The organism is Streptomyces sp. NPDC092045, from assembly GCF_044756005.1.
Classification (GTDB): domain Bacteria; phylum Actinomycetota; class Actinomycetes; order Streptomycetales; family Streptomycetaceae; genus Streptomyces.
In genome coordinates, this window is record NZ_JBIVSC010000001.1 from 1,462,630 (window position 1) to 1,577,972 (window position 115,343).

The 115,343-nt window shown below is 72.1% G+C and carries 73 protein-coding genes and 8 pseudogenes (1 of these 81 running past the window's edge); 36 read left to right on the forward strand and 45 right to left on the reverse strand.

Annotation, left to right across the window (positions count from 1 at the left end; translation table 11 throughout):
- Nucleotides 1-66: the 5' portion of a sensor histidine kinase gene (locus tag ACIQKA_RS06365; RefSeq protein ID WP_402540159.1), read on the reverse strand. It extends 1,047 nt beyond the left edge of the window; only the first 66 of its 1,113 coding nucleotides appear in the window; the start codon lies at nt 64-66; its stop codon lies beyond the left edge, outside the window.
- Nucleotides 67-322: 256 nt separating this feature from the next.
- Here ACIQKA_RS06365 and ACIQKA_RS06370 point away from each other — a divergent pair, with 256 nt between their 5' ends.
- From ACIQKA_RS06370 to ACIQKA_RS06380, 3 genes are all read left to right on the forward strand, one after another.
- Nucleotides 323-529, forward strand: a complete 207-nt coding sequence (locus ACIQKA_RS06370) for a hypothetical protein (RefSeq protein ID WP_391095208.1) — start codon at nt 323-325, stop codon at nt 527-529.
- 339 nt (nt 530-868) lie between these two features.
- The gene (locus tag ACIQKA_RS06375; RefSeq protein WP_383444136.1) at nt 869-1,375 is read left to right on the forward strand and encodes a DinB family protein; all 507 of its coding nucleotides are present in this window, start codon (nt 869-871) and stop codon (nt 1,373-1,375) included.
- Between the two features lie 168 nt (nt 1,376-1,543).
- Entirely contained in the window at nt 1,544-2,344 is an 801-nt protein-coding gene (locus ACIQKA_RS06380) for a class I SAM-dependent methyltransferase (RefSeq protein ID WP_402540160.1), read from the forward strand.
- Nucleotides 2,345-3,141: 797 nt separating this feature from the next.
- Here the strand turns inward: ACIQKA_RS06380 and ACIQKA_RS06385 are convergent.
- The 3 genes from ACIQKA_RS06385 to ACIQKA_RS06395 form a co-directional block, all read right to left on the reverse strand.
- Nucleotides 3,142-4,836 carry an alkaline phosphatase D family protein gene (locus tag ACIQKA_RS06385; RefSeq protein WP_402540161.1) on the reverse strand — a complete coding sequence of 565 codons (1,695 nt, stop codon included), beginning with the start codon at nt 4,834-4,836 and terminating at the stop codon, nt 3,142-3,144.
- Between the two features lie 410 nt (nt 4,837-5,246).
- Nucleotides 5,247-5,828 (reverse strand): hypothetical protein, encoded by a 582-nt coding sequence (locus ACIQKA_RS06390; RefSeq protein WP_402540162.1) that lies wholly within the window; start codon nt 5,826-5,828, stop codon nt 5,247-5,249.
- Between the two features lie 629 nt (nt 5,829-6,457).
- On the reverse strand, nt 6,458-6,898 hold the full coding sequence (locus tag ACIQKA_RS06395; RefSeq protein ID WP_402540163.1) for a MarR family winged helix-turn-helix transcriptional regulator: 441 nt from the start codon (nt 6,896-6,898) through the stop codon (nt 6,458-6,460).
- Nucleotides 6,899-6,968: 70 nt separating this feature from the next.
- Here ACIQKA_RS06395 and ACIQKA_RS06400 point away from each other — a divergent pair, with 70 nt between their 5' ends.
- Together ACIQKA_RS06400 and ACIQKA_RS06405 are read left to right on the forward strand one after the other, a co-directional pair.
- Nucleotides 6,969-7,343: a cupin domain-containing protein gene (locus ACIQKA_RS06400; RefSeq protein ID WP_402540165.1), complete on the forward strand. Its 375-nt coding sequence runs from the start codon at nt 6,969-6,971 to the stop codon at nt 7,341-7,343.
- A gap of 554 nt (nt 7,344-7,897) precedes the next feature.
- Nucleotides 7,898-9,049 (forward strand): SMI1/KNR4 family protein, encoded by a 1,152-nt coding sequence (locus ACIQKA_RS06405; protein ID WP_402540166.1) that lies wholly within the window; start codon nt 7,898-7,900, stop codon nt 9,047-9,049.
- A gap of 53 nt (nt 9,050-9,102) precedes the next feature.
- On the opposite strand, the pseudogene ACIQKA_RS06410 reads toward ACIQKA_RS06405, so the two are convergent.
- From ACIQKA_RS06410 to ACIQKA_RS06420, 3 genes and pseudogenes are all read right to left on the reverse strand, one after another.
- Nucleotides 9,103-9,408, reverse strand: a pseudogene (locus tag ACIQKA_RS06410) (helix-turn-helix domain-containing protein); the annotation flags it as partial.
- Nucleotides 9,409-9,448: 40 nt separating this feature from the next.
- Nucleotides 9,449-9,895, reverse strand: coding sequence for a VOC family protein (locus ACIQKA_RS06415; RefSeq protein ID WP_391096524.1), 447 nt, complete (start codon nt 9,893-9,895; stop codon nt 9,449-9,451).
- A 460-nt stretch (nt 9,896-10,355) separates the two neighbouring features.
- Nucleotides 10,356-11,636: a phospholipase D-like domain-containing protein gene (locus ACIQKA_RS06420; RefSeq protein WP_402540168.1), complete on the reverse strand. Its 1,281-nt coding sequence runs from the start codon at nt 11,634-11,636 to the stop codon at nt 10,356-10,358.
- A 288-nt stretch (nt 11,637-11,924) separates the two neighbouring features.
- Between ACIQKA_RS06420 and ACIQKA_RS06425 the strand changes: the two are divergent.
- Nucleotides 11,925-13,190: pseudogene (locus ACIQKA_RS06425) on the forward strand (ISAzo13 family transposase); the annotation flags it as partial.
- A 280-nt stretch (nt 13,191-13,470) separates the two neighbouring features.
- Here the strand turns inward: ACIQKA_RS06425 and ACIQKA_RS06430 are convergent.
- Nucleotides 13,471-13,911 (reverse strand): hypothetical protein, encoded by a 441-nt coding sequence (locus ACIQKA_RS06430; protein WP_383444118.1) that lies wholly within the window; start codon nt 13,909-13,911, stop codon nt 13,471-13,473.
- 361 nt (nt 13,912-14,272) lie between these two features.
- On the opposite strand from ACIQKA_RS06430, the gene ACIQKA_RS06435 reads away from it, so the two are divergent.
- The 3 genes and pseudogenes from ACIQKA_RS06435 to ACIQKA_RS06445 all read left to right on the forward strand — a co-directional run bounded on the left by ACIQKA_RS06435 (nt 14,273) and on the right by ACIQKA_RS06445 (nt 15,907).
- Nucleotides 14,273-15,196 carry a LysR family transcriptional regulator gene (locus ACIQKA_RS06435; RefSeq protein WP_383444115.1) on the forward strand — a complete coding sequence of 308 codons (924 nt, stop codon included), beginning with the start codon at nt 14,273-14,275 and terminating at the stop codon, nt 15,194-15,196.
- 123 nt (nt 15,197-15,319) lie between these two features.
- A pseudogene (locus tag ACIQKA_RS06440) lies at nt 15,320-15,463 on the forward strand (MerR family transcriptional regulator); the annotation flags it as partial.
- A gap of 240 nt (nt 15,464-15,703) precedes the next feature.
- Nucleotides 15,704-15,907, forward strand: coding sequence for a cold-shock protein (locus tag ACIQKA_RS06445; RefSeq protein ID WP_048475199.1), 204 nt, complete (start codon nt 15,704-15,706; stop codon nt 15,905-15,907).
- A gap of 728 nt (nt 15,908-16,635) precedes the next feature.
- Here ACIQKA_RS06445 and ACIQKA_RS06450 read toward each other — a convergent pair.
- From ACIQKA_RS06450 to ACIQKA_RS06510, 13 genes are all read right to left on the reverse strand, one after another.
- Entirely contained in the window at nt 16,636-18,495 is a 1,860-nt protein-coding gene (locus ACIQKA_RS06450; RefSeq protein WP_402540170.1) for an IclR family transcriptional regulator C-terminal domain-containing protein, read from the reverse strand.
- The gene (locus ACIQKA_RS06455; protein WP_383159475.1) at nt 18,492-18,989 is read right to left on the reverse strand and encodes a sigma-70 family RNA polymerase sigma factor; all 498 of its coding nucleotides are present in this window, start codon (nt 18,987-18,989) and stop codon (nt 18,492-18,494) included. The genes ACIQKA_RS06450 and ACIQKA_RS06455 overlap by 4 nt, the downstream gene beginning before the upstream one ends.
- Before the next feature lie 846 nt (nt 18,990-19,835).
- Nucleotides 19,836-20,420 carry a DinB family protein gene (locus ACIQKA_RS06460; protein WP_383444109.1) on the reverse strand — a complete coding sequence of 195 codons (585 nt, stop codon included), beginning with the start codon at nt 20,418-20,420 and terminating at the stop codon, nt 19,836-19,838.
- Between the two features lie 617 nt (nt 20,421-21,037).
- On the reverse strand, nt 21,038-24,256 hold the full coding sequence (locus ACIQKA_RS06465) for an RICIN domain-containing protein (RefSeq protein WP_402540171.1): 3,219 nt from the start codon (nt 24,254-24,256) through the stop codon (nt 21,038-21,040).
- 820 nt (nt 24,257-25,076) lie between these two features.
- A complete protein-coding gene (locus ACIQKA_RS06470; RefSeq protein WP_402540172.1) occupies nt 25,077-25,427 on the reverse strand; it encodes a hypothetical protein in 351 nt (116 codons plus the stop codon).
- 107 nt (nt 25,428-25,534) lie between these two features.
- Nucleotides 25,535-26,158: a class I SAM-dependent methyltransferase gene (locus tag ACIQKA_RS06475; RefSeq protein ID WP_383159484.1), complete on the reverse strand. Its 624-nt coding sequence runs from the start codon at nt 26,156-26,158 to the stop codon at nt 25,535-25,537.
- Complete coding sequence (locus tag ACIQKA_RS06480) at nt 26,155-26,697, reverse strand: NUDIX domain-containing protein (RefSeq protein ID WP_402540174.1); 543 nt, start codon at nt 26,695-26,697, stop codon at nt 26,155-26,157. The genes ACIQKA_RS06475 and ACIQKA_RS06480 overlap by 4 nt, the downstream gene beginning before the upstream one ends.
- The gene (locus ACIQKA_RS06485; RefSeq protein ID WP_402540175.1) at nt 26,694-27,209 is read right to left on the reverse strand and encodes a GNAT family N-acetyltransferase; all 516 of its coding nucleotides are present in this window, start codon (nt 27,207-27,209) and stop codon (nt 26,694-26,696) included. The genes ACIQKA_RS06480 and ACIQKA_RS06485 overlap by 4 nt, the downstream gene beginning before the upstream one ends.
- Entirely contained in the window at nt 27,206-28,003 is a 798-nt protein-coding gene (locus ACIQKA_RS06490) for a phosphotransferase (RefSeq protein WP_402540176.1), read from the reverse strand. Before ACIQKA_RS06490 ends, ACIQKA_RS06485 begins: the two co-directional genes overlap by 4 nt.
- A gap of 17 nt (nt 28,004-28,020) precedes the next feature.
- Nucleotides 28,021-28,629 carry an NUDIX domain-containing protein gene (locus tag ACIQKA_RS06495; RefSeq protein WP_402540178.1) on the reverse strand — a complete coding sequence of 203 codons (609 nt, stop codon included), beginning with the start codon at nt 28,627-28,629 and terminating at the stop codon, nt 28,021-28,023.
- Nucleotides 28,626-29,438, reverse strand: a complete 813-nt coding sequence (locus ACIQKA_RS06500) for a methyltransferase domain-containing protein (protein WP_402540180.1) — start codon at nt 29,436-29,438, stop codon at nt 28,626-28,628. The genes ACIQKA_RS06495 and ACIQKA_RS06500 overlap by 4 nt, the downstream gene beginning before the upstream one ends.
- Nucleotides 29,435-30,076, reverse strand: coding sequence for an NUDIX domain-containing protein (locus tag ACIQKA_RS06505; protein ID WP_402540182.1), 642 nt, complete (start codon nt 30,074-30,076; stop codon nt 29,435-29,437). Before ACIQKA_RS06505 ends, ACIQKA_RS06500 begins: the two co-directional genes overlap by 4 nt.
- 65 nt (nt 30,077-30,141) lie before the next feature.
- Entirely contained in the window at nt 30,142-32,175 is a 2,034-nt protein-coding gene (locus tag ACIQKA_RS06510; RefSeq protein WP_402540183.1) for an ATP-binding cassette domain-containing protein, read from the reverse strand.
- A gap of 256 nt (nt 32,176-32,431) precedes the next feature.
- Between ACIQKA_RS06510 and ACIQKA_RS06515 the strand changes: the two genes are divergently transcribed.
- The 5 genes from ACIQKA_RS06515 to pip all read left to right on the forward strand — a co-directional run bounded on the left by ACIQKA_RS06515 (nt 32,432) and on the right by pip (nt 39,853).
- Entirely contained in the window at nt 32,432-33,253 is an 822-nt protein-coding gene (locus tag ACIQKA_RS06515; protein ID WP_402540185.1) for a hypothetical protein, read from the forward strand.
- Entirely contained in the window at nt 33,253-35,550 is a 2,298-nt protein-coding gene (locus ACIQKA_RS06520; RefSeq protein ID WP_402540259.1) for a transposase, read from the forward strand. The genes ACIQKA_RS06515 and ACIQKA_RS06520 overlap by 1 nt, the downstream gene beginning before the upstream one ends.
- Nucleotides 35,547-36,836, forward strand: coding sequence for a TniB family NTP-binding protein (locus ACIQKA_RS06525; protein WP_402540186.1), 1,290 nt, complete (start codon nt 35,547-35,549; stop codon nt 36,834-36,836). Before ACIQKA_RS06520 ends, ACIQKA_RS06525 begins: the two co-directional genes overlap by 4 nt.
- 3 nt (nt 36,837-36,839) lie before the next feature.
- Complete coding sequence (locus ACIQKA_RS06530) at nt 36,840-38,744, forward strand: TniQ family protein (protein WP_402540189.1); 1,905 nt, start codon at nt 36,840-36,842, stop codon at nt 38,742-38,744.
- Nucleotides 38,745-38,890: 146 nt separating this feature from the next.
- Entirely contained in the window at nt 38,891-39,853 is a 963-nt protein-coding gene (gene pip, locus ACIQKA_RS06535; RefSeq protein ID WP_402540190.1) for a prolyl aminopeptidase, read from the forward strand.
- Between the two features lie 368 nt (nt 39,854-40,221).
- Here pip and ACIQKA_RS06540 read toward each other — a convergent pair.
- Nucleotides 40,222-40,956: pseudogene (locus ACIQKA_RS06540) on the reverse strand (transposase family protein); the annotation flags it as partial.
- 286 nt (nt 40,957-41,242) lie between these two features.
- Between ACIQKA_RS06540 and ACIQKA_RS06545 the strand changes: the two are divergent.
- Nucleotides 41,243-42,877: an FAD-dependent oxidoreductase gene (locus ACIQKA_RS06545; RefSeq protein ID WP_391096538.1), complete on the forward strand. Its 1,635-nt coding sequence runs from the start codon at nt 41,243-41,245 to the stop codon at nt 42,875-42,877.
- Between the two features lie 227 nt (nt 42,878-43,104).
- Here the strand turns inward: ACIQKA_RS06545 and ACIQKA_RS06550 are convergent.
- Nucleotides 43,105-43,903, reverse strand: a pseudogene (locus ACIQKA_RS06550) (IS5 family transposase); the annotation flags it as partial.
- A 123-nt stretch (nt 43,904-44,026) separates the two neighbouring features.
- A complete protein-coding gene (locus tag ACIQKA_RS06555) occupies nt 44,027-44,563 on the reverse strand; it encodes a hypothetical protein (protein WP_402540192.1) in 537 nt (178 codons plus the stop codon).
- Between the two features lie 28 nt (nt 44,564-44,591).
- On the opposite strand from ACIQKA_RS06555, the gene ACIQKA_RS06560 reads away from it, so the two are divergent.
- From ACIQKA_RS06560 to ACIQKA_RS06590, 7 genes are all read left to right on the forward strand, one after another.
- Nucleotides 44,592-45,155: a serine hydrolase domain-containing protein gene (locus ACIQKA_RS06560; protein ID WP_402540193.1), complete on the forward strand. Its 564-nt coding sequence runs from the start codon at nt 44,592-44,594 to the stop codon at nt 45,153-45,155.
- Nucleotides 45,156-45,402: 247 nt separating this feature from the next.
- Nucleotides 45,403-45,711: a hypothetical protein gene (locus tag ACIQKA_RS06565; protein ID WP_383152993.1), complete on the forward strand. Its 309-nt coding sequence runs from the start codon at nt 45,403-45,405 to the stop codon at nt 45,709-45,711.
- 408 nt (nt 45,712-46,119) lie between these two features.
- Entirely contained in the window at nt 46,120-46,341 is a 222-nt protein-coding gene (locus tag ACIQKA_RS06570; protein WP_383152991.1) for an MbtH family protein, read from the forward strand.
- The gene (locus tag ACIQKA_RS06575) at nt 46,338-48,191 is read left to right on the forward strand and encodes an amino acid adenylation domain-containing protein (RefSeq protein WP_391096542.1); all 1,854 of its coding nucleotides are present in this window, start codon (nt 46,338-46,340) and stop codon (nt 48,189-48,191) included. The genes ACIQKA_RS06570 and ACIQKA_RS06575 overlap by 4 nt, the downstream gene beginning before the upstream one ends.
- Entirely contained in the window at nt 48,188-51,511 is a 3,324-nt protein-coding gene (locus ACIQKA_RS06580; RefSeq protein WP_402540195.1) for an amino acid adenylation domain-containing protein, read from the forward strand. The genes ACIQKA_RS06575 and ACIQKA_RS06580 overlap by 4 nt, the downstream gene beginning before the upstream one ends.
- A 222-nt stretch (nt 51,512-51,733) precedes the next feature.
- A complete protein-coding gene (locus ACIQKA_RS06585; protein WP_402540197.1) occupies nt 51,734-52,780 on the forward strand; it encodes a TauD/TfdA family dioxygenase in 1,047 nt (348 codons plus the stop codon).
- On the forward strand, nt 52,767-59,204 hold the full coding sequence (locus ACIQKA_RS06590; protein ID WP_402540198.1) for an amino acid adenylation domain-containing protein: 6,438 nt from the start codon (nt 52,767-52,769) through the stop codon (nt 59,202-59,204). Before ACIQKA_RS06585 ends, ACIQKA_RS06590 begins: the two co-directional genes overlap by 14 nt.
- A gap of 78 nt (nt 59,205-59,282) precedes the next feature.
- On the opposite strand, the gene ACIQKA_RS06595 is transcribed toward ACIQKA_RS06590, so the two are convergent.
- Nucleotides 59,283-60,533, reverse strand: coding sequence for an MFS transporter (locus ACIQKA_RS06595; RefSeq protein ID WP_383432438.1), 1,251 nt, complete (start codon nt 60,531-60,533; stop codon nt 59,283-59,285).
- Nucleotides 60,534-60,717: 184 nt separating this feature from the next.
- On the opposite strand from ACIQKA_RS06595, the gene ACIQKA_RS06600 reads away from it, so the two are divergent.
- From ACIQKA_RS06600 to sbnB, 9 genes are all read left to right on the forward strand, one after another.
- A complete protein-coding gene (locus ACIQKA_RS06600) occupies nt 60,718-68,025 on the forward strand; it encodes an amino acid adenylation domain-containing protein (RefSeq protein WP_402540199.1) in 7,308 nt (2,435 codons plus the stop codon).
- Nucleotides 68,025-69,008, forward strand: coding sequence for a TauD/TfdA family dioxygenase (locus tag ACIQKA_RS06605; RefSeq protein ID WP_383152977.1), 984 nt, complete (start codon nt 68,025-68,027; stop codon nt 69,006-69,008). Before ACIQKA_RS06600 ends, ACIQKA_RS06605 begins: the two co-directional genes overlap by 1 nt.
- 470 nt (nt 69,009-69,478) lie before the next feature.
- Complete coding sequence (locus ACIQKA_RS06610; protein ID WP_383152975.1) at nt 69,479-70,099, forward strand: LuxR C-terminal-related transcriptional regulator; 621 nt, start codon at nt 69,479-69,481, stop codon at nt 70,097-70,099.
- Nucleotides 70,096-70,731: a response regulator transcription factor gene (locus ACIQKA_RS06615; protein ID WP_383152973.1), complete on the forward strand. Its 636-nt coding sequence runs from the start codon at nt 70,096-70,098 to the stop codon at nt 70,729-70,731. The genes ACIQKA_RS06610 and ACIQKA_RS06615 overlap by 4 nt, the downstream gene beginning before the upstream one ends.
- 208 nt (nt 70,732-70,939) lie before the next feature.
- A complete protein-coding gene (gene ectB, locus ACIQKA_RS06620; protein WP_402540201.1) occupies nt 70,940-72,241 on the forward strand; it encodes a diaminobutyrate--2-oxoglutarate transaminase in 1,302 nt (433 codons plus the stop codon).
- Between the two features lie 34 nt (nt 72,242-72,275).
- Nucleotides 72,276-73,229: an ornithine carbamoyltransferase gene (locus ACIQKA_RS06625; protein ID WP_383152969.1), complete on the forward strand. Its 954-nt coding sequence runs from the start codon at nt 72,276-72,278 to the stop codon at nt 73,227-73,229.
- A 263-nt stretch (nt 73,230-73,492) separates the two neighbouring features.
- On the forward strand, nt 73,493-73,651 hold the full coding sequence (locus ACIQKA_RS06630; RefSeq protein WP_383152967.1) for a hypothetical protein: 159 nt from the start codon (nt 73,493-73,495) through the stop codon (nt 73,649-73,651).
- Nucleotides 73,644-74,657: a 2,3-diaminopropionate biosynthesis protein SbnA gene (sbnA, locus tag ACIQKA_RS06635; protein WP_383152965.1), complete on the forward strand. Its 1,014-nt coding sequence runs from the start codon at nt 73,644-73,646 to the stop codon at nt 74,655-74,657. Before ACIQKA_RS06630 ends, sbnA begins: the two co-directional genes overlap by 8 nt.
- Nucleotides 74,651-75,664 carry a 2,3-diaminopropionate biosynthesis protein SbnB gene (sbnB, locus tag ACIQKA_RS06640; protein ID WP_402540203.1) on the forward strand — a complete coding sequence of 338 codons (1,014 nt, stop codon included), beginning with the start codon at nt 74,651-74,653 and terminating at the stop codon, nt 75,662-75,664. Before sbnA ends, sbnB begins: the two co-directional genes overlap by 7 nt.
- Before the next feature lie 69 nt (nt 75,665-75,733).
- Here the strand turns inward: sbnB and ACIQKA_RS06645 are convergent, their stop codons facing one another.
- The 16 genes from ACIQKA_RS06645 to ACIQKA_RS06720 all read right to left on the reverse strand — a co-directional run bounded on the left by ACIQKA_RS06645 (nt 75,734) and on the right by ACIQKA_RS06720 (nt 100,536).
- Nucleotides 75,734-78,640, reverse strand: coding sequence for an AAA family ATPase (locus ACIQKA_RS06645; RefSeq protein ID WP_402540204.1), 2,907 nt, complete (start codon nt 78,638-78,640; stop codon nt 75,734-75,736).
- A 111-nt stretch (nt 78,641-78,751) separates the two neighbouring features.
- Complete coding sequence (locus ACIQKA_RS06650) at nt 78,752-78,949, reverse strand: hypothetical protein (protein ID WP_383152959.1); 198 nt, start codon at nt 78,947-78,949, stop codon at nt 78,752-78,754.
- Nucleotides 78,950-79,011: 62 nt separating this feature from the next.
- Nucleotides 79,012-81,963 carry a type 2 lanthipeptide synthetase LanM family protein gene (locus ACIQKA_RS06655; protein WP_402540206.1) on the reverse strand — a complete coding sequence of 984 codons (2,952 nt, stop codon included), beginning with the start codon at nt 81,961-81,963 and terminating at the stop codon, nt 79,012-79,014.
- Between the two features lie 903 nt (nt 81,964-82,866).
- Nucleotides 82,867-83,937: an SDR family oxidoreductase gene (locus ACIQKA_RS06660; RefSeq protein WP_402540207.1), complete on the reverse strand. Its 1,071-nt coding sequence runs from the start codon at nt 83,935-83,937 to the stop codon at nt 82,867-82,869.
- The gene (locus ACIQKA_RS06665; protein WP_402540209.1) at nt 83,937-85,010 is read right to left on the reverse strand and encodes an ROK family protein; all 1,074 of its coding nucleotides are present in this window, start codon (nt 85,008-85,010) and stop codon (nt 83,937-83,939) included. Before ACIQKA_RS06665 ends, ACIQKA_RS06660 begins: the two co-directional genes overlap by 1 nt.
- Nucleotides 84,991-85,389 (reverse strand): cupin domain-containing protein, encoded by a 399-nt coding sequence (locus ACIQKA_RS06670; protein ID WP_390111349.1) that lies wholly within the window; start codon nt 85,387-85,389, stop codon nt 84,991-84,993. The genes ACIQKA_RS06665 and ACIQKA_RS06670 overlap by 20 nt, the downstream gene beginning before the upstream one ends.
- A complete protein-coding gene (locus ACIQKA_RS06675) occupies nt 85,386-86,588 on the reverse strand; it encodes a sedoheptulose 7-phosphate cyclase (protein WP_383152952.1) in 1,203 nt (400 codons plus the stop codon). Before ACIQKA_RS06675 ends, ACIQKA_RS06670 begins: the two co-directional genes overlap by 4 nt.
- On the reverse strand, nt 86,566-88,644 hold the full coding sequence (gene malQ, locus ACIQKA_RS06680) for a 4-alpha-glucanotransferase (protein ID WP_402540210.1): 2,079 nt from the start codon (nt 88,642-88,644) through the stop codon (nt 86,566-86,568). Before malQ ends, ACIQKA_RS06675 begins: the two co-directional genes overlap by 23 nt.
- Complete coding sequence (locus ACIQKA_RS06685; RefSeq protein WP_402540211.1) at nt 88,641-91,733, reverse strand: HAD hydrolase family protein; 3,093 nt, start codon at nt 91,731-91,733, stop codon at nt 88,641-88,643. The genes malQ and ACIQKA_RS06685 overlap by 4 nt, the downstream gene beginning before the upstream one ends.
- 12 nt (nt 91,734-91,745) lie before the next feature.
- A complete protein-coding gene (locus ACIQKA_RS06690) occupies nt 91,746-92,864 on the reverse strand; it encodes a sugar phosphate nucleotidyltransferase (RefSeq protein WP_402540213.1) in 1,119 nt (372 codons plus the stop codon).
- Nucleotides 92,857-94,980 (reverse strand): glycosyltransferase, encoded by a 2,124-nt coding sequence (locus ACIQKA_RS06695; protein ID WP_402540214.1) that lies wholly within the window; start codon nt 94,978-94,980, stop codon nt 92,857-92,859. The genes ACIQKA_RS06690 and ACIQKA_RS06695 overlap by 8 nt, the downstream gene beginning before the upstream one ends.
- Before the next feature lies 1 nt (nt 94,981).
- On the reverse strand, nt 94,982-96,607 hold the full coding sequence (locus tag ACIQKA_RS06700) for a phosphotransferase (protein WP_402540215.1): 1,626 nt from the start codon (nt 96,605-96,607) through the stop codon (nt 94,982-94,984).
- Nucleotides 96,608-96,615: 8 nt separating this feature from the next.
- Nucleotides 96,616-97,416, reverse strand: a complete 801-nt coding sequence (locus tag ACIQKA_RS06705) for an ABC transporter permease (RefSeq protein WP_383152941.1) — start codon at nt 97,414-97,416, stop codon at nt 96,616-96,618.
- On the reverse strand, nt 97,413-98,228 hold the full coding sequence (locus ACIQKA_RS06710) for an ABC-2 family transporter protein (protein WP_391096558.1): 816 nt from the start codon (nt 98,226-98,228) through the stop codon (nt 97,413-97,415). The genes ACIQKA_RS06705 and ACIQKA_RS06710 overlap by 4 nt, the downstream gene beginning before the upstream one ends.
- On the reverse strand, nt 98,225-99,247 hold the full coding sequence (locus ACIQKA_RS06715) for an ATP-binding cassette domain-containing protein (protein ID WP_402540216.1): 1,023 nt from the start codon (nt 99,245-99,247) through the stop codon (nt 98,225-98,227). Before ACIQKA_RS06715 ends, ACIQKA_RS06710 begins: the two co-directional genes overlap by 4 nt.
- The gene (locus ACIQKA_RS06720; RefSeq protein ID WP_383445768.1) at nt 99,244-100,536 is read right to left on the reverse strand and encodes an aspartate aminotransferase family protein; all 1,293 of its coding nucleotides are present in this window, start codon (nt 100,534-100,536) and stop codon (nt 99,244-99,246) included. The genes ACIQKA_RS06715 and ACIQKA_RS06720 overlap by 4 nt, the downstream gene beginning before the upstream one ends.
- A 241-nt stretch (nt 100,537-100,777) precedes the next feature.
- Here ACIQKA_RS06720 and ACIQKA_RS06725 point away from each other — a divergent pair, with 241 nt between their 5' ends.
- From ACIQKA_RS06725 to ACIQKA_RS06740, 4 genes and pseudogenes are all read left to right on the forward strand, one after another.
- The gene (locus tag ACIQKA_RS06725) at nt 100,778-101,845 is read left to right on the forward strand and encodes a glucose-1-phosphate thymidylyltransferase (RefSeq protein WP_383152934.1); all 1,068 of its coding nucleotides are present in this window, start codon (nt 100,778-100,780) and stop codon (nt 101,843-101,845) included.
- Nucleotides 101,842-102,834: a dTDP-glucose 4,6-dehydratase gene (gene rfbB / locus ACIQKA_RS06730; protein ID WP_383152932.1), complete on the forward strand. Its 993-nt coding sequence runs from the start codon at nt 101,842-101,844 to the stop codon at nt 102,832-102,834. The genes ACIQKA_RS06725 and rfbB overlap by 4 nt, the downstream gene beginning before the upstream one ends.
- Before the next feature lie 135 nt (nt 102,835-102,969).
- Nucleotides 102,970-106,029 (forward strand): annotated as a pseudogene (locus tag ACIQKA_RS06735) (alpha-amylase family glycosyl hydrolase); the annotation flags it as partial.
- Nucleotides 106,030-106,172: 143 nt separating this feature from the next.
- Nucleotides 106,173-109,217 (forward strand): annotated as a pseudogene (locus tag ACIQKA_RS06740) (alpha-amylase family glycosyl hydrolase); the annotation flags it as partial.
- A gap of 88 nt (nt 109,218-109,305) precedes the next feature.
- Here the strand turns inward: ACIQKA_RS06740 and ACIQKA_RS06745 are convergent.
- The 4 genes from ACIQKA_RS06745 to ACIQKA_RS06760 all read right to left on the reverse strand — a co-directional run bounded on the left by ACIQKA_RS06745 (nt 109,306) and on the right by ACIQKA_RS06760 (nt 114,559).
- Nucleotides 109,306-111,366 (reverse strand): radical SAM protein, encoded by a 2,061-nt coding sequence (locus tag ACIQKA_RS06745; RefSeq protein ID WP_402540218.1) that lies wholly within the window; start codon nt 111,364-111,366, stop codon nt 109,306-109,308.
- 219 nt (nt 111,367-111,585) lie between these two features.
- Complete coding sequence (locus ACIQKA_RS06750; protein ID WP_402540219.1) at nt 111,586-112,131, reverse strand: aldo/keto reductase; 546 nt, start codon at nt 112,129-112,131, stop codon at nt 111,586-111,588.
- The gene (locus tag ACIQKA_RS06755; RefSeq protein ID WP_402540221.1) at nt 112,128-113,624 is read right to left on the reverse strand and encodes a GMC family oxidoreductase; all 1,497 of its coding nucleotides are present in this window, start codon (nt 113,622-113,624) and stop codon (nt 112,128-112,130) included. Before ACIQKA_RS06755 ends, ACIQKA_RS06750 begins: the two co-directional genes overlap by 4 nt.
- Nucleotides 113,621-114,559, reverse strand: coding sequence for a PfkB family carbohydrate kinase (locus ACIQKA_RS06760; RefSeq protein ID WP_391096563.1), 939 nt, complete (start codon nt 114,557-114,559; stop codon nt 113,621-113,623). The genes ACIQKA_RS06755 and ACIQKA_RS06760 overlap by 4 nt, the downstream gene beginning before the upstream one ends.
- A gap of 475 nt (nt 114,560-115,034) precedes the next feature.
- Here ACIQKA_RS06760 and ACIQKA_RS06765 point away from each other — a divergent pair.
- Nucleotides 115,035-115,151: pseudogene (locus tag ACIQKA_RS06765) on the forward strand (IS5/IS1182 family transposase); the annotation flags it as partial.
- Nucleotides 115,152-115,343: the final 192 nt, after the last annotated feature.

Below are 115,343 nucleotides of genomic sequence, written 5' to 3' on the forward strand. Positions count from 1 at the left end.
GAAGGGCACCCAGATCCACAGGAGGAACTGGACCCCTCGGAGCCATGCCAATGCACGGATGATCATGCGTTGAGTCCGTTTCAGAGCGGTTTCCGCAGACGCGGTCTGTAAGGCCATGCCTCACTCTGGCACCCGCCCGGACCACGCGGCATCGTCTCTTCATCCACCCCCGGACGGCGACCACCAAGGCCCCGTGGCGCTGTGGATGATGGAGCATCAGGCGACTAGGCCACCCGAAACCACATTCGTAGCGTCGACCACGCCGACAGTCACCGCACCCGACTGACGGGCTCAGGAAGGCACGACCTACCCCCGGGAGACCATGATGTCTTCGCTTCTCACCCGAGCCCTGCTGATCTCCATCGCCCTGTTGATCGGCCTGGTGGCCGCCCTGGCCGCCGGCATCCTGGCGCGCCTCGGAGGCACCTCGTACACGGACGCCGTATCCCGTGGTGGAGCGGCCTTCGTCGTCACCACACCGCTCGCTGTTCTCCTCATGGACGCCGCAGGGATGTTCACACCGCAGTAACCCCCGTCCCTCCGCATACGGCAACCCGAATGCCCACCGAAGAACGGCACAGGTATGCGCCACTGAGCCCTCGGGCGCCAGCCCCCGAGGGCCTGACGGATGTCCGCCGGCCGGAGGTCCTGCCGGGCCGGGAGGCAGCCGAGGCGGTCCCGCCACTGCTCGTCGGCGCACGCGTACGGGAAGGCGCACAGGACCTCGGCGCCGGCGGCCGCGACGGGCGAGCTGCCCACCAGGGCCGACCGGTTGTGGCGTCCCACCGGACGAGGAGCCGGTGGGACGGGTCGGGCGCGCCGTTAAACGACTCGACATCGAGCGTGATGATCGGGGACGCTTCGCGCGATGACAAGAATCGACGACACACCGCCCGCGTGGGACGAGCGCACCCAGCTCACCACGTTTCTCGACTACGCCCGTGGCACCGCCCGCGCCAAGTGCGAAGGCGTCTCTGCGGAGAACGCCCGCAAGGCGCTCCTGCCGGGCTCACCGCTGATGACCATGAGCGGAGTGATCAACCACCTCCGCTGGGTCGAGTACCACTGGTTCCAGGTGGTCTTCCTCGGGGAGGAGGACCAGGGGCCCTGGACCGATGAGGACCCCGACCGCGAGATGCGGATCGCCGTCGACTTCCCGCTCACGCAGCTCCTCGACGAATACGCCGAACAGAGCGCCCGCTACCGCGAACTGGTCGCCGGGAGCGACCTGGACAAGCAGGCCCAGGGCACCGTCCGCAACGGTCTCCACGTCGACCTGCGCTGGATCCTCCTCCACCTCACCGAGGAGACCGCCCGTCACAACGGCCACCTGGACATCCTGCGCGAGATGCTTGATGGCACGACCGGCCACTAGATCCGCTGGGGATCACGGACGGAGCCGAAGTGGGATCGAGGCGACGGTGACGGTGCCGGTGCCGGTGGCGTGGAAGACGCGCACCTCGCCGTCGACGCCATCGACGAGTGCTTCACGACCGAGAGCCGTCGGCGGAACTTCCTCGGTGCGGCGACTAGGGTCATGCGTATGAGCCAGACTCCCGTCGACCCCGTCGCGCACAACCGCCTCGCCTGGGACCGTGAGGTGGAGAGGGGCAACGAGTGGTCGCGCCCCGTCGGCCCCGAAGTGATCGCAAAGGCGCGGGCCGGCCAGTGGTCCATCGTCCTGATCGGGTACGAGCCGGTCGACCCGGCCTGGTTCCCGCCGGAGATCGCCGGTCGCGACGTGCTCTGCCTCGCCTCCGGCGGCGGGCAGCAGGGTCCGGTCCTGGCCGCTGCGGGCGCGCGGGTGACCGTCTTCGACAACTCGCCCCGCCAACTGGCGCAGGACGAGACGGTCGCAGCGCGGGAGGGGCTCGACCTGCGCACCGTACTCGGTGACGCGCGCGACCTGAGCCCGTTCCCGGACGCCTCCTTCGACCTCGTCGTCCACCCGGTCTCCAACCTGTTCATCCCGGAGCTTGCGCCGGTCTGGCGCGAGTGCCACCGCGTGCTGCGCCCCGGCGGAACGCTGCTGTCCGGTTTCCTCAACCCGGACGTCTACCTCTTCGACGCCGAGTCCTCGGAAGCACGCAACGAGCTGGTGGTGCGCCACCGCCTGCCCTACAGCGACCTCACCCACCTGGAGCCCGCCGAGCGGGAACGGCTGTGGGGCCTCGACGCGCCGGTGGAATACAGCCACACGCTCACCGAGCAGATCGGTGGACAGATCGCGGCGGGCTTCGCCATCACCGGCTTCGCCGAGGCGCCGCACCACTCGGACGCCACCGCAGGCTGGCTTCCCGGCTACTTCGCCACGAAAGCGGTCAAGGCCGGCACCGGTCACTGACCCTCTCCCGGCCGGCCCGGGCCATCAGTGGGACCGGCAGACGGCTGGGGCGGGTGGGCAACGACCCTGCTGATGCACAGACCGCGAAGGTTCCGGCCTCGGCACCCCCGCGTCGCTCGTCGTGTCGGCAACCGTGGGGCACCCGCACCATGGCGACGGGGAAGAGACGACAAGCGGGGCCGGTGTGACGGTGGAGGTCGGCGGTGTGATCGACGCCGTCTCGGGTAGCGGGTGGTCATGTTCAAACATCGACGTGTACGGGTCGCGTGTGTGCTGCTGGTCGGATGGGTGGCGCTGACCCTGGTGGAATGGCGGGCGGAGCAGGCCCCCTGGCGTACGGCTGTGGTAAGCGGGTTCCTGATGGCGTGTGTGGTGGCGGGGACGTGGTGGTTTGCCGAGATGACGCAGGGCCTGTCCTCGCGAACGCGCAGGAGGCGTCGAGCGGTCGGGCCCTCCGCCGACGACCGCTCCGGTGAAGGGACAAGGCACGCGCACCCCGCCGGCGTGTCCGCCGGCGGGGCCGAGGACGACACGCGTCGTTAAGGGTCTTCGGCGTCATCCCTCGGGAATGAGGGGGGGCTGGATGATCGACGTGAACCGCGTGGGGCTCATTTGTGCGGCGAACTTCAGCGACGCCCTGGTCGGGGCAGACGTGTCGAATCCGGGCCGCTGTGCATGTCCTCACCGCCTGAGCCCCAGACCGGCGGGACCTGTGACGGTGGGCGGCACAGCCGGACAGCGGACGGACGCGCTCCCTGCCGTCGGAACGCACCCGAACCGCGTCGCCCAGCGGGGCGTCACCTTTCTCCCGTCAGAATCCGGTCGAGGACCCCCGTGAGCCGTGCGCCCGCGCGGTCGGTCCCCCGGCGCCCCCGCTTCGCATCCGTCGAGGCCTTCTCCAGCCGCAGCCGCGCCGTACGTCCGCGCAGTGTCAGCGTCATCAACTGGTTGCCGAACCACGGTCCACCGGTGTGCTCCCACCGGACCGCCGGCCTCGCGACCCGTCCGTGGCGGGCGAGGAGGTGCCCGATCCCCCTGGCGAACCGGCTCCAGCCGAAACGGAACCCGACCCTTATGGGCGTGGGCACCGAATTGTGCAGCGGCGAGCAGGTGAACTGGAAGACGCGGGAATCCGGCTGCCGCCCATCGGCCCAGACGGGCTCCGCCACGTACCCGTGGTGCACGTCCCCGGAGAGCACGCACACCGTCGCCGGGGCGGCGTCGCCCCTCCCCACCTCCGCAACCGTCTCCGTCAACCTTTCGAACGACGAGGTGAACGCCGCCCAGTGCTCCAGGTCGGCCCGTCGACGCAGCCACTCGCCGAAGCGCGCCCAGCGCGGGCCGCGTTCACCGCGGCAGAGCGCCGCGTGCCAGCCCTCCGCGAAGTGGACCATCGGAGGCAGCAACCATGGCAGCGAGGTCCCGATCAGCAGGTGGTCGACGCCGTCGGGGTCCTCGAACGCCTGCGTCCGCAGCCAGGTCGCCTCCTCCGCGTCCAGCATCGCCCGGTGCTGCTCCTCCAGCACCCGCGCGGCCCGGGTGTCGACCATCAGCAACCGGGTGCGACCGAAGTCCCTGCGGTAGCTCCACCGCACCGTCGTCGGATCGGCGTCGGCGCGTTCGGCGAACGCGCGCAGCACCTCCGTTCCGTCGTCGGCCGCCAGCACCGCCGCGTACAGCTTGTCCTCGGCGAGCTCGGCGGGGGAGAGGTTCCCCAGGTGCTGGTAGACCCAGTACGTCATCAGGCCGCCGGTGATCCGTTCGTGCCACCAGGGTGTCGCCCGCATGTCGGCCACCCAGGCGGCACTGGTGTTCCAGTCGTCGATCACGTCGTGGTCGTCGAAGATCATGCACGTCGGCACGGTCGAGAACAGCCAGCGCAGCTCGGGATCGCCCCAGGACTCGTCGTAGAGGTGGGTGTACTCCTCGTAGTCGGCGACCTGGTCCGGCGGAGCGGCCGAGCCCGTACCGGCGGCCTGCCGGTGCCGGGCGATCCAGTCGCGCGTACCGGCGGACGTCTCGTCCGCGTACACCTGGTCGCCCAGGAGGAGGAGAACGTCCGGGCGCTCGGCCTCCGGGTCGGCGGCGAGCCGGGCGGCGAGGGTGTCGAGGACGTCGGGACCCACCGGGTCGGACTCGTCCACGGCGGGAGCCGCCCACCGGCACGAGCCGAAGGCGACCACCGCGCCGGTCGCCGGGACCGGTGGCGTGCGGATGGTGCTGGGCGGCAGGGACGAGTCCGCGAGGGGCCACGCCCGCTCGTCATCGAGCAGCACCTCGTAGGCGGTGGTGGAGCCGGGGGCGAGCCCGGTCACGACCACCAGCGCGTAGTGGTGGCCGGCGACGAGGAACGTCGGAGCCGAACCCCCGGCGCCGTCCGGGCACCGGACCTCCACCGTGCACGGCTGGTCCGTCTCGACCCACACCGTCGCGCTCGTGCCCGACTCCCAGTCCACATGACGCAGGAGCGGCCCCAGCCTCAGACCGGCCATTTCGAGTTCCTCCCGGTGCCTCGTACAGTACGGAACAGCAGATCCGTACAGTACGGAACGCCGACGGGAACCACGCCGTTCCGAAGCCGATCGATGTCGTTCAGCCCCACGACCGTGATGGGGGTCCGCCCTCACCGGATCTTGCCCGGAGCAGGAACGAGGCGGGGCTGACCACTGCTTCGTAGGACGTGGCGGTCTTCTCGTATCCGGTGGCGACGCCGCGGAAACCTTCGAGGTGGTCGGCGCGGTGCTCGAAGGTGTCGCGCCCGTGGCGGTGCTGCTCGGCGAACTCTCGAAGGCGTCGGACGGAAGCCTCGCGCTCGTCTTCGCCTACGAGGGTCGGGGCCACGAGGCCGGGTCGGGAGGGCTGGTGGGCGGCGACCCGACCTGCCGGACGCGACCGGTCGGCGTCAGGGCGCAGAGGTGGGACGGGTACGGGGGCGTTCGGTGGACAGCACCGCCCACACGCGACGGCCGTCGGCGGAGGCGTCGGTGCCGCAGCTGGCGGTGCCGGGGACGGCGGCGAGGTCGGCGAGGACCGCCTCGTCGGGTTCGGACCCGGTGTGGCTGAGGACGGCGATGAGGAGCATGTCGTCCTGGTCGGCGAGGTGGACGCTGATGCGTCGGCCGTGGTCGGCGGTGGCGGCGTCGACCAGGAGACGAACGGTCGCTGCGAGGTTTTCGTCGTCGGGGTGGGCATAACCCCAGGTGCGGACGGTGCCGGTGACCTTGTTGACGGCCTGGGCGGCGGTCCACGGGTAGGCTGTGAGCGCCCAGTTCGCGGCGCGCCGGGCCCTCACGGTCATCCGGGGCCGACGGGCCTGTACGCGGCTCTGTCCGGGGCCGGGAAGCGGCAGGGAGGTGGTGACGGGCTTCGTCGACGGCCTCGGTCGCGGGGGCTCGACCGGCTTCTTCTGCGGGGGCGGGGTGCGGGGCGGGTAGGCTGGCGGCACCTTGGGCCCCTTGTCGTCCATGGGCAGCGGTTCGTTCACGACAGCCTCCTCGCGTTCCCGACCATCCTGACAGCCGACACCTGCCCGACGGGGTTGATTCGGTGGGTTGTCCAGGCGGATGACTGCGCCGCCCGGGGTGCTCCGTGTCCGGGGTGCTCCGTGTCCGGGGTCCCGGCACGGCGAGCAGCCTGCGGACAGGACTGTTGGCGTACGTACGTCCGTACGGACGCGTGCGGGGGTTGCTGTAGTGGGGGACGTCGCCGGTGACCGCGGCGCCGGCGGCGACGATCGCGCCGTGATCGATGCGTGCGCCGGACATGGCCGTGGTGCCGTGGCCGAACCGCACGTCGTCTCCGATGCCCGTATCGCCGGTCGCGCGGACGTAGCGGCCTTTGCCTGACGTCCACAGGCCGACGGCGAGTCCGGGGACACGGGCCTGCCTGCGGACGTCCTCGACGGTCTTGTCGAGCCGGGCGGTCGGCGCGGGGCCCAAGCCGTCCGCGGGGCAGCCGTTGCCGCCGTGCGGGCCGGCGGCCGTGCGGGGGAGTGCGGGGCCGGGACGGTCGTGGCGGGAACGGTGGCCGGCGGGGCCGACACGGACACCGCGAGCAGCGTGAACGGGCGCTTCGCTCGCAGCCGGTGGTTTACCAGGGTGGTGGGCCGTCGTCTCACCAGGCGGGGCGGATCGGCCCCGGCGGTGCGAGGAACGTCAGGTCGGCGACGAGTTCGCCGAAGCGTGCCTGGCCCAGTGCTTCTCGCCACGGTGCGACGGCGGCCCGGGCTGCCCGGTCGGCGGCGCGCGTAGCGGCCCAGCCGGTCTCGGTCAGTCCCAGGAGGCGGGCGCGGGCATCGTGCGGGTGCGGATGCCGTTCTACGTACCCCTTCCGGACCAGCTCCTCGACCAGCTGGGCCGCGGCCTGCTTGGTCACCCCCAGGTGCTCGGCCAGGTCGGCCGTGGTGGCGCCGCCCGTGGAGATGCGGGCGAAGGCGAAGCCGTGCGCGGGGCGCAGGTCCTCGAATCCCTGCCGGGACACGCTGGTGTGGATCTCCTGCACCAGGTGTCCGGAGAGTGCCAGCACGAGTGCGGAGAAGGCCAGGGCGTCATCCATGGGCTTGACTATAACTCGTCAAGCCGCTTGTCTATATAGACAAGCAACTTGTCTAGAGGGAGAGTGGAGCATGCCGTTCATCCGCAGTGACGAGGCCACCCCGTACGAGATTCATGGCGGCCGTTTCGTTTCCTACGTCCGCCCGGACACCGGCAGCCGGGACCTCGCCGCCTGGCGCGTCGAACTCCCGGCCGCAATGGTGGGGCCGACCCACACGATCAGCAGCGAGGAGACCTTCTACGTCCTCTCCGGTCGTCTTCGGCTCGTCATCGACGGCGAGAGCGCCGAACTCCGCGCGGGTGACGCGGCAGTGGCACCTGCGGGCTCCGAACTGGCGGTCGCCAACACCACCGACCAGCCCGCCCGGATGTGGGTCACCACGTGTGTCGGACTCACCGCCGAACTGGCCGACGGCAGCACCATCGCGCCGCCCTGGGCCAACTAGGGCGTGTGTCGAAAGTCCCGCCTGCCCGGCGGCGCCCGGCACGCACGCTCGCCGCGTTGTCGGGATCACCCCGATACAACCAGTATCGGGGCGACCCTCCGCCTTGCGATCGCACGCACCGGACACCGCCGGGCCTGCCCTCCGGGCAGACGGCGCTACTTTCGACACACGCCCTAGCGCGGCCTGTCGATCGCGTGATCGATCGGGGCGGCGGGGGCACCGACGGGCTGCGGAAGGTGAACCAGAACCGGCGTTCTTCTTGAACGTGCGGCACGGCGGCGGGGCGCCGGCCCCGGATTTCGTGCCGTCGGCGATTCCGCTCCTTCCGTCGGCACCGAGGCTGCCGACTACCCCGGCCAGGGCCCGCAGCCCCGGGTCCGAGCCGGAGCCGAGACGGCGGGTGTCGTAGAGGCAGGCTTGTTGTCACCGGGTGAGACCGGGCGTTGCACTGCGGTGTGCGGATATTCGACTCGGCGGGGGCGCGGGGCAGGTCCGACGAGTGAGGTCAGTGGGCGATGACCAGGCTGTCAGTGCCTGTTCTTAGGGTCAGCCCCATGACGGAGAACCTGGTCCAGGATTCATGGAGCCGTATCGACGACTGGCTGCGCGAGCACGCCCCTCGCACCTTCGCAACGCTTGGACCGCCCGCGAGGCACGAGGAGATCGCTGCGGCTCAGGAGGAACTGGGCGTCACCTTCCCTCCCGACCTGGTCGCTTCACTGCTCCGGCACGACGGGGCGGAGGACGGGGCGGAGGCTTTCCGGTTCAGCACGCACGACCGGTTGCTCGACGTGGCGGGGATCCTCCAGGACACCAGGTTCATGCGTGGGACCGCCGAAGACCTCGACGAGGAGGAGGCCGAGGGCTACTGGCACCACGGCTACGTGAAGTTCGGCTCCTACGGGGTGACGGCCGACGGTCTCATGATCGACTGCCGTCCTGAGCGGGACTCCTTCGGCGCGATCGGGCGGTTCTTCGACGAGACCGGAATCGGTTTCGGGCATGCGCACTCCCTGGGCGGATACCTGGCAGAACTGGCCGATCAGCTCGAGCGCGGCCGGGACGGGGGCGCTGTCACGTTCAACGGCCGGCTGTTCTGGGAGTGGGCCTGTCCCGCCGGCCCGGAATGGGGCAGCGCCGACGATCCTCTTCCCCCAGCGGATGAGCAGCTGCCGGAACTGGACCTTTCCTGCAGCCCCGCCGATCTGCTCCACGCGAGCCATCTGCGCGAATTCGAGGAACTCGGCGCACTGATCGCGGTCCTGCCGCGTGAGCAGGTGGCCGGGGCCGCACGCAGGCAACTGCGCAGACTGGCCGTCGAAACGGGCCTGAACAAATACCCGGAGGTCAAGGCGGTCCTGGACGCGTTGGAACGCGGCGAAGCCCCGCCACGGCCGGAGCAGACCGACCCGCTGCCCCTGCGCCTGCGCAAGGTGATGGCACAGGCGGACACGCACCGGGACAGCTACCGCAAGTGGGCCGCGGAGAGGATGCCCGATGTGATCTGGGGCTCGCCCTACAAGTCCCTGGACAAGGTCGCGGGGCTCCGCAGCCGCCTCGCCGTCGACTGGCGGGCAGATCTGCACGCGGACCTGGGCTTTCCGCCACTGCCGCCGATACCCGACGATCGCTTCTGGGGAACCCTGCGCAACTCCGCCATCGACTCCAGCTGGTACGCGGCCCAGTACGCCCAGGACCAGGAATGACTCCGAAAGGCTCCTCTTCCGCGTGAGCGCTTCATCCGGCGGGACCGGTCGAATGAAGCGTTCTTGATCTCCCGGCGCTCCGGAAGCGTGAAGGCCTTCGGGCGCCCGCCTTTGTGCTTCCGGTGGAGCGGTTCGAAGCCGTCGGTGTGGAAGTCGTGGATCACGTCCCGCGCCCGGTCGGAGCTGGTGAAGGCCGCCTCGGCGATCTCCGCCACCGGCATGCCCTGCACGGACAGCAGCACCATCTGCGCGCGCCGCCGTGTCACCACCGGCCCGCTGCCTCTGCGGATGATCCGCAGCAGGCCTTCTTCTTCCTCCTCCTCGTCGATCTCACGGAGGCGCACACGTTCAGCCTTCAGCCACCCGCACAGTTCGACGATGAGCAGGGTTGAGACGCCGTCAATCCCCCGCGTCTGCCGCCGCGACAGCCGTCAGGGTCACGGTGCCGTCGTCAGCGACAGACCAGCCGGGGTTGTGGCACACCTCCCAGCGGTAGCCATCGGGGTCGGCGAAGTAACCGTGATAACCACCGAACGCCGCACGTTGCGCCTCTTTGAGGACAGTTGCTCCTGCCGCACGGGCCCGCTGCATGGCTTCGTCGACTTCGGCGGGCGAGTCGAGGTTCTGGGCGAGGGTGAAGGGCGTACCGGCTGTTGCTGGATGTCCGGTGTCGGCGCCGAGGTCAGCCAGGGGGAAGAGCGCCAGGGCCAGCCCCTTGCCGATCTGATAGAAGACGATCTCGTCCAGATCGAGCAGTGGTGTCCAGCCCAGACCACGGCTGTAGAACTGGCGGCTGGCTTTCAATTTCTCGACACCCAATGTCACCAGGTTCAACTGCTGGTTCATGCATCGCCCCCATGCGGCCGGTAGGAGATCGCCACCCGGCCGCAACAGTACCGCCACGACAGGGCGAACGTTGACTGATGCGGCGCCGGGGCGTGTGTCGAAAGTCCCCGTGCTGTGACTGCCGAAGGCCCGGCACTCCGCGATGTCATCGGTGTCCCAGACCTTCGACCAGTGGACGGCCCCGCAGCCCTACGAGGCATTGTCCACGTGCCGCGTAAGAACGTCAGCTGGAAAGAGGTATCCGTCGAGAAAGCGGAGGAGGCATCCGACGGGATCGCGCTGGTGGTCCGGGAACTGTCGGCCCGATGCGCCTTCAGCCCCGGCCCCGCGTCGATCCCGCCGGCCGGACCGGTGCGGACAGGGCCACCTCGATGCCCGTCCTCGCCGCCGGAGAAGCCCGGAAGACCACTGCCACCCGCCTTCGGACCTCACACCGATACCGACACCTCCCCGGACGTGATCAGTCCGTCTCGTCGCTCTTGCAGACGGCGACGTTGTCGCTGGTGCCGGGCACCGCGGCGGACTTGGCGGCCTGGAAGTTCGCCTCGAGGGCGTCGTGCACGGAGGGCGTGGTGATCCGCAGCAGCGCCTCGTCGTTGTTGCGCAGGGCCGGTCCGCTCCAGTTGTCGCTGCCGGTCCACATCACCTTCTGGACCTCGCCGGCGTACATGCCGTCGATCATCCAGTTCTTGGAGTGCACGATCCGCCGTGGCGTCGTCGCGTCCGCGTCGTCGTCGTGCTGGTAGCAGCGGTTGGTCAGGCCGGAGACGCCGTGCAGGGCGTTCCATGTGCCGGCGTCCGTCTCGCTGTAGACCAGGTCGACCAGGCACCCGGACCTGGCCAGCGCGGCCAGTTTGTCGGCGACGGCCTGACGGGTGATCTTGAGCATCGCGGCATGGACGCTGGTGCGGTGGGCACCGGAGGAGTCGGTCCAGCGGCACGTGACGTTGTCGAGGGCGTTGACGACCGTGTCGGTGCTCTCGTCGCTGCCCGCGCGGGGGAAGAAGTAGTGCTTGTAGTCGCCCGCGTTGCCGTACGCGTACGACCAGGCCGCGCGGTTCTGAGCCGGGAGCTTGGCGAAGTACGCGACGTAACCGTCGTACAGTTCGTTGTTCCCGGCGACGGTGAGCGAACTGTTGCAGTAGCGGCTGTAGTTGGACGGGGTCAGGTTCGACGTCAACTGCATGGTGACGTTCTTCTGAGTACCGCCCGCGACGCTGCTCGCCAGCAGGAACTTGTTGTGGTTGATGCCGGTCCCGGCCGGGCCCAGGCACGACGAACCGGGGGCGCACAGGGCCACCCACGACGCGGCGGAGGTGCTCGTGCCGAGTGCCGCCCGGAGCGTGTCGTAGGAGGAGGGGTGGTCGAGCGTGGTGCGGTCCAGGACTATACGGACGTTCACACCCCGGTTCTTGGCGCTGACGAGATCGGCAGCGATCGTGTCGTCCCAGAGGTGGTACATGGCGAGCCGGATGATCGAGCCGCTGTCCGCGTTGGCGATGACGGACCGCACCTGGGAACGGATCGCCTGCTGTTCGGCCGTGTCACCAGTGGGGCGATTGAAGACCGGCCCGGTGGTGACGGTCGCGGCGTTGGCGTTGCGCGCGGGTACGAGCAACGCGACGAGGACGGCGAAGACGAGCAGGACGCCGGCTCCTCCACGGCCGGTGATGATCCTGACGTGCGGTGATCTCGTGTGGTGTTCTCCCTGACTGCGAAACTGCTTTCTTCCGTCCGGCACGTGCGCACGCGCATGTGCCGGACGGAAACCCCTTCATCTTTACGTACGAGCACCCGGCTCCGCTGCCCGCCGACGGGGAGGCGGGACGGGCCGTGCGCGCCTGGGCCGGTGTCAAGCCGGTCTTCGTCTCCGTCGGCCACCGGGCCTCCCACCCGACGCCGATGCCTTCCACCTCGCCCCGGACTGCCGCGCCCCCGAGACCCCTTGCCGCGCCGGCCGCTGAAAGCCCTGTCCGTCCACGCCCGGTGCGCAGGTCGGCGGAGCTTCGGCCCGCGGGGCATCAGCAGCGTGCGGGAGGAGGGGTTCGGTCTCCGGGCCAACGCCAAGACCATCGAGGGCGCCCAGCATCACGACCGGCACGCCCGGTTTTGCTGCATCAGCGACCGGGCCGAGGAACACATGGACGTCGGCGACCCGGTGATCAGCGTCGCAACCAAGAAGGAAGAACTGCGGTCGGCCGGTACGAGAACGGACGCCGCCAGTGGCATCCGAAAGGGCTGCCGACCCAGGTCGGGACCCATGACTTCCTCGACCGGCAGGGACTGGGCAAGGCGATTCCCTACGGGATCTACGATGTGGCCGCGAACACCGGCGGGGTCGGTGCCGACATTGATCACGACACTGCCGCGTTCGCCGTCGCCTCCATCCGTCTCTGCTGGCAGGGCCTCGGAAGCCGCGACTCCCCCGGCCGCCCGACTGCTGATCACCGCGGACGCGGACGGCTCCGACGGCTACCGCACCCGCGCCCGGAAGACCGAACTCGCCGCCCCGGCCACCGAGGCCGGCCCGGAGATCACCGTCTGCCACACGCCGCCGGGCGCCTCGAAGTGGAACAGGATCGAGCACCGGCTGTTCTCCCACATCTCCATGAACCGGCGAGGCAGACCCCCGAACAGCCACGGCGTCATCGTCGACAGCATCAGGGCGATCACCACCCGCACTGGCCTGACAGTCCACGGGGAACTCCACCCGGACACCTACGACACCGGTATCGAGGTCACCGACGCGGACATCGGCGCCCTGCCCGTACACCGGCACCGCTTCCACGGCGACTGGAGCCACACCCTCTATCCACAGCACGGCGCCACGGCCGGCGGGCCGAGGGTTTGCCGCCTCAGTCCTACCCCGGCGGTCTGCACACCCCCGGAACTGACCGGCATGACCGAACCGGCACTGGACGAACTCGTCGACCAGCTGTGCCAGAGACTCGATGAGCTACGTGAACACGAGCGGTCGCAGCAGCGAGGAGGAGACCGCGTTCGGGCTCGCGGAGCTGGGGCCAAGGACGAACCGGCCGCCGCTGACCGAGTCCTGGCCTCTGTTCTCTACCTGCGCAAACCAAGAACCCGAGACCTGATCGTCCAGCTCTTCGGCGTCGACGCCAGCACCCTCACCAGGGCCGTTCGGCAAGTCCGGCCCCTCGCCACCGAGACCGGCTCAGCCGCTCGGCACTCGGCAGACAGGCTCCGCGCGCCCACCGACGTCACCATGTTCCTCGCCACCAGCAGCACCACGGAGATCAAGTCGGCGTGTTTGATGCGCTGCGAGCCCTAAAGAATTTCCGGGGCGCCCGCGTACGGGATTCTCTGTGCCGGAAATCCGGGGGCCCGGGTTCTCTGCGTCGGCGTCGGGACCGTGGGCGGCTCGTGCGGACGCCGCCCGCGAGTCGTGTGTCGTTCCCCCGTACGGGCACCTTCTGCGCCGGGCGGCTCCCCCGTGGGTCGCCCGACGCTCCGCGTCCCTGGAGCGCCGACAGCTGAGGCCGTCGGCCGGGGGGACGCCGGCCCGCTCTGTGCACAGGCCCGGGATCCGTCGTGGCCCGGGCCCGGGAGGGTCAGGCCTTGAGGTTGTAGATGGTGGTACAGCCGGCGTAGGAGCCCTTGACCGCGCACACCCGCATCGTGTGCTTGGAGTCCTCCTTCAGGTTTCCGCTGGCCCGGTCGGTGTAGGGGGCATTGTGGCCCCGCGTGGTCGCCACGCGGGTGCCGTCCAGGGTCACCTCGATGCCGTAGCCGTCGGTGGCGCTGTCGTGGGCGATGATGGTGTCGCCCGTGGACGATCCCTGGTCGCCGGGGTCACCCGCCCAGGACCCGGTGCCCGCGACGTGACCGTCGATGATGACCATGACGTTCGACCAGCCCATGTCCGTGGCGGAGAGGATCCGGAACGTGACGGTCGGAGCGGCCGACGCCGGAGCCGCGCTCAGGGCGATGAGGGTGCCCGCCGTGAAGACCGATGCAGCGAGCGCACGTACCTTCGAGCTGTTGATCCGCATTTTTGATCCCTTTGTAACGAGTGGAAAAGTGGACGCACCTTCGAGGTGGATTCGTAAGAGGCGGCGGGGGAAACGGTAAAAGTATTCACTTCGATCTCTCGTGTGAATTTTCCGTTCGCTGATTTCTCCGCGTCGTCCGCTTGTGCGCCGCGTACCGATGATGCTGCCGTCGGCCATGAAGGCGATCAAGATAGAATCCCTAAACGCACGTTTAACGCACCATCATGTGACCGGTTTGCGTGCTTTATTGAGGAATATTCGGGTGGAGGGGTTGGATGCTCGGATGCGACGTCGGAAACCCGCGCCTCGGCCACCGATTCGGCCGGGGCGGCAGCGGCCCGCCCGAAGAAGAAAGGAACTCATGCTGGAGCGCCTGGAACTCATGGTCTTCCTCACGCTCGCCGAAGAACTGCACTTCGGCCGGACCGCGGAGCGGCTGCACGTCACCACCGGGCGGGTCAGCCAGGTCGTGAAGGGGATCGAGAAACGTGTGGGCGCTCTCCTCTTCGAGCGCACCAGCCGCAGCGTCGAACTGACCGAGATCGGCAGCCGGCTACGTGACGACCTCCAGAGCGGATACGAGCAGATCCAGGCGGGACTGGCCCGCGCCGCTGACGCCGCCCGTGCCACTCGGAAAGCTCTGCGGGTCGGCTTCGTCGGCGCGCTGGCAGGCCAGGTGGCGCACCGTGCGGCGCGCCGGACGGCAGCCGACCCGCCCGGCATACCCGTGGAGATCCGGGAGGTCCAGGTCGTCGACGCCACGGAGAAGCTGCGCAGCGAGCACATCGACGTGCTGCTCATCAGTTTGCCGGTGACGGCGCCGGACGTAACCGTCGGCCCCGTCCTCTTCTCCGAACCGCGCATGCTCGCGGTCCCCGCGCACCACCCCCTGGCCGCCCGGACGAGCCTGACGCAGGAGGACCTGGCGGACGTCGTCCTGCTGCGCCCACCCCACAGCGGCCCGGACAGCTGGCCCGCCGACCGCCACCCCCGGCGCACCCCCGGCGGAGCGGCCATCAGCAGCGGCGCACCGGTGGAAACGTTCCAAGAAGCCCTCCAGCAAGTGGGAGCGGGAGCAGGAGCTGTCATCGTCGGCGCCCAGGTCCTCCGCTTCTACACCCGCCCCGACGTCGTCTACCTCCCCTTCACCGACGCGCCGCCCATCGAATGGGCGGCAACCTGGCTCAACATCAACGACGTCCCGTGCCATCGGCACTTCGCCCGGGCCGCCGTCCAGGCCGCCGCGGAACTCGACGAGCCCCCGCGGCTCTGGCGTTCCCCGTGAGAGCGGGCATCACCGCCTCCGGTCAGGAGGTCGGGGCCGGCAGGCTCACCTCCCACGCGCTGAGTGGCCGTGGACACGACTGGGCGAAGTGGCGGGCCGGAGGCCGAGACGCGCTGTTGTCATGCCCGCGAACTCGCCGACCGGGGCACCGCCCTCGAAGCCGCCTGCCGCATCATCGTCCTGGAGGACCGGCTCGAAGAAGCCCAGTGCGTCAACGCCGAATACCGCCGCGCCACCGGATCGGCCGAGCCGCCGGCCGTGGAGTGAACCGGGCACCGGCCGGACCGCGGGCTTCGCCCGCCCTGCATCCTGGGAACGCGCCGCTCTTTCCGGTGGTCACGCAGGGTGCAAGCGTGTAGCGTCACCGTTAGCTGTCGTGGTTCGGAAGTTCCCTTTGCCCACGCTCCAGGCGTGGGCGTTTTGCTGTGCTGTGCCGCAGGAACCAGGGCGATCACCTCCGCCTTCCGCATCGTGCGGGAGGCGTTCATCGACTGGAAGGCGTCAGACATGGCTACCGGAACTGTGAAGTGGTTCAACGCGGAGAAGGGCTTCGGCTTCATCGCCCAGGACGGCGGCGGCCCGGACGTCTTCGCCCACTACTCCGCCATCAACTCCTCGGGCTTCCGCGAGCTCCAGGAAGGCCAGACCGTGACGTTCGACGTCACCCAGGGCCAGAAGGGCCCCCAGGCGGAGAACATCACCCCCGCCTGACCTCCTTGCCCCCGGCAAGACGAAGAGCCGGCGCCGTAGTGCGCGGTGAACAGGTTCAGGGCCGTGCGGCTGTCCGCTGCACGGCCCTGAATCGTCGCCCGCACGGGTCTGCTCACCCGGTACCGATCCGAAACGACCTGGGCTCCGGTGAGAAAGCGGGCACGACGGGCCGCACTGCCCAGGTCGACAAGCAATGGTTTCGACCCACTGCCGCCGGCGAGCAGCACCCCGACCGTGCCCTCGTGCGACTCGAAGCCGCCCGCCGCCGGTCCCGCACTTCCGTACCCCACGGCCCGCCTTCCGCCTCGATGCCGGCGCTCCGGGCAGGCCCCGTCGGGTCCGGGTACGGTTCGTGATCCGCTAGGGGCCCGCTGTGCCCCGGGACACGTCCGGTCGCTCATGTCGTGGCGGGGAGAGGGCGGGATCGCTCGGGACGGCGGGTTCGGAGCGTCGGGCTCGGCGGGCGCGGAGTCGACGCACCGCCCGGGCGGCGGCGGCGAGGACGAGTCCGGCGCACAGGCTGCCGAGGAATTCGGGCAGGGCGGAGAGGACGATGTCGTTCACGAGTGGTGAGGGCGCGCCGGAGGAAGCCCGGTCGCGCGCTGACGTCCGTTCGTGACTGGGTCGGGCAGGGCGTGCACCCCCGGGCTCGCGGGTGCGGGTGGGAGGAACGGGGTGCGTCTACCGGATCTGGTGGGGTGCGCCTACCGGATGCCGGTGGGGTGCGTCTACCGGGTGCCGGTCAGGAAGCCGGTCCAGTCGGCGGTGCCGGGGGTGAGGAGCCCCGGGGGAAGGATCAGCCCTGAGGGAGAGCGGCCCGGAGCCGTGCTCGTAGTCGACGGCTGGTCCTCTGGCGTCTTGCTGGAAGGGGCGTCGCCTTCTCCGGTCTCCTGCGGATCCGGTTCCGGGGCGGCGGGGAGCATGGCCAGGAGGGTCAGCAGGATCAGGCCCGACCTCTCCGACAGGGTCCGGGCGGCCTCGACGAGGCGTGGCAGCCGGCCGGCGGGCAGGGACAGGGCGATGCAGGCGGGCTGGTTGTCGAGCGCGACCGGAACGGCGACGCAGACTTCGCGCCGGGAGTACTCCAGGACGTCGAACTGACTGGCGTGGGGTCCGTGGTCGTCCAGGGAGCGGAAGAGCGTGGCGGGGTCGGTGATGGTGCGGTCGGTCAGGGCGTAGGGCCGGTGCCGGGCGAGGTGGTCCATCCGGCTGTCGAAGTCGAGCTGGGCCATGATGCTTTTGCCGTTCGCGCTGGCGTGGGCGGCTTCCTTGAGGTCGACCCATTGCGTGATGGCCGGTGTGGTGGGGCTGTGCGAGCAGTGCTGGATCTCGATCTCGCCGTCGGTGTAGCGGGAGAAGTAGATGGCGGCGCCCGTGGCGTCCCTCAGTTCGTCCAGCAGTTGCGTGAGGGCGTCGTGGCGAAGGACGGGGTCGCCTGCGGGGAGGGCGGAGAAGAGGGGGCCGACAGTGTAGGAGCCGTCGGGAAGGCGGTCGAGCAGCTTGTGCCGGCACAGCCACCGCGTCAGTTCGGTCAGGTCGATCCCGTCGAGGCGGACCGCGGAGGCGATCTCCGGTGCGGCGAGCGGCCGACGCGCAGCGCGTACGGCGTGCAGTACGTCGAGGACCCGCAGCGCCGCCTCCCACTGGGCCGGCGCGTGCGGTGCGGCGGACGTCTGTTGAGCCAGGGCGGTCAAGGTGGTGTGCCGCAGCGGCCCGATCGAGAAAGCGGTGCTCCCGCCCGGCAGCGCAGCACGGCCCTCGTCCAGGTGTCCTTCGGCCGGTCCTGAGGGACGGTTCGCCGTTCCCTCCCCACCGGCCCGGCCTGGTTCGCTCGTGCGGAACCGGGGGGTGCGGGCCGCCGGGCCGGGGACCATCCAGCTGCCTGCCGCCGGTTCCCGCGTCCGCGCGGCGAGGGCGAAGACCTCCTTGGCGAGGCGTGGGCTCGCCAAGGGCACGGTGCCGAGGTCCTCGTGCTCCTGCGGGAGCGTCCACCGGTGCGAGCGCGCGAGGACGTGCCGCAGCTCGGGCGGCGGAAGGGGGGAGTCGGCGGCGAATGCGTGCAGGCCCTCGGCGTCGGTGAGGCGGCGGGCCCACAGGACCGCGTCGTGGTACTCCCCGCGGCGGGAGTGGTCCAGGAACAGGCAGTAGACGGCGGCGTCCATTTCGGCCCCGGCGGCCAGCTGCCACCAGAACACGGCCCCTTCGGGGTCGTCGGCGAGGTGGAGCACGCAGGCGAAGACGAACGCGCCCTCGGGATCGGCGGCGGCGTGCTCGGCGAACGTCGCGAGCAGGGAGCCGGCCACGGGCCGGAGGACGACGGCGGCGCACAGCGCCTCGAGCTCGTGCGCGGCCTCGTCGGCGTCCAGGAGCGTCTCGTCGCCGTGAACGGCCTCGGCGGTTTCGACGCCCGCGCAGTCCGCCGCCGCGTCGCGCGGGCCGAGGACGGCGAAGGACGCGCGGGACAGGAGAGCGGCGTAGTGCAGAAGGCGCGCACGGGAGGCGGCGCGGTCGGGCTTTTTCCAGGGGAGACCGGACGCGACCGCGGCGAGAGCGTCCTCCGTCGACCGGAAGGCCTTGTCGTCGCTCATGAGCCGGTCCTTCCACGTCCGGAGCGTGTGCCGGGCAGGTCGAGGAACCGGCCGAGGCGGGGCAGCGCCCGGTTGATGTGAGAGCGGACCGTGGCCGCGTCGATGCCCAACAACTCCGCGACCACGGTGGTGGGCTGGTCGAGGAGGTAGTAGAGGGTGACCACGTCGCGCTGCCGTTCGGGCAGCCGGCGGACGGCGTTGCGCACGCTGATCCGCAGCGCCAGGGCTTCGAGCGGGTCGTCCCGCCCGGCACGTTCGTCGACCAGGCCCCACAGGGTGTGGTCGTCTACGGGGAGAGCGGTCCGTCCGCGCCTGCGCCCCTGGTCGATGAGGCGTTTCTTCAGCACGGTCCACGCGTAGGCGGTCGGGTTGCGGTTCACCGCCACCTTCGGCCAGTGGGACATCAGCTCGGCGAAGGTGCTCTCGACGGCCGCGTCCGCCAGCTCGTCCGACCGCAGGTCGTACCGCGCGAACCGTACGAACCTGTCGTACATCTCGGCGTGGAAAACCCAGTAGTCCGGACTTCCTTCGAAAGCCCGCCCTTCCGTGGGAAGGGGCTGGCGCGGCCGGCCGGCCGCACCGGACTGCTCCGTGCCCAGATCGTTCACCGGGGTGCTCCCGTGTCCGCGCCGTCCGCCTTCCGGCGGGCGGCCTTCACCGTCAAGGACGCGAAGGCGTGCTCTTCGGTCCGTACGGCGCCGCCCCCGGGCCGGGGGACGGTGAGCCCGCCTCGCAACACCGTCGTGCCGTGCCGCACGTGAACCCCTCCCGTTGATCCTGAGCACCGCCCGCATCCCTCCCCGCAGTACCGAAGGCCACTGCCTCCACCTGTAACAGCGATCCCGGACGCCCGAACGTGCACAGGAAAATCAGAAAAAATAACAGAAGGTAATCGATCGGAATCGATCGGTTGTAATCGTCCGGTGCAAGGCTTCCGCGAGGCGGCCGTGATCGCCTCGGGTCCGTGCCCGAGCCGGCGAGGACGAGCGTGTCGTACTGGGCACCCCTGGCACCGGATTCGTCCAGCACAGCCCGGTGCGGCCCGGGCCACAGCCCTGCCTCGGGCGACACGCTGAACCGGCGGCGCGCGGTGGCCGTGAGACGCCGAACGATTCCGCAGATACCGCCACGCGCACCCGCTGGTCAGTACCTGCACCACAGCCGCGAACACCGCCCGCTCGTCATGCGGAGCGGTCCCGCCGCCTTCAGGTCGAGCCGCGAACGACGGCAGGAGCGGGACGAGCAGCTCCCCGAGTCCATCCGGCACCAAGTGCTTCGACAGATCGGTGCTCACGGCCGTCACCACGTCGCTCGAACGCCAGGTCGCGCGGCACGGCCCTCTACGCCTTGATCGATGCGGCCGATCTGGCGGCCTGCTCGATCTTCGCCCAGTAGGCGCCGCGGGCTTCCTCGTCGATCCGCATCTCGTGTTCGGGCCGCATCCCGGTTCGGCCGTCGATGTTCTCGCGCAGGATGTCGGCGTGCCCGGCATGCCGGACGGTCTCGCCGAGAACGTGGACCATGACGGCGAACAGATTCGGGCGGGAATGGGGCTCCGGCCACCACGGCACGTGGCCGGGGGCGTCGAGGGGAAGCTCGTCGATCGTCGCGTCCGAGTGTTCCCAGGTGCGCCGGTAGGACTCGACGATCTGATCACGGGTCTCGTCCTCGGCCGCCCACAGATCGCTGCCGTCGTGGTCCTGCCACCGGGGCAGCGGTTGCGGGGAAGGACGGTCGAAGACCTCGCCGAAGTACCTGGCCTCGACGCCGGCCACGTGCTTGACCAGGCCGAGGAGGTTGGTCCCGGTCACCGTCAAAGGCCGGCGGACGTCGTACTCGGACAGGCCGTCGAGCTTCCAGAGCAGCGCCTTGCGGTCCCGCCGCAGTCTCTCGTGCAGGTTGTCCTTCGCGAATTCATCGATCATGCGGCATCAGCCTGTCACGGGCCGCTCGTGGTCTCAAGATCCCTTACCCGGTCCGCAACGACCGGCAGAACCGAGGCCCGGCTGTGACCACCGAGCCTGCCGCTCCGGGGGCGCGGCCTGGCCGTACGGCCCGCCGTCGCCGAGTGGACAGCGCCTCCGGCGACCAGGCGGGTCCGCGAGGAGCACCACCACGAAGAAGAGCACCGCGAGGACGTCTGTCCGGGCGGCCGCCAAGCCCCTGGAGGGCCCGAAAGAGCTCGCCATGCGGCGTCGGCAGCCGGCGGCGGGACAGGTCCCGGAGGTACGGCAGCCATGCCGTCAGACGCAGCAGATCCAGGCGCCCAGGGGCACCGGAGCTGTGCCGCAGGGCTTACGGGCGCTGATCCCGCACCGACGGGTGGACCGCGAAACAAGCCCTGCGGGCGGGCTTTTCCTTTCATGTTCCGGGCCGGTCCCGGCGACGACCGCCTCCAGGTCGTCGCAGGACTTCCACCCCATTGTGTACCCGCGCGCCTTGTCCTTCTCCAAAAGCTGTCCGTACCCCGATCCGTGCTCCGTCGGCTCGCGCCGTGACCCGTGGCTGCGGCGTGCCGGACGCCGCAGCCACCGGCCGGGGATCAGCCGTCGGTGTCGAGGAACACGGAGGTGACCGGCGCCGTGTGGGAGGCGTTGATGCCGGCGCCCCCGGTGAAGTCCGCCGTCTCGTTGCCGTTCCAGTCGGAGATCGGGGAACCGCCGCGCGCGAGGTGCAGGAAGCGGCCCGGGGCATCGGGGGCGGAGCCGAACTGGAAGACCGGCTGGGCACCGGTGCCGCCGCGCGTGTACGGCGCGTACTCCACGTACGGCCCGCCCGGGGCGAGCTGCTTGCTCAGGACGTTGTCGTGGAAGACGTTCTGCGGCCCGGAGGAACCCGCCCATTTCGCCGCCTTCGCCCCGGCGGCCCACCAGATCGGGTACCAGGTGCCGGTCTCGACGCCGCCTCCCTCTCCGCCGCAGTTGGCGGTGCAGTTGCCCGGGGCGTGCTCGTAGGGCACACGGACGGTGTTCTTCTCGAAGAGGTTGCGGCGCTCCCAGCCGCCGTGGAGGTTCAGGTCCGAGTCGAAGTCGTTGCCGTGGACGACGTTGCCGGAGGAGGACCACTGAAGGGTGAAGTGGCGCAGGTGACGGGTGGTGTTGTCCGCGTACAGGGAGTCCCAGACCCGGCTGCCGCGGAAGTAGCCGTTGCCGCCCTTGCCCTTGTTCCAGGCACCGTCGAGACGGTTCTTCTCGAACTGGAGGTTCTTGGCGACCTCGGTGACGATCGGGTGGGACCCGGTCATCTCGGAGTTGACGTTCCGGGCCCACGAGTCGGCGGCCCATTTGAAGACGAGACCGTGCAGGGCTGCGGCGGGCGCGAGGTTGCCGTAGTTGTTCCTCGCCTGCTCCGGAGCCAGGCCCGGTACCTCCTGGGTGAAGGAGAAGTTCTCGAAGCCGACGCCGACCACCATCTTCAGGGGGGTCACTTTGCTGACGTACGCGGTGCTTCCGATGGGCGCGGAACCGTCGGAGGTGGAGTCGACGGGGAGGTCGAACTCCAGCGGCTTGTCGAGGGTGACGGTGCGGTCGACGGCGTTCACGGCGCTGATGCGGAAGACCTGCTGGCGCATGTGCAGGTCCTCGTACTGGCTCGTGTCCGTGGCGCCCTGCCGTTCGTAGAACGAGCGGCTGTTCGCGGCGCCCACCCACAGGTGGCCGCCGATGCGGAACCGGGTGGTGTCGGCGTTCGAGGCCAGGTGGACGACCTGGCCGCCCTCCCGGGCGGAGTAGGCGGAGTCGCCGGTCGCGCCGCGCAGTCTCACACCGGAGGCCCAGTGCTGGTTGATCGAGCCCTCGTAGAGGTCCTTGCGGTTGGCGGGAGCGGCGGCCCACTCGTCGGCGTAGCGGGGGGCGACTTCACGGGTCTGTACGCGGAAGAGCCCCCGGCCCGGCCAGATCCAGCCCCCCTTGGCGGTGTCGGCACCGGCCTCGTGGGTCATGGTGTCCTGGTCCCAACGGCTGCCGTCCTTGGTCAGGGTGTCGTAGAGGGTGTTCCCGTCCGGCGCGAAGACGATCCTGGTGCCGCCTGCGCCGCCACCCTGGCCGCGGAGGACGAGGTAGTCGGCGTCCACGGCGATCTGCCGGGTGACGTCGATCCGTCCGGCGGGCAGTTCGATCAGGGAGAGCCGGTCGAAGGTGGCCGTGCCGCTGCACTGGGCGCGGATGTGGTCGATGGCCTGCTGGAGTCCGGCGGAGTCGTCCACTCCGTCATCGGGCTTCACCCCGTAGGCGGTGTCCATGCGCTGAGGGGTGATCCGGCAGGACTCGCTCCGGTTGAACTTCTCGCTGCCGGGGAGGGCGGCACCGCTGCGGTAGCCGGCCCCGGTCCAGTTCGGCAGGCCGGGCAGGGGACCTCGGCGGTTCTGCGTGGTGAGGTCACGGGAGGAAGGCTTCGCCTGGTAGCGGTGCCGGTTGATGGTCTCGATCGCCCGGTGGGTGGCGCCGCCGAGGGGCAGCTCGTAGAAGTCGACGGCCACGTAGGTGGGCTTCTTGCGGGCGGCGGGCCCGCAGTAGTTCAGCGCCCGGTCGACGAGTTCGTCGCCGTTGTCGATGGCAGCCGTGATGACGGTCGGGGCGTCCCTGAACTGGTTCATGACGAACAGCGGGGAGAATCCGGTCTCGCGGTGGGTGAGCGGACGGTCGCCCCAGCGGCTGAAGCACTCCCACTTCGAGCCCAGGGCGCCCAGGCTCCAGTAGTTCTCGACCGTCCACTCCTGGGCCCGGACCAGGCCGATCTCGGGGATCGCCGTGTTGTCGGTGAAGACCAGCAGGCGCTTGCCGAGCTGTCGCATCTCGGACAGGCGGGGCCAGCCCGCCGTCCGCACCCCCTGCGCCGCCGGGTCGAAGATCTGGGGGGTGAGCCCCTCGGCATCGAACGCCTGCCGGAGGGCGGCCCGGTCGCTGACGTAGTCCTCCAGGAAGATGGTGACGATCGCGTCCGGATCGTTCTTCAGGTGGTCGGCGACCTCCTTGAGCGCATGCGCCAGAGAGATGCCGCCGCTCAGTTCACAGGGCCCGTGACACAGCACGAGACCTCCGGACTTCTCGTACACGTCGAACATGAGCCCGCGGACACCGTCCTCCAGCTGCTTCGTCAAGCTGTGCGACTGGTTGGGCATCGGGTGGTTGTAGGCGTAGCTGTTGAAGGCGTTGTGGGTGGTGAGGAAGGTCGCCTCGTCGAGGCGGGGGTCGGCGGGCGGGGCGTACTCCTCCAGCGCGAGGTCCGTCAGGTACCACCGCCCGGTGCTCTGCGCCTGCTCCCCGCTGCCGACGGCGAGCTGCTTCTCGCTGTTGCCCTCGCCGCCCTCGGCGGTGGCCGCGACCAGGTACTGCCCGGTCCCGGCGGACTTCAGCAAGTACGTGTCGGCTTCGACCTCGTCGAAGACCCACGAGGTGCCCTCCGCCCCGCAGGTCCTCAGCACGGCGAACGTGCCGTCGAGACCGACGCAGTACGCCCCGTTCACGTTGCTCTTGATGTGGTACGCCGCGCCGACAGCCTCGAACCACCACTGCTGGCGCTTTTCGGCGTCGTAGGTGCGCTGGAAGATCTTCCGGCCTTCCTCCATGTCGCCGTCCTCGGCGTCCACGGCGAAGCCGTTCGTCACGTTCTGGATCTGGACCGGTCCGAGGCGGTTCGGCGGTCTCTCCACCGCGTCGGCGACACCGGACGCACCCGGCAGCGCGAACGCCGCCAAGGCGAGGACGATCACGCCGAGGAACGCGCGGACCGGTCTCCGGTGGCGACGATCTCGCTGGCGCATGGTTGGAGCTCCTTCGGAAGGCGGGGCCTGTCGGCCGACATGTCGAGCCCCACTCTCCGCTTCCTCGCTAACGTCCCACTCACGTCCGGCTGATACTCCGGCCGTGCGCACGGCGGAGACGGTCGCCACATGGACGTCCTCGCCCGGTAGGTACGCCTTCGGCCGGCTTGTTTCCCCGCCGGCGAGCAACGGGCGGCCGTGGAGACGGGGCTCGGCGCCCTGGTGGTCGGCATGTGCCGCGAGGTCGCTGTCCGCGATCGCCGGAGCAGGTTTCCCGTTCGCGGCACTGCCTTCCAGCCGCCGTCCGCCGGGGAGCGCGATCCCGGAGGGGCACCGTTGTGCTGAACCGGGCCGGGGCGGAGTGGCCGAGCCAGTGGTTGCAGGGGTTCCGCGGGCTGGGGCGACACGGGCCCGCGTCGCCTCGTCGACCATCACCGACAGCAGGACGCAGTCGGCATCCGCGCGTTCGTGCTCGGCGAAGATGTCCGGGAAGTCGGCCTCGGCGCACAGCGCGAAACCGAACCGGATGCCGTCCACCTCCGGGACGAGCGGCTGATGCCCCGGGGAGTGGAGGAAGGACACTTCGGTGTGCGACAGGAACCGCTTGCCGTACCGCGCGACCGGCCGGGCTTGGTCGGAGACGGCGTGGAGGATGCTGTGCGGCCGCTTCGGCGGCGTGAGGCACCGCGCTCCGCGCGACCGCCAACCCCAACGCCCTTGCTGCGCGGTGGCGTTCGTCCTGTGGGGAAGTCGTCGCCATGGCCGTCTCCAAGTCGTCCGGCGCTCCCGTTCGGGCGGGACAGAGTGGTTGGCGTGACGATCAGACGGTGAGCCGGTGCGGACCGCCCGGCACGGGGCCGGAGGTGGGCCGGGTGAAGGACTCGGTGCTGGTCATTTCCTGGCGTTCTGCCTCCGGCAGACGGGTGGGAACGCCGGGCAGGGGCCGCTCGCTCGCGACTTCCCCGCGGTGGGCGAGGATCGCCGCCCATTCGGTTTCTGCCCACGGGCTGACGTCGACGGTCGTGCTCACGTACGCGTTCGGTACGGCCGGCACGCTTTCGCCGACCTGCTCCGGCAGGGCTCCGAGCCGGCACACCCCGGACTCGGGGTGTGCGGCCGCGTACAGCGCCCGCGGCCGCCGGGGAGCGCCCGCCTCCGGGTACAGGTGCACCAGGCCGGCGGCTCCGACGGCGAGCAGGGCGATCTGATGGGTGCGCCGATGGTCCGCGTGACCGGTCAGCTGCCCGACCGCTTCTTCTTTCCGGTCACGGGGGCGGGTCAGGGGCGCAGGGCGTAGCAGCGCAGGACATCGAGGTCGGCCGTCCGTACGGAAGACCAGCCGGCCGTCAGCAGCTCGGCGTCCAGGGGTGAGATCCCGAGTTTCTGGAGGGCCGGGTCGGTAGTCGCGCGGCGGCCGGCGAGCTCGGTGACGACCCAGAAGACTCCGCCGGGCGCGAGGAGATGCCGGACCCGGTCGAGGAAGGCCGGCTTGTCGTCGATCCACCGGTAGACCAGACGGCAGGTGATGAGGGCGTAGGCGGGGTGCGCAAGGGCCGTGAGGTCGGCGGTGGTGATGTCCAGGCACCGCCAGACCGGCCCCGGACCGAGGACGGACCCGGGGGCGGCGTCGTGGGCGGCGGCGAGCGCGACCGCGCTGGGGGAGCAGTCGGCGCCGGTCGTCCGGTAGCCGAGCTCGTGGTGGAGGTGACGGGCCAGCGCGCCGTCGCCGCTGCCGACGTCGAGGGCGGGCCGGCCCCTGCCAGGGGCGAGGTGCCCGGCCATCAGCCCCTTCTCGGCCGTGCACACCCCCCGGTAGCGGCGGCCGCCCGCCCAGAGCGGCTCCCAGTACGCGGCGGGCAGGGAGCCGCCGTCCTGTCCCGGTGCCGACGCTGCCGTGCTCACCGTGCCGCCTCCTGGCTCCGCACGACAGGATCCTCCGGTCCGGTGCCCCGCTCCCAGGCGCCGACGTAGGCCGCCACCCCGCTCCGGCGGGCCCCCATGGCGGTCGTCGGCCGGTCGAAGTCCCTCACCGGCATCGGCGTCCGCCACTGCTCCGGCGGCAGCGCCCGTACTTCGTCGTGCTCCTCGGAGGCGAGGACGACGCCCGCGAGCTGCTCGCCGGAGAGCCGCCCGCCGTCGAACACGAACGTGACGGTCGACGACGGTAACCCGGGCCCGGGCAGGCCGAACACCGCCGGCGGCCGCGGCGGCCCGGACACCACCGGCCCGGTCTCCTCGGCGGTCTCGCGCACCGCGGTCTCCCACGGCCGCTCGCCCGCCTCCGCCGGCCCGCCGGGCCACCGCCAGGGGTGTTCGGGGCTGTGGACGCTGTGGAGCTGTACGGGCTGGTCGTCTCCGCCGGTGAAGAACACACCGGCGGACACGACCGCCTCGGATGGCGTCGCCGCGCACTCCTCGGGCGAGAGCCGTCCCTCGGTCATTCCGCACCTCCCTCAGGGGCCTGTGGGAGCTTCGTCATCCGCACGGGGGCAGGATCGCGCGCGAAGCCGAGTTCCTCATACAGCGGTGCGGCGTCCGCGCTCGTGTGCAGTTCGTAGAGCGTGACTCCTTCCCGCTCCAGCGGTTCGAGCAGCGAGGACACGACCGCCCGGGCGAGCCCACGCCGCCGGTGAGCGGGTTCGGTGGCCACGATGTGGATCCGGGCGGCCAGCCCCCGGGGGTATCTCGGGGCCGACAGGACGGGGTGGATCAGCGCGAGCGCGCAGGCGGCCGGCCCGCCGCCCGGCGCGTCCACGACACAGGCGCGGGCATCGCCCCCGGGCCGCAGCCGGGAGGCGAGCCGGTCGCGGCAGACGTCGAGCCACTCTTCGTCGAGCGGTTCGGACAGGACGAGTTGCGAGCGCAGCCGGGTGATCTCCGCGGCGTCGTCCGCGGTGGCCGGACGCGGCACACACCCTGCCGCCGTGCCCGGCGCAGCAGTGCTCTGTGTCATTGCCGGGGACCTCCGTCGATCGCGGGGAGCACGGTCGATGCGGTGCCGGCGCGGCAGCGCAGCAGGGTGCGGCGTCCCCGTGCGACCGGCTCCGGGTCACCGATCTTGTTCCCGAAGGCGATGTCGGACACCGCGTCCAGGACCCCCTCCACCAGCAGACGCGCCCTCTCGTCCGTGGTGAGACGGCGGCCGTACCCGTCGAAGAACGCCTCGTGGAGGTCTTCCCGGCCGTCGAAGCAGTCCAGAAGACGCACCAGATCCCGTACGGCGGACTGGGGTCCGCCGCGTTCCAAGCCGATGACGCGCAGGGTGCCGTCGCCGGCCCGGAGGAGGTTGCGGAGGCGGAGGTCGCCGTGGGTCACCACCGCTTCGACCGGCGGCAGCCGCACGGCACTGTCCACGACCCACCGCACGTACTCCCCGTCGCCGGACCTCAGGTGCGGCCGCGCTCCCTCCAGGTGCCGCCGCAGCTTCGCGTACGGGACGACCGGCGCCGTCCCGGGCGGCGCCGCCGACAGGGGGTTGGCGTGGATGCGGGCCGCGAGCTCCCCGATCGCCCGGAACACCCGCCGCTCCTCGTCCGGCGGCAGCACTGCCCCGTGCGGCGGGCGGCCCTCGACGGCGGTCAGGACGACCGTCCGCAGCGTCGCGTCGGCCGCCACCAGCCGGGGACCGGCGCCCCCGAGCCCCGGCACCCAGCCCGCCAGAGCGGCCACCTCCCGGCCGTGGAACCGGTCGTTCTGGTGGATCTTGACGAACCACACCCCGCCCGAGGCGCCCTCCGCGCGCCACACCCGGCTCTCGGCCCGGATCAGGACGCGTCCGTCCAGGTGGTGGTCCGGCCGACCGCCCGCTCGGCGAACTCCCGCGCCTCCCGTGCGGGCCGCGGCGCACCGCGGCCCGGGGCGGCCACGGGGCGGAGCCGGTCGGCGGCCGGGTCGTGCCCGATCGGGTCGCCCGGCTCCTGAAAGTGCACCGCCACGGGAACACCGGCCCGGTAGGCGTCCAGCCCCGCGCGGCAGTAGGCGACCATCGGCTCCGGCAGGGCGTCGAACGCGAACCAGCCCACGGCATCGCACACCGCGGGCTCCCTGACCTCCGGCCTTCCGGACCAGCGGCGTACATCGAAGAAGAACCCGACCCGCGCGCTCCCGCCCGGCGCCCGGTGATGGACGGTGACCGCGGCCCGTACGTCGTCCGGATCCACCACCAGGCCCGTCTCCTCGTACGCCTCGCGCACGAGCGCGGTGACGACGTCCTCGAAGGGACCGTCGACGTGGCCGGAGGGGAAGTGCCAGTGCCCTGCGGCGTAGACGGCGCCGGCCCGCCGCGACAACAGCACCTCGGGCCCCTCCTCTCCCTCGCGGACGGCGATCAGATGCACGTCCACCGGCACCGTGTGCCGCTCGCCGCCGCTCACCGGGCGCCTCCCGGGCGGCGGACGAGCAGGACGTCGAACACCGTGTCCTCGACGAGTCCGCCCTCCTTCGCCGCGTGCTGTTCGAGCAGGGCCCGGGCTTCGGCCTCGAACCGGGGATGCCGGTCTCCGAAGAGGGCGGGGCGTGCGAAGCCGGTGCTGCGCAGGTAGCCGACCACCGTGTCCGGGGCCCACGCGCGGCGGAGCGGGAAGCGATGCTCTTCGAGGTCGCTGAAAGGGGAATCGGCCAGGTCGTCCTCGTACCGTCGATCCGGACCGCTGTAGGTCCCGGTGGTTCCGGTGCGGCGTTCGGCGCCGAGACGGGACTGGATCAGCTCTCTGAGCGCCGTCGTCCACGGTGCCCGGTGGGTCCAGAGGCTGCCGTCGCCCATGATCGCCAGAGCGGCGCCGGGGGAGGTGACGCGGTCGGCCACGGCCAGGACGGCCGGACGGTCCATCCAGTGGAAAGCCCGCGCGCAGGTGACCAGATCGGCCCGGTGGCCCTCCTCGGGTGCGGTGAACTCCTCGGCTGGGACGGGATGGAAGGCGGCTGCCCGGCCTGCGAGAAGGGGCCGGAGGAAGAGGTCGGCCTGGTGGGGCATGTCCCGGTCGGCGTCCACCAGGTCCGGACGGGCGAGCTGCGGCAGGACGGGCAGGAGGGCGGCCGGCACCTGGCCGGTCCCGGCGCCCGGATCGAGCAGAGCCGCGCGGCGGACGCCGTGCAGCGTGCCCGCGAGCAGATGGACGACACCTTCGGGAAGACCGGGGCGGTGCCGGGCGCAGGCGCCCGCCGTGGCGTGGAACAGGGTCACAGGGCTCTCTCCGTGTGGTGTGCGGTCGGGCAGGGGTTACTACGGGGCTGTCGAGGTACGGGCGCGAGCGGAGGCAGGGTCCGCTCCAAGGCGTGGAGGCCGGTGGCGTACGGGGCCCGCTGCGGCCCGCCGACCGACACGATCACCTCACCCGTCACCGTCCGCCGCACGGCCGGCGCCGGAACCCCGGCCGCCCCGGCCGCCTCGCCCGGGGCCAAGGCCTGCCGTTCCTCGTCCGTATCGGTCCCACGGGGCATGCCGACCACCGTCCGCCCTCGCGGTCCCCGACCGGGTGGTCGCCGGTCACCGTTCCTGTCGCGCCCCCGTCGACCGGGGCCGGCCTCTTCCGACAGCTCGCGCAGCGCCGCGTCGAGCAGTGCGCGGTCCTCGGGCTCGACGTGACCGCTCGGAGCGAGCACGAGGCCCTGGGCGGCCCGGTGGCGGATGTGCGGGACCCGGTGCCGGCGGTCGACGACGACGGCGCTGCGGGTGACGTGCCCGGTCAGCATCGTGCGCGCGGTCACGTCGGCGGGCTGCTCCCACACGGCGGGCAGCCCGGCCAGAGCGTCACGCTCCTCGGGGTGGCGGTCGAGGTGGGTCCTGATGGTCTTGCGGATCGCGGAAGAGCTGGGTGGCACGGGTCTCGTCTCCCTTCGAGGTGGGGCGGGGTTGCGGGCGGCTGGTGGGAGTCGGGGGCGGCGGATCAGCTCGCCGTCGGATGGTCGGACGGCCGGGGGCCGCGGGGGCCGGGAACCGCGTCGGCCGCGGGCGCGTGGCCGTACTGGGCGGCCTGAGCGGCGAACATGCCCTGGTACAGGCCGCCCTCACGTGTCATCAGTTCCTCGTGGGTGCCGTCTTCGACGACGCGCCCCTGGTCGAGGACGTAGATGTGGTCGGCCTTCATGGTGGCGGCGAGCCGGTGGGTGACGAGCACGACCGCGTGTCCCTCCTCGGCCAGGGACCACAGCCCCTGGAACGCGGCGATCTCCGCGTGGGGGTCCAGCGCGCTGGTGGGCTCGTCGACCAGCAGGAACGGCGCCTGCCGATATCTCGTTCGAGCGGACCCCAGCTTCTGCCACTGGCCGCCCGAGAGCTGGACACCGCGCTCGTACCCCTTGAACACGATGGAGTCCCAGCCGTGCGGCAGGCCTTCGACCAGTTCGAGCACGCCTGCCTCCTCGGCGGCCTTGCGGACGCGGTCCATGTCCCGGGGGCGGTCGCCGATGCCGATGGCCACGTTCGCGGCGGCCGTCATCTCCCAGCGCGGGAAGTCCTGCGCCAGCAGGCCCACGGCGCCGAAGACGTGGGCGCGGTCCGCCTCGCGGAGCTCGACCCGCTCACCCGACTCGCCCAACCACCACACGGCTCCCTCGGAGGGCAGCAGGATTCCTGCCAGCACCTTCGTCAGGGTGGTCTTGCCCGACCCGTTCGCACCCACCAGGGCCGTGACCTTCCCTCGGGGCACCCGCACGCTCACGCCGTTCAGGGAGGGGGTGTCGGCCCCCGGGTAGGTGAACGACACACCCTCCGTCCGGACCTCCCGTGCCGGCGCGGGCAGCGGCGTGCCGGACGACGGGATGGCGTTCTCGCCCGCCACCTCGATGGCGTCCTCGGTGTCGGTGAGGAACAGCAGCTCCTCGTACAGCCGGTTGACCTGCTGTACCAGCGACGTCAGCCGCGCCGTCGACGTGCGGATGGCGATCACCGCCGTGCCGCCGATGGCGAGAGGCAGACCACCGGACGCCAGGAGCCACCACAGCACCCCGTAGCAGGCCAGCGACGCCGCACCGGCGAAGCCGCCGGCGACCAGGTCCGTGGAGGCCTGGGCCCGGGCCAGACGGCGCTGCTCCGCCTCCGTCTGCCGCGACATCTCCTCATAGCCGGACAGCAGCTTCGCGCCCGCGGCGTGCACGCGGATCTCACCGGCGGCGTGCGGGCGGGTCAGGTAGGCCAGCAGGGACGCGATCGCCCTACGGTGGTCGACCCAGTTCAGGCGGGAGAGGTACTCACGGCGCGCGGAGCGGACCGCCCCCCACCCCTTGGGCAGGGCGATCGCCAGCAGCATCGGCAGCAACGTCCAGTGCAGAGCCGCCAGCACGACCGCGGCCGCCGCCATGCCGATCACCACATTGCCGACGCCGACCGACAACCGCAGCATGCTGCGGGCCGAGTCCGTGCCGAACTTACCCGCCTCCAGGACCCGCTGGACCTCCGGCCGCTCCGTCGCCTCGACCTCGACGTGGGTGACGGCCGTGTAGTACCGGGCGGAGACCGCCCGCTCCACCTGCGGCTCCAGCCGGCCCGACATCGCCGTGGACCATGCCGACAGCACCGCGGTCGCCACCGCCGCGACCGCGAGTACGGCCAGCGACGGAAGCGCCTCGTCGAGCTTGTCCGCGGTCGGGCCGTCGGCGAACAGCCGCGTGAGGACGCTGTTGACCGCCACCAGTCCCCAGCCGGCCGTCACGCCCTGCCCGAGCTGCGCCGCCACGACCCCGGCGAGCGCGCGCCGGTCCGTCCGCCAGCCGGTGCGCAGCACCATGCCCACCATGCGGGGCAGCGCCGCCGCCATGTGCCCGAAGCCCAGCCGTGTCAAAGGGCCTTCGTGCTGGACGTACGACTGGTCGTAGCGCAGCCGGCCGCCGTACAGCTCCCGCTCGGCGTCCGAGACGTTGTCCGCGTTCGCGTCCTTCGACGGATCGTAGGTCCTGTCGCCGTCCGGTTCGACTGACGTCAATGTGCTTCCTCTCGTAGACGTGACGGGCGCGTCGGCATGCCCAACGAAACCGCCGCGATTTCGAACACATGTCTTTCGGCCGGACTGCGCGCCCCGGGGTTGAGCGGATCGATGAAGGTGCGCAGTGCGCTGCGACCGAGATTTTTACTTGGCGGATGAGCGCAGTAGTTGGCGGATCTTGGTCCCGTAACGCTCCGTTGCGGTCACTTCCGAAGATCGGGCCCTGTCGTCACGCGGGTGGTGATGCTCTGAGTGAGTGAGCGAGATTGCCAGGGCAGGGATCCGGTCGGACTTGAGCCGCCTTGATGATCTCGTCGCGGTGTACAGCGGGGATGCCGCATTTCGGGATGAACTTGATCTCGTGGATGGCTGGATCTGTCGGTGGAGTTCGACGTGGCGGGTGGGTGCCGGTGAGGTCTGCTGGCCGGTCCGCGACATGGCTCATGTTCCGGTGCTGTCGTCGCGGCCGATGCGGGGGTTCACCTGGCGGGCGAAGCAGCGGCACCGGCCCGGGCTGGAGGTGATGGCGTCCACGGGCAGGGGGCACGGCTTCGAGTCACTGGAGGAAGTGCGGCTGCTGGTCGCGCTGGACTTCGTGGGGGCGTCGGAGGTGCTGTCGCAGCCGTTCCGGCTGGACTTCGGACACAAGGGCGGGTCGTCCTGGCACATCCCGGACTACTTGGCCGTGATCGGTGGCGGGATGTGGCTGATGGACGTACGCCCGATGGGACTGATCAAGGACGAGGACGCGCTGAAGTTCGCGGCGGCCAGGGAGATGGCGGCGACTTGCGGCTGGCAGTACTCGGTGATCGCGGGCTGGCGCCCGCACGTCTGGAGCGTTCTTGACCACTTGTCGTCGCGTCGTCGGCCGGTGAGGGATCTGCTGGGCATGCGGGACCAGCTGCTGACGATCATCGGCGGCCGGGAGGGGCGCGTGATGACGTTCTCCGCGCTGGCGGACGCGACCAGCGTGCCTTCCGTCGGACGGGCCAACATCGTCCGGCTGCTCTGGCAGCGCGAGCTTGGCGTTGATCTGGGCAGTCCCTTGCGCGACAGCTCGCTGATCTGGGGGGTGTGATGGCGGCGCGGGCGTTTCTGCAGATCGCGCCGGGCCGGCGGGTCACGCTCAACGGCGTCGAGTGGACGGTCGAGGAGGTCCACGGCCAGCTCGGCCGGCTCGTGCTCCTCGATGGCGGCGGCAACGCCGAGACCCGCTCGTTCCGTTGGCTCATCAACCACGCCGACCTGCGACTCCTTCCGGCGGCCGAAGCGCCGGGGCGGTCGGCGCCGGTGTCCCGGCAGCCGAGGACACTGGCCGACCTGACCGAGGACCAGCTGGAGCGGGCCCGGCTGCGGGCTGCGCATGTGCTGGAGGCCGAGACGGGGTTCCGGGAGGGGCAGCACCCTGCTCGAGCCCTGCCCGGAGAGCCTCGCCCGGCCTATGACCCGGGCCGCACGACGCTGACTCAGCGTCGGTACGCGAAGGCGGCGGAGATGAAGGCGATGCCCCGGCCGGAGGCGGTCCGGCTCGGTCTGCAGCACCTCAGTTTCCGGACGCTGGAGCGTCTGTCGGGGCTCGCGGGCGACAGTCTCCTGCTGGCCTGCGCGGATGGACGCTGGACCCGGCGACGCAGTGGCCATCGCAGCGTGACCGAGGAGGTCCGTGAGGCGATCTTCGCGGTCAAGGCCGAGTGCGGGGAACGCGCCCGCCTGAGTCTGGCCGCCAGGCACCGGTTGATGCACCAGTACATGCGCGAGCGGTTTCCGGCGTTTCCGCCCGAGAAGATCCTTTCCCGTTGGACGTTCGCGGAGGTCTGGAAGGAGTGGTTCGGGCCCGGTGGCGCCCGGCCTCGCTACGGACGGACGGCCGAGGCCGCCGCGGAGGCCGGCGTTTCGGGCCGGATGGTGGTCCACCGCCCGGGCCAGGTTCTGGTGCTGGACTCGACGCCGATGCCGGTGAAGCTGCGCGAGACCGTGTTCGGTGACGCGGTGACCGCGACGCTGACCCTCGCGCTCGATCTCTACACGCACGGGCTGCCGGCCTTCCGGCTCACGCTGCAGTCCGACACCTCGGTCGACATCGCGATGCTGCTGCGGGACGTGATGCTGCCGCTTCCGATGCGGGAGGGCTGGGGCGAGGACATGGAGTGGCCCTACGCCGGGGTCCCGGCCGACGTGATCGCCGAGTTCACCGGGCACCGGGTCGCCGCTCTGCCGTTCTTCGCACCGGAGACGGTCACCACCGACCACGGCGGCCCCTACAAGAACCACGACCTGGTGGAGGCCGAGCGGGAGATCGGCTGCCGGATCCTGCCCGCCCGGGTGCTGCGGCAGACCGACAAGTTCGCGGTCGAGCGTCAGTTCCTCACCATCCAGACCATGCTCTTCGAGCACCTGCTGGGCTTCGCCGGCGGCGACGTCGCCGACCGCGGGACCGACCCGGAACGAGATGCGAGCCTGACACTCGCGCAGGCCGAACACGTCATCGCGACCTGGATCGTCCAGATCTGGCAGAACCGCAAACTAGGCGAATACGCCCCCAGCTGGGCACCGGGTGAGGACCACAGCCCCAACACCCTGTTCGCCGCGGCGATGGACCAGGGCGGCTTCGACCTGGACTTCCCCGAACCGAGCTTCTACTACAAGGTCCTGCGCAAGCACCACGTGAAGATCCATCCCCGTCGCGGGGTGAAGATCCTCGGGCTTTGGTATCACCACCCCGTCCTCGACGAGCCACGCTTCCAGCAGCCCTCCGCCCGAGGCGGCAGGCACGCGGGCCAGTGGGTGGTCCGCAGCGACCGAAGGGACCGCCGGCAGGTGTTCTTCCAGGACCCTGCCGACCACGACACGTGGCACATCCTGCGCTGGCGAGGGCTGCCGCCCGAGGGCGAGATCCCCGCCTTCTCCGACAAGACCGCCGACGCTCTCCTGGGACACGTGAAGGCGAACAAGATCAGGATCCACTCCGAGAGCGAGCTCCTGGAGCATCTGCTGGAGATCCTCGGCTCGGTCACCCCCGTCGACCAATGGCCCAGCCAGGCCGAGAAGAAGACCGGGAAGAAGCGACGCGTCGCCCAGGCCCGTGAGATCGCTCGCGCGCAGACCGCGGCGGCCGACCGCCCCACCGCACCCGCACCCGCACCCGCGGACGAGCCGTCTGCGGCCCGGATGCCTGCCGCCTGGGCAGAACACGCTCGCATGATCGACCGGGCGGTCGACACCGACCGCCGCCGACGACGTGAAGAAGCACTCGCCGGAACCCGGCCCCTGGCTCCGCCGACGCTGCACGAGGCCCTGAACCGGCGGCCCATGTTCCTGCCTTTGCCGCGCGACGACGCGGACGCCGAGACGACTGTCCGGGAGGACGACGCATGACCCAAGCCCTCTCCCACGGTGATCCGCTGGAGGGCCTGCCCTCACGAGCCAGGATCGCCGAGCTGATCCTGGGCGGGCACCCGCCGCGCGACACCTACGTCGGCTGGCAGAGCTACCGGTCCCGCCGCGGCCTGCTCCTTCCCGCTCCGGCGATCTCGCCGCAGCAGTGGAGGACGACCCCGGAGAGCCGCCGCGCGGACTACGACCTCTTTCGCCACCTGACGAACGCGAACCTCCCGCTACAGGACACCCCCATGCACGACAAGGTCGGCAGGCTGATCCGGCGACGGCTGCGCGGGAACACGATGAAGCAGGACGACCCGACACGCGCCGGCGTCATGGTTAGCGGCTGGGGCAACTACGGCAAAACGGCATCCGTCTGCTCGACCGCGGCCGTCTTCGAGGACCACTGGCTGCAGATGCACAGCTACCTCAAGCCCGGGACTCTGCCGGGCACCCGCGACATCCACGCGCCGGTCGTCTATGTCTCGACTCCGGTGACGGCGTCACCGAAGAGCCTTTGCGCCTCCATCCTGGGCTTCTTCCGCGCCGAGATGCGCAAATCGGCGACTCTCCCGGAACTGGTACGGCAGGTCGCCGACTCCCTGCACGACCACGGCGTCAAGGCGATGATCCTGGACGATGTCAGCCGGCTGCGGATGCACCGGGCCGACGACCAGGACGTCCTCGACCTGATCCGGGCCTTCATGAGTCTGGACGTCACCCTGATCCTGACCGCCGTCAACATCCCCGGCATCGGGCTGCTGCGCGAGTCGAAGTGGAACAAGCGGACCAGGCAGTGGGAGATGCCACCGCTGGAGTCGACCCGCATCCACGGCCTGGAGATCACACAGACAGAGCACCGCTTCGAGCTCATCGAACTCGACCGCTTCCGCTACACCACGCCGAAGCAGATCCAGGCGTTCGTCAACCACCTGGACGGGATCGAGCAACACCTGCGGCTGCTGAACGCGAAGAGAGGCATGCTCACCGACGGCACCATGCCGGAATACCTGATGCGCCGCACCGGCGGCATCGTCGGCCTGCTCGGGCGGCTCATCGAAGACGGCGCCCAGGAAGCGATGGACACCGGCAGGGAGGTCCTCGACGAGGACCTGCTCGACGAGATCGTCCTGCGCCGGGAAGAGATGACCGACGCCCCCGACGAACCCAGTCCCCCGACCCCGGCGCCCGCCGCCCGCCGGACCTCCGGCACGAAACGCCGCCCCCGCAACACCGTGTTCGACGATCACGGACCCCGCGCCGCCGACGACAGGACGGGCTGACCCATGCCTGCCGCCCAAGCCCCGCTGCCCAGGAGCCTTGAACCTCTGCCCGACGAAAGCCTGCCCGGCTTCCTCCTCCGCCTGACTCACCGACTTGACCTGACTCCCCACCAGTTGGCACGGCGAGTCACGCTGATCCCCCCAGATGATCCCCATGCCCGGGTCTCAGCGGCGCATCTGCTGATGATGGAGCCGGCCCGCCTGCACGCCTTCGCCGGAGTGACCCGGATGACCACCGCAGACGCCGACGCGCTGACGCTCAGGTCCCACGCCGACCGCTACCCCGCCCTTGCCCAGGCACTGGTCCGCCCGGGAAGCATTCCTCGCCCCCGCCGGCTGTCCCAGCCCTGGTTGCTGATGAACCATTCACGCTACTGCCCGGCTTGTCTCGCAGGCGATGGGACGCCGATCCAGGCTGCCCATGGCGGGCCCTGGAAGCGGCAGTGGCGGCTGGCTGTCACCTTCGCCTGCCTTGATCACTGGACCTTCCTCCGCAGCGAGTGCCCGCGCTGCCGGCAGCCCGCGCTCAGCGGCAGATCAGGCGGCCCCTTGACCCTGCTGCCCGCCGCCAACGCGCCGAGGCTTCATCCCGCGCAGTGCCGCAACTGGTCTGGCAGGCGCGAAGTCTGCGGTCACCGCCTCGACGGTGCCGAGCCGGCCGCCGCGGCCCTGACTCCGGAACTCGCGGACCTGCAGACCGTCCTTCTGGACCTGCTGGAGAGTGACGAGCCCGCAGAGCTCGTCTCCCAGCGGTTCGCCAATCTCCAGGTCGCCATCTCCCTGATCCAGGCGGGCTGGCCCGTCGCGGCCGAGCTCGCCCCCGCCGCGACCCGCGCCATTCTGGAAGCGCATCTCGCACCGCAGCAGAATGATGGTGGTGGCCCTGGCCCAGCGGCCGAAAGCACGGGCTTTCCACCCGAAGCCGTCTGGAGCGCGCCACCGGGGGACAGCATCGCGACCGCCGGCCTCCTCTTTGCGGCCTACCATCTGCTCGCTCAGGATGCATCCGATCCGCGCAGCCCGCTGCCCCAACTGCTGCGGAGTCTTCCGACCCGCGACGATCTGCGCTGGGGCAGGACCTGGCCCATGCTCGCTCACCAGGCGTCTCCCTCGCTCCGGCGCCGGATCGACCAGGTCTACCGGCACAGGCTCTCCGCCGACTGGATCCGGCAGGGAGCCCCGACACTGCGGGCCTCCAAGGCGAACACAACCAAGAAGGTCTTCGCCCCAACCAACACCCTCACCGATCTCGGGATCGCTCCTGAGTACATCCCGCAGTGTCTCCCCGGCTCCTGGCTGCTTGCCGCCACCCTGAAGGACTCCGAACGGGACCTCACCAGCTACCGACTCCGGCGCGTTCTGCCCGTCCACCTGGTCCAGGCGATCAGCAGTATGAACTTCCTGGAAGCAGCGGCGTTTCTCGGCATCCCCACGTCCTGGACTACGCAGAACCGTCTGCGGATCAAGTCACTGGATCCCCGTCGCGACCTCCAGAACGGAGACTTGCCGGCCACGCTGCGACTCTTGGCGCACCAGGTCCTCGGCCAGGAGAGGGTCGACTACCGGTCCCGCCGCATGCAGTTCTCCCGCTGGTCCATCGACGACAGGACATGGGACGAGCTCTGCCGACAACGTCCTCCAGGCCGAGGCCGGAAGCCCAACGAGCACACCCGAGAGTGCGCATCCGCCTTCGTCTGGAGCTACATCACGGGAAGTGAGTTCGCCCTCGCACCAGTCTTCCAGCCACCGATGCGGCCCCACGACCGAACGCTCTCGCTGGACATGCCGCACCTGACGAAGCTCAGGCGCTGGGAATCGAAAGAACCGCCCATCCCCGCCTCCTGGCTCTGCACGGCCCTGGAGGAATACGCCAGACAGGTGATCGCCACCGTCAGTCACACATCGTGATTACCGCCCGGGAACCGTCTAGTGACCAACCGCGAACCCAGCCCGCCGATCTGGCAGGTGTCAGAGGCGCCGACGGCGTCGCCTCGTCCATGTTGTCTACTACAAGCCTTGTTCATGTTGCATTTGGTTGTCAGGAGGTCTGGAAGATGGGCGAGCTGTACCCGCCGGTCGAACCGTACGAGAAGGGGATGCTCGACGTCGGCGACGGCAACCTTGTGTACTGGGAGGCCTGCGGCAACCCGGACGGCAAGCCGGCACTCGTCGTCCACGGCGGGCCGGGGTCCGGATGCGGGACCGGGGCACGCCAGTACTTCGACCCGGACCGCTACCGCGTCGTCCTGTTCGACCAGCGCGGCTGCGGCCGCAGCACCCCCCACGCAAGCGAACCCACGACCGACATGCGCCACAACACCACCCAGCACCTGATCGCCGACATGGAGCGGCTCCGCGATCACCTGGGTATCGACCGCTGGCTGCTCTACGGGGGCTCGTGGGGCTCCACGCTGATCCTGGCCTATGCCGAGACGTACCCGGAGCGGGTGTCGGAGATCGTCATCGCCGCCGTCACGACCACCCGGCGCTCCGAGATCGACTGGCTCTACCGAGGTGCGGGGCGGTTCTTCCCCGAGCAGTGGGAACGCTTCCTCGAAGGAGCCGGCAGCACACCACGAGACGGTGACGTCGTCGCGGCCTACGCACACCTGATGGAACATCCGGACCCTGCGGTACGGGAGAAGGCCACAGCCGACTGGTGCGCATGGGAGGACGCGGTCCTGTCCGGGGAAACGAACGGCGCCTCCAAGCCGTACGGTGACCGCCCGCCGGTCGCGCAACTGGCCCTGGTCCGCATCTGCTCGCACTACTTCGCCCACGGAGCGTGGCTGGAGGAAGGCGCACTCCTGCGCGATGCGCACCGCCTGGCCGGCATCCCGGGCGTGCTGGTCCACGGCAGGCTCGACCTGGCCGGCCCACTCGATACCGCATGGGAACTCGCCCGCGCCTGGCCCGATGCCGAGCTGACCGTCGTCGACAACGGGGGCCACCTGGGCAGCGACACGACCCGCGCCCATGTACTCAAGGCCCTCGACAGATTCGCTCACCGGAGATGAGCCCAGATGCATTCTCGCCTCGGCGCGATCCGCCAACTATCGCTCTCAAGATCCGCCAACTAGCTTCCTCTGCATACCTGTGAGCTGTGCCTGATGCGAAGGCGATCCGCCAACTATGGTGCTCGGTCACATGCGCCAACCCTTGCCGTACAAGAGCCTTCAACTGAAGGCAGGTTGGCCGAAACGCCGATGCCCGGGCGGCGCGCTTCGCGTAATCGGAAAGAGCGCACAGTGCCCTGACCGGACCGGCCGGCCCTGCGTGCTTCCCCGCGAGCACCGCGAAGATCTGACCGGCGCACGGCGCGCGAGCCGGCGGTGCGCCCGTGCGGGGAGGGCTCAGGTGAGTGGCAGCAGTTTCCCGCGTTGCCGGTGGTCGACGTGAGTCGGTTGGGGCTGATCCCGGCTCTGCGGAAGGTCCGCCAGGCCTCGAGCCGGGCGAAGGTCCGGTCGACGGGGAAGCGGAGTCGGGCGTGTGCACGGTTGACGGCTGCCTGTCTGGTGGTGAGAGGTCTTCCGGGGCGGCGTTTGAACGGCACCTGGAACGTGCCGCCGGCCCCGGCGTAGGCCTTGTCGGCCAGGACGGGAATCCTCAGTCGTTCACAGACGGTGATGATGCGGTGGGTGCGCACGGCGGTGGTGTCGACCGTGCGACCGGGCAGCACGGTCGAGTACCGGATCGGCTCGCCCACCGGATCGGTGACGGCCTGGATGTTCACGCCGTGCCACCCGGCCTTGCCCGGGCGGTCCCGTTCGTGGTCACCGCCCCGGTCGCACTCGGCGATGGCGCCGTCCACCAGAACGTACTCAGGACGTGCCCGGCGCAGTGCCTGTGCGCGGGATGGCGCTCTCGAGGCGAGGGGCTTGATCACGCTCTGTACGTAGGCGTGGGCGGTGTCCTCGCTGTTCCGGAAGCCCGCGGCGAGCTTCGCACAGGTGGTGTGCTCGCGCAGGTGGACCAGGGTGATGACGGTGCGTTGTGAGGGGCGCGGTTTGCGGCGGCGGTCACCCTCGCGGGTGACGATCGGCACCGTGACCCGTTCCACGAGCGCGTGCGGCAGATCGAGTGCGGCAGGATGGGGGACCGACGAGGCCTCTGGTCGCAGCGGTCGGGACGTCAGACATCTCGAAGCACTGCCCGAAGGCCTCGCCTGCTGTCCGGCCTCGACCGTCACCCGATCGGTGACCGATCTGAAGATCCCTAGTGAACCCCATGAGTTTCTGATCAATAGCGGGCGAACGGCCGTATCGACCGGCATCGGTCATCCGTTCCCCGTGCGTCAGCCTCCTTCCGACCCCCGGAGTCACAATCGTGCGCATCCACCTCGCCCCGGCAGGCGCGGCCCCGGGCACCCGGCCCGGAACGAAAGCCCTGCGAGGAGGGAGGCGCAGGTGAGCCGAGGCGTTCTGACGGGACGTCCCCTGGCAGCGGGCCTGGTGTCGGACACCTACGACGCGGTCGTGATCGGGTCCGGGGCGGGCGGACTGACGACTGCGGTCTGCCTGGCCCGGCAGGGGCGGCGGGTAGCAGTGTTCGAACAGCACTACACCGCGGGCGGTTACACCCATGCCTACCGGCGGCGCGGCTGGGAGTGGGACGTCGGCATTCACTACGTCGGCCAGCTCGGACGACGCGAGCCGGTCAGGGTGGTGTCGGACTACCTCACGGGCGGAGTTCTGCGCTGGACCCCGGTGGGCGACCCCTACGACGAGTACCGGCTGGCGGACGAGGTGCACTGGGCACCCGTCGGCTTCTCCGCCTACCGAGCGGCTCTGATCGCGCGTTTCCCGGCAGAGCAGGCAGGGATCGAGGCGCTGTTCCGGTTGATCGGGCGGTGCCGTGCGGTGTTGCCCGCGCTCGCCCTGGGACGCCTTTCGGGCCCGGTGGTGCGCAGACTGGCTCGTCTGCTGCGGGCGGCGGCCGTCCCGCCCGAAGCCCTGCGGCCCGCCCGGGAGGTGGTGGCGGAGCTGGTGCGCGACGAGCGGCTGAGGCAGGCGGTGCTCACACAGAGCGCACTGCTGCTGGCAGATTCCACCGCCAGGTTGCCGTTCTTCCTCCTCGCGGTGCTGTTCGAGCACTTCCGGACCGGTGCCTGGTACCCGGTGGGCGGCAGCGCCGCCATCGCCCGCGCGATGCTCGACCCGATCCGTCTCGCGGGTGGCGAGGTCTTCGTGAGGGCGCCGGTCGCCCGGATCACGCTGGAGGGGGGACGGGCGACGGGCATCGTGCTGGCGGACGGCACCCGTGTCCGTGCTCCGGTGGTGGTCAGTGCGGCAGGGGCCCACCACACCTACCGCACCCTGCTGCCCGACCTGTCCGCCGGAGGTACCGACCGGCTGGAGGGCATGCGGCGCGGATTCCCCTTCGTGGTGCTCTTCGTCGGCCTCGACGGCGACCCGGAGGAACTGGGTCTGCCCCGGCACAACCTGCTGGTCACCGACGGCGACTGCGACACCTTCTTCGAGGGTACCGGCGGACGCACCAGCGGCCACTTCTTCTCCTTCTCCTGTGCCAAGGACCCGACCTGGACCACGCGGCACCCCGGCCGGTCGACCGGTGAGATCCTCACCTACGTGCATCCGGAGCTGTTCGCGCCCTTCCACGGCTCCGGTCCGCGCGACCGGGACCCGGCCTACCTCGCGCTGAAAGCCGAACTCACGGCAGAACTCCTCGAACAGCTTCACCGCCGTCTGCCGCGCACCAGGGGCCGGGTGGCCCACCACGAGCTCGGCACCCCCCTCAGCGCCGAGCATTTCACCCGTTGGCCCGGTGGCAGCCTCTACGGACTCGCCAAGGACGTCGTCGCCTTCGGCGACGGCCACCGGCCCGGCCTCGCGGACTGGCTGCGTCCGCGCACCGCAATCCACGGCCTGTACCTCTCGGGCCAGGACTGCCTGGCCGGCGGCTTTCTCGGCGCGGTCACCGGCGGTCTGCTCGCCGCCCATGAGGCTCTCGACCGCACCGGCCGAACCCGCCTGTGGACAGGACTGCTGAAACACGCCGTCAGGCCGCCCTCGTCCTGGTGAAAGCCCTCCTGCCACACCGGTTCAGCGCCTCGCTCTCGACTCGGCCGAACAACGGGGCCCGGCGAGGTCCGGAGACGTTCCACCGGCCGAGGCACCGGCGGCGGATGCCGGACGGGGCTGTTCTTCACGCGATCGGGTCCCGGCCGGTCCGCCAGTGGTTGGCGCGAGTCGGTGGCCGCGACGCGGAAGAGGCGGTGTCCCGGCCGTTGCCGATCGTTTCGGAATGAGGTTCGGAGTCGTCGCAAGCAGATGATGCCGCAGGCGAGTTGGAGCAGGCCGAGGTGGAGGTCGGCGCGTATCCCGCAGCGGATGCGGAGGTGTTTGAACTGGTGGAGTCGGGCGAAGGTCCGCTCCACGAGCCGGCGTGTCCTGCCCGGAACCGAACCGTGCGGGACGCCGGGTCGGGCGATCTCGGGTGGGGTGCCGCGGGCCCGGAGGATGCGGTGGTACTTGTCGTAGTCGTAGCCGCGGTCGGCGGACAGCCGTCGCGGCCGGTGACGAGGCCGGCCCATCAGGCCGCGGGTGCGGGCAATCGCGTCCAGCAGCGGTGTCGGCCGGGTGGCGCTATGCCGGTTTCCGCAGGTCAGGCTGGTGGCGAGAGGGGTTCCGTGACGGTCGGCGATCAGGTGGTGCCTGCTGCCCGGCCGGGCGCGGCCTGTCGGCGGAGGCCTGGTGTGAGTCCCCCTTTGAGCGCCCGGACGTGCGAGCCGTCGATCGCGCAGTCGTCCATGTCCAGCAGGCCGGCCTTGCGCAGTTCGGCCAGGAGCACTTGGTGCAGGCGGGGCCGGAGGCCGGCCTCGGTCCAGTCCCGCAGCCGCCGGGCCGTCACTCCACTGCACACCCGGTCAGCTCGGCGGGCACGTCTCTCCGGCTGACGTTCTTGCGCAGCACGTGCACGGTGCCCCGCAGAGCCGCACGGTCGTCCGCCGGCAGGCGCCCGGGACACCGATGACGCCGCAGAGGTCGGGGCGGCAGCAGCGGGGCGATGCGTTCCCGCGGCTCATCAGGCACGAGATCAACCGACACCCGCGCCACTCTGCCGCCACCGAGCCCGACCGCCGACCCCCAACAGCGAACTCGTTCTGAAACGCTCAGTCAGACGTCCTGCACGCCCATGCGCCGCCACGGCCCCAGGCATCGACGGCGTCCTCATTCCCTTGCGCCACGCCTGGCGGCGGATGCCGCTCCCGTGACCACCCAGGTCGCCATGCCCCACAGACAGAGCGCCGATGTGGCACCCACCACGAAGCGAACGGCCTCGTCCGAGCCATTCGTGAACCACACGGCCGTGCCCGATGCCCCGGCCACGATCAACAGGGCCGCCGGCACCCGCAGCCGGGGCTGCTCGAACACCGCGGCGAGGGGGAGGAAGTGAAGCCCAACGACCATCGCAACCAGAGGGGGAATGAGCACCGGTAGCCCGGCGCGAGCGCACACCGCAGCTATGAGGACGATCAGCAGCCACTGGAGACCGTTGATCTGATTGAACCGCCGACGTCGGTCGGTGGGAAACGGGCCCCCTGCCGAAGAGGGGAGGAAACGGCGTGCGGCGAGCATCAGCGCCAGTGCGATGGCACAACCGATCACGACCTCGACCAGCCGCGCTGTGCCGTCGGATGCACTTGTTGCCAACAGCCACCAGCCCAGCCCGAACAACGCGAAGAACCCAACACCTGACTTGAACATGATCATCATCCTAACGAGTTCGTGAGCGGTGAGCGGTGAGACGTCGAGGGATCTGGCGGGCCGACACGTCATCGACCGCGCGGGGCTGCGACACACCCGGTTCCCGGACGGGCCGACAAGCGACGGGCCGCACGCGCGCATGTACGAGTCCCTGTGGGGCCTGCTCGAACCGCCGCGCGACCACAGCGTCTACGACATGTCGTGGACGGGCACGGGGGCCGCCCTCGTCTCCACGATGGACGACCTCAACCGCCTCTACGCGCGGCTGCTCGACGGCAGGATCGTCAGCCGGTCGTCCCTGGCCCAGATGCAGCGCACGGTCCCGGTCCGCGCACTCGACGGGACGATGATCGAGTACGGCCTCGGACTGCACAAGGTCGTCATCCCCGGCTGCGGCACCTTCTGGGGCCACGACGGCACGGTGTGGGGAGCCGGCACGATCTCCCTGACCCGGGCGGACGGCGGCCGCCAGATGTCGGTGGCGGTCAACCTCCAGCGCTGGAAACCCCGGAGCACGGAGGGGACCCCGCGGCCCCGCCCCATCGACACGGCCCTGGGGGCGCTGTACGACCGGTCCCTCCGCGACGCGTAGTCGGCGTGCGGCGCGAGGCCGCCGAGGCGCACCGGGAATCCCGGTGCGCCTCCCCGGGGAAGGCGGACGACGCCCGTGAGAGACACCAGGCCGGACACCGACACGTCCTGACGGGTGCTCGTGGCCCTGGTCCTGGTGTCCGGCGTCACGCGCCCGCGCTGTCCTGCTCCCCGCTCCGCTCCGCCTCCGGTCCCGGCCCGTGTGAAAGAGTGCGGCAGCGGCACTGGAGGGGCGCCGACAAGGACGAGTGGGTCCAGACCTGCTCCGGGCCGCGTCGGTCGTCGATCGCACGGGCGAGAGCGTCGTCCTGTGCCACGCCCATCACCCCTGGACCGCCCTCGCACGAGAACGCCGGAACCGGTACGCGGAAGAGTTCCTTCCTCCTCCCCGGGCCTCCACCCTCGCCGAAGCGGGCTTCGCGGTCCTCAGGAGCGGGCGGCCCGCCCTCCCTCTCTCCGACGTGGACGCCTCGGTGCTGACGAAGGGGGAGTGGCGCCGCATTCGCTCCTGCGGCATCACCACGCTGGGCGGAACGCTCTTCGACGCATGGGCCTGATGATCAGGCAGAGTCGTCGAACGGCTGCTCGGCGAACGGGCGTCGCCCGGCGGCGCCCGCAGACCCGAAGCGGCAGGCGGCCTTCGCGGAACAGGCCCGGCCGGTGCCCGGGCGGGGCGGCCAGGCGTCGGCGCCGGATCCGGAGGTCCACGGGGCGCGCTCGTCCTTCCTGATCCCCGTTCGCCATCCGCACTCGGTGACCGGCCCCGCGGCATCCGTCGCCGGGTCGGCATGCGGGCAGCATGCTGCGCCGGTGACGGTGCGCAGTAGAGAAGGACGGGCAGTCCTTGCCGCAGGCCGACTGCGTGATCCTCGGCCGGTTCTTCCCTATGGCGGTCGGACCGCCGCGAGACAGGCTTCCGCCAGGACGCCGGAGGACAGGCGCCGGCCGAGCGGGAGGAGAGCGGAATGGCTGACGAGGACACCGACGGGCGCACCTATCTCGTGGTCCGGAACGACGAGGAGCAGTACTCGATCTGGCTCGCGGACCGGGAGGTCCCGCCGGGTTGGCACCGGGAGGGCACCGAGGGCACCCGGCAGGCGTGCCTGGACCACATCGACTCGATCTGGACGGACATGCGTCCGCTCAGTCTGCGCCGGCGCATGGAGCAGGAGAGCCGGTCCGCATGAGCGCCCAGGCTGGCCGCGCCGCGCCGCCGCTGCCCGAACAGTGCGTGCACGACCGCTTCGAGGAGCGGGCGAACGACGCGCCGGAGGCCGTGGCCCTGGAGTGCGGCGGCCGGCGGCTGACCTACGCCGAGTTGGACGCCAGGGCCTGCCAGGTGGCCCACCTGTTGCGCGGGCGCGGCGTGCGGCCCGGCGTCCCGGTGGCCGTGTGCGGGCAACGGGACCTGGAGGTGCTGGTCGCGCTGCTGGGCGTGCTCAAGGCGGGCGGCCACTACCTGCCGCTGGACCCGGACTACCCGGCCGAGCGACTGGAGTTCATGCTCGCCGACTCCGGCGCCCGGTTGCTGCTGGTCCAGCCCGAGTTCGCCGACCGGTTCGCCGGCGTCCCGGGGCTGGACGGCGTCCTGATGGACCGGGACTGGTCGGTCGCGTCCGGGCAGCCCACCGGTACGCCGGCGGCCGGGGCCCGGCCCGACGACCTGGCGTACGTGATGTACACCTCCGGGTCCACGGGCCGTCCCAAGGGGGTCGAGGTCACCCATCGCAACATCATGCGGCTGGTCCACGAGGCCGACTACGCGGACCTCGACCCGGGGCAGGTGATGCTGATGCTCGCCCCGCTGTCCTTCGACGCCTCGACCTTCGAGCTGTGGGGCGCGCTGTGCAACGGTGCCAGGGTGGCCGTGCTCCCGCAGGGCGTGCCGACCGCGGCCTCGATCGAGCAGGCGGTGCGGCGCCACGGCGTCACCGTGCTGTTCATGGCCGCCGGGCTGTTCCAGCACGTGGTGCGCACCCGCCCCGGTGCGCTGGCGACGGTGCGCCAGGTGCTGGTGGGCGGCGACACGCCGCCGCCCGCCGAGGTGCGGACGCTGCTCGAGTGCGGCGTGGAGGTCGTCAACGCCTACGGGCCGACCGAGTGCACGACGTTCAGCTGCGCCCGGCGCGGCGTCACCGTCGCCGAGACCAGCGGGAACATCCCGATCGGCGGCGGCATCGTCCGCACCGACACGTACGTGGTGGACGAGGCGTACCACGAGGCGCCGCCCGGGGTGCCCGGGGAGCTGCTGATCGGCGGCCCGGGGGTCGCCCGCGGCTACCTCGGCCGGCCGGCCCTCACCGCCGAGCGCTTCGTCCCCGACCCGTTCGGCACCGAGCCCGGTGCCCGGCTGTACCGGACCGGGGACCTGGCCAGTCGGGACGCCGGAGGCGTGCTGCACTACCTCGGCCGGCGCGACCAGCAGGTCAAGATCCTCGGCCACCGCGTGGAGCTCGGCGAGATCGAGATCGCGCTGGGCGACCATCCCGAAGTGCGAGGGGCCGCGGCCGCCGTCCGGACGACCCCGAACGGGGACAAGCAGCTGGTCGGGTACGTGCTGTCGGACACCCTCGGCCCAACGGCCGGCGGACAGCTGCGGGAGTACCTGCGCGAACGGTTGCCGGACTTCCTGGTCCCCACCGCCTGGGTGCGGCTGACGGAGTTCCCCCTGACGCCCAACGGCAAGCTGGACCGCTCGGCGCTCCCGGCGCCGGTGGCCGGCGGTGACGGCCCGGGCACCGCCCCGCGCACACCCCTCGAGCAGGCCGTCGCCGAGGTCTGGACCGAGCTGCTCAAGGTGGCCGCGATCGGCGTGCACGACGACTTCTTCGGGCTGGGCGGAAACTCCCTGCTGGCCACCCAGGCCGCCGTGCTGCTCCGGGAGCGGTTCCCCGTCGACCTCCCCGTGAACGTGGTGTTCGAAGCACCCACCGTCGCGTTGCTCGCCGAGGAGGTCCATCGCGCGATCGCCGATCACGTCGCGCAACTATCCGACACGGAGGTGGAGTCCATGTTGTCTCAGGTGCGTGAGGGATGAGCACACCCCTGACCGGTCCCGCTGCGGCAAGCCCCGCCGTTCGGCGGCAGGCCCTGCTCGAGAGCCTGCTGCGCGCGGGCGGCCGCGGCGCCCGGGCTTCCGACGCGATTCCCCGGGTGCCGCGGGACCGGCCGCTGCCGTTGTCGTCCGCCCAGCAGCGGATCTGGCTGGTGGAGAGCCTGCGCCCGGGCACGACCGAGTACGTGGTGCCGGTCGGGTGGGAGCTGCGCGGACCGCTGGACGTCGCGGCGCTCCGCGCCGCGCTGGTGCGGGTCGTGGAGCGGCACGAGGTGCTGCGCACCCGCTATCCGGCGGTCGGCGACGTCGTGAGTCAGCTCGTGCTTCCCTCGGAGGAGCTGGACTTCGAGGTGGTGGACCTCGGCGAGCTTCCGAGCGACGCCCGGACGACCCGGCTGGACGAAGTCGTGGAGCGCCAGGCCCGCACGCCGTTCGACCTGGGCGGTCGGGGCCCGCTGCGGGTCCGACTGGTCCGGTTCACCGCGGAGCACCACGCGCTGGTCCTGATGGTGCACCACATCGCCTTCGACGGCTGGTCCATCGGCGTGCTGGCCGCCGAACTCGGCGCGCTGTACTCGGCGTTCGCTGACGGTAGGCCCGATCCACTGCCGGAACTCCCGGTTCAGTACGCGGATTTCGCCGCCTGGCAGCGCGAGGCGCACTCCGGCACCGCGCTCCGCGGCCAACTCGACTACTGGCGGGAGAAGCTGGCCGGATCGACCGCGCTGGAGCTGGCCACCGACCGGCCCCGGCCGGCGGCCTTCGACCCGGCCGGCGCCACCCTGCCGTTCACCGTGCCGGCCGAGATCGCCGAGCCGCTGATCGCCTGGGGGCGGTCCCGGGGTGCGACGCCGTTCATGGTGCTGCTGGCCGCGTTCCAATTACTGCTGTCCCAGCACGCCGGCCGCACCGACGTCACCGTGGGCACCCCGGTCGCCGGCCGCAACCGGGTCGAGGTGCGGGACCTGCTGGGCTTCTTCGTCAACACCCTGGTGCTGCGCACCGACCTGTCCGGCGAGCCGACCTTCGAGGAGGCCGTCGGCCGGGTCCGGGAGACGGCACTGGAGGCGTACGCGCACCAGGACGTGCCGTTCGAGCGGCTGGTGGACGAGCTGGCACCCGCTCGCGACCTGTCTCGCAACCCGCTGTTCCAGACCATGTTCTCGCTGCACGACTCGGACACCGCCGCGGAGTTCAGCGGGGCCGGGGTGCGGGCCACTGCGCTGACGACCCCCTGGCACAGCGCCAAGTTCGACCTGATGCTGCAACTCACCCAGCGGGCCGACGGTTCGCTGTCGGGCGTGGTCGAGTACGCCACGGCGCTCTTCGAGCGGGAGAGCATGGCGGTGCTGGCCGAGCACTTCACCACGCTGCTGGGCGTGGCCGCCCGTGATCCGAAGGCCGTCGTGACGGGTACCTCGCTGCTCTCGCAGCGCGAGCGCGGCCTGCTCGAGGGGTGGAACGAGACCTCGGTGGCGTACCCGCAGGGCGAGGTGCTGCACGCCCTGGTCGAGCGGCAGGCCGCCCGCACCCCGGCGGCCGTGGCCGTGCGGTTCGAGGAGCAGAAGCTCGAGTACCGCGAGTTGGACGCCCGTGCCGAGCAGCTGGCACGACGGCTGCGGGCCGCCGGGGTGGGGCCGGAGAGCGTGGTGGCCGTCTGTCTGCACCGCGGCCTGGAGCTGCCGGTGGCGCTGCTCGCCGTCCTCAAGGCGGGTGGCGCCTACCTGCCGCTGGATCCCGGATACCCCGCCCAGCGCCTGGGCTACATGCTGGACGACTCCGCGGCCCCGGTGGTGCTGAGTACCGCCGAACTCGCCGCGACCCTGCCGCCGCACCGGGCCCAGGTCCTGCTGGTCGACGAGGAGGCCGCCCCCGCGGAGATCCCCGCGGGGACCGGGGCGACGACCCGGGTGGACCCGCTGCACCCGGCCTACGTCATCTACACCTCGGGCTCGACCGGCCGGCCCAAGGCCGTGGTCACCCCCCACGAGGGCATCGTGAACCGGCTGCGCTGGATGCAGGACACCTACGGGCTCACCGGGACCGACCACGTCCTGCACAAGACGCCGTACAGCTTCGACGTCTCCGTCTGGGAGCTGTTCTGGCCGCTGACGACCGGCGCGACCCTGGTCGTCGCCCGGCCCGACGGCCATCGCGACCCCGAGTACCTCGCCCGGACCGTCAGCCGTCATCGGATCACCGCCCTGCACTTCGTCCCCGCCATGCTCCGGGTGTTCCTGACCGCGCTGCACCCCGACGCCCCGCTGGAGTCCTTGCGCCTGGTGCTGTGCAGCGGCGAGGCGCTGCCCGACGACCTCGCCGCCGCCTTTCACCGGCATCCCGCCACCGGACGCGTCCGGCTGCACAACCTCTACGGCCCGACCGAGGCCTCCATCGACGTCACGGCCACCGCGTGCCCGCCCGGCGAGCACGTCACCATCGGCACCCCGGTCGCCAACACCCGAGTGCACGTGCTGGACCGCGACCTCGCGCCGCAGCCGCTGAACGTCCCGGGCCAGCTCGCCCTGGCCGGCGTCCAGCTGGCCCGCGGCTACCTGGGCCGCCCCGCGCTGACCGCCGAGCGGTTCGTTCCCGATCCCGACCCGCGCCACCCCGGCCGTCGGCTCTACCTCACCGGGGACCTGGCCCGGCGCAACCCCGACGGCACCGTCACCTACCTGGGCCGCAGCGACCACCAGGTCAAGCTGCACGGGCACCGGATCGAACTCGGCGAGGTCGAGGTCGCGCTGCGGGAGCACCCACTGGTCGTCGACGCCGCGGCCGCCGTCCAGGGCGATCCGGGGCAGGAGCGGCTCACCGCCCACCTCGTGCCCGCCGACCCGGACGCCGTCCCGGATCCCGCCGACCTGCGAACCTGGATGCGCCGTCTGCTGCCCGAGCACATGGTCCCCAGCGCCTGGACCACCCTTGCCCGGCTCCCACTGACCCCGAACGGAAAGCTTGACCGGCGGCTGCTGCCGCTGGTCGAACCGGACGGCGTCGCAAGCGAGTTCGTCGAGCCGCGCAGCGAAGGGGAACGGGCGGTGGCGAACGCTTGGCGTGAGGTCCTCGAGGTGGAGCGGGTCGGCGCGCACGACGACTTCTTCGCCCTCGGCGGCCACTCCCTGCTGGCCGGCCGGATCACCCTGCGACTGCGCGGGACGACCGGCCGGGAGGTGCCGGTACGGGCCCTCTTCGACCACTCGACGGTGGCCGAACTGGCCGCCGCGCTGCCCGGCTACCCCGAGCTGTCCGCTCCGGTCACGCTCCCCCTGCCGGGCACCCGCCGGCTGCGCCGGTAGGGCACCCGATGGGCAGTGGCCGGCGTGCCGGACGTCCGCGCGCGACCGCCGGCCGGTCCGGTCTGCGCGGTCGTCCTCCGCGCGAGCCGACCGCGCCGCGCACGCCTTCGTCGACGCCGCCACGCGGCCCGAGCTGCCCGTGGACCACTCCTCCCTGCTCCGTTCCGCAGGGAATCCGTCTCCTCCCCCGGCCGAGGCCAGGGCTCTCCATGGAGGTATCCGATGACCGCGCATCCATCCGCCCCGCCCGCCCCCGCGGATCACAACAGGGAACCCACCGCGCAGTCCGCGCTCCCGTTCGTCCTGGCGGCGGACGCGCCGGGCACACCGGTGGCCGACGCCCTGCCCGCCGCCCGTCCGCTGATCCGCCGACGGCTCCTGGAGCACGGCGCGGTCCTGCTGCGCGGATTCGAGGTGGGCGGGGTGGACGCGTTCGCGGACGTGGTCCGGGCGGTGTCCGGGGAACCGCTGGCCTATGCCGAACGCTCCTCGCCCCGCAGCACGATCAAGGGGCAGGTGTACACCTCCACGGACTACCCGCCCGCTGAGGAGATCTTCCTGCACAACGAGAACTCCTACCAGGCCGACTGGCCGCTCACGCTGTTCTTCTCCTGTGTGTGCCCGCCGGACACCCTCGGCGCGACGCCACTCGCCGACACCCGCCGCATCCACCGGGCCATCGACCCCGCGGTGCGCGAGGAGTTCGCCGCCCGCGGCTGGATGGTCGTGCGCAACTTCACCGACGGCTTCGGGGTGCCCTGGCAGCAGGCGTTCAGCACCGACGACCGCGCCGAGGTGGAGCGGTACTGCGACCGCAACGGCATCGAGCCGCAGTGGACCGGCGGGAACGGCCTGCGCACCCTCGCCCGGCGCCGTGCGGTGCACCGGCACCCGGTCACCGGCGAGACCGTCTGGTTCAACCACCTCGCCTTCTTCCACGTGAGCACGCTGGCCGCCGACGTGTGCGCCGGGCTGCGGGAGATGTACGACGAGGAGGACCTGCCGACCAACACGTACTACGGTGACGGCGCGCCCATCCCCGACGAGGTCGTGGCGCACCTGCGCGCGTGCTACCGCGCCGAGCAGCGCCGCTTCGACTGGCAGCTCGGCGACGTGCTGGTGGTGGACAACATGTTGACGGCCCACGGCCGCGAGCCGTTCACCGGTCCGCGCAAGATCGCGGTGGCCATGGCCGAGCCGTGGTCGGCCGCGGCCGAGGGCGGCCGCCCCTCCGACGTGCTCGGGGAGGCCTCCGATGGCAACCGATGAGGCGGGATACTCCCTGTCCTTCGCCCAGGAGCAGCTCTGGTTCGTCGACCAGCTCCGGTCCGGCGCCTCGACCGAGTACCTGTCGAACCAGACACTGCGGCTGCGCGGCCCGCTGGACCCCCGCGCACTGTCGGCCGCGCTCTCGCGGATCTCGGCGCGGCACGAGATCCTGCGCACCCGCTACGGCACCGTGGACGGCACCGGGGTCCAGATCGTCGACGAACCCGCGCCGGTGGAGCCGCGCCCGGTCGACCTGCGCGAGCTGCCGGCCGCCGACCGGGACGCGCGCCTGCGCGAGCTGGGCCGCGCCGAACTGACGACCCCGATCGACCTGCGCACGCAGGCACCCTGGCGGCTGACCCTGGTGCGGCTCGGGCCGGACGACGCAGCCCTGCTGGTCACCGTCCACCACATCGCCTTCGACGGCGTGTCCTGGTCCGTGCTCGCCCGCGAACTGCAGGACCTGTACGAGGCGTTCCGCTCCAACCAGCCGTCCCGGCTGGAGCCGCCGGCGCTGCAGTACGCGGACTTCGCCCAGTGGGAGCGCGACCGCTGGGAGGCGGGCGGCGAGGAGATCGAGCGCCAGCGCTCCTACTGGCGCGCGCGGCTGGCCGGACTGGAGCCACTGGAACTCGCCACCGACCACCGGCGACCGGATCAGTGGGAGTCGGCCGGGGCCGACCTGACCTTCACCGTGCCGGCCGAGCTGGCCCTGCGCTTGGCCGAACTCGGCCGGCGCCGCGGCGCGACGCCCTTCATGGTCCACCTCGCCGCCTTCCAGGTGCTGCTGGCCCGCCACTCGGGACAGCAGGACGTGGCGGTCGGGGTGTCGGTGTCCCGTCGCGAGCCGGCCGCTCTCGAACATTCGATCGGCATGTTCCTCAACACCGCGGTGCTGCGCGCCGACCTGTCCGGCGGCCCGTCCTTCACCGCTCTGCTGGCGCAGGTCCGCGAGACGGTCCTGGACGCCCACGAGCACCTGGACGTGCCGTTCGAGCGGGTGGTCGCCGACCTCGCACCGGAGCGGGACCTTTCCCGCAACCCCGTGTTCCAGGTGGGCTTCGCCCTGCACACCGTCGCGCCTCAACCGTTCCGGCTGACGGGGCTGGAGGTCACCGCGGACGAAACGGCGACGCCCAGTTCCGCCTTCGACCTCTCCCTGCACCTCACCGAGCGCCCCGACGGCTCGGTGGACGGCCGGCTGATCCACCCGACGTCCCTGTTCGGGCGCCCCCGGATCGCGCGGATGGCCGAGCACCTGCTGCGGCTGCTGGGCGACGTGGCCGACCGGCCGGACACCCCCGTACACCGGCTGGAGATCCTCACCGAGGCCGAGCTGGGGCAGTTCGAGGAGTGGAACCGCACCGACGCCACGCCGCCGGAGCTCTCGCTCCCCGAGCTGTTCCGCGCCCAGGCCCGGACGACCCCGGACGCGGTGGCGGTGGTGGCCGGGGAGCAGGAGGTCGACTACGCCGAACTCGCCGACCGGGTACGGCGCCTGGCACTCCACCTGCGCACCCGGGGGGTCACCCGTGAGACGCCGGTCGGAGTGGCGCTGCACCGCGGCACGGACCTGGTCACGGCTCTGCTCGCGGTGCTGACGGCGGGCGGCGTGTACGTCCCGCTGGCGCCCGATCACCCCGTCGACCGGCTGGCGTACATGGTCGCCGACGCCGGCGTCGAGGTCGTGCTGACCGAGGAGTCGCTGCGGGAGCGGCTGCCGGCCGGACTGCGGGTGGTGACACCGGACGACGCCCGGCCGGCGGGCGACGCCCCGGACCCCGACGTCGAACTGCCCTCCGTGCAGGACACCGACGGGGCCTACGTGATGTACACCTCCGGCTCGACGGGCCAGCCCAAGGGCGTGCTGATCCCGCACGCCGCGATCCGCAACCGGGTGCTCTGGTCGGTCGAACGGTACGGGCTCGGCGCCGGCGACCGGCTACTGCAGAAGACCACGATCGGCTTCGACGCGGCGATGTGGGAGTTCCTCTCGCCGCTCGTCTGCGGCGCCACCGTGGTGATGGCGCCCCGGGAGGCGCACCGGGACCCGGCCGTGATGGCCCGGGCGATCGCCGAACACGGCGTCACCGTCCTGCAACTGGTGCCCTCGGTGCTGCGGCTCCTGCTGGCCGAGCCCGAACTGGCCGGCTGCGCCTCGCTGCGGCTGGTGTGCTCGGCCGGCGAACCGCTGCCGGCCGAACTCTGCGAGCGGCTGCGCGCGGTGCTCGACACCGAGGTGTTCAACACCTACGGCCCCACCGAGTGCGCCATCGACTCCACCGCCTGGCGTTACGAGGGCGGGGGCGAGGGCATCGTACCGATCGGCCACCCGCTGACCGGCGTGCGGACCTACGTGGTGGACCGCGACGACGCCCTGGTACCGGTCGGCGTCCCCGGCGAGCTGTGCGTGGGCGGGATCGGCCTGGCACGCGGATACCTGGGCCAGGGCGCGCTGACCGCCGAGCGGTTCGCCCCCGACCCGTTCGCGGCCGGACCCGGCGAACGCTGGTACCGCACCGGCGACCTGGTGCGCCGCCGCGAGGACGGCGCGCTGGAGTTCGTCGCCCGCGTCGACGAACAGGTCAAGGTGCGCGGGGTGCGGATCGAACCGGGTGAGATCGAGGCCGTGCTGACCGCGCACCCCTCGGTCACCGCCGCCGCTGTGACCACCCGCCGATCGACGGCGGGCGACCTCGAACTGCTCGCCCACGTCGTACTCGCGGACGACGGTGACGGCGGGCCGACCGGAACGGACGAGATCCGCGCCCACCTCGCGGCCCGGCTTCCGGAGGCGATGGTGCCCTCCGTCGTGCTGATCCTGGACGCGATGCCGCTGACCCCCAGCGGCAAGGTGGACCGGCAGCGGCTGCCCTCGCCCGAGGAGCGGGACCGGCCGGAGGGCGCGCAGTGGATCGCCCCGCGCACCCGCGCGGAGGCCGCGGTCGCCACGCTGATGGCCGAGGTCCTCGACGTGCGGCAGGTCGGCGCCGAAGACGACTTCTTCGCGCTCGGCGGCCACTCCCTGGTGGCCATCCGGCTGGTCCTGCGGCTGCGCCGGGACTTCGGCGTCAAACTGACGGTCGGCGAGCTGTTCAGCGCCCGCACCGTCGCCGCGCTGGCCGCCCGGATCGACGCCGCCCGCTCCGAGGGCGACGGGCCGGGCGTGCGACCGGTGCCGCGCACCGGGGAGCTGCCGCTCTCCTTCGGCCAGCAGCGCATGTGGTTCCTCGACCAGCTGGAGCCGGGGAGCGACGAGTACCTCGTCCCACTGGCGCTGCGCCTGCGCGGCCCGCTGGACGCAGAGGCGCTGCGGCTGGCGGTGGACGCCTGCGTCGCCCGGCACGAGGTGCTGCGGACCCGCTACCTCGCCGACGACGGCAACCCACGGCAGGTGATCGACCCTGCGGGACCGGTCCCCTTCGAGCTGGTCGACCTCAGCGGTACGCCGCAGGCCGAGGAGCGGGCGCTGGGACTGCTGGCCCGGGCCGCCGGCCGGGCCTTCGACCTGGCGGCCGAGTGGCCGCTGCGGGTCACGGTGGTCCGGACCGCGCCCGAGGAGCACGTGATGGTGCTGACCCTGCACCACATCGCCTTCGACGCATGGTCGATGGGCCCCTGCCTGCGCGACCTGGACCAGGCCTACCGCGCGCTCGCCGCAGGCGAGCCGTCACCGCTGCGCCCGCAAGCCGTCCAGTACGCGGACTTCGCCGCCTGGCAGCGGGGGCAGCAGTCCGCCGGCGAGACGGCCGGGCAGCTCGACCACTGGCGCGAGCGGCTGGCCGGACTGGAACCGCTGGAGCTGCCGACCGACCGGCTGCGCTCCGCCGTCCGCGACGCACGCGGCGACCTGTTCGACATCGAACTGCCGCAGGCCCTGAGCCAGGAGGTCGCGGAGCTGGCGCGCCGGCGCGGTGTGACACCGTTCGTGCTGATGCTGGCCGCGTTCCAGGTGCTGCTCGGCCGCTACACCGGTCTCGACGACGTCGCCGTCGGCACCCCGGTGGCCGGGCGGACCAGGCCGGAGACCGAGGAACTGGTCGGCTTCTTCACCAACAGCCTGGTGATCCGCTCCGATCTGGCGGGCGACCCGGAGTTCGGGAATCTCCTCGAACAGGTGCATCAGGTGTCCGCGGAGGCGTTCAGCCACCAGGACGTGCCGTTCGAGCACCTGGTCGACGCGCTGAAGCCGGACCGCGACCTCTCGCGCAACCCGCTGTTCCAGGTCATGTTCGAGCTCCAGCACCGGGAGGGCGACCTGACAGCGCTCGGCGGGGCGGCCGTGGAGACCATCGAGATCGGCCCGGCCGTGGCCAAGTTCGACCTGACGGTGAGCGTCACCCAGCACGGCGACGGGCGCCTGCACTGCTGGTTCGAGTACGCCACGGCGCTGTTCGACCGGGCCACCGTCGAGCGGCTGGCCGGACACTACCTGACCCTGCTGCGCAGCATCGTGGACGCGCCGGACGCGCGGCTGAGCGCCCTCGCGATGCTCACCGCCCCCGAGCGGCACGACCTGCTCACCGTCTGGCCCGATCCCGACGGGGACCGGCTGGCCGCGCTCGACCCCGCCGAGGAGCACGGGCTGTGCGTGCCCCAGCTGATCGAGCACCGGGTCCGGCAGACGCCGGACGCGATCGCGGTGGTCTTCGGGGACCAGCGGATCAGCTACGCGGAGCTGAACGGGCGGGCCAACCGGTTCGCCCGCCGGTTGCGTGCGCTGGGGGTCGGACCGGAGACGGTCGTCGGCTCGTGCCTGGAGCGCAGCCCGGAGGCCGTCGTGGTGCTGCTGGCGGTGCTCAAGGCGGGCGGGGTCTACGTCCCCTTCGACCCGAGGCATCCGGCGCAGCGCCTGGAGTTCATGCTCGCCGACGCCGGCGCCGAGGTCGTGGTCACCTCCAGCGAGTTCGCCGACCGGCTCGACGGCGGCGGTGGGCGGCTGCTGGTGCTGGACAAGGAGGAGGCCGCGGGGCAGGACTCCTCCGCCGACCTGCCCGCGCAGGCCGGTCCCGGCAACCTTGCCTACGTCATCTACACCTCGGGCTCCACCGGCCGTCCCAAGGGGGTGATGATCGAGCACCGGTCCTACGCCCAGCACTGCCGGGTGATCGCGGACGCCTACGGCATCGCGCCGGGCGAGCGGGTGGCCCTGCTGTCCGCCCTCACCTTCGACGTCGCCATGGACCAGATCGCGGCCACCCTGGTGGCCGGCGCGACCGTCGTGGTCGGCGACCCGGTCTTCTGGACCCCCGCCGAACTGCCGGCCCGACTGGCCGAGCACGAGGTGACGATCGTCGAGATCACCCCCGCCTACTACCGGGCGATGCTGGAGTCGCCCGACCTCGGCCGGTTGACCTCGCTGAAGCTGATGAACGTCGGCAGCGACGTGGTCACGGTGGCCGACGCCGAGCGCTGGGCGGACAGCGGCCTGCCCGGGCGGTTCCTGTGCAACTACGGACCGACCGAGGCGACCGTCACCTGCCTGCTGCACCCGGTGGGCGAGACCCCGCCGTCCGGACAGCAGCCCGCCGCCCTGCCGATCGGACGGCCGGTCGCCGGCACCCGGGCCCACGTCCTGGACGCCGACCTGCGGCCGGTGCCGGTCGGGGTCCCCGGCGAACTCTGCCTGGGCGGGGTGCGGCTGGCCCGTGGCTACCACCGCCGGGCAGCCCTGACCGCCGATCGCTTCGTGCCGGATCCGCTGGCCGCCGAACCGGGGCAGCGGCTCTACCGCACCGGCGACCTGGTCCGCCGACTGCCGGACGGCACCATCGAGTTCCTCGGGCGGATCGACCGCCAGGTCAAGGTGCGCGGGCTGCGGATCGAGCTCGGCGAGATCGAGGCGGCACTGGCCGCGCACCCCGCGGTGCAGGAGGCGGTCGTCATCGCCGCCGAGCCGCTGCCCGGGGACCGCCGGCTGGCCGCCTACCTGGTGGCCCGGCCCGGCGACACCGTGCCGGACATCAGCGAGCTCCGCTCCCACCTGAGGGAGCTGCTGCCGGAGTACATGATCCCGTCGCTGTGGGTGGCGCTGGCGGACCTGCCGCTGACGCCGAGCGGCAAGGTCGACCGCAAGGCGCTGCCGGATCCGGTGTCGGCCGGCGTGGGCGCCGGGCGGGAGTACCAGGCGCCCGACGGCCCCGTGGAGGAGGCGCTGGCCGGCATCTGGAGCGAACTGCTCGGCGTGGAGCGGATCGGCGCACTGGACGACTTCTTCGCCCTCGGCGGCAACTCGCTGCTGGCCACCCGGGTCCTGGCGGGGATCCGGACGGCGTTCGCGGTCGAGCTCCCGCTGCGCCGCCTGTTCGAGGCGACCACGGTGGCCGCCCTCGCGCAGGTGGTGTCCCAGGCCGTCGAGGACGACATCGCCGAACTGACCGACGACGAGGTCGCCGGACTGCTCTCCGAGGAGGGTGCGCGATGACCGGAGCGGTCTGACCCCGTGCCGGACAGCGATGAGCCCCGCTCGTCACCGACGACGAGCGGGGCTTCGCACGGTGGTTCAGCCGGCCGTCACCACGGGCTTCGCCGCGTGCAGCTCGGCCAGGCTCGGCGCCTTGCGGATCGCGGGGCTGACGCTCGCCGCGACCGCGAGAAAGAGCATCCAGCAGGACAGCACCGCCACCGTGGCACCGGCACCGATCCAGTTCAGCAGCAGACCGCCGGCCAGCGAGCCGAGCGGGACGGCTCCGAAGGCGATCATGCCCGCCGCGCCCTGCACCCGGCCCAGAATGCGGTCCGGCGTCACTCCGAGCTGGTAGGCCACCACCGCCACGTTCCACACCGGGCCGACGAAGCACATCAGCGCGTACACCGCCCCGATCAGGTAGGGGTCGTGCACCACCAGCAGCACCGGGACGATCAGCGCCCACGCCCAGTTCGCCCCGATCACCACGGTCTTCATCGACAGCCGTCGCTCCAGCGCGGGCGCGACCAGCGAACCGAGCACCCCGCCCACCGCGGCCACGCCGAACATCACCCCGACCGCGCCCGACGAGCCGCCGTCGGCGCGGGCGATCACGATGACGGCCAGGAACAGCGCCTGGAACAGCAGGTTGCTGCCCGCGACCAGCAGGGTGGTCACGCGCAGGAAGGGCTGGCGCCACAACCAGGAGATCCCGGCGGCCAGCTCGGTGCCCAGCCGATCCGGCCGATCCGCCGGCTCGGCCCGGAAGTCCTTCCTGATCATCAGCAGCGTGGCCAGCGACACCGCGTAGCTGACCGCGTCGAAGAGGAACGGGATCGCCCTGCCGAGCCCGAACAGCAGACCGCCGAGCGGCTGGCCGAGCACGACGGCGCCCCGGGTGCGCGCCTCGTTGCGGGAGAGCGCGAGCGCGTACTGCGAGGGGTGCACCAGGGCGGTCACGGCCGTCGCCTCGGCGATCCTGAAGCACACCGTGAGCGTGCCCTCGACGAACCCGACGACCAGCACGTGCGCCAGCACCAGCCGGTCGGCGGCCAGGGCGAGGGCCAGGCTGCCGATGGCCAGGCCGCGCAGGACGTCGCACCAGATCATCACCCGCCGCCGGTTCCACCGGTCGACCAGCGCGCCGGCCGGGAGCTGGAACAGCAACTGCGGCAGGAGCGCGACGAACCCGGTGAACCCGGCGCTGGCGGGCGAGCCGGTGAGGTAGAGGACCAGCAGAGGATAGGCCACCGTCGTGGCGTTCGTACCGAGTTCGGACACCACCGTGCCCTGCCAGAGCAACAGGAAGTCCCGGTTGCGCCGCAGCGGTTGCACCTTATTTGTCATGCGCCGATGCTGCGCGGACGCGAACGACCGGGAGCAGAGAAGGACCGGCAGTCACGCGCGCAGTCACGGCCGCGCGAAGTGTGCCGTAGTGACTCTGCCGGCGCCGACCGCCGACCCGGCAGGCTGAGACCCAGCCCACCCCCCCGAGTTCCGGGTTGACCACCGCAAACACAGGAAGGCCCAGATGAGCACGAGCTCCACTGCCCGCGCTGAGTTGCTGCAGCGGCGCCTGCGCGGCCTGACGAAGGTGAAGCACAGCGACGAGATCGCCACGGTGAGCCGGGACGGTGAGCTGCCGCCGTCGTTCGCGCAGCGCCGCCTGTGGGTGCTCGACCAGATCCGGCCGGGCGGCACCGAATACCTGATGGCGTTGCAGCTCAGGCTGCCCGGCCTGCTGGACGAGGAGGCGCTGCGGCGCGCGCTGGACGAGATCGTCGCCAGACACGAGGTGCTGCGCACCCGGTACGTGGCGGTGGACGGCGAGCCGCTGCAGGTGATCGACGCGCCCGGCGCCGTCGCCTTCACCCGGGTCGACCTGTCCGGCAGCGACCGGGAGGCCGCCGAGCGGCGTTTCGCCGAGCTGGTGGCCGAGGCCGGCCGGCGGCCGTTCGACCTGGCGGGCGAGCACCCGGTCCGGGCCCTGCTGGTCCGCCTGGCCGACGACGAGTGTGCCCTGCTGCTGACCCTGCACCACATCGCCTCCGACGGCTGGTCGGAGTCGGTCCTGCTCTCCGAACTGGACCGGCTGTACGCGGCTTTCGCGGCCGGCCTGCCCTCCCCGCTGCCCCCGCTGCGGGTGCAGTACGCGGACTTCGCCGCCTGGCAGCGCGAACGTCTCTCCGGCCCCCGACTGGCCGAACAACTCGCCTACTGGCGATCGAAGTTGTCCGGCCTGGAGCCGCTCCGCCTGCCGACCGACCGGCCGCGCGGTCCGGTGCGCGACGCCGCCGGCGCCGAGATCTCCTTCGAGCTGCCGGCGACGCTCGCCGAGGCCCTGGTGCGGCTCGGGCGTGAGCACGGTGCGACGCCGTTCATGGTCACGCTGACCGCCTTCCAGCTGCTGCTCGGCCGGTACTGCCGGCAGAGCGACGTGGTGGTCGGCACCCCCGTGGCCGGGCGCGGCCACCCCGACACGCACGACTTGATCGGCCTGTTCGTCAACACGGTGGTCCAGCGCACCGATCTGTCCGGCGACCCGTCCTTCGTGGAGCTGCTCGCCCGGGTGCGCGAGGACGTGCTGAGCGGCTTCGAGCACCAGGACACCCCGTTCGAGCTGCTGGTCCAGGAGTTCGCGCCGGAGCGGGACGCCTCCCGCACCCCGCTGGTGCAGGTGACCTTCCAACTGGTCGACGCCGAGCCGGCCGGGTCGCCCACCGGTCCGGGTGGCGAGCAGCGGCCGGTCGACTGGGAAACCGCGAAGTTCGACCTCAGTCTCGGTCTGGTCCAGCGGCCGGACGGCTCCATGACGGGCCATCTGGAGTACGCCACCGCGCTGTTCGACCCGGCGACGATCCAGCGGATGGCCGGCCACTACCTGCGGCTGCTGGAGGGCGCCGTGGCCGCGCCGGAGCACTCGGTGAGCCGCTTGGAGCTGCTGACCGCTCCCGAGCGCGAGCAGCTGCTCACCCACTGGGCCGGGACCGGGACCACCGAGCCGGTCCGGCAGAGCATCCCCGAGGTGTTCCGGAGCTGGGCCGAGCGCACCCCCGACGCGGTCGCGGTGAGCTGCGACGGCACCGACCTGACCTACGCCGAGCTCGACGCCAGGAGCAACCGGCTCGCCCACAGGCTGCGCTCGCTGGGCGTGCGGACGGACCAGCTGGTCGGCGTCCGCCTGGAGCGCGGCCCCGACCTGGTGGTGGCCCTGCTCGGCGTACTCAAGTCCGGGGCCGGGTACCTGCCGCTCGACCCGGGACAGCCGGCCGAGCGACTGGCCTACATCCTGGCCGACTCCGAGGTGTCCGTCGTGGTCGGCCGGGAGCCGGCCGGCGACGCGGTCGCCACGGTGTCGCCCGACGCCCCGGCGGGCGACTGGCCGGACACCGCCCCCGGCGCGGGTGCCGGGGCGGACAACGTGGCCTACGTCATCTACACCTCGGGATCCACCGGCAGGCCGAAGGGCGTGCCGGTGACCCACGCCAACGTGCTGCGGCTGCTGCGCTCCTGCGAGGCCGACTTCGGCTTCGGCCCCACCGACGTGTGGACGCTCTTCCACTCCTACGCGTTCGACTTCTCGGTCTGGGAGCTGTGGGGGGCGTTGCTGCACGGCGGCCGCGCCGTCGTGGTGCCGTTCGCCGTCTCCCGCTCCCCGCGGGACTTCCTCGAGCTGCTGGTCGCCGAACGCGTCACCGTCCTCAACCAGACGCCCTCGGCCTTCAGGGTGCTGGCCGAGGCGGTGGCCGAGGCCGGGCTGCGGCCGGACGCCCTGGCGCTGAGGACCGTGGTCTTCGGCGGCGAGGCCCTCGACGTGGCCGAGCTGGAGCCGTGGTTCGCCCGGTTCGGCGACGGCGGCCCGGTCCTGGTGAACATGTACGGGATCACCGAGACGACCGTGCACGTGACGTACCGCCCGCTGCACGCGGCCGAGGCGGCGGGGACGCGCCCGAGCCCGATCGGCCGGCCGCTGCGCGATCTGCGCGTCTACCTGCTGGACGACGACCTCAACCCGGTGCCGGCCGGCGTGCCCGGCCAGGTCTTCGTCTCCGGCCCCGGGCTGGCCCGCGGCTACCTCGGCCGCCCGGCGCTGACCGCGGAGCGATTCGGCCCGGACCCGTACGCCACGCAGCCGGGGGAGCGCATGTACCGCACCGGCGACGTGGCGCGCTTCGGGCCGGACGGCGACCTCGAGTTCCTCGGCCGGGCCGACGACCAGGTCAAGATCCGCGGGCACCGGATCGAGCCGGGCGAGATCGAGGCGGCCCTCGGCCGGCTCCCGGACGTCGACAAGAGCGTGGTGCTGGCCCACCGGCGCAGCGGCGAACCCGAGGCACGGCTGGTCGCCTACCTCACGGCCCGGGCCGGCCACCGGATCGACGTGGCCCGGCTGCGCGAGGACCTCGGCCGGATCCTGCCGGCCTACATGGTCCCCGCGCTCTTCGTCCCCCTGGACGCGCTGCCGGTGACGGCCAACGGGAAGATCGACCGCCGGGCGCTGCCCGATCCGGACGCGCACCGGGCCCGGGCCGACGAGGAGTACATCGAGCCCCGGACCCCGGTCGAGCGGACCGTCGCGGAGATCTGGGCCGACGTGCTCGAACTCGAACGGGTCGGCGCGCAGGACAACTTCTTCGCCCTGGGCGGCGACTCGATCCGCGCCATCCGCGTGATCGGAGCGCTGCGCCGTCGCGGCGTCGAACTGACCGTGCAGAACCTGCTGGTGCACCAGAGCGTGGCAGCCCTCGCCCGGTTCGCGCAGTCGGCGGGGGCGCAGGCGGCGGCAGCGGCCGCCGCCGGTGTGGAGGAGCAGCGGGTCGAGCCGTTCGCCCTGCTGACGCCGCAGGACCGGGCGAAGCTGCCGGCCGGCCTGGTGGACGCCTACCCGATGTCCATGGTGCAGGCGGCCATGGCCTACCAGATGGTCTCGGACCAGGACGACAGCCCGTACCACAACGTCACGTTGTTCCCCTTCCTGGACGACGCGCCGTTCTCGCTGCCCGCGATGCGCGAGGCGGCGCGGCTGCTGGCCGGCCGGCACGAGATCCTGCGCACCAGCTTCGATCTCACCGGCTTTTCCGAGCCGCTCCAGCTGGTGCACGCCGAGGCCGCCATCGAGGTCGGCCACGACGACCTCCGCACGCTCGGCGCCGAGGAGACCGAACAGCAGCTGCGGCGGTTCACCGCGGACACCCGGCGCAACCCCTTCGACCTCGGCCGGGCGCCGATGCTCGGCTTCCACGTGCACCAGACGGCCGAGGACCGCTGGACCCTCTCCTTCATCGAGTGCCACGCCATCCTCGACGGCTGGAGCCACCACTCGCTGCTCGACGAGCTGATGACGGACTACCGGGCGCTGCGGGCCGGTCGGCGGGCGGCCGCCCCCCGCGCGCACACCGTGCGCTTCGCCGACCACATCGCCCTGGAGAAGCGCTCGCTGGCGTCCGCCGACGACCGCGCGTTCTGGCGGGAGCAGGTCTCCCGGTTCGACCGGGTCGAGCTGCCGGCCGCCTGGGCCGCCGCGCCGGACGCCGGGGAGTCGCCGTACCGGACAGCGGTGCCGTTCGAGGATCTGGAGCCAGGGCTGCGCCGGCTGGCCGCCGCCGCCGGGGCCCCGCTCAAGAGCGTGCTGTTCGCCGCGCACCTGAAGGTGCTCGGCGTGATCAGCGGCAGCGACCGCTTCCACACCGGCCTGGTCTGCAACGGGCGGCTGGAGACCGACGGCGGCGACCTGGTCCGCGGCATGCACCTGAACACCCTGCCGCTGGGGGTCGAGCTGACCGGGGCGACCTGGACCGAGCTGGTCCGCCAGGTCCTCGCCGCCGAGGCGGCGGCCTGGCCGCACCGCCGGTTCCCGCTGCCGGAGATGCAGCGCGAGTGGGGCGGCGGCACGCCGCTGGTCGACGTCGCCTTCACCTACCTGGACTTCCACGTCCTGGACACCCGGCCGATCGAGTCCGCGAAGGTCGTGGACGTCAGCCCGAACGAGTTCGGGCTGGACGTGTGGACCTTCCCCGGCGTGCTGTACGTCTCCGGTCGGCCCGATCGGATCAGCCGTGCCAACGGGCAACGGCTGGCCGGCCTGTACCGCACGGTCCTGGAGAGCATGGCCGCCGACCCGGCCGGCGACTCCCGCCACAGCGCCGTGGACGAGCGCGAGAGGTCCCTGCTGCTCTCCTTCGCCGCCGGCCCCGACACCGCCTACCCCGAGCTGTGCCTGCACGAGCTGTTCGAGCAGCAGGTCTCCCGCACCCCGCAGGCGGCCGCGCTGCGGTGCGCCGACGGCACGACCGTCGCCTACGCCGAACTCAACGCCAGGGCCAACCGCCTGGCCCGGCGCCTGCGTGCGCTCGGCGTCGGCCAGGAGTCCCGGGTCGGCGTGCTGCTGCGCCGGGGACCGGAGCTGGTGGTCGCGCTGCTCGCCGTGCTCAAGGCAGGCGCCGCCTACCTCCCGCTCGACCCGGCCCACCCGGCGCAGCGGCAGGCCGTCCTGGTCGCCGACACCGACGCCCGGGTGGTCGTCACCCAGAGCGAGCTGACCGGCCTGCTCGCCGACTGTCCGGCAGAACGGTGCCTGGTCGACGCCGACACGGCGGTCGCCGACCAGTCGCCGGAGAACCTCGGGCGGACCGCCACACCCGACACGCTCGCCTACGTCATCTACACCTCCGGCTCGACCGGCACGCCGAAGGGCGTGATGATCGAGCACCGCAACGTGGTCAACTACGTCTGCTGGTGCCTGGACGGCTACACCCCGCTGGGCGGCACGGGCGCGCCGCTGTACTCCTCGATGGCCTTCGACCTGCCGGTCACCTCGCTGTTCCCCGCCCTGCTGTCCGGCCAGCCGGTCACGCTCGTCGAGGACGACGGGACGCCCGGGATCGACGCCCTGGTCGCGGCGCTGGAGCAGGGCGGCTTCGGCATCCTCAAGCTGACCCCCTCCCACCTCGCCCTGCTCAACCAGTCGCTGTCACCCCAGGGGCTGCGCACCGCCGCGGGCCGGCTGATCGCCGGCGGCGAGGAGCTGACCCGGGAGAAGGTCTCCCGGTGGGCCGAGTTCGCGCCGGACACCGTGGTGGACAACGAGTACGGTCCGACCGAGACCACGGTCGGCTGCTCCCACCTCGAAGGCACCGCGGCCGACCTCGAAGCGGGCGTGCTGCCGATCGGCCGGCCGTTCTCCAACACCACCATGCGGGTGCTCGACCGGACGATGGAGCTGGTACCGGTCGGCGTGGTGGGCGAGTTGTACATCGGTGGCGCGCAGCTGGCCCGCGGCTACGTGGCGCGGCCGGGCCTGACCGCCGAACGCTTCGTGCCCGATCCCTACGCCGCGGTGCCCGGTGGACGGCTCTACCGCACCGGGGACCTGGCCCGCTACCGTGCGGACGGGGTCATGGAGTTCGTCGGCCGCGTCGACCACCAGGTGAAGGTCCGAGGCTTCCGCATCGAGCCGGGCGAGGTCGAGGCCGCGCTGCGCCGGGAGGCCGCACTGCGCGAGGTGGCCGTGCGCGTGCACACGACGCCGAGCCACGAGCGGGAGCTGGCCGCCTACCTGGTGCCGGCCGACGGGACCGAGCTCGACCCGGTCGCGCTGCGCGACCGGCTGGCCCGGATCCTGCCGGCCCACCTGGTGCCGTCCAGGTACCTGGTGCTCGACAACCTGCCGATGACCCCGAGCGGCAAGGTGGACCTGGCCGCGCTGCCGCGGATCGACGAGGCCACCACCACCCGGCCCTACCGGGCGCCGCGCACGGCTGTGGAGAACATCCTCGCCAGGGCCTGGGCCGAGGCCCTGGGAATGCCCGAGGTCGGGATCGACGACAGCTTTGCCGAACTCGGCGGACACTCCATGACCGTGATGCGGGTGATCGTCAAACTCCGTGCCGAGCACGGCTACCAGCTGTCCTTCCAGGACTTCTACCGGCACCGGACGGTGGCCGAGCTGGCCGTCGCCGTGACGGACACGAGGGCCGACGCCCCGTCCGGCTCGCAGGCCGCGGACTCCATCGTGTGGCTGCGCCGGGAGGGCACCAAGCCGCCGCTGTTCTGCATCCACCCGGGCAGTGCGCACTGGTTCGCCGAACTCGCCGAGCACCTCCCGGCCGACCAGCCGGTGGCCGCGTTCGAGTGGCCCGGGCTGACCCGGCCGTGCCCCGCCCCGGAGAGCGTCGAGCAGATCGCCGAGCTCAACCTGGCCGAACTGCGGCGGATCGCCCCGACCGGGCCGTACCGGCTCCTCGGCTGGTGCGGGGGAAGCCAGATCACCAGCGAGATGGTCAGGCGGCTGCGGGCAGCCGGCGAGGACGTCACCTTCATGCTGCTGGATCCCGCTCTGGACACCTACGAGCGGGAGAACATGCACGACTTCGTACGCAGGTTCCAGTACGCCGAGACCGTGCTCGCCGAGCTCGCCGAGGCGAGCGGGAACCGGATCGGTGAACTCCAGCAGGAGGCGGTGGACGTCCTCACCAAGATCATCGATGAGGGTGAGGTGGACCCGCCGGTGCCCGGGGACCAGTTCTGGCCCTCCCGGGTCCGGGTCTGGCGGGAACTGCTGCAGACCCGGCTCGACTACCGCCACACACCCGTCCCCGCCCGGCTGCACCTCCTGGCCGGCGACGAACTGGCCGCCGGTGAGCACGAGGTCGCCGTCGGGGTGGGGTTCGCGGACTTCACCGCCCGGTGGGCCGAACTGGCCACCGAGGGGCTGGAGGTCCACCGGGTGAGCGGCAACCACCTCGGTGTCCTGCGCGCGCCCCACGTCGCGGACGTGGCCGCGCTGCTGACCAGCCTGATCGAGGGCGACACCACCGCGAGCAGGAAGGATGTGAAGTGATGCCGACCGTACTCACGGCCGACTCACCGCAGGGAGTGGCGCTGGACCCGGGTGCCGTACCGGCCCTGGAGGCGGTCGCCGCGGCTCTGCTGCCGGTGGCCGACGGGCGTGTCGACGACGTCCGGTGGCTGCGGGAGGCCGGCCGCCGGTGGCACGAACTGCCGCTGGCGCTGCGCAGGTCGCTCTCGGCCTTCCGGCGCGACTCCGGACCCACCGGTGCCCTGCTCGTCCGCGGCCTGCCGGTGGACCAGGAGCTGCTGCCCGACACTCCGATGGCCGGCGGCTCCGTCCAGCGGGAGGCGACCGTCCCGGCCGGCGCGCTGATGCTCGTCACCAGCGCGCTGGGCGACCCCATCGCGTTCCGCCCGGAGAAGTCCGGCGCGATGGTGCAGGACGTCGTGCCGGTGCCGGGGAACGAGGACTTCCAGGGCAACGAGGGTTCGGTGCTGCTGAACTTCCACACCGAGAACGCCTTCCACCCGTACCGGCCGGACTACGTGCTGCTGCTGTGCCTGCGGGCCGACCACGAACGGGTGGCCGGGCTGCGGACCGTGTGCATCCGCCAGGTCCGCCATCTGCTCGGTGCGGACCACCGCGAGGCGCTGTTCAGACCCGAATTCGTCACCGATCCGCCACCGTCCTTCGGGGCGCGGACGACACAGCCGCAGCCGCACGCCGTGCTCAGCGGTGCGCCGGACGACCCGGACATGGTGGTCGACTTCGCGGCGACCGAACCACTGACCGAACGGGCCGCAGCCGCCCTGCGCGCGTTGCGGTCCCTGTTCGGCCGCCACGCGATCACCCACCACCTCGTCCCCGGCGACCTCGCCATCGTCGACAACTCGGTGACCGCGCACGGCCGGACGGCGTTCACCCCGCGCTACGACGGGCGGGACCGCTGGCTGCAGCGCTCGTTCGCGGCACGCGACCTGCGCCGCTCGCTCTCCCACCGGCCGGGCGACGGCCACGTGCTGCTCGGGTAGCGGTCGACGACCCGCAGGCGATCACGCAGGGGGCGCACCTCGCCCGGAGCCGTCGACGGCTCCGGGCGTGCCGGACGGGCGGTCCGCCGTGACCCGTGTCCACGTCGGCGCCGACCCGGAGCCCGGACACCGGCGATCCGGCCGGGCCGTCACCCGGACACGGGCCGGGACCGTCGACGGACGGCCCCGGCCCGTCATGGGGGCATCGCCCCCATGTTTCCCCCGTGTCTCCCGGCACGCCCCGGAATGCGCACGACAGTTCGCCGTACGACCGTGCGGCACGCGACGGCACGCACGGTGGACGGCGCCGGGCGGGCGGCGAGGGCCGGGTGCGAGCGGCCGCACAGGTCCGTGCCGGTCCGGCCCGCGGCCGGGACGGGAAATCTGGGGGCCTCCACCCGATGTCGCCGGGCGCCCGCCGGACGATGATCTCCTCCTGTCGGGTACGAGCCAGATCCCAGGAGGAGCCGATGGGCGAACCGGTGAGAGTCAGCATCGTCGCGCAGGACCCGGTGCTGGAGGCCGGTGCGCGGACCAGCCTCCAGCACCACGGCGACATCGCGGTGGCGCCGCCCGGGGAGCCGGCACAGGTCGCGGTCATCATGGTGGACCGGGTGACCCCGCAGGTGATGGACACGGTGCGGGCGTCCCGGGAGGCGGACCAGCGCAGGGAGGTCGTGCTGGTCGCGACGGAACTCGCGGCCGGCGACGCGGTCCAGGCGTTCGCCGCCGGCACCCGAGGACTGCTGCGCCGGTCCGAGGCCAGTGCGGAGCGGCTGGCGTGGACCGTCGTGGCGGCCGCCGCGGGCGACTGCACGCTCCCGCCGGACCTGCTGGACGGGCTCCTCGAACACTGGGGCGACAGCCGCCGCCCGGGTGGGGTGTCGGCACCGGCCGGGTGGGAGCTGTCGGAGCGGGAGCAGGCGGTCCTGAGGCTGGTCGCCGACGGTCGGGAGACCGAGGAGATCGCCCGTGAACTGTGCTATTCGTCCCGCACCGTGACCACCGTGGTGTACGACGTGACCCGGCGGTTCCGACTGCGCAACCGCGCACACGCGGTGGCGTTCGCGCTGCGGGCGGGCCTGCTGTGACCGCGGCGGCGGTCCTCCCCTCCGAGGGCCCCAGGGTGCGGGTGCGGTCGAGCGACGCGGCGGCGCGAGCGACGGTGGAGGCCAGGCTGACGGTCGCGGGGCTCCGCCCGGTCCGTGTGCCGGAGCCGTCGTCGCGGGACGTGCTGGTAGCCGTCGGCGACACCGTGGAGGGCGCGATCGCAGCCTGCCGGCCTGCCTTTCCGGGCAGCGGCGAGCGACTGTTGGTGGTGGTGGCCGACGTGCTGTCCCGGCATGGCGTGCTGCGGGCACTGAAGGCGGGCGCGCGGGCCGTGCTGCTCTCCGCCGAGGCGACGCCGACGCGCCTGGCCGCGGCCGTCCACTCGGCCCATCGCGGCGAGGGCCGGCTCTCCCACCCGGTGCTGGCCTGCCTGCTCAACGGATCGCCCGAGCCGGCCGGTCCCGGCCGGCGCGCGGGCGCCCCGACGCTGACGGACCGCCAGGTCGAGGTGCTGCGGCTGATGGCCGACGGGCACGGCAACGAGGCCATCGCCCGGACGCTGTCCTGCTCCAAGCACACCGTCAAGAACGTGATCTACGAGCTGATGGGCCAGCTCCAGGTGCACAACAGGTCCCACGCGGTGGCGCACGCCGTGCGGACCGGGCTGATCTGACCGGGCCGGCCGCCGCGGGACACCGGACCGGGACAAACGCGCAGCGCCGCGGCGCCGAGCCTGCCGCTCGTTCCCTGGCAGCGTGCCGCGGACCCGCGGCACGCTGCTCCTGCCCGTGTCCGTCCGGCGGGCATGGCCACCCTCCTTCCGCCCGCGGACGCCGCCCCGAGCGGTCCTCCGCGCGTTCGATCCCTGCCGAGAGGATCCGATGGACATCGCCGAGGACACCCCGAACACCGGCCAGGAGCCCTTGCCGGAACAGGATTTCAAGATCTTCGAGGAGATGGAGTCGGAGGTCCGGCTGTACTGCCGCAAGTTCCCGGCCGTCTTCGAGCGGGCCAAGGGCGTCGAGCTGCACGCCGAGGGCGGCCGGACGTTCATCGACTTCTTCTGCGGCGCGGGGACACTCAACTACGGTCACAACAACGACTTCATCAAGGCCCGGGTCGCCGGGTACCTCGCCGCCGATGGCATCGCGCACGGCCTGGACATGTACACCGTGGCCAAGCGGGAGTTCCTGACCTCCTTCGCCGACACCGTGCTGCGGCCCCGCGGGCTGGACTACAAGGCGCAGTTCACCGGTCCGACCGGGACCGACGCCGTGGAGGCCGCGCTCAAGCTCGCCCGCAAGCACACCGGCCGCACCGGCGTGGTCGCGTTCACCGGCGCGTTCCATGGCATGTCACGCGGCTCGCTCGCGGTGACGGGCAGTCGCCGGGCCCGCCGGGCGGGCGGGGTCAGCGGGCAGGACGTCACGTTCGTCCCCTACGAGGACGGACCGCAGGGCCCGTTCGACTCGATCGGTTACCTGGAGCGGCTGCTCGCCGACCCCTCCTCGGGCGTCGACCTGCCGGCCGCGGTGATCCTCGAGCCGATGCAGATGGAGGGCGGCGTCTACCCGGCGAGCGGCGCGTGGCTGCGGGCACTGCGCGAACTCACCGAGCGGCACGGAATCCTGCTGGTCCTCGACGAGATCCAGGCGGGCTGCGGCCGCTCCGGCCGGTTCTTCTGCTTCGAGCACGCCGGGATCGTCCCGGATGTGGTGACGCTGTCCAAGTCGCTCAGCGGCTATGGGCTTCCGCTGTCGATGGTGCTCCTCAAGCGCGAGTTGGACGCCTGGGAGCCCGGCGAGCACACCGGGACCTTCCGCGGCAACCAGCTGGCCTTCGTCGCCGCCACCGCGGCCTGCGAGCTGTGGCGGCAGGACTCCTTCCACGCCCACCTCGCCACCGCGAGCCAACGCCTGGACCGGTTCCGCGAGGAACTGGACGAGCTGGGACAGGGCTTGGTGACGCGTGGGCGCGGAATGGCGCTCGGCATCGACCTCGGCGCCTCCGGCGGCCCGCGGCGCGCCGACCGGCTGCAGCGCCACGCCTTCGAGCAGGGGCTGATCGTCGAACTCTGCGGCCGCGACGACGAGGTGGTCAAGCTCCTGCCACCGCTGACCGTCGACCTCGCGCTCCTCGACCGCGGCCTCGACGTGCTGCTGCAGGGCCTGCGAACGATCTGACGCACCCGACGTACCGCCAAGAGAGGAGGACGGGATGTCCCGTCCGCAACGCCGCCACCTGATCTCGATCGACGACCTCGGCTTCGAGGAGATGCACCGCATCGTGCAGCGGGGCGCCGACTTCGCGGCCGGCCGCTGCGAGGACGCCCGCCCGCTGCACGACGCGGTCGTGGGCGTCCTGTTCCGCAAGACCTCCACCCGCACCCGCACCGCCTTCTCGGCCGGAACGCTGCGTCTGGGCGGCCGGTTGATCACCTACGGCCCCGCCGACCTGCAGGAGAACACGGGGGAGACCGTCGAGGACACCGCCGCGGTGCTGTCCCGGATGCTCGACGTCCTGGTGGCCAGGACCGCCGGCAGCGAGGCCGAGCTGCGGGCCTTCGCCGCCCAGCAGCGGATGGCCGTCGTCAACGCGATGAGCGCCGCCGAGCACCCCACCCAGGCGCTCACCGACCTCACCACGCTGCTCGGCCGGTTCGGGCGGATCGAGGGCCTTCGGGTGCTCTACGTCGGCGAGGGCAACAACACCGCCTCGGCGCTGACGTTGGCGCTGTCCCGTTACCGCGGAACGGAGCTGCACCTGCGGACCCCGGGCGGCTACGGGGTCGAGCAGCACTACCTCGACCGGGCCGCCGAGCACGCGGCGGGCAGCGGCGCGCTGGTGGAGCAGCGGCACGACATGGTCGACCTGCCCGAGGTGGACGTGGTCTACACCACCCGCTGGCAGACCACCGGCACGACGAAGCCCGACCCCGACTGGCGGCTCGCCTTCGAGCCGTTCCGGGTGGACAAGGCCGTCATGGACGCCGCTCCCGGTGCGCTGTTCATGCACGACCTGCCCGCGCACCGCGGCGACGAGGTGACCGCCGAGGTGCTCGACGGGCCCGCCTCGATCGCCTTCGCACAGGCCGAGAACAAGTACCACAGCGCCCGCGCGGTGCTGGAGTGGTGCGTCGGCGCCGACCCCGCCGGAGCCGGCCGGGAGTGAGCCCGGCCGAACGGACCGCCTCTCGGAGTCCCGGGGACGGCGGCCCGTTCGGTGTGCCCGCGGACGGCTCGGCCCGGTGCTTCGGGCGGTCCTGGAAGGGCTGCCGGGAGGCCGCGTCGTGCCCGCCCGCGCGTTCGCCGCCAGGGACACAGCGGCAGGGTGCGCATGCTGTTCCTGGTGCCCGTTTGTCTCTTGTCGCCGTTCCCCGACGCCCGGCAGGCTCGCCCCGTTGCCATGTCAATCCCGGAGCTAGGAGGGCCGTTGTGGCCGAGGAAGCCACCGACACCTGCACGTACCAGGTCGTCGTCGACGACGAGGAGCGGTATGCGATCCGGCTGCCCGACCGCGAACCGCCGCCCGTCCGGCGGGCCGACGGCACCCGTGGTGCCGGTCTCACCGGCGGGACCCATGCGCATGTCTGACACCGTTCCGGCCGGCGTGCTCCAGACCGTGGGCCGGACGCCGCTGGTCGAGCTGACCAGGATCAACCCGGCCGGCGGCTTCCGCCTCTTCGCCAAACTGGAGGCACACAACCCGGGCGGCTCCATCAAGGACCGCTCCGCGCTGGAGCTGTTGCGCGAGGGCATCCGGTCCGGCCGGCTCGTTCCCGGACGGTCGGTCGTCGTCGAGTCCAGCTCGGGCAACCTGGGCATCGGGCTCGCCCAGGTCTGCGGATACTTCGGGATCCGCTTCATCTGCGTGGTGGACCCCCGCACCAACCACCAGAACATCGCCGTCATGCGGGCGCTGGGCGCCGAGGTCGAGGTGGTGGGCCGGACCGACCCGGTCACCGGCGAGTACCTGCCGGTGCGGATCCGGCGGGTGCGCGAGATCCTCGCCGGGACCGAGCACGCCTACTGGCCGGACCAGTACTCGAACCCGCTCAACCCGCGCTCGCACCACGCGACGATGCGGGAGATCTGCGAGGCCGTTCCCGGCGGCCTGGACTACCTTTTCTGCGCGACCAGTTCGTGCGGAACGCTGCGCGGCTGCGCCGAGTACGCGCGGGAGCAGCGGCTCCCGGTGACGCTCGTGGCCGTCGACGCCGAGGGCAGCGTCATCTTCGGGCGAAGGCCCGCACCCCGGCTCATCCCCGGCCACGGCGCCGCCGTCCGGCCGGCGCTCCACCAGGACGGTCTCGCGGACGAAGTGGTGCACGTCAGCGATCTGGACTGCGTGGTCGACTGCCGGCGGCTGGCGAACCGCGAGGCGATCCTCGCCGGTGGCTCGTCGGGCGCGGTGCTCGCCGCGGTCCGGCGGATGAGCGGACGGATCCGGCCCGGCGCGACCTGTGCCGTGATCCTTCCGGACCGGGGCGAACGCTACCTCGACACGATCTACAACGACGACTGGGTGACGTCGCACTTCGGCGACGTCACCCACCTGTGGAAGGGGAACAGGCCGATGGCCGAGGTGACAGCATGCTGATCCTGACAGCCCGTGACGTACGACAGGTCCTGGACGGTGCGGAGCACCAGGTGGTCGAGGCGGTGAGCCGGGCCTACCGGCTGCACGCGGCCGGCCGGACCGCGGTTCCGCACTCGCTCTTTCTGCGGTTCCCCGAGGAGGCCCGCAACCGGATCATCGCCCTGCCCGCCTACCTCGGGAACACGGCGGACCCCGGGGAGCGGGAGCCGGTCGCCGGCATCAAGTGGATCTCGTCCTTCCCGGGCAACCTGGCCTCCGGACTCGAGCGCGCCTCGGCGGCGGTCGTCCTCAACTCGATGCGCACCGGCCACCCCGAGGTGCTGCTGGAGGGCTCGGTGATCTCCGCCCGGCGCACCGCGGCCGGCGCCGCGCTCGCTGCCGCGACGCTCGCCCCGCGGGAACCGCAGACCGGCGTCACGCTTGTCGGCTGCGGTGTGATCAACTTCGAGGTGCTCACCTTCCTGCGCGCCCTGCTGCCCGACCTGGCCGAGGTCACCCTGTTCGATCTCGACCCGGCCCGCGCGCGGGCGTTCGCCGAGCGGTGCGCGGCCCGGCTGCCCGAGCTCAAGACCGAGGTCGCCGAACGGATCGAGGACGCCTTGGCGGCCCACCGGCTGGTCTCCCTCGCCACCACCGCGTCCACCCCGCACCTGGACCCCACCCCCTGCCGGCCCGGGACGCTGCTGCTGCACCTGTCCCTGCGCGACCTCACCCCGGAGACCGTCCTGTCCAGCGTCAACATCGTCGACGACGACGACCACGTGTGCCGTGAGGCCACCTCGCTGCACCTGGCCGAACAGCAGGCCGGTCACCGCGGCTTCATCGCCGGTTCGATCGGTGCCGTCCTCACCTCCGGCCGCCGCCACCGCGACCCCGAGGCGCTCACGGTCTTCTCGCCGTTCGGCCTGGGCGTCCTCGACCTCGCCGTCGCCGACCTCGTCCACCACAGAGCGCAGGAGCAGGGCCTCGGTACCCGCGTCCCGGACTTCCTCGCCCCCGGGGCGTAGGGCCGGCGGTTGCGCGGGGACCGCGGGAGACCCCCGCGGATCGTCCGGACACCGGGCAGCGCGGGCCCGTCAGTCCCCGCACAGCTCCCGGGCGAGGCGGCACAGCTCCGCGCGGTCCGCGCTGCCGGTCTTGTGGAGCAGGCCGGCGATGTGCTTCTCCACGGTGCGGGGCGAGAGGGACAGCCGCTGGGCGATGTCCTGGTTCCCGAGGTGCTCCACGAGCAGGGCCAGTACGTCGTACTGACGCAGCGTCACCCCGCGCGTCCGAAGCGCCTCGGGGATCAGCTCCCGACCGGTGCGCCGCTGTGCCACCGACACGCCCGCCTGCCGGATCAGCGACCGGCAGGCACCGGCGACGGAGCGGACGCCCGCCTGGTAGAAGTACTCCTCGGCGGTCCGCAGCCAGCCGACCGGGTCGCCCCAGCCGTCGGCGAGGGCCGCCTCGGCGACCAGGCGCAGCCCGAGGTGATGGGCGGTCGGGAACCCCCAGGACACCTGTGCCGCCAGCTCCACCCGGGCCACGGCCTCCGCGCCGCGGCCCTCGCGCCCGAGCAGGACGGCGTCGGCGAGCAGCAGGAACTGCCGGTTCCAGGCCAGCGCGGAGGCCGGCGCCGCCAGGGCCGTCGTGTACGCCGACCGATCGGCGCTGCCCTTGAGAACGGCGAGCAGCGGACCGAGGCCGTGCCGGCCACTGAGGTAGAACACGTTGGGGTGCCGGTCCTCCCAGGCCGCCGCGGTGGCCAGTTCGGCCAGTGCCTGGGTGCCGTTCTCCTCGAGAAGGGCGCAGAAGGCCCGGCACAGGCCGTACGCGACCGGAGTGAGGAAGGAGGCGGACTCGTCGGCGCGCTCGAAGCGGAGCAGTTCCCGCTCCATCTGCCTGCGCCGGCCCTGGTGGGCGGCGAGGGTGGCTGCCACCAGCAGCAGGTAGCGGTGGCTGCTGAGGTTGTGCATCCGGGCGCTCGGCTCCAGGCAGCGGTCGATGATCTCCCGAGCGGCCGTGAAGTCGGCGCGCAACAGGGCGTCCATGGCCAGCATGCCTTCCGCCTGCTGGGCCAGCACGAGTGCGCCCAGCTCGCGGGCGGCGTCCCTGGCCTCGCGCATCCGCCGCGCGTCACCGGTGCGCATGAAGGCGTTCCCACCGAGCCGCAGCAGCGCCTCCACCCGCCAGACCGGCAGGCTGTGCGCCTCCGCGACGGAGAGCATCCGTTCCAGGCAGGCGTCCGCGTCGTCGAAGCCGCGCTCGCGGGCCAGCAGGGCGAGCAGCTGCCACGCCTGGCAGGCCACTACCGGGAGTTTCTCACGTTCGGCGATCTCGGCCGCCTCGCGGGCCAGTCGCTCGGTCTCCGCCGTCGCACCGCCGTGACCGGGCAGCAGCGCCAGGTGGGCCTCGACCACGGCGAGGGCGGCGGTCTGGCGGGGATCGCCGGAGCCGTCGAGCTGCGCACGGGCGGCGGCGATCTGTGCCAGGGTGTCGGCGGCGCGCTCGGCGATCACCGCCACCCAGGCGAGTCTGGTGTGCAGGGCGACGCGGCGCTCGATGTCCAGCGCGCCGGCCCCCGCGTCCGGCAACGACTCCGCCAGCGCGAACACCCGGTCCAGTTGCCCGGCCTCGGCCAGCGCGTAGACCAGCGACTCGATGACGTCGGTGCGGTCGGTCGCCGCTGCCAGCTCGTGGGCGCGCTCCAGCAGTTGTACGGCGGTGGTCGAGGCGCCCGCGGCGAGTGTCCGGCGGCCCGCCTCGGCGTAGAGCAGCGCCGCCCCCTCTCCGTCGCCGCCCAGCTCCCGCAGGTGCGCCACCAGCTGGCAGCGTCCGTCCGAGAGGGCCGGATCGGCCGCCAGGACCGCCTCGGCCGCCCGGCGGGCGATCACGGCCCGTTCGGCCGGAGGCAGCCCGGTGAGCAGGGCCTCCGCTGTGAGCGCGTGCCGGAAGACGTACTGGTCGGCCGCGGTGGGATCGGGGACGACGAAGCCCGAGGCGGCCGCCGCGGCCAGGTGATCGAGCAGTGGCCGGGTGCCGTGGCCGGTGATCAGCTTGAGCATGCCGAGCGAGAAGCCGGTGCCGAGAGTGGCGGCCAGCAGCAGCAGGTCGCGCACCTGGGGATCGAGCTGTTCCAGCCGGTGCCGTAGGCCGCTGACCACGCTGGCCGGAACGGCGGCCGCCAGATCGCCGGCGACTCGCCAGCCGTCGCCGTCCTGGCGCAGCGCCCCGGAGGCGACCATCTCGGCGAGTAACTCCTCGACGAGGTAGGGGATCCCGTTGCTGAAGGTGCTCAGCCGGTCGACCACGGCGGCGGGCACCTGCTCGGCCCGCAGCTCCAGGCAGCCGGCGGCGAGCGTGCCTATCTGGGACGTGTCGAGCGGCTCCAGGAAGGCCAGCGAGGCGACCCGGCGTCTTTCGCCGCCCCGGGCCAGCTCCAGGGCGGCCCCCGGTTCGGGCCGCAGCGTGGCCACCAGGAGGACCGGCGATCCCGCCAGGTTGTCGACCAGGTAGTCGACCACGGCGATGGTGTCCGAGTCGGCCTCGTGCAGGTCCTCCAGGACGAGGAGGCAGCCGCCGTTCCGGCCGATGACGGCCAGGAGCCGCAGCATCGCCTCGGCCAGCTCGACCACGCTCTCGGGGTAGCCGGGCACGGCGGTGTGCCGCCACTCCGGGATCACCCGGCCCAGGGCCGGACGGTAGGGTTCCAGCTCCGGGTCGTCAGGCACGCCGACGACCCGGAAGCGAGAGTTCAACGCCTCGACGAGCGGGCGGTAGGGGATCCCGGCACTGGTCGGGCTGCCGCGTCCGCGCAGCACGGGCAGGCCCAGCGACTCGGCCCGCCCGGCGCAGTCCCCGGCCAGCCGGGACTTGCCGATCCCCGCTTCTCCCGAGAGGAAGACCGCGTGGCCCGCGTTATGCTGAAGATCCATCAGGGCGCGCCGGAGCAGGTTGAGTTCGTTCTCGCGGCCGATGGTCGTCGGGGAAATGGTGCGCACGTCCGCAGGCTACTGTGCAGAAGTTGTGAACAATAGTGATCTCCGGAGGAAGAGAATCACGTCTCCTCGCACTTGCCCACCGAGCGACCGGTCGGAACCACCTCGAAACGGTCAGCAGGGCTCGTCGACGACCGGTGCGGTGACGCTGGTCCACGTGCTGCGGAACGCCGAGGCATCACGCAGCAGTCGGGACCGACGGCCGAGTCCGCCGCCGCTCTGCAGCCGGATCTCACCCGCCGGGTGGTCGCCGGTGGCGCCGAATCCGCTGGTGGGTTGCTTCCGGCTCGGCAGGAGGTCGGTGGTGTTCATGAATGTTCCTTTCTACTGCGGATCTACTGCGGATCTACTGCGGACGATCTCGGAGTTCGGCGTCAGGCGGTCTCGGAGAGGACCGCGGCCCGGGACGCGAGCCGGGCCGACGGCGGTTCAGGGGTCGGCCCCCGCAGCAGCAGCGCCGACGGGACGCGGTCGGCGAAGCCGAGCCGCAGCAGGCCGTGGCCGCAGCCGGCCACGCCGGTGAGCAGTCCGGGCGACGCGGTCCCGGCCCGGGCGGCGCGGCGAGCACCGCACCGGGCCGCACCGGCGGCCCGGTCCCGCAGGGCCGAACGGCCAGGTTCCCGGTGGAGCAACTCCAGCGCGCCCCACTCGCCGTGGCACAGGCTGTGATCAGGCAACGGTCCGGTGCGGCCGAGGAGCCCGACCACCTCGGCGACGGTCTTGGCGAGCCCGGGGTCCGCCATCGCCTCGGCCCGGTCGGCGACCGCCAGCGCCACCCCGGCCGAGCCCGTGCACCAGGAGAGGTCCGCCCCGGCGGACGGCAGCGCGCCCACGGCCGCACGCAGCGCGGCCAGTCCCGTCCGGCCGTACCGCTCGCCGCCTCCGGCGGAGGCGAAGCCGAGCAGCGCCCAGCCCACCCCGGCGGCGCCGGTGGCGAAGCCCGGCGCCGCCGGGACGGGCGCGGCAGCGAGCCGGTCGGCGCAGGCCTCCGCGCCGCGCCGGAGCTCGGCCGACGGACTCACGCGGTGCGCGGCCAGCAGTGCGACCAGGCCGCCCGCCGTGCCGTCGAGCACACCGGTCGGCTGCTCGACCCCGGCGGCCCGGACGGTCAGGGCGGCCGCCGGATCGATCAGGGCGCGCACCCCGGCGTCGTCCAGGACGGCTGCCACGCTGGTGAGCGCGTACAGGATGCCGCCGAGCCCGGTGAAGCCGCCCGAGCCGACCGCGCCGAGATCCTCGTCCGGGAGCGCGGCGAGCCGTTCGAGCAGCTCCGGCACCGGCTGCAGAGCGGCCAGCGCCGTCCCGGCGTAGCGGTCCGCGCCGCTGACCGCGGCCAGTTGGGCGAGGAACAGCGCGACGCCCGTGTACCCGTGCCCCAGGTCGGCGCCGCAGGGCCCCAGCCTGCGGTACCGCTCGCCGAGCGGTTCCACACCCAGCCAGTTCGCCCGCCCCTGCCCCCGGTGGGCCCGCTCGACCAACAGGTCGCCGAGCTCCCGGGCGGCGCCGAGCAACCGCTTCGGAGCGGGCGGTTCGTCCGGCTCTGCGGAGCGCGGGCCGGGCACGGCGACGGGATGGGCCGCCTCCACGGCACGGCAGGCCAACGACGCCCGGATGATCCGTTCCTGCCCGGCGAGGTCGGCCTCGTCCATCGCCGCGAGGCGGTCCGTCACCCGGGCCAGTCCGGACCGGTCGAGGACGCCGGAGATGCGGGCGCCGGTGCCGCTCCACAGGTCGACACGGCCCGGCCGGGAGGTGAACACCGGCACGTCGCCGTTCCCCAGCTCGGCGACCTCGTGGTCGAGCAGTCCCGGCCAGCCCTGGTCGTCCACCGCGTCCGTACCGAGCAGTCGCATCAGCGCCTCCCGGTCGGCCGGCTCCCGCAGCACACCGGGGTGGGTGGCCTCGACGAGGACCGTCGCGTAGACCTGGGTGGCCCGGGTGACCACGCGGACCTCGTCGTCGTCGAAGCGGCGCAGCAGGCCGGTCAGCTCCTGTCGGCCCGACAGGATCGCGCGGTAGCCGGCGCGGAAGCCGGCCACCAGCGCCTCGGCGTGGGCGGCGGGTTCGGCTTCGGCGCCGTCCAGCCGGGGGCGGTTGTCGCTGCCGGGGGCCGAGCCGGGCCGACGTACCAGCCGCATCTCGTCGGTGCCGGCGGCCTCCCAGCCGATCGCCTCCAGCGGCGAGCGGCAGTCGGTGCCGCCTCCGAGACCGGAGAGGTCGAGTGCGGCCTCGTCCCCGAGCACCAGTTGGGGCAGCAGGCCGGTCCGCTGGACGGACTCGTCCAGCGCACGGCCCGCCGGGTCAGCGGCGGCGGGGTCCTCGGGCGAGGGCGGGTGGAAGAGCGTCTCGACGTCCACCGGCACCGGGTGGTCGCCGCAGGCGATCAGGTTCTCGTGGTGCAGATCGGTGAGGTCGAGGACGTGGGCGATGGCGAGTAGCGCGCCCTGGCGCCGGTAGAACCGGTCCAGTTCGGCCGGGGAGGCGCAGGGGCCGGCCTCGACGAACTCCGACCAGCCGTATTTTGGACGGGTCAGCAGGGCGGGCGTGCGCAACCCGGGCGTTCCCGGGCGGGCGTTGAACCAGTCGACCAATTCGCCGAAGTGGCGGTCGGCCGCGAGCGGACGGGGCTTGTAGACCAGGCGGCTGCCGTCGGCGAAGCGCAGTACGGCGACCCGCCGGCCGCCCCGGTGCGCGTCACCGCTGGTCCGGTCCACGGCGGCCAAGGGCCCCGGTTCGCGTCCGGCCAGCAGCCGGGCGACCAGTTCGGTGCGGTCGGCGGCGTACCGGCTGAGCAGTTCGGCCATGGCCGCGACGGCGTTCACGCAGGAACGGCCGACCAGCAGAGCCAGCACCGGGTACGTGGCGAACAACCGGGTCAGGCCGGCCCGGGTGCCGGTGGTGGCGACGAAGTCGCGGAACCTGGTCTGCGGGGTCGCGCCCGCCAGCAGCCCCTCCACCCTGGCCACCCGGAGCTCCAGCACCAGCGCGCGGGCCGCCAGAACGCCCAGTGCGGCGGCCGTTCGGGCGGTGAACTCCGCAACGATGTCCGGCAGTTCGGCCGACCGGCCGACCAAGGGGTCGAGCGCGGCGAGCAGCCGCCGCCCGGCCAGGTCGGCGAACGGCGCGAACACGACGGCGAAGCCGGCCGTCCCGGGCAGCGGCCCGGACGGCAGGACCGGGTCGCCGGGTGCGGCGGCGAGAGCAGCCTTGACGAACTCGGCCGGGTCGAGGTCACGCGGGCCCGGGGACTGCGCCAGTGCGAGGGGCGGCGACCACCGGGACGAGGTGGTCGCCGACCCTGCTGCGAGCGTGCTGTCGCCGAACATGGCGCAGAGCTTGTCAGTTCGCCCGACGGCGGCACAAGGGGCGGGAATCTGCCGGAATTACCCTACCGGAGGACGCCGTTGAGGGTTTCCGGCGCACCTCGTTCCCCCCTGCGCGAACCCGGCGGCCCAGGGTGCGACGTGGGCGTGGGCGCGGAGGTCACGTGCTCGTACGCGCGTGGGGGAGCAGGTCGACCGCCTCATCGAGCAGTCCATGGAGGAGGGAGATACCGATAGGATGAACTGGGAGTTTCGGCGTAAAAGCGACCCACCCCACGCGGGGCGGGGGAGAGGTGCCCAACGGTCGGATGCCCCAGGCCGGAAGCCTCTTTTCGGCCCCCTGGGAAAAGCCGAGCTTCTTCGGCGAGTACGACATGAGCAAGTTCTCCGTTCGCCGGCGGCACGAGTTGCCGGCGGTACAAGCTCGGCAGCCTTTTGAGCGGCATGAACGCCAGCTTCTGCATGGTGATGCCGGTGCGTGGACCGGATACGGTCCGGATCTCGGAGCAAAGGGGGCTGCAGAAACGGATCAGCCCTCGTCCCGCTGTGGCAGAAATCCGGCGCCCGCTGGACACTCTCCTGCCCCCCGGCCCCACCACGACAGACGCCCACATGCCCTGAACCGGTCCCTCTGGCGCAGACGCCACCAGGCCACAGCCCGACGCCGCCACTACCGGAGAAGAACCGGCTCAGGACATGAGATCTCACTGGAGCACCAACACTCCCCGGAGGCTCCGGCCCATGCCCGGGGCCAGTGCCGCCGGATCGGCGGCACGGTCGGCGAACACATCGCCAAGCATGGCGGGTACTCCTTGACGGTGTCGGGCGGGCTCACCGCGTACATGGAGGATCGGTACGGCGTTCACGAGGTCGCCACAGCCCTCCAGCCGGTCTCCGAGCTCGACGTCAGGCATTCTGCCCGCCTTGGAGTCGGCAGAGACGTTCGGTTGCGTGGGAGGCAGGCGTCCCCTCCCGTGAAACCGGCGAGGGGACGGCAGTGCGCGTCAGGGCGGCGGAGGCCGTCGACCCGGACCGGAGGAACCGTGACGCCAAGGCCTCGGCGGCCGCCGCCACGCCCTGAAGAGGGACGGTGTCCATTCCGGGCACGGTCGGGAGCAATGTGCTGGACAGGCACGTGTTCCGCGGTCTGGAGGCGTAGCGGCCCGCCGCTCTGGGGACCGGATGCACCAGGGCCGTCGGGGCCCTCAGGGCGCGGGCGATCTCCCGGGCCCAGGCCGCCCGGGAGACGCGCTCGGGGCCGCCCAGGTGAAGCACGGGCGGCAGATCGCCCTCGTGTGCGAGGAGGCGGGCGACCACCCTGGCGACGTCGTCCACGAGGACCGGAGTGGTCCACTGGTCGGTCGGCGCCTCCACCGGCTCGCCCCGGGCGAGGCGGTGGGCGCACGACGCGAAGAAGTTCAGCCACTTCCCGCCGTCCGCGGGCTCGTGGCCGTAGACGAGACTGACGCGCAGGGCCGTCGCCGGGGAAGCCGCCCCGGAGAGCAGCACCTCTTCGGCGGCGCGTTTCGCCACCCCGTACGCGTTGGCGGGTGCGGTCGGCGTGGACTCGACGTTCTCGGCACACCTGCCGTCGAACACGTTGTCCGTCGAGATCATCACGATGCGGTCCAGGTCCGGTACCGCGGCGAAGTGGGCCGTCGCCGTCCGGTGCGCCGCGGTCGCCTCCTCGGGATGCGCCTCGCACCACGTGACGTCGGACGGCCCGTGGACCAGGACGACCGTGCGGGGTGCGACCGTGGCCACCGCCCGTTCGCAGGCCCTCGCGTCCGTGGCGTCCAACGACTGCCACCTTGCCCCGTAGTCCTCGGGCGCGACCGTGGGCCGTCCCCGTGAGCCGAGCGTCACCTCGTGGCCCTCGGCGACGAGTCGGCGGGCGATCTCGGAGCCCACGAAGCCGCTGCCGACCACGAGCGTCCGGCGAGCCGTGCCGGGTGATCTCTCCGTACGTCCGGACATCAGAGGGTCGCCTTCTTCCGGTGGGCCGCGAGACGGCGGCCCACCAGCCGGCCCGCCCCGATCAGGCCGTGGTCGTCGTCGTCCTTGCCAAGGACGACCATGGCATCGACCTGAGCGGCCGACAGCCCGAAGCAACCCTGCCGTACGAGCTCCTCCACCAGCAGTTCCCGGTAGCGCTCGCCGATCGCGAGGGCAAAGCCTCCCATCAGGACGTACCGACGGATCCCGATCGACGCGAACACCCCGCCCACCGCCGCCGCCAGGTGCACGAGGGTGGAGCGCAGCACGGCCGTCGTGAACGGGTCCCCGTCGCGCACGGCCCGGGCGATCTCCGGGTTGCCGAGGAGGCGCGGATCGGCGACTCCCGCGCGGGCCGGTGCCGACCGGGCGTACCCCGCCGGGTCGGAGGCCGCCGCCCGGCGCACCGCGGCGAGGACGCCCCGCCCCGAGGCGATCGCCCCCAGGTGCCCGCGCCCTCCGCAGTCGCACAGCGGGGCGTCGGGGGAGCGGTCACAGGTCCAGTGGCCGAGCTCCCCGCCGTGCCCCTCGACGTCGAGGAGCACGGCGCCGTCGCGGAAGACCTTGTTCCCGATGCCGGAGCTGATCGTCAGCAGACAGAACGGGACCGCGCTCTCCCTCCCGTACCGCCAGGCGGCCGCCGTGAGGTCGTTGACGACGAGCACCGGCACGGACAGCCGGGCGCTCAGGATCTCCCGGAGCGGGAGGGGTTCGCCACCCGCGCCCCACACCGTCGGGGCCCCCATGACGGTCCCGTCCCGGGCGACCGGGCCGGCGAAGGCGACAGCCAGGGCGGCCGGTGCGGTGTCGGGACGCGCACCCGCCTGCCGTTCGGCCGCGCACACGATCTGGTCGACCACCCGCCGCTGGAGCACCGGCACGGGAGCACCCGGGTGGGCGGCCATGCCGTCCACCGGTGTCCTGCGCACGTCGGAGAGGCGTCCGCCGCCCCGGGTGTCGAACGTGCCGACGCGCAGCGTCGTCCCCCCGACGTCCATCACGGTCACTGCCTCGCCGGATTTTGTCACCGTCGGGTCACCGAGCGGAATCGTCATCGGTGTCCTCCCTCTCGTGGGCCGCCACCTCGAAGACGAGCAGCGCCAGTTCCGTGTCCTTGTCATTGCTCAGACCGTGCTCGCCGAAGGGGTCGTTGGGGATGACGTCCCCGGCCTCCACCCGGAACGCCTCCCCGTCCCGGTACATCACGCCGCTCCCGCTGAGCACGACGTACGTCTCGCGGTCGTGACCGTGCCGGTGCCGTCCTATGGAAGTCCCCGGCGGCAGGACGGCCAGGTCGATGAAGTCGGCGCCGGCACCTTCGCCCCGGGCGAAGATCCGGTGGGCCAGGATGGTGCCCGCCCCGCCGTGGTCGTGCGGTTTCGGGGACAGCAGGTGCCGCAGGTTCTTGAGGGGCCGAGTGGTGCCGCGGGTCACAGTGCGGCCTCCTGTGCGAAGCCCCGGGCCCTCCGAGCGAGTTCGTCCAGGGCCAGGCCGAGCACGTCGCGGGGCAGGTCAGTGAGGTCGTCGACGAATGCAGCCTTGCCCGCGGCGAGGGGGACCACCAGATGCAGCCGACGGCCGCGGCGTTCCCAGGACTCCTCGAGCGCCCGGGCCATCAGTTCCGGTGTGCACGTCTCCGCGTCGAAGACGGGCAGCCCGATGCGGGCCAGGAGACCGATGATCCGGTCGCACTCCCGCTCGTCGACCAGACCGAGCCTCAGCGCCAGACAGGACGAGAGCGCCATGTCGACGGCCACGGCCTCGCCGTGTTCGAGGCGGTGGTCGCCCGCCGTCTCGATCACGGGGCTGAAGGTGTGGCCGAAGTCCACCAGACGGGCGAGCCGGTGTTCCCGGAGGTTCGGGCAGAGCTCCTCCATCATCAGCCGCATCGAGGTCCGCAGGATGTACCTCTCCACCTCGGGCGGCGTCGGAACCCCGGTCCGCCGGAACGCGTCAGGATACCGCTCCAGCGTGCGGAACAGCTCCTCGTCCAGGATCACGGCCATCTTCACGATCTCCGCGAGACCGCAGCGGACCTCGCGGAGCGGCAGCGTGGAGAGGAACGCGGGATCGCTCAGCGAGGCGTGCGCCGGGTGGTAGGCGCCGAACATGTTCTTCGTGTGGAGGGCGTTGACCCCCGTCTTGACGCCGACCCCGACGTCCACCTGGCCGACGAGGGTGGTGTTGATCCGGATGTACCGGATCCCCCGGGAGTACATCGAGGCCGCGAAGCCCACGACGTCCGAGACGATGCCGCCGCCGAGGGCCAGCATCACCCCGTGCCGGTCGAGTCCGTGCGCCTTGGCCAGCGCGCAGACCCGCTCCGCCATCGCCAGTGTCTTGTTCTTCTCCCCGGTGGGAATCGTGTGCAGCGTCCACGTCCCTGGGGCCAGGTTCGCCTCCAGGTAGTCGCGCAGCGCCTGCCCGTACAGGCGGCCGACGGTCGGGCCGGTGAAGGCGACGACCCGGCGTCCGCCCACGGCGCGGGCGAGTGCGGGATTCCCGGGGGAGAGCACCTCCGGGACGAGGTCCGACCGGTACCCGGTGCCGTCCGGCGCGAGCAGGCTGAACCCGTCGGCGTCCTCCCACACACCCGACAGACGTTCCTCGTCAACTAGAACCCGGCTCGACATGCCTCTCCTCGTCAGTCACTCGGTGTGCTTGCGGCCGGCGTGCGTACACCCCGGCCAGGTGGCGGAGGAGCGGAGCCTCGGACAGCTCCTCCAGGGACACGGGACGACCCTGCTCGTCGGCGATCGGCAGGCACCAGTTGGGATGGACACCCGCCGTGCCGGGCAGGTTCTGCGGCCGCCGGTCGCCGGTCGTGTCCGGAAGCCAGACGCCGATCATCCGGGCCGGTGTCAGACTCAGGTACGTGTGCAGTGCCGCGACCTCTCCGGCGGGATCGGGCAGGAGCCCGAGCCGCTCCATCTCGGCGATCCAGCCGTCCCGTTCGCCGGCGGCCTCGGCCTTCTCCTCCTTCGGCGGCCGGGTGAGCAGCCCCAGCGAGGCCCGCAGGTCGACGTGTTCGCCGCTGAGCCAGGCCGCCGTGGTGGGCAGGTCGTGCGTGGTCAGGGTGGCGAGACAGTGCTCGCGCCACCGTTCCGGCGGCAGAGGGCCCACCCGGCCCTCGGAACCGCCCTCGTACTCGAAGCGCTGCACGGCCGTCCCCAGCACGCCCCGGGCCGCGAGCTCCTCGCGGACCTCCGGCTCGACCGTGCCCAGGTCCTCCCCGATGACGAACGCCCCTGCGGCCTCCGCCTCGGCGCCCAGCACGGCCAGCATCGCGGCGCCGTCGTACCGGACGTACGTGCCGTCGGACGGGGGACGCCCCTCCGGCACCCACCAGAGGCGGAAGAGCCCCATGACGTGGTCGATGCGCAGCGCGCCGGAGTACCGCAGTCCCGCGCGCAGCAGCCGGGCGAAGGGCCGGTACCCCTCCGCGGCCAGCGCGTTCGGACGCCACGGCGGCTGTCCCCAGTCCTGGCCGGACGGATTGAAGTCGTCCGGCGGGGCCCCCACCGACATCCCCTCGGCCAGACAGTGCTGGAGCGCCCAGGAGTCGGCCCCCTCGGGCGCCACGCCCACCGCCAGGTCGTGGACGAGTCCGACGCGCATCCCCGCCTCCCGCGCGGCGCGCTGGGCGCCGGCGAGCTGCTCGTCGGTGATCCAGGCGAGCCACCGGTGGAAGTCGACGGTGCCGGACAGGACCCGCCGGGCCTCGGCCACGACCGGCGACCGGGGATCGCGCAGCGCGGCGGGCCAGGAGCGCCACGCCGGGCCGTGGACCTCCGCGAGCGCGCACCAGGTGGCGAAGTCCGTGAGGTCGCTGCCCTCCCGCGCCAGGTACGCGGCGAACGCCGCCTCGCGCCCGGGCGAGCGGGGCACCTCGTACACCTCGCGCAGGGCCAGGTGCTTCAGCTCGCGCACCTCCTCGCGGCGGATGAGCGACTCCCCTGAGAGGACGGCGGAGTTGAGGGACACGGCCCGGTCCACCAGCCTCCGGATGCGGGCACGCGGCCCCTCCTCCAGATACGCGAACTCGGGGACGGCCTCGACCCGCACGTGCATCGGGTCGGGGAAGCGCCGGCTGCTCGGCCGGTAGGGCGAGGGGTCCGGCAGCGGACCGGGCTCCATCGCGTGCAGCGGCCCCAGTTGGACGAAGTCCGCCCCGAGGTCCCGTCCCGTCCAGGAGACCAGCTCGGCGAGGTCACCGAGGTCGCCCATGCCCCAGGAGCGGCGCGAGAGCAGGAAGTAGAGCTGGACGAGGAGGCCCCACGAGTACGGTGCCGGGGCCGACCGCTCCGGCGCGACCAGCAGCACCGCGGTGTCGCGCCGTCCGTCCCGCTCCGCGCTCAGCGTGTGGGACCCCACCGGCAGCGGCTCGTCGAGCCCTCGCGTGCGGCCGTCGGCGCAGATCACCTCGGCGCTGGTACCGGCCGGCAGCCTCGGCCGGGGGCCGTGAGGTCCCCGTACGACCACGCACGGTGGAACCAGCCGGTGGGCCCGCTCGGCACGGTAGGCCGCGAGCGCGGCTTCCGCCGCGGCGGGCGTCGAGGCGTCGACGCCACAGGCGGCGAGCACCGAGACCAGGGTGTCCCGGGGGACGTCGACCGGGCGCCCCCGGTCGGTGCGGTAACCCGTCGCCACGCCGTGGGCCTCGGCGAGACGGGAGAGGGGATCGCTCACGCGCCGCCTCCCATCGGGACCACCGGCGTGCCGAAGAGACGTTCCAGGACCGCCGCCACGCCGTCCTCCTCGTTGCCCGGCGCGATCTCGTCGGCGACGGCCCGCAGCGCGGGGTGCGCGTTGGCGACCGCCACCCCGTGGCCGGCGAGCGCGAGCATCGGCAGGTCGTTGGGCATGTCACCGAACGCCACGGTCTCCTCGCCCGTGCGGCCGAGGACCTCCAGGGCCCGCGCCACGCCGGTGCCCTTGGTGACGCCCCGCGGCAGGATCTCGACCATGCCCTGGACGGAGTGGACGACGGTCACCTCCTCACCGCAGAGCCGGCGCGCCGTCTCGGTCAGCTCGTCGTCCCCGAGGACACGGTGGTGCAGCACCAGCTTGTCGATCGGCGTCTCCCACAGCAGTGACCGGTCGGCCGTGACGTCCCAGCCGTGCCGCACCCGCTCACCGAAGCCCGGTGTGACCTTGAACCGGCTCTCCGGGGGCGAGGTCACCACCCCCAGTTCGAGCGGCCCGACGAGGTCCTCGACGCGGGCGACGACGGAACGTGCGAGGCCGGTGTCGAGCCGCTCCGCGGACAGCAGCCGGTCGGCGCCCGCGTCGTACAGCTGCGCGCCCTGTCCGCAGACGGCGAGTCCCGTGTAGCCCAGGGAGTCGAGGAGCCGGCGGCAGGCGGCTGCCGGACGACCGGTGACCACGAGGTGCCGGGCCCCGGACGAGGCCACCAGATCGAGCGCGCGGCGGGTCCGCGACGAGACCGTCAGGTCGCCACGAAGCAGCGTGCCGTCGAGGTCCGTGGCCACGACGCGGAAGGGCGGGACCCCAGGGACGGGGACGTTGTCCCAGGTCACCCGGCCGGAGGCGAGAGTGAGCCGGAGGACGAGACCGGCCCTCAGGTCGTCGACCCCGACGGAACCCCGGAAGACGCCGTCGGCTTCCCGGCGCAGCGCGGCGGTCCGGGTCCTGCCCACCGTGGGTACCGGCTCGTCCGACAGCGCGGCCTCGGCCGCCGATTCGAGGGGTTCCGGACCGGACGGGCCCGTGCCTGCCGCGGCCGGTGGCACGTTCCCTTCGACCACGACGTCGACCGCCGCCATCTCCGGGTGTCGGTACTCCACTCGCAGCGTCCCGTCCGGCTCCGCGGGGAAGACGCGGCAGCGGTGCCGGACCGGGGACATCAGCTCCTCGCGGCCCGCCGCCTCCGCCAGCTCGGCGCAGCGCGGGAAGTCCGCCCGTGCGAACGCGGCGTCGAACAGCGCCTCGTACGCGGCGGCGTCGAGCTCGGCGCACCGCCCGTAGGCGGTCGCGTCCCCCAGTTCGAGGGAGCGCCGGACGATCTCCTCCCGGTGCTCCGTCCACTCCGCGTCGTCGAGCAGGTCGAACCAGCCGTACCGGATCGCGTCCCGCGCGGGCAGTCGGCGCGGCACGTCGTCGAGGAGCTCCCGGAAGACGGCGAGGCGTCGGCGGGCGCTCTCGCCCCAGGTGAAGCCACGGGCGGTCCTGGACGCGGCGGCGGACAGGCGCGCATGTGCCTCGGGCTCCTCGCGGAACATCCGCTCCGCGTCACGGATCCGGTCCGCGAGCAACGCCGCGAGCTCCCGGTCGTCGTCGCGGAACGAGCCGCGGACCGCGAAGCCCGTCGCCTTGGGGTCCTCGTGCGGACGAGCGTGCCCGAAGTGGGCGGTGGCCCGCTGCGCGGTGCCGACGGGTACGGCCCCGCAGGCCATCGCCTCGGCCTGCGCGATGAGGAAGCCGTCGAGCTCGAACTTCGACGGGTAGACGCAGAAGTCCGCGCAGGCGGCCTCCGCGAACAGCTCGTCCTCGTCGACGAGCCGCCAGTCGAGCCGCACCCGGTCCGGGTACGCGTCGGCCACCCGCTGGAAGTACGCGTTGGCGGGCGACACCTCGGCCACCCCGCCCGCGCCGGTCGCGCACCGCAGCAGGAAGGAGACCTCCGCACCGCCGGCCAGGACCTCCTCAACCGCCCGGATCAACTCCAACTGCCCCTTGTGGTGCACTGCGTACCGAGCTGCGTGGTAGAAGACGGGCCGGGCGGGATCGAGGCCCAGGGAACGCAGCACGGCGTCGCGGTCGACGCCCTCCGGGTCCCTCGCCAGCCACGTGCCGGAGACTCCGCAGCCCCCGTCGAAGAGCTTGCCCGCCTGCTCGTGCAGCAGCCCGGAGACGGGCAGCGACGCGACGTACCGTTCCATCGGGGTGTCGGCGAAGGTGCTGTGGTGGTCGCGCTGCCCGGGCGAGACGAAGTCCACCAGGTCGGCGTGGGCGAGAAGCTGCGGGAAGAGGGCGACGTGGTCGGGGCCGTACTCGGTGTGCAGGCGTGTCGCCGACAGCGCCCGCACCATGGCGGCGGCCGGCGAGTTCTCCGGCGGCGGCGTCTCCTCCCAGGAGCCGAGGACGCTCCTCCCACCGGCCGCGGTACCGGCGCCGGCCGGCCCGGGCGAAGCGTCGAAGAGGGCCAGCAGGGCCTCGACCTGGGGCCGGTAGACCTTCTGCGTGATCGGCGCGTTGGCCGCCACCGTGCTGACACAGCGCCACCGGGGGTCGCCGCGCAGCACCAGCGGAACCAGGTAGTGGTAGGACGGCTCGAAGCCGTGGACGATCGCCGGCTCCTCCCCGCCGAGCCACTCCCGCAGGAAGCGCAGTCCCGCCACCTGGAAGACCAGCGGCTTGAAGAACGCCAGGTCCCGGCCCTCGGAGTCCGGCGGCGGATACAGCCGGTCCGGCAGCAGGTCCAGCTGGGCGTCGGACAGGAAGTACACGTCCACGCCGTCGAGCCGCAGCAGATGGACCCGCGTCGTCAGCGGCAGCACCGCTTCGGCGGGCCGGCCGGGCCAGGTCTTGGGATCGAGCACCAGCGGCACCGTGTGGTCGATCCCGAAGTCCAGTTCCTCGATCGCGTACGACGCGCGCAGCCGGTCGAGGTGTCCGTGCGCGGGTGTCACGATCGAGACGCGGTGCCCGAGGGAGGCGTACTCCCGGGACAGGTTCCACACCAGTGGCGACAGGCCCCCGCGCATCAGCCGGGAGTCGAAGCCGCCGCATTCGTAGGCGAAGTTGACGATGTGCATGGGTGTGCTCCCTCAGCGTGCGGGGTGGGGTGCGGGCTCGACGTGCTGGACGAACCCGTCCTCCAGGACGATCGCGGAGTCGATGTCGGCACCGTCCGGCACGACGGCGCCGGGCAGCACGACACTGCGCCGCACCCGGGCGTCCGTGCCGATCCGTACGCCGGGGAAGAGCACGCTGTCCTCGATGTCGCCCCGGCTGACCAGGTCGACGGGGACAACGGAGCGGCGGACGCCCGGCGACTCGGCGACCCGGCGCCGTTGCAGGTGCGGGGAGATGGTCCAGGGCAGCGCGCGGACCGGCAGGGTGGCGTCGGGGCGGGTCATCGCGAGATGCGCGCGGTGGTACCGCTCCACCGTGCCGATGTCCTCCCAGTGCCCCTCGACGCGGTGCCCCCGGATCCGTTCCCCGGTCGCGAGCATCGCCGGGATCACGTCCCGACTGATGTCGTGCTGCCAGTCAGTGCCCTCCAGCTCCTCCAGGTACCGTCGCAGCACCTTGGCGTCGAACACGCAGAACGCGGCGAACACCAGGTCGGACGTGGGGTGTTCGGGCTTCTCCACGAAGGTGGTCAGGGCGCCGTCACGGTCGAACGCGACCATGCCGAAGAGAGGGACCCAGCGCGGATCGATCCGCTGGTAGGCGACCGTGAGCGCCGCCCGCGAGGCCATGTGCCCGCGGATCAGCGGGCCGTAGTCGAAGCGGTAGGCGTGGTCGGCGTGGAGCACCATCACGTGCTCGGTCCGGGGGCCGAAGATGTGCTCCCCCTTGCGGATGAGAGCGTCGGCCGTCCCCTTCTCCAGGGGCCAGGTGCGCTCGGGAAGCCGCGCGGGCAGCTTCTCACCCGCGGCGCGGTACGCCTCGTCGTACGGGCCGAAGTGGATCCGGAAGTCGCGCGACGCGCCGTTCCAGGCGGAGTGCAGGTCGTCCATCAGGAGGCGCTCCTCGTACTGCGAGAGCAGGAGCACCTCCCCGAGGCCGGAGTCGCGCGCGTTCGCCAGGCTGAAGTCGATGAGCCTGCAGGCGCCGCCGTAGGGCACGAGGGGCTTCAGGCGCCCGGTGCCGAGCCGGCCCATGCGCTCGCCCCGGCCGCCGGCGAGCACGACGGTACGGACGGAGTCGACCTCAGCCACGACGCGCCTCGTCCCAGGCGATCCGGCCGTTCGAAAGAGTCAGGAGCAGCTGGGCGGCGGTGCCCGCCGGTGGAGCGGTGCCGACGAACTCCCCGGCCGCCCGGCGGGTCCACTCGGTGATCTCCGCCTCGGCGCGGCCCCCGGCGTCCCGGGGGCCGGGGACGACCAGTTGGACGCGCTCCGCGTGGGCGAGCCGGTAGCGCAGGTCCGCGCCGTGGGGCGCGCACCGGTCGCCGAGGCGGGCCACCCGCTCCGGGGGTATCGCGTCCGGCCACCGTCCTGCCACCTCCTCGCACACGGCGAAGTCGGCGCGCGCCCAGGCGGCGTCGAAGAACCGGAGGGCCAGTGCCCCCGTCACGGGACCCAGGCGTTCGGCGGCGGCCAGGTCACCGGTCTCCACGGCCGCGTCGAGCACCTCCTGGGGGCGCTCCTCCCAGGTACGGGGCGGCAGGGCGTCGAACCAGCCGTGCCGCAGAGCGGTGTCGGTCGCCGGCTCGGGGGCGACCCCGAGCCAGAGGTCCCGGAAGACCTCCAGATGGAGATCGGCGCAGTGGTCCCAGGTGAAGCCGCGTGCCACCCGCCGGGCGCGGGCCGACAGGAGCCGGTACTCGTCGGGCCGGTCGAGGAAGAGGCGCACGGCCTGCTGGAAGCGGTCGGCGAGGCCGTCGACGAGGAGCGCGTCGTCCTCGGCGAAGGACCGGTTGACCGAGAAACCGGTCCGGGTCGTGCCCTCGTCGGCGTGCCGGAAGTGGGCCATGCCCCACTGGGCGGTGGCCACCGGCACCGCCCCGCACGCCATGGCCTCGCCCTGGGCGATGAGGAAGGTGTCCATCTCGAACTTGGAGGGGAACACGCAGAAGTCGGCGGAGGCGGCGTAGGCGAAGACCCGACCCTCGTCGACCCGTTCCCACTCCAGGTGCACCCGCCTCTTGTGACGTTCGGCGACCTCGTGGAAGTACGGGTCGTCGATGCCGGTGCCGGTGATGCAGCGCAGGACGAAGTTGGCCGCGAGGCCGTCGGAGAGGACCCGGTCGATCGCCCGGACCAGTTCGACCTGTCCCTTGTGGTGGACCGCGTAGCGGGCGTTGTGGAAGAACGTCGGAAGGGACGGGTCCAGACCGAGTCCGGAGAGGACGGCGACCCGGTCCACCGTGTCCGGATCCGGGGTGAGCCAACCGTCCGAGATCGCGCAGCCGCCGACGAACTGCTTGTGCGCGTTGCGGCGGACCGTTCGGGAGACCGGCAGCGCTGCGAACAGGTTCTCGAACGGGGTGTCGCGGAAACTGTTGTAGAAGTCCCGCTGACCGGGGCAGAGGAAGTCGATGGCGTCGGAGTGGTCGGCGACCAGACCGTAGACGGTGAGGTGGTCGGGCGGATACTCGTAGTGGAGATGGGTGCGTGTCTGGTACTGGCGCTGGGCCTCGCGCTCGCCGGCCGGCAGCGGCGGCTCCTCGTCCGGCAGCGGCGGTGCGCCGAGGAGGTCGAGGAGCCTGCGGACCTCCGGTCCGTACACCTTCTTGGTGATCGGCATGTTGCTCTGCACGGTGGTGACCACGCTCTTCAGCGGGTCGTCGCTCAGCGCCGGCGGCAGGAGGTAGTGGTAGTACGGCTCGTGGGCGTGGACGATCGCCCGTTCGTCGCCGAACCAGCCGCGCAGGAAACGCACGCTGTCGACCTGGAACACCAGCGGCTTGAAGAAGGTGAGGTCCTTGCCCTTCGCCGAGTACGGCGGGTAGAACGTCTCGGGCAGGCGGTCCAGGTAGTCGTTCGAAAGGAAGTAGAGGTCGACGCCCTCCTTGCGGATCCGGTGAGCCGTGGTACGGAGCTCCACGGACACCTCGGTGGGGAAGCCGCGCCAGACGTCGGGGTCGAGGACGAGGGGCAGGGTGTAGCGGTCCTCGTACGGCAGGTCCTCGACCGTGTGGCGGCGGCGCAGGTCGTCGAGACGCCCGTGGGCGGGGGTCACGACGGACACCCGGTGGCCCTTGCGGGCGAAGGCGCGGGAGAGGTTCCAGAGATACACCGAGGTGCCGCCCTGGAGGAAGGTGTGGTCGAACCCGCAGCATTCGAAGTACGTCTCGATGACGTGCAGCGGTTCGTCGGTCACGTCACTCACGTCAGGTCCTCGTGGTCAGGGTGAGGGGGAGCGGGGAGGGAAGACCGAGCGCCATGGCGTGACGCAGGTCGATCGCGGCGTGGTACGGCCGGGCGTGCGCGAAGTTGTAGTCGAGCTCGTGGAGCAGGCGGCGGAGGTAGAGCAACCGGCGCAACGGCTCGTCGGGGAGCCCCCGTTCAGGCCCGGCAAAGGTTCCGCCGGTCCCGCCGGTCCCGCCGGTCCCGCCGGTCCCGTCGGTCCCGCCGGTCCCGTCGGTCCCGTCGGACCGGTTCGACCCGCCGGACCCTTCCGACCCGTCGCGCGTGAGCAGCAGACCGGCGACCTGCCGGCGCCACCTGTCCGCGGCCTCGAACACGAGCAGGAGCACGGACCGCTCCCGTGGCGGCATGTCGGCGCCGCCGTCGAGGGAGGCGAGCATCGTCTCCGTCGAGTCGGCCCCCAGGAGCCGGGCGCTCTCGTACGCGGCCTCGTCGGCACTGAAGTACTCCAGTGCACGTCCCAGCGCCACCAGGTCCTCCAGCGGCGACTGTTCGGCCCAGCCCGGTTGGTCGGGACCCGTGCCGGGGGTGGAGATGTCGATGAGCCGTGGCGGGTCCCACAGCAGGTGCGACAGATGGAGGTCTCCGTGGCAGGGCCCCGCGGGGTGTGTGCCGGTGGCGTCGAACGCCGCCCGCAGCAGCTCGATCTCCGAGGTGAGCGAGCAGAAGGCCTTCTCCAGCGCCGCCGGGGGGAGTTCCACGCCCTCCCGGGCCCGCTCGGCGAGCGCGTGGCACCGTTCCTCGGCGGCCCGCAGGACGCGCTCGATGGGGTAGTCCGGCGGGGGAGTCCCCCGGCCCAGCCGAGTTCGCAGCTCCTCGTGGAACCCGCCGAGGAACGAGCGGGCCGTGCGCAGCGGGTCGGCCAGCGGAGCGAGGTGCTCCCGGACCAGGCCGTCCAGGCCCCCGGACCCGCCCGTGTCGTCGGCACCGCCGGGCTCCCGGGACCCCGTCGCGTCACCCGTCAACCGGGGCCAGAGCGCGCGCAGGTTGGCGCGCAGCGGGGTGTCGATCCCGCTGCCCGGTGTGTACGTGTACACCACCCCGAGCGCCAGCCGGTCGGCTCCGCCCGGGGGCACGTAGCCGTAGTCGCCGAACCACCGGGGCGTGTGACCGCTGCCGTTCATCAGACGCAGCAGTTCGGGTTCCCGTACCTCGGCACCGAGGGTGCGGTAGGCCTTGTGGAGGTGGGGACGGCCGTCGATGTCGAGGAGCGAGAGCGAGTTCGAGGACCAGCCCTGCGCGAAGGGGAGGAGGGAGACCGCGCGGGCCGTGGCTCCGCCGCCGCGGAACTCGACGTGACCGCCGCGGGCGGTGGGGATCCGGCCCCCGGCCGCCATCAGCCGCACACAGGCCAGGTCGAAGGCCTCGGAGCCCTGGGCATCGGCCAGGCGGCCCGTCATGTCCGTGTGGGCGGGGACGAAGAGGAGCCTGCCGTGTGCCGGGCCGCCCACGACGGACACGAGGAACAGCGTGGTGTCGGAGCCGAGGGGAGCCTCGTCGATCGGCGTGTAGCGGTCGGCCCGGCGGACGTCCTCCGGCAGCCAGGCCGCGCCGCGCAGCAGTTCATGGAGCTGGGTGTCGCTGGTCACGCGGTTCGTCAACTCCCGGTCATCTCGTATCTGGAAAGTCCGCGCTGCCAGAGCGACAGCGCGGCGAGCAGGGAAAGACCCGTTACGACCGGAAGCCACCTGATCAGTTCGGTGGAGCCGTGGAGCAGGTAGACGGCCGGTGCGTACGAGGTGAAGGCGAAGGGCAGTACCCAGGTGAGGAGCATCCGCAGCGACGGGTGGTAGAGGTCGAGCGGATAACCGGCGAACTCGGACACCTGGGTGACCGTCTGCATCGCGGGCATGCTGGTCACCGTCCAGAACGACAGGGACGCGAAGAAGAGCTTCACGGCGGCGTGGATGAGCGCCCCGCAGACGATCAGCGGGAGCACGAGGGCCCATTGCAGGGCGCTGGGTTCGAGACCCAGCTCGGCTCCCGTCCAGAGCACCAGGACGGCTCCGACGGCCAGTTCGCCGAATCCGTCCGGGTGGAAGAAGCGTTCCGACAGGAGCGAGAAGAGCGGGTTCACCGGACGGACCAGGTAGCGGTAGAACTCGCCCCGCTGGATCAGCTTGCGGCCCAGTTCCCACAGCTGGTCGGTGAAGAGGTGGTCGAGCCCGCGCGGCAGCAGGGAGCAGCCGAGGAGGAAGAGCACCTGGTGGTAGGACCAGCCGGCGATGGCGGGGACGTGGGTGAAGACCACGCCCACCGCGAGGGTCTGGAGCCCGACGCGGACGAGGAAGGCCCCGGAGCCGAGGAGGAAGTCGAGACGGTACGCGGTGAGCCGGTGCAGGCCCACCCCGCCGAGGAAGAGCGCCAGGCGTAGATGGCCGCCGAGGGTCCGGTTCATCCGCCCAGCACCTCCAGCCGGCCTGTCGCGCGGCGCCACAGGACGGCGCACAGCAGGACGAGTCCCACGGTCCAGCCGAGCTGGTGGCCGAGGACGGCGCAGGCGCCGCCGGCTCCCTCGTACCGGCCGAGGAGCAGGGTGAGAGGCCCGTCCGCCATGGCGCGGAACGGCAGGACCATGGCCAGGGTGTGCAGGGGGACGGGCAGCAGGGACAGGGGGACCATCTGTCCCGCGAAGAACGCGACGGTCCCCTGTTTGACCATGCGGACGCCCCAGGTGTTCGTGGTGACGAACCCGGCCATGCCGGTCAGCAGGTTCACGCAGAATGCGATGACCGCCGAGAACGCGGCGGACAGCGCGAAGAGCGCCGCGTCCACCGGGGTCGGCACGGTCAGCGGGACGAGGACGGAGAAGAGCACGAGCAGCGGGACGCCCACGAGGAGCGCGTTGGCGGCGATCACGGGCAGGCAGGCGGCGAAGCGGACCAGCGGATAGCTCACGGGACGCACGAGCATCACCGCGATGTCGCCGCGGTAGACCTCGGCCGCCACCTCGTCGTCGACCCGGTTGGCATGCACCACGGCCAGGACCTGGGCCACCACCAGGTAGGTGGTGATGCTCGCCGGGGTGAAACCGCCTGGTCCGGGGCCCGGAGAGCCGGCGTAGACCGCCCGCCACAGGAAGACGGTGACGGCGGCGCCCGCCGCGGCGGTGACACCGGTGATCAGGAAGGTGGAACGGTACTGCAGCAGGGACTGCAGTCCGCTGGTGGCGAAGGGCACGTAGGTGCCGGCGCGCAGCGGGGCCCTCACACGGCACCGCCGTCCCGCGCGGAGGGGACGCCGCTCCGGTAGGTCTGGCGGAGCACCGTCTCCAGGTCCGGTTCGGGGGCGTAGCAGTCGGCGAGCTCGAAGTGCTCCAGGAGAAAACCGAGTACGTGCCGGGAGGTGAAGGCGTCCGCAGGGTAGTCGACCCGAATCCGGCCCTCGTTCGTGAGGCCCGCCGTGGCGCCCGGAAGCCCCGTCTCGATCCGGAGCACGGTGTCGTGCGCTCCCGGACCACCGCGGTGATCGAAGACCACCGACCGCCGGTCGGCGCGGCGCAGCAGATCGTGGAGTGCGCCCGCGTGCACGACCCTGCCGCCGTCGACGACGAGCGCGTCGTCGCAGATGGCCGAGATGTCGGAGAGGTCGTGGCTGGTGAGCAGCACGGTCGTGCCCAGCTCGGCGTTGGCGCGGTTGACGAGGGCGCGGACGGCTTCCTTGAGGACCATGTCCAGGCCGATCGTCGGCTCGTCCCAGAAGACGACCTTCGGGTCGTGCAGCAGGCTCGCCGCGATCTCGGCGCGCATCCGCTGCCCCAGGCTCAGCTGTCGTACCGGTGTGGTCCCCAGGGCGTCGATGTCGAGGAGCTCGCGATAGAGGGCCAGGTTCCGCTCGTACACCGTGTCCGGTATCCCGTAGATCCTGCGCAGGATCTGGAAGGAGTCCGGCACGGAGAGGTCCCACCACAGCTGGCTGCGCTGCCCGAAGACCACGCCGATCGAGCGGGCGTTCTCCCGGCGCTGCCGGTAGGGCTCGACGCCGTTGACCAGGCACCGGCCGGAGCTGGGGGTCATGATGCCGGTGAGCATCTTGATCGTGGTCGACTTCCCGGCCCCGTTGGCGCCGATGTAGGCGGTCTTGGAGCCGGCGCGGAGCCGGAAGGAGATGCCGTCGACGGCGCGCACGGTCCGGTACTCGCGGGTGAGGAGCGTGGAGAGGCTCCCGAGGAGGCCGGGCCGCCGCTCGGCTGTGCGGAAGTCCTTGGTGAGCCCTTCGGCGACGATCACGCGGCCACCACGCGTTCGACGGCCTGCCCGAGGATCCGTACACCTTCGTCGAGGAGCGCCTCGTCCAGGGTGAAGGGGGGCGCGAGCCGGATGACGTGGCCGCCGACCGAGGTTCGGAGCCCCAGGTCGAGGGCGGTGGTGTACACGGCGCGGGCGGTCTCCGGGGCGGGGGCCCGGGTGGCGCGGTCACGGACGAATTCGAGGCCGTGCAGCAGACCGACGCCCCGCACCTCTCCGAGCACCTCGAAGCGGGCGTGCAGGGCGGCGAGTTGCTCACCCAGCCGGTCACCGAGCACCCGGACCCGCTCGATGAGCCGGTCGCGCTCCACGACCTCCAGCGTCGCCCGTGCGGCGGCGATGCCCAGCGGGTTTCCGGCGTACGTGGACGCGTAGGCGCCGGCCGGTGAGGCCGCGGGGGAGTGCAGAAGGCCGCGCCGGCCCGCGAGGACGGCGAAGGGGAAGCCGTTCGCCATCCCCTTCGACATCGTCACGAGGTCCGGTTCCACGCCCACGAGTTCGGAGGCCAGGAAGGCGCCGGTACGGCCGCCGCCCGTCGCCACCTCGTCGGCGACGAGGAGGACGCCGTTGTCACGGCAGGCCGCCGAGACGCGCTCCCAGTAGCCGGGCGGCGGCACGATGACCCCCGCGGCGCCGAGCACCGGCTCGAAGAAGAGGGCGGAGACGTTCGGCTTGGAGGCGATGTGCCGGTTGACGAGTGAGGCGCACCGGACGTCACAGCTGGGGTACTCGAGTTCCAGCGGGCAGCGGTAGCAGTACGGCGCGTAGCCGAGGACGCTGTTGCCCGCGAAGGCCTGGTGGCCGACGTCCCAGTGGACCAGCATGCGCGCGCCCATGGTCTTGCCGTGGAAACCGTGCCGCAGTGCGCCGACGCGGTTGCGGCCCGGCTCCGCCGTGGACTGGACGACCCGGAGTGCGGCCTCCACCACCTCCGCGCCGGTGGAGAACAGGGCATACGTGTCCAGGTGCTCGGGAAGGAGGCGCGCCAGCAGTTCGAAGAACGCGGCCCGCTCGGGCGTGGGGGTGTCGTGCACGTTCCACAGCCGCTCGGCCTGGCGGGTCAGTGCCGCGACGACCTCCGGGTGACTGTGCCCCAGGGACTGGGTGAGCGTGCCGGCGGCGAAGTCCAGATACTGGTCGCCGTCGAGATCCGTCAGGACGGCTCCTCGACCCTCGGTGAAGACGCGCCGGGCGAGCGCGGCCTCCTCGGACGCGCCGGGCGCCAGATGCCGTGCCTCTCTGACCAGCAGTTCTCGCTGGTGATCTGCCACCTGTTGCCCCCATGGTCTGGACGAACTGAAGTGCGCTGGAAGCCAGTTGATCGTTCCGAAGTGCGAGTGAAGCACCCTCGCGTGACGGCTAGCAAGAGATTTCAGAAACTTTCAGACATGACTTGCAGGGCGTGGCACGGCTCTGCTTGAGTCGCTGATGCGACCGCCGACAACTGCCTCGAGAGCGAGGAGGGACCGTGCCCAGACACCGTCAGGCCGCATCCGACCGAAGGCAGCCGATGTGAAAGCCCTGGTCCTGGCCGGTGGAACCGGCAGTCGACTGCGCCCCTTCACCCACTCCGGGACCAAACAACTCCTGCCGATCGCCAACAAGCCGGTGCTCTTCTACGGCCTGGAGGCCGTCGCGGCGGCCGGCATCAGCGAAGTGGGCCTCGTCGTGGGCGACTACGCGGGCGACATCCGACGGGCCGTGGGAGCCGAGGGATCCGCTTTCGGACTCGACATCACCTACATCGCCCAGAGCCGCCCGCTGGGCCTCGCCCACGCGGTGTCCATCGCCCGAGACTTCCTCGGCGACGACGACTTCCTCGTCTACCTGGGTGACAACTACCTCCAGGACGGCATCGGGGACTTCGTCGCCCGCGCGACGCTGCACCCCGCCGCGGCCCGGCTGCTCGTCACCTCCGTCGCCGACCCCAGCGCCTTCGGCGTGGCGGAGGTCGAGACGACCGGCCGCGTGACACGGGTGGAGGAGAAGCCCGCGCACCCGCGCAGTGACCTCGCCCTCATCGGCGTCTACGCCTTCAGCCCCGCGCTGCACGACGCGGTGCGAGCGATCCGCCCCTCCGCGAGGGGCGAACTCGAGATCACCCATGCGATCCAGTGGCTCATCGACGACGGGCGGGACGTGCGCGCCGAAGCGACCCCCTCCGTGTGGCGCGACACCGGCAGCGTGGACGACATGCTGGAGGTGAACCGCCACGTCCTGGACGGCCTGAGCGGGCGACTCGAAGGAAAGGTGGACCCCGACAGCGCCGTCGTGGGACGAGTCGTCCTCGGGGAGGGCGCCGTGGTCAGGGGATCGCGGATCACCGGCCCCGTCGTCATCGGTCCCGGCAGCGTCATCAGCAACGCCGTCATCGGCCCCTACACCTCGATCGGTGCCAACTGCCGCGTCCACGACAGCTCGATCGAGACCTCGGTCCTTCTCGACGGGGCCGCCGTCGACGGCGCCGGCCGCATCGAACGCTCCTTCATCGGCCGCGACGCCGTCGTGGCGGCCCCCCGGTTCCCGCACGCCCATCGCCTCGTACTCGGCGACCACAGCAAGGTGCAGATCCACCCATGACCCGACGCTTACTCGTCACCGGCGGCGCAGGATTCATCGGTTCGGCCCACGTCCTGCGCCTCCTCGGCCCCACCGGGCCGCCGGAGGTCTCCGTGACCGTCCTCGACGAGCTGACCTACGCGGCGGACCCCGCCCACCTGGACCCGGTGCGCGACGACCGGCGCTTCCGGTTCGTGCACGGCAGCGTCACCGACGCGGAGCTCGTCGACGCCCTCGTCCCCGGCCACGACGAGATCGTGCACTTCGCGGCCGAGTCCCACGTCGACCGGTCGATCGAGGACGGCTCCCTCTTCGTCCGCACCAACGTCCTCGGGACGCAGACCCTCTTGGACGCGGCCGTCCGCCACGGCGTGCGGACTTACGTCCAGATCTCCACCGACGAGGTGTACGGCTCGATCGCCGAAGGCGCGGCGGCGGAGGACGCACCGCTCCTGCCCACCTCGCCCTACTCGGCCTCCAAGGCCGCCGCCGACCTCATGGCACTCGCCTACCACGCCACCCACGGCCTGGACGTCCGCGTCACCCGCTGCTCCAACAACTTCGGACCGCGCCAGCACCCCGAGAAGCTGATCCCGCGCTTCGTGACCGCACTGCTGGCGGGTGGGGACGTGCCCCTGTACGGCGACGGCTCCCAGATCCGGGACTGGCTCCACGTGGAGGACCACGTCACCGCCGTCGAGCTGGTCAGGACCGGCGGCCGCCCCGGCCGGGTCTACAACATCGGCGGCGGGACCTCCCTCACCAACCTGGACCTGACCCGCCGCCTCCTCGCGCTCTGCGGCGCCGGGCCCGGCCGGATCGCCAGGGTGACGGACCGCAAGGGCCACGACCAGCGGTACGCGGTGGACGACACCCGCATCCGCCGGGAACTGGGCTACGTACCGCGCGCCGACTTCGCCACGGCCCTCGCCGACACGGTCCGCTGGTACGCGGACCGGCACCCGCGGACGCCCGACGGCAGCCTCGTCGCGGGGACTCCCTCCCCCTGAGCCCGGACTGCGGCCCCTCGCGCCGCACCCGCGTTCTCGCATCCCCGGCCGTACCCGGCCGCCCCCTTCCGCACCCGCCCCTCCACGCTCCCGAGGAGCAGCACACCCGTGACCGGACCTCTCCGGCGCTCCGCCATGACCCTGGCGACCGCCCTCCTGGCGACGGCCCTCACCGGCACGCCGTCCACGGCGACCACGACCCCCTCGACGGCCGCGCCGCCCCCGTCGGACCGGGCGCTCGCCGCACAGCCCGCCCGGCACGACCTGACCCGCGAGCAGTTCTACTTCGTGCTGCCCGACCGGTTCGCCAACGGCGACACCTCCAACGACCGGGGCGGCCTCACCGGCAGCCGCCTGGAGACCGGCTTCGACCCCACCGACAGGAAGTTCTTCCAGGGCGGCGACCTCAAGGGGCTCACCGAGCGGCTCGACTACATCAAGGGCCTCGGCACCACCGCCCTCTGGATGGCCCCCGTCTTCACCAACGTCCCCGTCCAGGACAGGGGGGACGCGAAGGACGTCACGGCCGGCTACCACGGCTACTGGATCACCGACTTCACCAGGGTCGACCCGCACTTCGGCACCAACGAGGACCTGCGGGCACTGGTCGACACGGCCCACGCCAAGGGCATGAAGGTCTTCTTCGACGTCATCACCAACCACACCGCCGACACCGTCGACTACGCCGAGAAGGAGTACGGGTACCGCCCGAAGGGCGCTTTCCCCTACCTCGACAGCACCGGTCGCCCCTTCGACGACACCACGGAGGCCCCCCGGACCGACGCCGACTCCTTCCCGTACACCCCCGTCGTCACGGCCCCGACCAAGGTGCCTGGCTGGCTCAACGACCCCACCATGTACCACAACCGGGGCGACTCCATCTTCGTCGGCGAGAGCGGCCTCAACGGCGACTTCTTCGGCCACGACGACCTGTGGACGGAGCGTCCCGAGGTCGTCGAGGGCATGAAGAGGATCTACGAGAAGTGGGTCGAGGACCTCGACATCGACGGCTTCCGCGTCGACACCGCGAAGAACGTCGACATGGAGTTCTGGACCCAGTGGGCCACCGCCCTCGACGCCTACGCCCAGGAGCGGGGACGCGAGGACTTCTTCATGTTCGCCGAGGCCTTCTCCGCCGACGCGACGATCACCGCCCCGTACGTCACCCGGGGCCGGCTCGACTCCACCCTCGACTTCCCCCTCCAGTCCGCCCTGCGCAACTACGTCTCGCGCGGCGGACCCGCCGGAGACCTCGCACACGTCCTCGCCCAGGACCACCGCTACACCACCGACAAGGCCAACGCGTACGAGCAGGTCACCTTCCTCGGCAGCCACGACATGGGCAGGATCGGCACCTTCCTCAGCCAGGACAACCCGGGCGCCACCGACGCCGAACTGCTCCGCCGCGACCGGCTCGCCCACGAACTCCTCCTCCTCTCCCGCGGCAACCCGGTCGTCTACGCCGGCGACGAGCAGGGCTTCACCGGCGCCGGCGGCGATGCCGACGCCCGGCAGACCCTCTTCGCCTCGCGGGTCCCCGAGTACCTCGACGACGACCTCATCGGCACCGACCGCACCCACGCGACCGACGCCTTCGAGCCGGGCCACCCCCTCCACCGGGCGATCTCCCGGCTCTCCCGTCTCACCAAGCACCACCCCGCGCTGCGCGACGGCGTCCAGATCGAGCGCCACGTGGCCGGGGGCCAGGGCGTCTACGCCTTCTCTCGCGTCGACCCCCGCAACCGCGCCGAGTACCTCGTCGCCGTCAACAACGCCGAGGAACCCAGGACCGCCGAAGTCCCCACCGGAGCCGCCCACCAGGACCTCCTCCCCCTGTACGGCACCCACCGGCCCCTGCGCAGCGGACCCACCGGCACCGTGACCGTCACCGTGCCCGCCCTGTCGGCCGTCGTCCTCAAGGCCCGCACCCCGCTGCCCCGCGACGCCACCGCACCGTCCCTCACCCTCTCCGTCCCCCCGGCCGGAGCACGCGGCACCGTGGAGATCGGCGCGACCGTCTCCGGAGACCCCCTCACCCGTGTGGTCTTCGCCGCCCAGGTCGGCGACGGACCCTGGCAGGTCCTCGGCTCCGCCGACCACGCCCCGTACAAGATCACTCAGAACCTGCCGGGCGACGTCACCGCGGGCACCCCGCTGCGCTACAAGGCCGTCGCCGTGGACGGCTCGTGGCGCACCGCCGCCGCCCTCGGCACCACCACGAGCGGCGAGAACCCGCCCCCGGCAAGGCCGAAGGCCGAACGCCGGTACGTCGTCGTGCACCACCGGCGCCCCGACGGCGACCACGACGGCCTGCGGCTGCGCACCACGTCCGGCACCGCCGAGTTCGCCGGCCGCGACGCGTACGGCGCCTTCGCCTGGGTGACCCCGCCCGAGGGAACGGCGAGCCTCTCCTTCACCGTGGAGAAGGACGGCGTCCCCGACGGCCCCGAACGCGTCCTCGACGTCACCGCCGCCGGTGAGGTCTGGACCCGACAGGGCTCCGCCCTGGTCGACGCCACCCGCCCCGCCGTCCAGACCCCCCATGATCCGGCCAAGGCCGTCATCCACTACCACCGGCCCGACGGCGACTACGGCGGGTGGGGGCTCCACGCCTGGACCGGAGCCGCCCACCCGCCCGAATGGAACGACCCGATCCGGCCCGTGCGCCGTGACGCCTTCGGCCTCGTCTTCGAGGTCCCCCTCAGCGAGAGAGCCCGCTCCCTGAGCTACATCCTCCACAAGAAGGAGGAGAAGGACGTCGCCACCGACGAGGCCCTCGACTTCCGCCTCCACGGCCGGGAGGTCTGGCGCATCGCCGGAGACCCCGCCTACCTGTCACCCTCCCTCGGCGGCGCCTTCCCGCTCGACCTGAGCCGCAGCGACGCCATCTGGCTCGACGACACCACCGTCGTCTGGCGCGGTACCGGCACCGGGGTCGCCAGTCAGCAACTCGTCTACGCCCCCGGGGGCATCGCGCTCACCGACGGGGCCCTCTCCCACGAGGGCCGGTGGCTGCGTCTCACCCCCACCACCCTCTCCGCCGAACGGCGAGCACGCCATCCCCGGTACGAGGACTGGTCGGCCTTCGCCCTCGACCCCCGCGACCTCGACCGAGCCGCCGAGGCACGACAAGGACAGCTCATCGCCACCCAGCGTGCGGCCGACGGCGCACTCCTGGGCGCGACCGGCGTCCAGCGGCCCGCCCACTGAACCGCCCATCTGGAAGGGACCCAGACGTGCACGAGCCACACACCCCTACGCAGACAGCACATCGAACCCCTGCACGCCGCACCGCACGCCCCGGAGCGCGCCTCGCCATCGCCACCGCGGTCGCGCTGATGGCGACGGCCGTCGCCGCCCACGCCCCGGCGGCGGCCGGCCACCGGACCCCGCCGCCGCCTTCGGACCGTGCACTCGCCGCACAGCCCGCCCGGCACGACCTCACGCGCGAGCAGTTCTACTTCGTGCTGCCCGACCGGTTCGCCAACGGCGACACCTCCAACGACCGGGGCGGCCTCACCGGCAGCCGCCTGGAGACCGGCTTCGACCCCACCGACAAGGGCTTCTACCAGGGCGGCGACCTCAAGGGCCTGACCCAGCGGCTCGACTACATCAAGGGCCTCGGCACCACCGCCATCTGGATGGCGCCGATCTTCAGGAACAAGCCCGTCCAGGGCGTCGGCAAGGACGCCTCCGCCGGCTACCACGGCTACTGGATCACCGACTTCACCCGGGTCGACCCCCACTTCGGCACCAACGCCGACCTGAAGAAGCTGATCGCCGCCGCCCACGCCAAGGGCATGAAGGTCTTCTTCGACGTCATCACCAACCACACCGCCGACGTCATCCGCTCCGGCGAGAACCGGTACGCCTACCGGAGCAAGGGCGCCTACCCCTACCTGGACAGCACCGGGCGTCCCTTCGACGACACGGCCACCGCCGCCCCGGTGGACGCCGACAGCCTCCCGTACACACCCGTCGTCCCTCCGGCGGAGCGGAACGCCAAGAAGCCGGCCTGGCTCAACGACCCCACGATGTACCACCACCGGGGCGACTCGACCTTCGTCGGCGAGAGCGGCCTCTACGGCGACCACACCGGCCTCGACGACCTGTGGACCGAACGCCCCGAGGTCGTGCGCGGGCTCGCCGACATCTACCAGCGCTGGGTCGAGGATTTCGGCATCGACGGCTTCCGCGTCGACACCGTCAAGAACGTCGACATGGAGTTCTGGACACAGTGGGCCACCGCCCTGGACGCCTACGCCGCCCGTCAGGGACAGGAGGACTTCTTCATCTTCGGCGAGGTCCTCTCCTCCGATCCCGCCGTGACCGCCCCCTACGTCACCCGGGGCCGGCTCGACTCCACCCTCGACTTCCCCCTCCAGCAGGCCGTCCGCGACGTCGCGTCGATCGGACGCCCGGCCTCCTCCCTCGCGGACGTCTTCGCCCGGGACTACCGGTACACCACCGACAAGGCCAACGCCTACGAGCAGGTCACCTTCCTCGGCAACCACGACATGGGCCGCATCGGTGGATTCCTGCGCAAGGACAACCCCGGCGCCGATGACCGGGAACTCCTCGCACGGGCCCGCCTCGCCAACGAGATCCTCTTCCTCTCCCGCGGCAACCCGGTCGTCTACGCCGGCGACGAGCAGGGCTTCACCGGCGCCGGCGGCGACAAGGACGCCCGCCAGACCCTCTTCGCCTCGCGGGTCCCCGAGTACCTCGACGACGACCAGCTCGGCACCGACCGCACCCACGCCACCGACGCGTACGACCCCACCCACCCGCTCTACCGCTCCATCGCCGCCCTCTCCCGTCTGACCAAGCAGCACCCCGCCCTGCGCGACGGCGTGCAGATCGAGCGGTACGCGGACGCGGGTGGCGCGGGAGTCCACGCCACCTCCAGGATCGACCCGAAGCGACGGACCGAGTACCTGGTCGCGGTCAACAACGCCACCGCCCCACGGACCGTCACCTTCCGCACCGGGACGTCCCGCACCTCCTTCACCCCGCTGCACGGACACACCACGACGGTCCGCAGCGACGCCGACCGCGAGGTCACGCTCACCGTCCCGGCCCTGTCCTCGGTCGTCCTCAGGGCCGGCCGCCCCCTGGACACCTCCCGCTCCGCACCGGCCGTGACCCTCAAGGCCCCGGCCGCCGGAGCCACCGGCACCGTCGAACTCACCGCCGACGTCCGGGGCGGAGAACTGAGCCGCGTCGTCTTCGCCGCCCAGGTCGGCGACGGACCCTGGCAGGTCCTCGGCTCAGCCGACCACGCCCCGTACAAGGTCACCCAGAACCTGCCCGGCGCCACCCCCCGGGGCACCCCGCTGCGCTACAAGGCGGTCGTCGTCGACGACCGCGGACGCATCGCGAGCAGCCGGGCCGCCTCCGCCGCGGGCGAACCCGCCGCGCCCACCCGCCCCAGCGCCTTCGAACGCGACTACGCCGTCGTCCACTACCGGCGCCCCGACGGCGACTACACCGGCTGGAAGCTCGCGACCGGCGGCACCACCGCGGAGTTCACCGGCCGGGACGCCTTCGGCGCGTTCGCCTGGGTCAAGGTCACCGCCGCCACCGGCAGCGTCTCCTACACCGTCGAGAAGGACGGCACGACGGACGGGCCCCCGCGCACCGTGGAGCTGCGGCGCACCGGAGAGGTCTGGATCGAGGCGGGGGCCACCGGGCAGTCCGAGACCGTTCCGGCCGGGGTCTACCCGCCGCAGGACGAGCGGAAGGCCGTCGTCCACTACTACCGTCCGGACGACGACTACACGGGCTGGGGGCTGCACACCTGGACCGGCGCCGCCGCTCCCACCGACTGGTCACGGCCACTGGCCCCGGTCCGCAGCGACGCCTTCGGCGCGGTCTTCGAGGTGCCGCTGGCCGAAGGGGCCACCTCGCTCAGCTACATCGTCCACCGGGGCGACGAGAAGGACGTCCCCGGCGACCGCGCGCTCGAGTTCGGCTCCCACGGCAAGGAGGTGTGGCTCGTCGGCGGCGACACCGGCTACCTGCTGCCCGGCATCCGCACCACGCCTGACCTCGACCTCTCCCGTTCCAAGGCGACCTGGCTCGACGCCACCACCCTCGTCTGGGACGTCAGGGCCACCGACTCCACCAGCCAGCAACTCGTCTACGGCGCCCCGGGAAGCATCGCGGTCGAGGACGGGGCCCTCACCGACGAGGGGCGCTGGCTGCGGCTCCTCCCCACCGCCCTCACCGGGGAACAGCGGGCGGCCCGACCAGAACTGGCGGACCGTCAGGCCTTCACCGTCGATCCGCGCGACCGCGATCGGATCGGGGACGCGCTGCGCGGGCAGCTCGTCGCCACCCAGCGGAACACCGGAGGTGCCCTCCTCGCCGCCACGACGGTGAGCGGTACGGACCCGCGCTGAGACGAGCTGAACGCGTGGTGCCCCGGACGGAAGTCCGGGGCACCACGCGTTCACGCGTCCGGCGTCCTTAGCCTCGCGGCAGCGCGTACGGGGCTGCGTACGGGGTTCCGGACCGGACTCCGGCACGGCGCAGCGCCTCGCCGCGGCGCCGTATCAGCGCCGGTTCCCGCAGTTCGCGGGCGAGGAGCAGCCCGGCCAGCTCCTCGTCCGGCACCTCCGCGCGCAGGGCGCGTACCGCATCGATCAGCGCGGCGACCGACGGCGCGTCGGCAGCCGGCGCGTTGTCCAGGAGCCGGTCGAGCGCGCGGGCCGGGGGCCCGGGCGGCCCCGTCGGTACTCCGAGGAGCGGTCCGGCGGCTTCGGCCGGGAGCAGCGTCGCGTACCCGGCGAGCTCCTGGTCGGGTGCGGTCAGCAGGAGGTGCTTGGTGAGCAGCGCCGCCTCGGCGAAGGGACCGGGGGAGGAGAAGGGGACGAGCGTGGCCGCCGGGAAGCCGAGGACGCAGCCGGCGTGGAGCAGGATCTGCCGGACGCGCACGGACTCGGGTGCGTCGGGAGCGTCGGGCAGCAGCTCCGCGGCCCGGGACAGGAACCGGGCGACCACACCGTCGGCCTCCCGGGTGTCGAGGGCCTCACCGCCCCGGAAGTACCGGCCGAGGTAGGACCGCCACCAGGCGAGCTGCACGGCGTGGAGCCCTGCCGCGATCTCTTCGTACGACCTCCGGGACGCCGCGTCCCGCTCCCCGAGTCCGCGCAGCAGCGGCACGAGCTCGCGGTAGACCAGCCGGATCCAGGTGTGGGGCGAGCGCTGTACGTCCCAGCACTGCTCCCGCACGTGGTCGGCGAGGACCTCCTCGACGCTGCTCGTGCCGGCGACGAGGTCCGTACGCAGCCCGGTCGGCGTGACGTCGAAGCGGTAGAGGTGGTGTTCGGCCAGGGGAGCTCGCGGTACGGGCAGTTGTGCGTCGATGAACTGCTCGAGCTCGGCGAACGCGCTCAGGAGCGGTTCGGGCGCGACCGTGATCCGGGGGTACAGCGGGTCCGCGAACCGTCCCTTGATCTTGGCGATCTCCTCGGACAGCGCCTGGTAGAGGAAGACCTTGTCGAAGCGGTAGCTGAAGGAGAGCCCGACATAGGGGAAGACGGTGCACCCCCGGCACTCCGGACGGAAGCCGACCTCCTCGTCCCTGACCCGCTGGAACTCCTCGTCCCGCACCAGCTCCGCGAGGTCCCGGTCCCACACCACCGAGTTGTCGAAGGCGTGGTAGCAGGGCAGGACGAGCCGCCCGTCGGGACCGACCGTCAGGATCCGCTTATTGGCGTAGCACTGCGTCGGAGCGCTCGGGTCCTGCGTCTCCACGTACTTGCGGAAGTGCAGGTTGATCAGCGAGAACGGCGCGTACAGCAGACCGAGCAGCAGATCGGGAAGGGAGCCGTCGTCCGGTCCCGGCGCCTCGGCGCGGGCCGGCCCGCAGGAGCCCGCCACCGGCTCGCCGTTCTGCTCCACGAGCTTCAGCTTCCGGGCCGTCCTGCGCACGTCGCGGACGGTGTCCTGCGCGTCGAAGTACTCGAACACGGTCGAGAAGTAGACGGTCACCCGGTTCTCCTGGGCGAAACGCAGCAGGTCGGGCACCTCGTCCACGTTCTCGCGCGTGACCACGCAGATCAGTTTCAGGTTCCCCGCACCGGAGGCGATGATCCCCCGGATCACGTCCAGGGCCCGGTCGAGCGTCGGCACGCCCCGGATCGCCCGGTAGCGTTCGGGCCGCAGCGTGTCCAGGGACACGTTCATGGTGTCGACGTGCGGCACGATCGAGTCGATGTGCTTGGCGAACCGAATGCCGTTGCTGGTGATCTCGACGGTCATGCCGAGGGACTTCGCGTACTGGACGATGCCGTCGATGTGCGGGTGGAGCACGGGCTCCCCGCCGGTGAAGTCGACGTAGCGGACGCCGAGGGCGTGCAGCTCGTCCAGGATCCGGCGGCCCTGTTCGAGGGTGAGTTCCTCGTAGCCCTTGAACTTGTCGTCCTGCCAGACGTTGCAGTAACCGCAGAGGGAGTTGCAGCGGAACGTGATGTAGAACCGGGCCGACTCGAAGGTATTCGCCACGGTCGCGGCGGTGGGAATCACGGTGTCTCTCCGTCCGAGGAGCAGGCGCGCCGGAAAGGGCCGGACGCGCGGGGAAGGGCCCGGCGCCGGAGCGGCGCCGGGCGGGGGAAGGAGGGGCGGGGGGATGGGGCGACGAGGGGGTCCGGTGCGGACGGTTCAGGGGAGCGCGGGGTGCCCCGGGCGGCCGTCCACAGCGCGTACCACTCCTCGTGGCCGACACCGGGCGGCCGCCCCACCGCGTCACGGCAGGCGCGGATCCGCTCCGGCCGGGACGCCCCGACCACCGGCACGATCCCGGCCGGGTGACGCTGGAGCCACCACAGCGCCCCCTCCTCCACCCAGTTCCTGCGGGTGAGGGCTCATCTCCAGCTGGTCGACGGTCAGGGGCACGTCGAGGAAGGACCGGAGGCGGGCGATCTGGGCGGCGTGCGTGTCGGACACACCGGAACGGCGCACCAGCCCCTGCCGGTGCGGGGACGTGAGCGCCTCCGCGAGTTCCTCCGGGCCGGCCGGCGGGGCGGGCCGGCGCAGCAGCAGGACGTCGACCGCGTCGGTCCGCGGCCGGGCGAGGCTCTCCCCGACCCGGCGCAGCACGCTCGGGCCGCGCAGGTCGCACAGGCCCGGTCCGCCCTCCTCCGGGAGCCGGATGCCGGCCTTCGTCTGGAGGGTGATCCGGGCGCTCGGCCCCGGGGCTCGGGACAGCACCTCGCCGAAGACGGCCCCGGACGTGCCGTACCGGTAGATGTCGGCGTGGTCGAAGGCGGTGATCCCGGTGTCGTGGTTCATGGGCCGGGTGCGGCGGCCACGGCGGCCGCCAGCATCTCGGCGACGGCCAGGACGGGCAGCTGCGTGTTGGCGGCGGGAACGGTCGGCAGCACGGACGCGTCCGCCACCCGCAGGTTCGCCGCACCGTGCACCCGGCCCTCACCGTCGACCACGGCGGACGGATCGGCGGCGGGTCCCGTCGCGCACGTCCCCACCGGATGCCAGTACGTGCCCAGGCGGGTACGCAGCTCCGCCTCGGGCAGCTCGTGTGCGGGCAGGCCCTCCGGCAGCGTGGCGAGCCCCTTCATGGCCGCGGACTCGGCGAACCGGCGGGCGGTCGCGAGCCCCGACCGGAGCGCGGCCACGTCGCGCCCGTCCGGATCCGACAGGAACGCCGGATCGATCGCGGGCGACTCGTCCGGGTCGGCGGACCGCAGCCACACCCTGCCCCGGGAGACGGGCTTCACGAGGAAGGCCGACACCCCCGCCTCGTACCGGCCCGGGGGGAGGGAGCCGAAGAGCGGCGGCCCCGCGGAGGGAAGGATGTGCAGGTCCCAGCCGTTCGCCGGGGCGTGTTCGCTCGCCGCGCGGACGAGCACACGGTTGACGTACAGCTCACCGGCGCGCTCCTTCTCCGCCAGGGCCGCGTCCAGCTCCGGGGTCGGCACGAGCGGCAGGAAGACGCCGGGCTGGTCGCTCAGGTTCGCCCCCACGCCGGGCAGGTCGATCGCCGGGGCGATGCCGATGTCCCGCAGCCGGTCGGCCGGGCCTACGCCGCTGCGCATCAGCAGCGAAGGGGAACCGAAGGTCCCGGAGGTCACCACGTACAGCCCCGCGCGGAGGGTGCGCGGCACGCCGTCGGCGCGTACGACGACTCCCTCCACCCGGCCGCCGCGCAGGACCAGCCGGTCCGCGACGGTGTCCCCGAGCACCGTGAGGTTCGGACGCCGGCGGGTGTCCGCGTCGAGATAGGCCAGCGCGGCGTTCCAGCGCCGGCCGTCCGCGGAGTTGATCAGGGGGAGGCCGTGACCGGGCGGGCCGGGCCGGCTCATGTCGACCTCGTGGTGACCGAGTTCCCTGGCCGCTTCCAGGGCAGCCCGGCTCCACGGGGACAGTTCGCGGTCGGGCACCTCGCGCAGACCCATCCGCCGTACGGCCGCGGTGCGGTACGGCTCCATGGCCGCGAAGCCCCAGCGGCGCCCGCCCGAACGTTCCCACTCGACGTGGTCGGCGGCCGAGCCCCAGGTGTTCCAGCAGCCGTTGACGCAGGACGAGCCGCCGATCACGCGGCCTCGAAACCGATGGACCGGCACATTCCGCTCCCACACGTCCTCGCGGGGGAGCACGCGGGAGTCGAGCGTCCTGGCCGGCCAACCGTTCGGGTCCGGTCCGTAGTCCGGCCCCGCCTCGACGAGGCAGACGGAGCGGTCGGCGTCCTCGCTCAGCCGGGAGGCCAGGACACAGCCGGCCACGCCTCCGCCCAGGACGACGACGTCGTAGGAGCCGGCGGTCACTCGGCGTCCTTCGCGGTGGACCGGGAGCCGGTGAGCTCGGCGACCTCGTCGACCAGGGCGGCGCGGCCGATGGCGCCGCTCGCGGTGGCCGGCACGGTGCAGGCGTAGGCCCCCGCGACGGCGCCGTGGAGGGCGCACCGTCGCGGGTCCTCCCCCGCGAGGTGGGCGAAGAGGAAGCCGGAGGCGTAGGCGTCGCCCGCGCCGTTGGAGTCCACCACCGGTTCGCGCGGGGAGACGGCGGGGATGTGGACGGGGCCGTCGTCGGCGGTGAGCAGATAGGAGCCCTCGGCCCCCGCGGTGGCGACGACGACCTCGGCCCGGCCCCGCTCCAGGATCCGGCGCATGGTCCGTTCCGGATCGGGCAGGGCGGTGGTGGAGACGAAGACGATGTCGGCACCGTAGGCGAAGACCTCGTGGTATGGGTTCTCGCCGTCCCAGTTGTGCAGGTCCGTGGAGACGGTGAGCCCGGCCTCGCGCAGGAGGGGCAGGGCGAAGGCGCACGGATAGGTGATGGAGACGTGTGCGTGGCGGCTTGTCAAGGCCAGCTTCCGGACCAGGTCCTCGGGAAGGCGGTCGCACTCCTGCGAGCGGCTGTCGTCGTACAGCGACAGCCTGCGGCCGTCCGGGCTGACGAGGTTGACGGCCCGCTTCGTACCACCGGGCAGCGGGACCTCGGTGAAGTCGATGCCCCTGTCGCGGTGGAACGCGCGGATGAGATCGCCCGACGGGTCGTCGCCGATCATGTCGACGTGGTGGGTGCGCAGCCCCAGGGCGCTGAGGCCGAGCGCCACGAAGTCCCCGGTCTGGCCCGCCCGGGTCTCGATGCCGGGTCGGATCATGTAGCTGTCGGCGTACGGAAGGGGGAGCTCCGGGACGTACACGATCGTGTCGACGCCCGACCCTCCCAGGACGAGGACGTCGTAGTCGCTGCTCATGGCTGTTCCTCTCGCGTGCAGGTGCTTCGGCTACCGCGGATCGCAGATGAGTCAAGCAGTCGGCGATCACGGTCTGCAAGATATTGCGGAAAGTTGCAGGATGGTCTTGCGTCCGGAGGCGTTCATGGAACGCGCGTGGCTTCCGCCTCCGCCGGTGCGGCCTGTGCAGGGCGAGGCGGGCCCGGAAGGTCTCGCGCCGCACGGCGGGCTTGAGCAGTCCCGTGCTGCTCAACTCGCTCACGAAGGGCGTCATGCGGGCCTGTTCCCCGGCCGGGCCGTAGGCGGTGACGTGCAGCGCGCCGTTGATGGGCGAGGCGGGCGGTCGGCGTCGTGCGCTCATCGCCGACGGGCGGGGCGATTCCCGGCATGGAGCGCCCCCTCGGCTGTGCCGTCCTTGCGGCAGGTTCCGGCGGGGCTCTACTGCTCACCTCGGCTGCCGTACATCGAGTGGCTCCGCGGCGAACGCGCCGGGGTCCGTAGTGCCGGCAAAGGCATCGAGTCATCAGAACGGCTCGGCCGCCGCAGACGACTCATCGAGCGGACCATGTCCTGGTCGATCGGCTGCCACCGGCTCAACCACCGCTACGAGCGCCATCCACGCAACCGACGTCCCCGTGCTCCGTCGACACGGTGATGACGCCTTATGGGGACCGGGGGCTCGCCCTCGATGCGGAGACGAACACCGAGTGCGCCCGGTGCCTCGCCACGGCCTCGGTGGGCGGCCTGAAACCATACCGGTGCTCATGGGCCAAGGACGAGGCGACACCGCCCGCGAGCGCTGTCG

Coding starts and splice junctions, on each gene's coding strand:
- ACIQKA_RS06655 (WP_402540206.1), bottom strand. CDS start 81,963: ATGTTCGGCGACAGCACGCTCGCAGCAGGGTCGGCGACCACCTCGTCC.
- ACIQKA_RS06480 (WP_402540174.1), bottom strand. CDS start 26,697: ATGACCGAGGGACGGCTCTCGCCCGAGGAGTGCGCGGCGACGCCATCC.
- pip (WP_402540190.1), top strand. CDS start 38,891: ATGGGCGAGCTGTACCCGCCGGTCGAACCGTACGAGAAGGGGATGCTC.
- ACIQKA_RS06600 (WP_402540199.1), top strand. CDS start 60,718: ATGAGCACGAGCTCCACTGCCCGCGCTGAGTTGCTGCAGCGGCGCCTG.
- ACIQKA_RS06450 (WP_402540170.1), bottom strand. CDS start 18,495: ATGAGCGACGACAAGGCCTTCCGGTCGACGGAGGACGCTCTCGCCGCG.
- ACIQKA_RS06595 (WP_383432438.1), bottom strand. CDS start 60,533: ATGACAAATAAGGTGCAACCGCTGCGGCGCAACCGGGACTTCCTGTTG.
- rfbB (WP_383152932.1), top strand. CDS start 101,842: ATGACCCGACGCTTACTCGTCACCGGCGGCGCAGGATTCATCGGTTCG.
- ACIQKA_RS06460 (WP_383444109.1), bottom strand. CDS start 20,420: ATGATCGATGAATTCGCGAAGGACAACCTGCACGAGAGACTGCGGCGG.
- ectB (WP_402540201.1), top strand. CDS start 70,940: ATGGACATCGCCGAGGACACCCCGAACACCGGCCAGGAGCCCTTGCCG.
- ACIQKA_RS06395 (WP_402540163.1), bottom strand. CDS start 6,898: ATGGATGACGCCCTGGCCTTCTCCGCACTCGTGCTGGCACTCTCCGGA.
- ACIQKA_RS06580 (WP_402540195.1), top strand. CDS start 48,188: ATGAGCACACCCCTGACCGGTCCCGCTGCGGCAAGCCCCGCCGTTCGG.
- ACIQKA_RS06415 (WP_391096524.1), bottom strand. CDS start 9,895: ATGAACCAGCAGTTGAACCTGGTGACATTGGGTGTCGAGAAATTGAAA.
- sbnA (WP_383152965.1), top strand. CDS start 73,644: ATGTCTGACACCGTTCCGGCCGGCGTGCTCCAGACCGTGGGCCGGACG.
- ACIQKA_RS06385 (WP_402540161.1), bottom strand. CDS start 4,836: ATGGCCGGTCTGAGGCTGGGGCCGCTCCTGCGTCATGTGGACTGGGAG.
- ACIQKA_RS06575 (WP_391096542.1), top strand. CDS start 46,338: ATGAGCGCCCAGGCTGGCCGCGCCGCGCCGCCGCTGCCCGAACAGTGC.
- ACIQKA_RS06530 (WP_402540189.1), top strand. CDS start 36,840: ATGCCTGCCGCCCAAGCCCCGCTGCCCAGGAGCCTTGAACCTCTGCCC.
- ACIQKA_RS06435 (WP_383444115.1), top strand. CDS start 14,273: ATGCTGGAGCGCCTGGAACTCATGGTCTTCCTCACGCTCGCCGAAGAA.
- ACIQKA_RS06405 (WP_402540166.1), top strand. CDS start 7,898: ATGACGGAGAACCTGGTCCAGGATTCATGGAGCCGTATCGACGACTGG.
- ACIQKA_RS06430 (WP_383444118.1), bottom strand. CDS start 13,911: ATGCGGATCAACAGCTCGAAGGTACGTGCGCTCGCTGCATCGGTCTTC.
- ACIQKA_RS06555 (WP_402540192.1), bottom strand. CDS start 44,563: ATGTTCAAGTCAGGTGTTGGGTTCTTCGCGTTGTTCGGGCTGGGCTGG.
- ACIQKA_RS06585 (WP_402540197.1), top strand. CDS start 51,734: ATGACCGCGCATCCATCCGCCCCGCCCGCCCCCGCGGATCACAACAGG.
- ACIQKA_RS06525 (WP_402540186.1), top strand. CDS start 35,547: ATGACCCAAGCCCTCTCCCACGGTGATCCGCTGGAGGGCCTGCCCTCA.
- ACIQKA_RS06705 (WP_383152941.1), bottom strand. CDS start 97,416: ATGAACCGGACCCTCGGCGGCCATCTACGCCTGGCGCTCTTCCTCGGC.
- ACIQKA_RS06605 (WP_383152977.1), top strand. CDS start 68,025: ATGCCGACCGTACTCACGGCCGACTCACCGCAGGGAGTGGCGCTGGAC.
- ACIQKA_RS06380 (WP_402540160.1), top strand. CDS start 1,544: ATGAGCCAGACTCCCGTCGACCCCGTCGCGCACAACCGCCTCGCCTGG.
- ACIQKA_RS06625 (WP_383152969.1), top strand. CDS start 72,276: ATGTCCCGTCCGCAACGCCGCCACCTGATCTCGATCGACGACCTCGGC.
- ACIQKA_RS06660 (WP_402540207.1), bottom strand. CDS start 83,937: ATGTCCGGACGTACGGAGAGATCACCCGGCACGGCTCGCCGGACGCTC.
- ACIQKA_RS06520 (WP_402540259.1), top strand. CDS start 33,253: ATGGCGGCGCGGGCGTTTCTGCAGATCGCGCCGGGCCGGCGGGTCACG.
- ACIQKA_RS06465 (WP_402540171.1), bottom strand. CDS start 24,256: ATGCGCCAGCGAGATCGTCGCCACCGGAGACCGGTCCGCGCGTTCCTC.
- ACIQKA_RS06760 (WP_391096563.1), bottom strand. CDS start 114,559: ATGAGCAGCGACTACGACGTCCTCGTCCTGGGAGGGTCGGGCGTCGAC.
- ACIQKA_RS06400 (WP_402540165.1), top strand. CDS start 6,969: ATGCCGTTCATCCGCAGTGACGAGGCCACCCCGTACGAGATTCATGGC.
- ACIQKA_RS06375 (WP_383444136.1), top strand. CDS start 869: ATGACAAGAATCGACGACACACCGCCCGCGTGGGACGAGCGCACCCAG.
- ACIQKA_RS06685 (WP_402540211.1), bottom strand. CDS start 91,733: ATGCACATCGTCAACTTCGCCTACGAATGCGGCGGCTTCGACTCCCGG.
- ACIQKA_RS06750 (WP_402540219.1), bottom strand. CDS start 112,131: ATGAACCACGACACCGGGATCACCGCCTTCGACCACGCCGACATCTAC.
- ACIQKA_RS06370 (WP_391095208.1), top strand. CDS start 323: ATGATGTCTTCGCTTCTCACCCGAGCCCTGCTGATCTCCATCGCCCTG.
- sbnB (WP_402540203.1), top strand. CDS start 74,651: ATGCTGATCCTGACAGCCCGTGACGTACGACAGGTCCTGGACGGTGCG.
- ACIQKA_RS06665 (WP_402540209.1), bottom strand. CDS start 85,010: ATGACGATTCCGCTCGGTGACCCGACGGTGACAAAATCCGGCGAGGCA.
- ACIQKA_RS06455 (WP_383159475.1), bottom strand. CDS start 18,989: ATGTACGACAGGTTCGTACGGTTCGCGCGGTACGACCTGCGGTCGGAC.
- ACIQKA_RS06570 (WP_383152991.1), top strand. CDS start 46,120: ATGGCTGACGAGGACACCGACGGGCGCACCTATCTCGTGGTCCGGAAC.
- ACIQKA_RS06590 (WP_402540198.1), top strand. CDS start 52,767: ATGGCAACCGATGAGGCGGGATACTCCCTGTCCTTCGCCCAGGAGCAG.
- ACIQKA_RS06650 (WP_383152959.1), bottom strand. CDS start 78,949: ATGAACACCACCGACCTCCTGCCGAGCCGGAAGCAACCCACCAGCGGA.
- ACIQKA_RS06445 (WP_048475199.1), top strand. CDS start 15,704: ATGGCTACCGGAACTGTGAAGTGGTTCAACGCGGAGAAGGGCTTCGGC.
- ACIQKA_RS06675 (WP_383152952.1), bottom strand. CDS start 86,588: ATGTCGAGCCGGGTTCTAGTTGACGAGGAACGTCTGTCGGGTGTGTGG.
- ACIQKA_RS06610 (WP_383152975.1), top strand. CDS start 69,479: ATGGGCGAACCGGTGAGAGTCAGCATCGTCGCGCAGGACCCGGTGCTG.
- ACIQKA_RS06485 (WP_402540175.1), bottom strand. CDS start 27,209: ATGACACAGAGCACTGCTGCGCCGGGCACGGCGGCAGGGTGTGTGCCG.